Source organism: Paracoccus sp. SM22M-07 (assembly GCF_001887735.1).
Lineage (GTDB): Bacteria > Pseudomonadota > Alphaproteobacteria > Rhodobacterales > Rhodobacteraceae > Paracoccus.
This window is the reverse complement of record NZ_JPKW01000003.1, coordinates 55785-163861: the sequence shown is the minus strand read 5'-3', so window position 1 is coordinate 163861 and position 108077 is coordinate 55785. Positions and strand designations below refer to the sequence as shown.

General features: G+C 64.3%; 122 protein-coding genes, 1 tRNA gene and 1 other annotated feature (1 of these 124 only partly in view). Of the genes, 51 read left to right on the top strand and 72 right to left on the bottom strand.

Going from position 1 to position 108077, the window contains the following annotated elements; all coding sequences use genetic code 11:
- From IE00_RS05860 to IE00_RS20070, 5 genes are all read right to left on the bottom strand, one after another.
- A protein-coding gene (locus IE00_RS05860; RefSeq protein WP_072296155.1) for a hypothetical protein crosses the window boundary here: on the bottom strand, positions 1-1254 show its 5' portion. It extends 1047 nt beyond the left edge of the window; only the first 1254 of its 2301 coding nucleotides appear in the window; it begins with the start codon at positions 1252-1254; the stop codon falls past the left edge of the window.
- Positions 1255-1388: 134 nt separating this feature from the next.
- The gene (locus IE00_RS05855) at positions 1389-1736 is read right to left on the bottom strand and encodes a hypothetical protein (RefSeq protein ID WP_072296154.1); all 348 of its coding nucleotides are present in this window, start codon (positions 1734-1736) and stop codon (positions 1389-1391) included.
- The gene (locus IE00_RS05850) at positions 1733-2017 is read right to left on the bottom strand and encodes a hypothetical protein (protein WP_072296153.1); all 285 of its coding nucleotides are present in this window, start codon (positions 2015-2017) and stop codon (positions 1733-1735) included. Before IE00_RS05850 ends, IE00_RS05855 begins: the two co-directional genes overlap by 4 nt.
- On the bottom strand, positions 2014-2760 hold the full coding sequence (locus IE00_RS05845) for a phage antirepressor KilAC domain-containing protein (RefSeq protein ID WP_083554103.1): 747 nt from the start codon (positions 2758-2760) through the stop codon (positions 2014-2016). Before IE00_RS05845 ends, IE00_RS05850 begins: the two co-directional genes overlap by 4 nt.
- 69 nt (positions 2761-2829) lie before the next feature.
- The gene (locus IE00_RS20070) at positions 2830-3000 is read right to left on the bottom strand and encodes an Arc family DNA-binding protein (RefSeq protein WP_205949652.1); all 171 of its coding nucleotides are present in this window, start codon (positions 2998-3000) and stop codon (positions 2830-2832) included.
- A gap of 85 nt (positions 3001-3085) precedes the next feature.
- Between IE00_RS20070 and IE00_RS05835 the strand changes: the two genes are divergently transcribed.
- Positions 3086-3370, top strand: coding sequence for an Arc family DNA-binding protein (locus IE00_RS05835; RefSeq protein ID WP_072296152.1), 285 nt, complete (start codon positions 3086-3088; stop codon positions 3368-3370).
- A gap of 38 nt (positions 3371-3408) precedes the next feature.
- Entirely contained in the window at positions 3409-3693 is a 285-nt protein-coding gene (locus tag IE00_RS05830; RefSeq protein ID WP_072296151.1) for a hypothetical protein, read from the top strand.
- A gap of 4 nt (positions 3694-3697) precedes the next feature.
- Here the strand turns inward: IE00_RS05830 and IE00_RS05825 are convergent, their stop codons facing one another.
- From IE00_RS05825 to IE00_RS05805, 5 genes are all read right to left on the bottom strand, one after another.
- Positions 3698-7024, bottom strand: a complete 3327-nt coding sequence (locus tag IE00_RS05825; protein WP_072296150.1) for a hypothetical protein — start codon at positions 7022-7024, stop codon at positions 3698-3700.
- On the bottom strand, positions 7011-9464 hold the full coding sequence (locus IE00_RS05820) for a glycoside hydrolase family protein (protein WP_205949651.1): 2454 nt from the start codon (positions 9462-9464) through the stop codon (positions 7011-7013). Before IE00_RS05820 ends, IE00_RS05825 begins: the two co-directional genes overlap by 14 nt.
- A gap of 122 nt (positions 9465-9586) precedes the next feature.
- Positions 9587-10153, bottom strand: coding sequence for a hypothetical protein (locus tag IE00_RS05815; protein ID WP_072296148.1), 567 nt, complete (start codon positions 10151-10153; stop codon positions 9587-9589).
- Complete coding sequence (locus IE00_RS05810) at positions 10153-10623, bottom strand: hypothetical protein (protein ID WP_072296147.1); 471 nt, start codon at positions 10621-10623, stop codon at positions 10153-10155. The genes IE00_RS05815 and IE00_RS05810 overlap by 1 nt, the downstream gene beginning before the upstream one ends.
- A 1-nt stretch (position 10624) precedes the next feature.
- Entirely contained in the window at positions 10625-12553 is a 1929-nt protein-coding gene (locus tag IE00_RS05805; RefSeq protein WP_083554099.1) for a hypothetical protein, read from the bottom strand.
- Between the two features lie 221 nt (positions 12554-12774).
- Here IE00_RS05805 and IE00_RS05800 point away from each other — a divergent pair, with 221 nt between their 5' ends.
- Entirely contained in the window at positions 12775-13314 is a 540-nt protein-coding gene (locus IE00_RS05800) for an HNH endonuclease signature motif containing protein (RefSeq protein ID WP_072296145.1), read from the top strand.
- 2 nt (positions 13315-13316) lie between these two features.
- On the opposite strand, the gene IE00_RS05795 is transcribed toward IE00_RS05800, so the two are convergent.
- From IE00_RS05795 to IE00_RS05675, 26 genes are all read right to left on the bottom strand, one after another.
- A complete protein-coding gene (locus tag IE00_RS05795) occupies positions 13317-13928 on the bottom strand; it encodes a hypothetical protein (RefSeq protein ID WP_072296144.1) in 612 nt (203 codons plus the stop codon).
- Positions 13929-13993: 65 nt separating this feature from the next.
- On the bottom strand, positions 13994-14329 hold the full coding sequence (locus tag IE00_RS05790) for a hypothetical protein (RefSeq protein ID WP_139291343.1): 336 nt from the start codon (positions 14327-14329) through the stop codon (positions 13994-13996).
- Positions 14322-14750 carry a Bbp16 family capsid cement protein gene (locus IE00_RS05785; RefSeq protein ID WP_072296142.1) on the bottom strand — a complete coding sequence of 143 codons (429 nt, stop codon included), beginning with the start codon at positions 14748-14750 and terminating at the stop codon, positions 14322-14324. Before IE00_RS05785 ends, IE00_RS05790 begins: the two co-directional genes overlap by 8 nt.
- A 64-nt stretch (positions 14751-14814) precedes the next feature.
- Positions 14815-15846 carry a major capsid protein gene (locus IE00_RS05780; RefSeq protein ID WP_072296141.1) on the bottom strand — a complete coding sequence of 344 codons (1032 nt, stop codon included), beginning with the start codon at positions 15844-15846 and terminating at the stop codon, positions 14815-14817.
- A 12-nt stretch (positions 15847-15858) separates the two neighbouring features.
- Positions 15859-16506, bottom strand: coding sequence for a hypothetical protein (locus IE00_RS05775; protein WP_072296140.1), 648 nt, complete (start codon positions 16504-16506; stop codon positions 15859-15861).
- Entirely contained in the window at positions 16499-16813 is a 315-nt protein-coding gene (locus tag IE00_RS05770) for a hypothetical protein (RefSeq protein ID WP_072296139.1), read from the bottom strand. The genes IE00_RS05775 and IE00_RS05770 overlap by 8 nt, the downstream gene beginning before the upstream one ends.
- Positions 16810-18486 carry a portal protein gene (locus tag IE00_RS05765; RefSeq protein WP_072296138.1) on the bottom strand — a complete coding sequence of 559 codons (1677 nt, stop codon included), beginning with the start codon at positions 18484-18486 and terminating at the stop codon, positions 16810-16812. Before IE00_RS05765 ends, IE00_RS05770 begins: the two co-directional genes overlap by 4 nt.
- Positions 18486-18674 carry a hypothetical protein gene (locus tag IE00_RS05760; protein WP_072296137.1) on the bottom strand — a complete coding sequence of 63 codons (189 nt, stop codon included), beginning with the start codon at positions 18672-18674 and terminating at the stop codon, positions 18486-18488. Before IE00_RS05760 ends, IE00_RS05765 begins: the two co-directional genes overlap by 1 nt.
- Before the next feature lie 96 nt (positions 18675-18770).
- Positions 18771-21032 carry a hypothetical protein gene (locus IE00_RS05755; protein WP_072296136.1) on the bottom strand — a complete coding sequence of 754 codons (2262 nt, stop codon included), beginning with the start codon at positions 21030-21032 and terminating at the stop codon, positions 18771-18773.
- Positions 21032-21292 (bottom strand): hypothetical protein, encoded by a 261-nt coding sequence (locus IE00_RS05750; RefSeq protein WP_072296135.1) that lies wholly within the window; start codon positions 21290-21292, stop codon positions 21032-21034. The genes IE00_RS05755 and IE00_RS05750 overlap by 1 nt, the downstream gene beginning before the upstream one ends.
- Entirely contained in the window at positions 21292-22797 is a 1506-nt protein-coding gene (locus tag IE00_RS05745) for a hypothetical protein (RefSeq protein WP_072296134.1), read from the bottom strand. Before IE00_RS05745 ends, IE00_RS05750 begins: the two co-directional genes overlap by 1 nt.
- Before the next feature lie 3 nt (positions 22798-22800).
- Positions 22801-24522: a hypothetical protein gene (locus tag IE00_RS05740; protein WP_139291341.1), complete on the bottom strand. Its 1722-nt coding sequence runs from the start codon at positions 24520-24522 to the stop codon at positions 22801-22803.
- Positions 24519-24761 (bottom strand): hypothetical protein, encoded by a 243-nt coding sequence (locus IE00_RS05735; RefSeq protein ID WP_072296132.1) that lies wholly within the window; start codon positions 24759-24761, stop codon positions 24519-24521. The genes IE00_RS05740 and IE00_RS05735 overlap by 4 nt, the downstream gene beginning before the upstream one ends.
- Before the next feature lie 68 nt (positions 24762-24829).
- On the bottom strand, positions 24830-26155 hold the full coding sequence (locus IE00_RS05730) for a phage terminase large subunit (RefSeq protein ID WP_072296131.1): 1326 nt from the start codon (positions 26153-26155) through the stop codon (positions 24830-24832).
- Positions 26152-26469, bottom strand: coding sequence for a hypothetical protein (locus IE00_RS05725; RefSeq protein WP_072296130.1), 318 nt, complete (start codon positions 26467-26469; stop codon positions 26152-26154). Before IE00_RS05725 ends, IE00_RS05730 begins: the two co-directional genes overlap by 4 nt.
- Positions 26466-26798, bottom strand: coding sequence for a hypothetical protein (locus tag IE00_RS05720; RefSeq protein ID WP_205949650.1), 333 nt, complete (start codon positions 26796-26798; stop codon positions 26466-26468). The genes IE00_RS05725 and IE00_RS05720 overlap by 4 nt, the downstream gene beginning before the upstream one ends.
- Positions 26799-26824: 26 nt before the next feature.
- Positions 26825-27382: a terminase small subunit gene (locus tag IE00_RS05715; RefSeq protein ID WP_083554095.1), complete on the bottom strand. Its 558-nt coding sequence runs from the start codon at positions 27380-27382 to the stop codon at positions 26825-26827.
- Positions 27369-27788 carry a hypothetical protein gene (locus IE00_RS05710; protein ID WP_072296128.1) on the bottom strand — a complete coding sequence of 140 codons (420 nt, stop codon included), beginning with the start codon at positions 27786-27788 and terminating at the stop codon, positions 27369-27371. The genes IE00_RS05715 and IE00_RS05710 overlap by 14 nt, the downstream gene beginning before the upstream one ends.
- Entirely contained in the window at positions 27785-28273 is a 489-nt protein-coding gene (locus tag IE00_RS05705) for an NUMOD1 domain-containing DNA-binding protein (RefSeq protein WP_072296127.1), read from the bottom strand. The genes IE00_RS05710 and IE00_RS05705 overlap by 4 nt, the downstream gene beginning before the upstream one ends.
- Before the next feature lie 3 nt (positions 28274-28276).
- Positions 28277-28798 carry a hypothetical protein gene (locus IE00_RS05700; RefSeq protein ID WP_072296126.1) on the bottom strand — a complete coding sequence of 174 codons (522 nt, stop codon included), beginning with the start codon at positions 28796-28798 and terminating at the stop codon, positions 28277-28279.
- The gene (locus IE00_RS05695) at positions 28788-29633 is read right to left on the bottom strand and encodes a helix-turn-helix domain-containing protein (RefSeq protein WP_072296125.1); all 846 of its coding nucleotides are present in this window, start codon (positions 29631-29633) and stop codon (positions 28788-28790) included. Before IE00_RS05695 ends, IE00_RS05700 begins: the two co-directional genes overlap by 11 nt.
- Positions 29630-30016, bottom strand: a complete 387-nt coding sequence (locus IE00_RS05690; protein WP_072296124.1) for a hypothetical protein — start codon at positions 30014-30016, stop codon at positions 29630-29632. The genes IE00_RS05695 and IE00_RS05690 overlap by 4 nt, the downstream gene beginning before the upstream one ends.
- 257 nt (positions 30017-30273) lie before the next feature.
- Complete coding sequence (locus IE00_RS05685; RefSeq protein WP_139291340.1) at positions 30274-30513, bottom strand: hypothetical protein; 240 nt, start codon at positions 30511-30513, stop codon at positions 30274-30276.
- Complete coding sequence (locus tag IE00_RS20065; protein WP_170864089.1) at positions 30491-30640, bottom strand: hypothetical protein; 150 nt, start codon at positions 30638-30640, stop codon at positions 30491-30493. Before IE00_RS20065 ends, IE00_RS05685 begins: the two co-directional genes overlap by 23 nt.
- On the bottom strand, positions 30640-30888 hold the full coding sequence (locus IE00_RS05680; protein ID WP_072296122.1) for a hypothetical protein: 249 nt from the start codon (positions 30886-30888) through the stop codon (positions 30640-30642). Before IE00_RS05680 ends, IE00_RS20065 begins: the two co-directional genes overlap by 1 nt.
- Before the next feature lie 68 nt (positions 30889-30956).
- Positions 30957-31163, bottom strand: coding sequence for a hypothetical protein (locus IE00_RS05675; protein WP_240493801.1), 207 nt, complete (start codon positions 31161-31163; stop codon positions 30957-30959).
- An 86-nt stretch (positions 31164-31249) separates the two neighbouring features.
- Here IE00_RS05675 and IE00_RS05670 point away from each other — a divergent pair, with 86 nt between their 5' ends.
- The 20 genes from IE00_RS05670 to IE00_RS05585 all read left to right on the top strand — a co-directional run bounded on the left by IE00_RS05670 (position 31250) and on the right by IE00_RS05585 (position 40594).
- Positions 31250-31564, top strand: a complete 315-nt coding sequence (locus IE00_RS05670) for a helix-turn-helix transcriptional regulator (protein WP_139291355.1) — start codon at positions 31250-31252, stop codon at positions 31562-31564.
- 132 nt (positions 31565-31696) lie between these two features.
- On the top strand, positions 31697-32062 hold the full coding sequence (locus IE00_RS05665; protein WP_072296120.1) for a hypothetical protein: 366 nt from the start codon (positions 31697-31699) through the stop codon (positions 32060-32062).
- A 173-nt stretch (positions 32063-32235) separates the two neighbouring features.
- Positions 32236-32532, top strand: a complete 297-nt coding sequence (locus IE00_RS05660) for a hypothetical protein (protein ID WP_072296119.1) — start codon at positions 32236-32238, stop codon at positions 32530-32532.
- Complete coding sequence (locus IE00_RS05655; protein ID WP_072296118.1) at positions 32532-32729, top strand: hypothetical protein; 198 nt, start codon at positions 32532-32534, stop codon at positions 32727-32729. The genes IE00_RS05660 and IE00_RS05655 overlap by 1 nt, the downstream gene beginning before the upstream one ends.
- Positions 32726-32941, top strand: a complete 216-nt coding sequence (locus IE00_RS05650) for a hypothetical protein (RefSeq protein WP_072296117.1) — start codon at positions 32726-32728, stop codon at positions 32939-32941. The genes IE00_RS05655 and IE00_RS05650 overlap by 4 nt, the downstream gene beginning before the upstream one ends.
- Positions 32938-33420 carry a hypothetical protein gene (locus IE00_RS05645; protein WP_139291339.1) on the top strand — a complete coding sequence of 161 codons (483 nt, stop codon included), beginning with the start codon at positions 32938-32940 and terminating at the stop codon, positions 33418-33420. Before IE00_RS05650 ends, IE00_RS05645 begins: the two co-directional genes overlap by 4 nt.
- The gene (locus tag IE00_RS05640; protein WP_072296115.1) at positions 33420-33725 is read left to right on the top strand and encodes a hypothetical protein; all 306 of its coding nucleotides are present in this window, start codon (positions 33420-33422) and stop codon (positions 33723-33725) included. The genes IE00_RS05645 and IE00_RS05640 overlap by 1 nt, the downstream gene beginning before the upstream one ends.
- A 9-nt stretch (positions 33726-33734) precedes the next feature.
- Complete coding sequence (locus IE00_RS05635) at positions 33735-34115, top strand: hypothetical protein (protein WP_072296114.1); 381 nt, start codon at positions 33735-33737, stop codon at positions 34113-34115.
- 11 nt (positions 34116-34126) lie between these two features.
- Entirely contained in the window at positions 34127-34888 is a 762-nt protein-coding gene (locus IE00_RS05630; protein WP_072296113.1) for a hypothetical protein, read from the top strand.
- Positions 34889-34890: 2 nt separating this feature from the next.
- Positions 34891-35991 (top strand): recombinase RecT, encoded by a 1101-nt coding sequence (locus IE00_RS05625; protein WP_072296112.1) that lies wholly within the window; start codon positions 34891-34893, stop codon positions 35989-35991.
- 52 nt (positions 35992-36043) lie between these two features.
- Complete coding sequence (locus tag IE00_RS19690; protein WP_139291337.1) at positions 36044-36226, top strand: hypothetical protein; 183 nt, start codon at positions 36044-36046, stop codon at positions 36224-36226.
- On the top strand, positions 36223-36417 hold the full coding sequence (locus tag IE00_RS19445; protein ID WP_083554093.1) for a hypothetical protein: 195 nt from the start codon (positions 36223-36225) through the stop codon (positions 36415-36417). Before IE00_RS19690 ends, IE00_RS19445 begins: the two co-directional genes overlap by 4 nt.
- Positions 36418-36428: 11 nt before the next feature.
- On the top strand, positions 36429-36680 hold the full coding sequence (locus IE00_RS05615) for a DUF2312 domain-containing protein (RefSeq protein WP_072296111.1): 252 nt from the start codon (positions 36429-36431) through the stop codon (positions 36678-36680).
- A gap of 1 nt (position 36681) precedes the next feature.
- Entirely contained in the window at positions 36682-37764 is a 1083-nt protein-coding gene (locus IE00_RS05610) for a DNA cytosine methyltransferase (RefSeq protein WP_072296110.1), read from the top strand.
- Positions 37764-37958, top strand: a complete 195-nt coding sequence (locus tag IE00_RS05605; RefSeq protein WP_072296109.1) for a hypothetical protein — start codon at positions 37764-37766, stop codon at positions 37956-37958. Before IE00_RS05610 ends, IE00_RS05605 begins: the two co-directional genes overlap by 1 nt.
- Complete coding sequence (xerC, locus tag IE00_RS05600; RefSeq protein ID WP_072296108.1) at positions 37955-39025, top strand: tyrosine recombinase XerC; 1071 nt, start codon at positions 37955-37957, stop codon at positions 39023-39025. Before IE00_RS05605 ends, xerC begins: the two co-directional genes overlap by 4 nt.
- Entirely contained in the window at positions 39022-39348 is a 327-nt protein-coding gene (locus IE00_RS05595) for a hypothetical protein (RefSeq protein ID WP_072296107.1), read from the top strand. The genes xerC and IE00_RS05595 overlap by 4 nt, the downstream gene beginning before the upstream one ends.
- Positions 39341-39799 carry a hypothetical protein gene (locus IE00_RS05590; protein ID WP_072296106.1) on the top strand — a complete coding sequence of 153 codons (459 nt, stop codon included), beginning with the start codon at positions 39341-39343 and terminating at the stop codon, positions 39797-39799. Before IE00_RS05595 ends, IE00_RS05590 begins: the two co-directional genes overlap by 8 nt.
- A complete protein-coding gene (locus IE00_RS20060) occupies positions 39799-39957 on the top strand; it encodes a hypothetical protein (RefSeq protein WP_170864088.1) in 159 nt (52 codons plus the stop codon). The genes IE00_RS05590 and IE00_RS20060 overlap by 1 nt, the downstream gene beginning before the upstream one ends.
- A complete protein-coding gene (locus IE00_RS05585) occupies positions 39929-40594 on the top strand; it encodes a hypothetical protein (protein ID WP_170864087.1) in 666 nt (221 codons plus the stop codon). The genes IE00_RS20060 and IE00_RS05585 overlap by 29 nt, the downstream gene beginning before the upstream one ends.
- Before the next feature lie 362 nt (positions 40595-40956).
- Here IE00_RS05585 and IE00_RS05580 read toward each other — a convergent pair.
- Positions 40957-41040, bottom strand: a tRNA-Leu gene (locus IE00_RS05580).
- A gap of 117 nt (positions 41041-41157) precedes the next feature.
- The gene (gene lipA / locus IE00_RS05575; protein ID WP_139291354.1) at positions 41158-42093 is read right to left on the bottom strand and encodes a lipoyl synthase; all 936 of its coding nucleotides are present in this window, start codon (positions 42091-42093) and stop codon (positions 41158-41160) included.
- A 232-nt stretch (positions 42094-42325) separates the two neighbouring features.
- On the opposite strand from lipA, the gene IE00_RS05570 reads away from it, so the two are divergent.
- A complete protein-coding gene (locus tag IE00_RS05570; RefSeq protein ID WP_072296103.1) occupies positions 42326-42874 on the top strand; it encodes a peroxiredoxin in 549 nt (182 codons plus the stop codon).
- 36 nt (positions 42875-42910) lie between these two features.
- On the opposite strand, the gene IE00_RS05565 is transcribed toward IE00_RS05570, so the two are convergent.
- Positions 42911-43813 (bottom strand): hydrogen peroxide-inducible genes activator, encoded by a 903-nt coding sequence (locus tag IE00_RS05565; RefSeq protein ID WP_072296102.1) that lies wholly within the window; start codon positions 43811-43813, stop codon positions 42911-42913.
- Between the two features lie 101 nt (positions 43814-43914).
- On the opposite strand from IE00_RS05565, the gene IE00_RS05560 reads away from it, so the two are divergent.
- Positions 43915-45387: a catalase gene (locus IE00_RS05560; protein ID WP_072296101.1), complete on the top strand. Its 1473-nt coding sequence runs from the start codon at positions 43915-43917 to the stop codon at positions 45385-45387.
- 39 nt (positions 45388-45426) lie between these two features.
- Here the strand turns inward: IE00_RS05560 and IE00_RS05555 are convergent, their stop codons facing one another.
- Entirely contained in the window at positions 45427-46554 is a 1128-nt protein-coding gene (locus IE00_RS05555; RefSeq protein WP_072296100.1) for a DUF6456 domain-containing protein, read from the bottom strand.
- Positions 46555-46770: 216 nt separating this feature from the next.
- Between IE00_RS05555 and IE00_RS05550 the strand changes: the two genes are divergently transcribed.
- On the top strand, positions 46771-47103 hold the full coding sequence (locus IE00_RS05550; RefSeq protein WP_072296099.1) for a DUF6477 family protein: 333 nt from the start codon (positions 46771-46773) through the stop codon (positions 47101-47103).
- On the opposite strand, the gene IE00_RS05545 is transcribed toward IE00_RS05550, so the two are convergent.
- Positions 47100-48665: a helicase HerA-like domain-containing protein gene (locus IE00_RS05545; protein ID WP_072296098.1), complete on the bottom strand. Its 1566-nt coding sequence runs from the start codon at positions 48663-48665 to the stop codon at positions 47100-47102. The genes IE00_RS05550 and IE00_RS05545 overlap by 4 nt on opposite strands.
- Positions 48666-49174: 509 nt before the next feature.
- On the opposite strand from IE00_RS05545, the gene IE00_RS05540 reads away from it, so the two are divergent.
- Positions 49175-49984 (top strand): invasion associated locus B family protein, encoded by an 810-nt coding sequence (locus IE00_RS05540; protein WP_072296097.1) that lies wholly within the window; start codon positions 49175-49177, stop codon positions 49982-49984.
- A 68-nt stretch (positions 49985-50052) separates the two neighbouring features.
- On the opposite strand, the gene IE00_RS05535 is transcribed toward IE00_RS05540, so the two are convergent.
- From IE00_RS05535 to IE00_RS05520, 4 genes are all read right to left on the bottom strand, one after another.
- A complete protein-coding gene (locus IE00_RS05535; RefSeq protein ID WP_072296337.1) occupies positions 50053-51261 on the bottom strand; it encodes a beta-ketoacyl synthase in 1209 nt (402 codons plus the stop codon).
- Positions 51262-51365: 104 nt separating this feature from the next.
- Complete coding sequence (locus tag IE00_RS05530; protein WP_072296096.1) at positions 51366-51632, bottom strand: acyl carrier protein; 267 nt, start codon at positions 51630-51632, stop codon at positions 51366-51368.
- A gap of 12 nt (positions 51633-51644) precedes the next feature.
- On the bottom strand, positions 51645-52745 hold the full coding sequence (lpxD, locus tag IE00_RS05525) for a UDP-3-O-(3-hydroxymyristoyl)glucosamine N-acyltransferase (RefSeq protein WP_072296095.1): 1101 nt from the start codon (positions 52743-52745) through the stop codon (positions 51645-51647).
- 70 nt (positions 52746-52815) lie between these two features.
- Positions 52816-54390: a murein L,D-transpeptidase gene (locus IE00_RS05520; protein WP_072296336.1), complete on the bottom strand. Its 1575-nt coding sequence runs from the start codon at positions 54388-54390 to the stop codon at positions 52816-52818.
- Positions 54391-54749: 359 nt separating this feature from the next.
- Here IE00_RS05520 and IE00_RS05515 point away from each other — a divergent pair, with 359 nt between their 5' ends.
- Positions 54750-55310 carry a DUF882 domain-containing protein gene (locus tag IE00_RS05515; RefSeq protein ID WP_072296094.1) on the top strand — a complete coding sequence of 187 codons (561 nt, stop codon included), beginning with the start codon at positions 54750-54752 and terminating at the stop codon, positions 55308-55310.
- A 153-nt stretch (positions 55311-55463) separates the two neighbouring features.
- A complete protein-coding gene (locus IE00_RS05510) occupies positions 55464-56051 on the top strand; it encodes a TetR/AcrR family transcriptional regulator (RefSeq protein ID WP_072296093.1) in 588 nt (195 codons plus the stop codon).
- A gap of 12 nt (positions 56052-56063) precedes the next feature.
- Here the strand turns inward: IE00_RS05510 and IE00_RS05505 are convergent, their stop codons facing one another.
- Positions 56064-56657 (bottom strand): TetR/AcrR family transcriptional regulator, encoded by a 594-nt coding sequence (locus tag IE00_RS05505; RefSeq protein WP_371328428.1) that lies wholly within the window; start codon positions 56655-56657, stop codon positions 56064-56066.
- Between the two features lie 165 nt (positions 56658-56822).
- On the opposite strand from IE00_RS05505, the gene IE00_RS05500 reads away from it, so the two are divergent.
- The 11 genes from IE00_RS05500 (at position 56823) to IE00_RS05450 (ending at position 69209) form a co-directional block, all read left to right on the top strand.
- Positions 56823-58148, top strand: a complete 1326-nt coding sequence (locus tag IE00_RS05500; RefSeq protein WP_072296091.1) for an aspartate aminotransferase family protein — start codon at positions 56823-56825, stop codon at positions 58146-58148.
- Between the two features lie 65 nt (positions 58149-58213).
- The gene (locus IE00_RS05495) at positions 58214-59479 is read left to right on the top strand and encodes a Zn-dependent hydrolase (protein WP_072296090.1); all 1266 of its coding nucleotides are present in this window, start codon (positions 58214-58216) and stop codon (positions 59477-59479) included.
- Between the two features lie 27 nt (positions 59480-59506).
- On the top strand, positions 59507-60958 hold the full coding sequence (gene hydA, locus IE00_RS05490; protein ID WP_072296089.1) for a dihydropyrimidinase: 1452 nt from the start codon (positions 59507-59509) through the stop codon (positions 60956-60958).
- 3 nt (positions 60959-60961) lie between these two features.
- Entirely contained in the window at positions 60962-61741 is a 780-nt protein-coding gene (locus IE00_RS05485; protein WP_072296088.1) for an ABC transporter ATP-binding protein, read from the top strand.
- Complete coding sequence (locus tag IE00_RS05480) at positions 61734-62609, top strand: ABC transporter permease (protein ID WP_072296087.1); 876 nt, start codon at positions 61734-61736, stop codon at positions 62607-62609. The genes IE00_RS05485 and IE00_RS05480 overlap by 8 nt, the downstream gene beginning before the upstream one ends.
- Positions 62606-63439 (top strand): ABC transporter permease, encoded by an 834-nt coding sequence (locus IE00_RS05475; protein WP_072296086.1) that lies wholly within the window; start codon positions 62606-62608, stop codon positions 63437-63439. The genes IE00_RS05480 and IE00_RS05475 overlap by 4 nt, the downstream gene beginning before the upstream one ends.
- A 34-nt stretch (positions 63440-63473) precedes the next feature.
- Positions 63474-64457 carry an ABC transporter substrate-binding protein gene (locus tag IE00_RS05470; protein WP_072296085.1) on the top strand — a complete coding sequence of 328 codons (984 nt, stop codon included), beginning with the start codon at positions 63474-63476 and terminating at the stop codon, positions 64455-64457.
- Between the two features lie 160 nt (positions 64458-64617).
- Positions 64618-65658, top strand: coding sequence for a TRAP transporter substrate-binding protein (locus IE00_RS05465; protein WP_072296084.1), 1041 nt, complete (start codon positions 64618-64620; stop codon positions 65656-65658).
- A 2-nt stretch (positions 65659-65660) separates the two neighbouring features.
- The gene (locus IE00_RS05460) at positions 65661-66182 is read left to right on the top strand and encodes a TRAP transporter small permease (protein ID WP_072296083.1); all 522 of its coding nucleotides are present in this window, start codon (positions 65661-65663) and stop codon (positions 66180-66182) included.
- On the top strand, positions 66179-67501 hold the full coding sequence (locus IE00_RS05455) for a TRAP transporter large permease (protein ID WP_072296082.1): 1323 nt from the start codon (positions 66179-66181) through the stop codon (positions 67499-67501). Before IE00_RS05460 ends, IE00_RS05455 begins: the two co-directional genes overlap by 4 nt.
- Before the next feature lie 7 nt (positions 67502-67508).
- A complete protein-coding gene (locus IE00_RS05450; protein ID WP_072296081.1) occupies positions 67509-69209 on the top strand; it encodes a thiamine pyrophosphate-requiring protein in 1701 nt (566 codons plus the stop codon).
- Between the two features lie 4 nt (positions 69210-69213).
- On the opposite strand, the gene IE00_RS05445 is transcribed toward IE00_RS05450, so the two are convergent.
- The 3 genes from IE00_RS05445 to IE00_RS05435 all read right to left on the bottom strand — a co-directional run bounded on the left by IE00_RS05445 (position 69214) and on the right by IE00_RS05435 (position 71854).
- Positions 69214-70665, bottom strand: coding sequence for an aldehyde dehydrogenase (locus IE00_RS05445; protein ID WP_072296335.1), 1452 nt, complete (start codon positions 70663-70665; stop codon positions 69214-69216).
- Positions 70666-71151: 486 nt separating this feature from the next.
- Entirely contained in the window at positions 71152-71463 is a 312-nt protein-coding gene (locus tag IE00_RS05440; protein WP_072296080.1) for an ETC complex I subunit, read from the bottom strand.
- Between the two features lie 79 nt (positions 71464-71542).
- Positions 71543-71854 (bottom strand): hypothetical protein, encoded by a 312-nt coding sequence (locus IE00_RS05435; protein ID WP_083554088.1) that lies wholly within the window; start codon positions 71852-71854, stop codon positions 71543-71545.
- Positions 71855-71948: 94 nt separating this feature from the next.
- On the opposite strand from IE00_RS05435, the gene IE00_RS05430 reads away from it, so the two are divergent.
- Entirely contained in the window at positions 71949-72227 is a 279-nt protein-coding gene (locus IE00_RS05430; RefSeq protein WP_072296078.1) for a hypothetical protein, read from the top strand.
- Here IE00_RS05430 and uvrB read toward each other — a convergent pair.
- The 10 genes from uvrB to coaBC all read right to left on the bottom strand — a co-directional run bounded on the left by uvrB (position 72224) and on the right by coaBC (position 84078).
- On the bottom strand, positions 72224-74407 hold the full coding sequence (gene uvrB, locus IE00_RS05425; protein ID WP_072296077.1) for an excinuclease ABC subunit UvrB: 2184 nt from the start codon (positions 74405-74407) through the stop codon (positions 72224-72226). The genes IE00_RS05430 and uvrB overlap by 4 nt on opposite strands.
- A 69-nt stretch (positions 74408-74476) precedes the next feature.
- On the bottom strand, positions 74477-75700 hold the full coding sequence (locus IE00_RS05420) for an FAD-binding oxidoreductase (RefSeq protein ID WP_072296076.1): 1224 nt from the start codon (positions 75698-75700) through the stop codon (positions 74477-74479).
- A gap of 101 nt (positions 75701-75801) precedes the next feature.
- The gene (locus IE00_RS05415; protein ID WP_072296075.1) at positions 75802-77013 is read right to left on the bottom strand and encodes a cysteine desulfurase; all 1212 of its coding nucleotides are present in this window, start codon (positions 77011-77013) and stop codon (positions 75802-75804) included.
- Positions 77010-77603 carry a YIP1 family protein gene (locus tag IE00_RS05410; RefSeq protein WP_072296074.1) on the bottom strand — a complete coding sequence of 198 codons (594 nt, stop codon included), beginning with the start codon at positions 77601-77603 and terminating at the stop codon, positions 77010-77012. Before IE00_RS05410 ends, IE00_RS05415 begins: the two co-directional genes overlap by 4 nt.
- Positions 77600-78073 (bottom strand): hypothetical protein, encoded by a 474-nt coding sequence (locus IE00_RS05405; protein ID WP_072296073.1) that lies wholly within the window; start codon positions 78071-78073, stop codon positions 77600-77602. The genes IE00_RS05410 and IE00_RS05405 overlap by 4 nt, the downstream gene beginning before the upstream one ends.
- A 17-nt stretch (positions 78074-78090) precedes the next feature.
- Positions 78091-79332: a SufD family Fe-S cluster assembly protein gene (locus IE00_RS05400; protein ID WP_072296334.1), complete on the bottom strand. Its 1242-nt coding sequence runs from the start codon at positions 79330-79332 to the stop codon at positions 78091-78093.
- 101 nt (positions 79333-79433) lie between these two features.
- Positions 79434-80189 (bottom strand): Fe-S cluster assembly ATPase SufC, encoded by a 756-nt coding sequence (gene sufC / locus IE00_RS05395; protein ID WP_072296072.1) that lies wholly within the window; start codon positions 80187-80189, stop codon positions 79434-79436.
- A 77-nt stretch (positions 80190-80266) separates the two neighbouring features.
- Positions 80267-81787, bottom strand: coding sequence for a Fe-S cluster assembly protein SufB (gene sufB, locus IE00_RS05390; protein WP_072296071.1), 1521 nt, complete (start codon positions 81785-81787; stop codon positions 80267-80269).
- Positions 81788-81790: 3 nt separating this feature from the next.
- On the bottom strand, positions 81791-82873 hold the full coding sequence (locus IE00_RS05385; protein WP_072296070.1) for a cysteine desulfurase family protein: 1083 nt from the start codon (positions 82871-82873) through the stop codon (positions 81791-81793).
- Positions 82870-84078, bottom strand: coding sequence for a bifunctional phosphopantothenoylcysteine decarboxylase/phosphopantothenate--cysteine ligase CoaBC (gene coaBC, locus IE00_RS05380; RefSeq protein ID WP_072296069.1), 1209 nt, complete (start codon positions 84076-84078; stop codon positions 82870-82872). The genes IE00_RS05385 and coaBC overlap by 4 nt, the downstream gene beginning before the upstream one ends.
- 129 nt (positions 84079-84207) lie before the next feature.
- On the opposite strand from coaBC, the gene IE00_RS05375 reads away from it, so the two are divergent.
- Complete coding sequence (locus tag IE00_RS05375) at positions 84208-85722, top strand: YifB family Mg chelatase-like AAA ATPase (RefSeq protein WP_072296068.1); 1515 nt, start codon at positions 84208-84210, stop codon at positions 85720-85722.
- Here IE00_RS05375 and gshB read toward each other — a convergent pair.
- The 3 genes from gshB to rsmI all read right to left on the bottom strand — a co-directional run bounded on the left by gshB (position 85719) and on the right by rsmI (position 88009).
- Complete coding sequence (gene gshB / locus IE00_RS05370) at positions 85719-86669, bottom strand: glutathione synthase (RefSeq protein WP_072296067.1); 951 nt, start codon at positions 86667-86669, stop codon at positions 85719-85721. The two genes, IE00_RS05375 and gshB, sit on opposite strands and share 4 nt — an antisense overlap.
- A gap of 66 nt (positions 86670-86735) precedes the next feature.
- Entirely contained in the window at positions 86736-87101 is a 366-nt protein-coding gene (locus IE00_RS05365) for a YraN family protein (protein ID WP_072296066.1), read from the bottom strand.
- Positions 87101-88009 (bottom strand): 16S rRNA (cytidine(1402)-2'-O)-methyltransferase, encoded by a 909-nt coding sequence (rsmI, locus tag IE00_RS05360; protein WP_072296065.1) that lies wholly within the window; start codon positions 88007-88009, stop codon positions 87101-87103. Before rsmI ends, IE00_RS05365 begins: the two co-directional genes overlap by 1 nt.
- 111 nt (positions 88010-88120) lie before the next feature.
- Between rsmI and IE00_RS05355 the strand changes: the two genes are divergently transcribed.
- From IE00_RS05355 to murJ, 3 genes are read left to right on the top strand one after another with little or no spacing between them, the layout of a single operon-like run.
- The gene (locus tag IE00_RS05355; RefSeq protein WP_072296064.1) at positions 88121-89329 is read left to right on the top strand and encodes a penicillin-binding protein activator; all 1209 of its coding nucleotides are present in this window, start codon (positions 88121-88123) and stop codon (positions 89327-89329) included.
- Between the two features lie 27 nt (positions 89330-89356).
- Positions 89357-92134, top strand: a complete 2778-nt coding sequence (locus IE00_RS05350; protein ID WP_170864098.1) for a [protein-PII] uridylyltransferase — start codon at positions 89357-89359, stop codon at positions 92132-92134.
- On the top strand, positions 92131-93666 hold the full coding sequence (murJ, locus tag IE00_RS05345) for a murein biosynthesis integral membrane protein MurJ (protein ID WP_072296063.1): 1536 nt from the start codon (positions 92131-92133) through the stop codon (positions 93664-93666). The genes IE00_RS05350 and murJ overlap by 4 nt, the downstream gene beginning before the upstream one ends.
- Here the strand turns inward: murJ and IE00_RS05340 are convergent.
- Entirely contained in the window at positions 93657-94358 is a 702-nt protein-coding gene (locus tag IE00_RS05340; RefSeq protein ID WP_072296062.1) for a rhomboid family intramembrane serine protease, read from the bottom strand. The two genes, murJ and IE00_RS05340, sit on opposite strands and share 10 nt — an antisense overlap.
- A gap of 76 nt (positions 94359-94434) precedes the next feature.
- Here IE00_RS05340 and trpS point away from each other — a divergent pair, with 76 nt between their 5' ends.
- The 3 genes from trpS to IE00_RS05325 all read left to right on the top strand — a co-directional run bounded on the left by trpS (position 94435) and on the right by IE00_RS05325 (position 98086).
- On the top strand, positions 94435-95469 hold the full coding sequence (gene trpS, locus IE00_RS05335) for a tryptophan--tRNA ligase (RefSeq protein ID WP_072296061.1): 1035 nt from the start codon (positions 94435-94437) through the stop codon (positions 95467-95469).
- 126 nt (positions 95470-95595) lie between these two features.
- Positions 95596-95651, top strand: a sequence feature (sul1 is cis-regulatory element that is thought to sense ions involved in sulfur or methionine metabolism; They are found in Alphaproteobacteria).
- A gap of 69 nt (positions 95652-95720) precedes the next feature.
- A complete protein-coding gene (locus tag IE00_RS05330; protein ID WP_072296060.1) occupies positions 95721-97217 on the top strand; it encodes a SulP family inorganic anion transporter in 1497 nt (498 codons plus the stop codon).
- An 11-nt stretch (positions 97218-97228) separates the two neighbouring features.
- Positions 97229-98086 carry a universal stress protein gene (locus IE00_RS05325; RefSeq protein WP_139291334.1) on the top strand — a complete coding sequence of 286 codons (858 nt, stop codon included), beginning with the start codon at positions 97229-97231 and terminating at the stop codon, positions 98084-98086.
- Between the two features lie 387 nt (positions 98087-98473).
- Here the strand turns inward: IE00_RS05325 and IE00_RS05320 are convergent, their stop codons facing one another.
- From IE00_RS05320 to IE00_RS05310, 3 genes are read right to left on the bottom strand one after another with little or no spacing between them, the layout of a single operon-like run.
- The gene (locus tag IE00_RS05320; RefSeq protein WP_072296058.1) at positions 98474-99469 is read right to left on the bottom strand and encodes a GGDEF domain-containing protein; all 996 of its coding nucleotides are present in this window, start codon (positions 99467-99469) and stop codon (positions 98474-98476) included.
- Positions 99466-100032 (bottom strand): heme NO-binding domain-containing protein, encoded by a 567-nt coding sequence (locus IE00_RS05315; protein ID WP_072296057.1) that lies wholly within the window; start codon positions 100030-100032, stop codon positions 99466-99468. Before IE00_RS05315 ends, IE00_RS05320 begins: the two co-directional genes overlap by 4 nt.
- A gap of 57 nt (positions 100033-100089) precedes the next feature.
- Positions 100090-100380 (bottom strand): DUF3572 family protein, encoded by a 291-nt coding sequence (locus IE00_RS05310; RefSeq protein WP_072296056.1) that lies wholly within the window; start codon positions 100378-100380, stop codon positions 100090-100092.
- A gap of 112 nt (positions 100381-100492) precedes the next feature.
- On the opposite strand from IE00_RS05310, the gene IE00_RS05305 reads away from it, so the two are divergent.
- From IE00_RS05305 to IE00_RS05295, 3 genes are all read left to right on the top strand, one after another.
- A complete protein-coding gene (locus IE00_RS05305) occupies positions 100493-101884 on the top strand; it encodes a diguanylate cyclase (RefSeq protein WP_072296055.1) in 1392 nt (463 codons plus the stop codon).
- A gap of 80 nt (positions 101885-101964) precedes the next feature.
- A complete protein-coding gene (locus tag IE00_RS05300; RefSeq protein WP_072296054.1) occupies positions 101965-102357 on the top strand; it encodes a DUF983 domain-containing protein in 393 nt (130 codons plus the stop codon).
- Positions 102354-103028, top strand: coding sequence for an NUDIX domain-containing protein (locus IE00_RS05295; RefSeq protein ID WP_072296332.1), 675 nt, complete (start codon positions 102354-102356; stop codon positions 103026-103028). Before IE00_RS05300 ends, IE00_RS05295 begins: the two co-directional genes overlap by 4 nt.
- Here the strand turns inward: IE00_RS05295 and IE00_RS05290 are convergent, their stop codons facing one another.
- From IE00_RS05290 to ccmE, 6 genes are all read right to left on the bottom strand, one after another.
- Positions 103029-103799 carry an enoyl-CoA hydratase-related protein gene (locus tag IE00_RS05290; protein WP_072296053.1) on the bottom strand — a complete coding sequence of 257 codons (771 nt, stop codon included), beginning with the start codon at positions 103797-103799 and terminating at the stop codon, positions 103029-103031.
- Positions 103800-103864: 65 nt separating this feature from the next.
- Positions 103865-104335, bottom strand: coding sequence for a cytochrome c-type biogenesis protein (locus IE00_RS05285; RefSeq protein ID WP_072296052.1), 471 nt, complete (start codon positions 104333-104335; stop codon positions 103865-103867).
- Positions 104332-106296: a heme lyase CcmF/NrfE family subunit gene (locus IE00_RS05280; protein WP_072296051.1), complete on the bottom strand. Its 1965-nt coding sequence runs from the start codon at positions 106294-106296 to the stop codon at positions 104332-104334. The genes IE00_RS05285 and IE00_RS05280 overlap by 4 nt, the downstream gene beginning before the upstream one ends.
- Positions 106297-106397: 101 nt before the next feature.
- A complete protein-coding gene (locus IE00_RS05275; protein ID WP_072296050.1) occupies positions 106398-106916 on the bottom strand; it encodes a holin family protein in 519 nt (172 codons plus the stop codon).
- Entirely contained in the window at positions 106907-107518 is a 612-nt protein-coding gene (locus IE00_RS05270; protein WP_072296049.1) for a holin-associated N-acetylmuramidase, read from the bottom strand. The genes IE00_RS05275 and IE00_RS05270 overlap by 10 nt, the downstream gene beginning before the upstream one ends.
- A gap of 96 nt (positions 107519-107614) precedes the next feature.
- Positions 107615-108064 carry a cytochrome c maturation protein CcmE gene (gene ccmE, locus IE00_RS05265; RefSeq protein ID WP_072296331.1) on the bottom strand — a complete coding sequence of 150 codons (450 nt, stop codon included), beginning with the start codon at positions 108062-108064 and terminating at the stop codon, positions 107615-107617.
- Positions 108065-108077 lie beyond the last annotated feature (13 nt).

The following is a 108077-nucleotide window of genomic DNA, read 5'->3' as shown; positions in this document are numbered from 1 at the left end:
GATCGGTACCTGCACGCCGTAGATGTCCAGGACGTTCGGCAGGCCATAGGCGTCCGTTACGTCCCAATAGGTGCTGCCGGCGCGGAAATAGCCCAGGATCGAGACATGATCCAAGCCGACATTCGACCGGCAACCGTTGAAGAAGCCGACATCCCAATTCGCGCCCAGGTTCGTGCGGGCCATGTTCGTGTAATCGCAGAAAAGCTCGATCGAGAAATCTTTGTAGGTCGACCCCGCGCCCCAGTTCTCGATGACAGCAGCCAATGCGGGATCATTCGGCGATGCCGCGCTGGCACGATACTTGCGCCGTGTGATGACCCGCTTCGTCGCCGTGTCGCCGATCGCCAGAATGCAGCTCGGCGCGTTGAAGTAGAGGCGATCCTGGATCGGGGACGAGCAGCACATGCCCATGCCCGAGCCCTTCACGATCCGGTTCTCTTTCAGGTTCTGGATGGTGTTGCGCACCGCAAAGGTGCCCCAGCCAATGTTGATGTTGTGCGATGTCGCGAAGGCCCGGCGGATCGACAGCGTGTTGTCGGTGCCGGTCCCGGTGTAGCGGTTGCCGTCCGCGATCGCGCCATACTGCGCCAGATGCACAAACCCATCAGCGTCGGGCAGCGCGCGGAGATAAACCCCGCCGGCAGTCAAGAGGTCTGGATCATCGCCCAGGCCGATGACCTCAAAGGCATAGCCCTCCTTGCGCGTCCGAATGATCGAACCCACGGGATAGGTCCGCGTCGAGGCCAGAAGCACAGGCAGGGTTGGAACTGACCACTCAGTAGCGACTGCCGCCTCCTTGGCTGCCTCCATGGCTTCCGTGGCATAGCGCGGCGCATCGATGGCGGCCTGCAACGCCGCCTCGCCGCCAAGCTCTGAGGCCACGCTCAGCGTCAGCGCCCGACCCTGCCGCTCGGCGAGGTCCTGGATCATCATCGCAACGAGGTCGAAATCACTTTCGATCTGTTCCGGACGAACCCGCCCCTGATCGTTGTAATCACTCCGTTGAAGGTTCGGCACCGCGCGCAGCAGATAGACCAGATCGCCCGCCACCAAGCCGCTGCCGATCACCACTTCGCCCTCGGCTTCACCGATCCCGGTGTGGCCCACACTTGTGATGTCGGCCTCGACGCCATCGCGCACCCGGATAACGCGCAGATGATCCTCGTCCAGCAGAAGGAAGGGGCGGGGGAAGGTGCCTCCGGTTCCGGTGGCGATATAAGGCCCCGCCTTGTTCGTGGTGCTTTCAACCGTCATGCGCAAAAATCCTGTGAAGCTTTGCACAGGACGCTATGAAGGGGATGGCCCCGATATTAGGACCGGCTGGGGACACGCGGGAAAGGGCCGCCCTTAGGGTGGCCCTTCTATGAAGCGCTGCGGTGAGCAGGAGGTCAGATGCCCGCCAGCACACGTGCCTCGTGACGCCAAACTCTTGGCTTCTCGCTATCGATCATCGCACCGCCGAAGTCACTGGAAGCCACGGCGGTCAGCGCCACGTCGATAAAGCTGACTTTCGGCGCATCCATCATCAATCTTTCGATTTCCATTTTTCTCTCGATTGCGGCGTCTTGGGCGCTTTCGTCTGCCCCCTCTGCAAATGCTCTTGCTTCGATCGCATCCAATTCCAGCCACTTGCGAAACAGCGCCATGACCGGCGTCAATTCCGCATCCGCTCTGGCAGGCAGCGCGGCCGGAATGACCAAGGCAGGGGCAAGGCTCAGGATGTCGCGACGCTTCATTGGACACCCCCGATCACCTGACGGTTCGGCCACATGCTGTTGATAAGGACGACCGCACCCCGATCATCGGCAACCGCGCGAGCGTGATCGCGCGCTGCTTGGAGATCCCTGTGCCAGTGTTCGACAAGCCAAGTCCCGTCTGTGAAAAGCGTTTCCACAGCGAAGAGGGTACCGGTGCCAAGCTCGCTGCCGCCATTAGCTTCGCTGTATTGAGACACTTGGACTGAAACTCTGGAGACGCAGCTATTTGACCGCGTGCCGATGTCAATGATGTCGCTCATGCCCTGCCCCCGATCAGCAGGTTGGCGGGGATCTTGCCGCGCAACCACTCCAAGCCTTTCGGGGTGACGAACGTCTCGGGCCGCGCCTTCTCGTCGATGACCTTGGTTTTCACCTCAAAGTAACCACGCTGCCGGTATTCCATCCGGGCGACAAGGGCGCTCCCTTGGTAGAAAAGGAAATCCTGCTTGAGCCAGCGGATGAACAGGTTCGGGCGAGCGCCCAGCACACGGCCTGCGTTCTGCAGCCCATAGAGACCCTCTGCGTTCATCAGGCTGTCGAACGCTTCGACCTTGGGCTGCATGGCGCCAATCAGTGCGTCTTTCCCTTGGCTCTCGATTTGGAGCGCGCGGTTGGCCTCGTACTGCTCTGCCCATGCCCGCGCCGCGGCGCCGGGGTCGGCGAAGTCCGGCAGCGCCAAGGTGCCACTTGCCTTCTGCTCCTCCAGTTCCTGCCACCGATCAACGAGGCGGGCGGTGAACTGCGGGCACAGTTGAGCGACGACGACAAAGCTGTCGCGCTTGTTGACGTGATAAACCGTGCCTGGGCGGCCCCCTGAGGACTTTTCCTGCACCGCAGTAAAAGTCACGATAGCCTTTTCGGAGAGGCGCTCGATCGTGACTTTGACGTTGTCATGCCGCGCCTCGACCAACTCCGCGATCTCGCGGCTGCTCATGGTCGGGTCTGCACCGCCAGAGAGGTGCATCGGGAGATTGCCTTTTCCAGGCTGCTGCTGCATATTCATCGCTGAATTCCTTTTGCTGGGTATTCAATCGAAGCCGTGGGGATGCCAGTCCCTGCGGCTTCACTCGTTTCAGGATGCGCTCTCAAGCTGCACCCCCTTGACGCGCATGGCCACCTCAATGGCCGAAAGGATCTCTGCGTTCATCGACCGGCGGTTCTTCGCGGCCTCGACCTTGATTGCGTCACGCCATCCGTCCGGCATCCGCATCATGAACTTGTCGTCAAGCTTCCTGTTTTGCATGGTGTCCTCTCTATAGTCGCCTAATGCTACTAATAGCCTAATGGTAATATAGCCGTCAACAATTTTATCGCCTAAGGCTATCAATATGTCAGAGACGCAAAATCGAACCCTCACCGAACAGTTCATGGTCCGCCTTCCTGCTGGAATGCGGGACAGGATCAAGGCGGCCGCAGAGAGCAACAACCGCAGCATGAACTCTGAGATCGTGGCGACGTTGGAAGACGCCTATCCAGAAGGTGATGGGGATATTGGGCCGGTCGTCGCCGCTGTCATTGAAGACGGGCAGGAGCGGAGGGTGTTCGTTGGCTCTCACTGGTTTCGGGTCTTCAAGGACGGTTCGTCACTGTTAATCAGGCCGGTGAAGAAGTGATGCGCGCGTCAGCTGTTGTTCTGTCAACAATGCTGCCCATGCTGGTAAAGCCCGCACTTTCTCAGGTGCAGTGCCCCCTGCCCTCGATGGCGGAATGCGCGATCGCCTTTGGAACGTTCAGCAGCCAAATGTCCATAGATTACTGCGTCTCATATCTTGATCATGAATATCGCAATTCGATCATCGAGTATGTGCAGTGCGTCGATGTGGACCCATCGCTGTCTAATGCACAGAAGGATAGGGACACCCAATATGCCATTAGCGTCTATAATCAGTCCATCGAACTTTTTGCATGCCGTCTGAGGGGTGATCCGATCTGCTGATGGCTCAGCGCCCGCTAAGATCCTCCTTAAGCGGCGCCAGGATCTGCCCATCGAGGAGCCAGCGCCAATACGGAAGCGAAGCGCCCGGGATCTGGCGCCTGATCAGAGACACGTCGCCCGCCGAGATGTCCGGGGCTTCACCGGAAACGGCGGCGCCGGCGGACCGGAAGCCCAGCCCCACCAGATCGACGGCATCATTCGCGCGGCCGAAGGTCGGACCCATGAAGCCCGACACAACGTTCCGCGTGGCAAATCGCGAGGCCGGTGCCTTCTGGCTGCTCCCGGGGAACGCCGCGGCCGCACCGCGATAGATGCCAAAGCCGCCCGCCTTCTCCAGTGCATTGTTGACCTCGAACGCGAGGGAGAAGATGCCCGATCGATCCAGCCCCTCGGCGATCCATGTGCCGGGGTTGTCCGAAACCTTGCGGCCGCTCTCCATGTTTTTGAGCCAATAGACGAACGAACCGATCGCGGCCATGCCGACCACTCCGCCCCACATGCGGGTCTGATCTTCCTGCAAGCCTCGCAGCAGCACGCGCTGGTTAGACGCCAGGGCGAAGGACCGGAATTGCAGCAGTGCCCGGCCCGTGGGTGTGTTGGCGAAAACAGGAACGTCACCGATGCCCTTGGTTACGATGATGCTGTCGACATCCTTGTTCACGGCCGACCGCCAGGCGCGAACCATGTGCTCCATCTCCGGCGGCCAGGCGTCGGCATTGGCCACCCGGACCCCTTCAAGGTTCTGGCCATGCTCCCGGAACAGGCGGCCCAGCAGCGGCGCGCTGTCGCGACCGACCCCCAGATATCCCATATACGCCTGCTCGGACTTGGGCAGTGCGTCGAAGCCCTTCTCCAGCGCAGTCTCCGCGTTCTGCAGGATGCGGTTCTGCGACATGGTGGCGGTGATCGTCTTCTGGAAATCGTTCCAATGCAGCAGGCCGGTCATCTTTGTGAAGCCAGTGCCGAGATTGTTCAGGAACCGCTCGAAGGGCGATCCCTGCGAATAAGGGTCGGTCAGTTCGGCCAGCGTGGCCATGCGGGAATTAAGCACCTTTTCGGCGATGGCGCCAGCCTGCTTGGCCTCACGCTTGGACAGCTTCAACCCTTCGGTATTGCGCAGCAGCGGTCCGATGCCGTCCTGCATGTAGGCCTTGAGGCCATGGACCATGGCGGGGCGAACCGCGTCCGTCAGCGACGACACGACCACGCCGCCGAGCGCCGTGACATAGTTGAAGGTGCCGGCCGCCGCCAGGATGCGGGCGTAATTGGTGTGCTGGATATCCGGGCGGAAATTTCCGCGCAGCATGTCCCGCACCGCCTCGATGTCGGCAATATCGCCTTTCTCGCGCGCCTGGAGGGTTTCCAGCTGCTTGGCCTTTTGCTTTGGCGTCAGGTCTGTCCGCGCTTCAAGCTCTGCCTTGAGCTGCGAATAGTCGGCCTGAATTTGGTCGATCTGCGGTTTCATGGTCACCGACCCGAACCGGTTCTGCAGCTCGATATCTGCGGACATGATGCGGGCATAGCGGCGCATGACCAGATCGGCATCGCTTTCGATGAACTTCTCGACCACCTCGTCGGGGATGTGAAAGGTCCGCTCAGCCAAGGGGCCGCGCTTCGTCGGAACCACACCACCGCCGATGCCGCCGCCGTGGGCCCGGCCCGTTACCATGGCATAGACATCCTCGACCACGCTCTCCAGGTAATCCATCCGGTCGGCGTCACTAAGGAAATCGAACTCCCCGCGCTGCCCCAGCTTCGCCAAGTCCGCTTCGATCTTGCCAAGCTTTGCCGCGTCCGCTTCGTCCAACTGGCCGGTTACCCTACCGGTCAGGCGGTCCACCCCGGAACGGAATGCCTGCGCCGCGTCTTCGGTCAAGATGTCGCCCACGCTGCGCGACACGCCGCCCGACAGCGCCTCAGCGTCCGCACGCCGCGCATCTGCGGATCGGATGATGGCCTCACGGGCTTCCTGCAACGCCTTGGTGGACGCCTCGACCTCGCCCGCGCGCGCCTGCGCCATGCCAGTGATCTGGCCATCGAAATGGCGGCGCAGGATCTCTTTGAACTCGGCCTCATTGGCTTCGATCGCCTTGTGGTTCCACAGGCGGCTGAAATAGGTCTCGGCGGTGTCGACACTCACATCCTCTGGCAGCAGGCCCGCTGCAATGGCGCGATCCTTGAGGGGGTCGAAGACGCCGGACCGGATTGCGGCGGCAGCCTTGGCCACCTCCGGGACATCGCTCCGATCGCCGCGGCGCATGGCCATGCCCACCATTTGATTGAACTCGGTCCGATTCATCTTCAAGCCGCCCTTGCGGGCCGCGCTGTAAGCTGCGTCCATCGCCTCGACGGTTTCCCCCAGGGCGCCGCGGGTCCATTCCTTCATGGCGGTCTCGGCGGCGGCTTCACCCTCCCCGGCCATGTTCCGCTTGAGATAGACAGGGTTCTCCATCATCTGACCCGCAATCTCGCGCACCAGCTTGGACGGGCTGTGCATGGTTCGCAGGACGGGGTTCAGCTTCGAGGTGGCCTTTGCCACCTTGCTGGCCGCGCGGCCTTCGACGCTGAAATCGTCCAGCGTGCTGGACGGTGTTGCAGCTGCGCCGACGCTTTCAGGCTTGGCGATGACAGCGAGTTCAGCGTGCAGCGCGTCGGTCGGCACATCAAAATCAGGGCGCGTGGCTTCCTGCAAGGATCGTGTCGCCGCCCGGTACTCGCCCCGGCTCATGACCGCCCCAACCCCACCGCCCAGCAGCGCGCCGAGAACCACCGACCCACCGATCGCGACGGCACTCTCTGCATTGCTGCGCAGCTCCTGCGAGGATTGCAGGCCTGCTTCCTGGATGGCCGCGCCTGCACCGGCGGCGGCGCCGACCGAACCGGCGGACCGGGCCACCGAATAACCGACCTTGCCGCCCGCGCGGATCAGCGCCCCACCCGGCAGAAGCGTGGGGGCATCGACAATGCTGGCACCGATCTCCGCAGCCGTCCCGAGCCACCCCGAAGCCTCCAGCGTTTTCCGGTCCCGGGCCTCCCGATCGATGTCCGCCTTCACCGCAGCCGCAGCAACGGGATTGAACACGTCGATGAAGCTGTCGATCCTGTCTTCATAGCCCTTGATGTCATCAAAGACGTTATAGTCCGGCTGCTTTTCGTCATAGCTGCCGCGCGCGCGAAGCCACGCCGCTTCGGATGTCAGGATCGAACCAATCATGTTCGACTGGCGGGTCGCTGCGCCGATCGTTGCCCCAAAGCCGGGCCCCTCCTGCGCATCCCTCTGCCCCGTGGTCAGCATCTGCGGCGCGATGGGGTTTTCTCTATCGAAGGGCATTGTTGCCTCGCTGGTTCTCAGGCGCGCGCAGGGCGCGGTTTCGCTCGATCAGATGGCGCTGTTCTTCCATCGCCTGCGCCTTGCGCGCGGCGGCCACCTCGGAAGGTGCCGGCGGCTCCGCAGAGAAGCGGAACTGGTGCTGCTGGATCATGCCATCTTCATCCGTGTAATAGAGGACATAGCGCGGCGGGCGTCCGGCGCGCACATCCGCCGCCGTGGTCACGTCCGATTGAAGGAAGACATCGGACGCTTTCAGGTCGTCATCGGCCAGGGCCGCGATGGCCTGCTCTCCGATATAGGAATGCCCTCCGTCCGGCCCCGCCGGATAGGTGACCTCAGGCGGCAGGCGGGTCACGACATTCGCGCCGGTCATGCTGTATTCCGAAGTTCCATAGCGGCGCTTGAAGCGGTCTGAGGCCAACGTCGCCGCCAGATCCTGATCGCCATTGGTGTCGATCAGGCTTTGCTCCAGGATCTCACGATACTCCGACACGGCGGCGGCCTCTTGGATGGGCGTTTCTCCAAGCTTGGGCGTCCGGCTAAAGAAGCCCTCCGAGAAAACTGACCGGGCATCATCGACCGTTGCCTTGTCCTTCAACCATGTCTCGGTCGCCGGGCTTGAAAGCAGCGCACGGCGGTCGGCCATCTTCTCGGGGTTCGACATGTCCATGACGCGCTGCACGGCCTGCTCCGAACTCAGGCCCACGGTGCCGGTCAGGTGGTCATAGAGCGTGGCCATCTCGGCAACCTGCGTGCCGCCGTCGCGGCGCCCCAAGGCATGCGGGTCGATCGCGGCAATCCGCCCCGCCGTCACCAGGGCGCTTTGAACCATGGCGGGATCGCGACTGGTGATCCCTTGCCGCAGCGCGCCGTTGACCGCCGAAGGCACAAGGCCGGTCTGAGAAACGATGCCCTCGACCAATGCCGCCGGGTCTTCGCCCTGCTGGATCGTCTTCGACTGCTCTTTCCACAGCCCGTCCACCCGCTTGCGGCCATCGGTGCTGTAGGGGTCAACAACCATCTGCCCCGCCGTGAAGGCCGTGACATCGGCCTGCGTCTGCTCGATATCCTTGAACTTCGTGGCCCGCGACTTGATCAGCGTGGCCTTGTCGCCATCATCTAGGGGCGATCCCAGGATCTCCCCCTCGGTCAACCGGACATCGTCCGTCGCAATGCGCAGCTGAAAGCTTTCCTTTACCTTGGTCTTCTCGGCATTCGCAGCCGCTTGCTGCTCGGTTCGCCATGCCGAGACGCCGTTCAGCGCAGCCTCGCGAACCTGGTCTGCTTGATAATCAGGACGCGCCGCAATGGCCGATGCCACCCGAGGGCTGAACACGACGCCCCCGGCACCCTCCATGCGCTTGGTGAACTCTGCGTCGGAAAGCTTGTGGATGCCCTCCCAGGTGGAACTGAGCCCTGCGCGGACCTCGGAATACTTCCCGGCTTTCAGATCGCTCATCAGGTCTCGCCCGGTGTTGGCCTTGTAGTCCTGCTGGGCCAGCCACCACGCCCCGCGGTCCTGGTTCTCTGGCGAAAAATCCGCGAACCCGTTGGCGCTGGCCGTGCGATCCCACGTGGCTTGCACGAACTGATAGCGACCAGCAGCGGTGGACGTTCCCCCCGCGCCCTTGCGGCGGGGGTGATCGCTCAGATCGTCGAACTTCTCGCCGCCGTTGATGGTCTGATAATCGGGCGCCTCGGTGCCTGCGATCGTTCCCAGAAGCGCATATGCTTCCTGCGGCAGATCGTTGGCAGCAAATACTGTCGAGCCAAGGTTCTTCGGACCGACGCCCGCCTGCACGTTGGCGATCGCCTCCTTCTCTGCAATCGCAGCCAGCGGCTTGGCCAGCGCGTCATTGGCCACCATAAGATCGGCCGGCGCCATGGTGGCCGCGCGCTGCGCCAGGAACTCGGCAGCGGCCACCGGATCGGCCTCTGCCATGTTGATCGTGGTCATCCGGTAAAGCTCGCTCTCGGACGATGCCATTGCTGCTTTCGTCTGTTCCGACGACCATCCGGCGCGGGATGCTTTCTCTTGGATCTCGCTGCGAAGGATCGAAAGGCTCCTAGGCATGTTGCCGGGATTGACCACCGCGTCATCGACTGCGGCCTGCATGCGTGCGTTAGACTGCCCTTCGAGATAGGTGACCCGTTCGGAACCGGCATGCCTATCGATATCGAGCTGTGCACCCTCCAGCCTCTTCTGCATGATCGGCGATGCCATTTCGCGCGCTGCGGGGGAAAGCTCCGCAAGCCGATCATTGTAGGCCTTTTCGAGGTTCTGAACGACTTCCTGACGGCGTTTGACGGCGCTGCCGCCCTTGGCGTTCAGATAGCCGTTATTCGGGTCATGCAGCGCAGTGCGGAGGTCGTTGGAGAACGTGGTATCGATGGCCTTGGCATCGGCTTCATCGACATCAGCCTGCCACTGGTCGAACATGCCGCCGACATCGGCAAGGCCTTGCGCCAGCTGGCCCGCGCCGGTCTGGGGCGCCTGGATCTCGACCGGGGCCGATACTTGGGCGACCTGCTGCCGCTGATAGGTTGGGACGCGCATCGCCATTATGCAAACCCTCGGTTAGCGGCCCATGCCGAATACTTGCTGCCGACCCGTGCCCCGGTGCTGAGCAGAGAGGATGCCGCGCCGAACATCGATTGCGACTTGGCCGAATTGCCCTGCGTCCGGCTGTTCGCCGCCGACTGGAACATGTTGTTGGCCCGGCCCGTGCCGGTCTTTCGGATCGCGAAGGCGTCGTCTTCGATGGCAAGGCGGCTCGTGTCCAGCGTCTCGATCGCTGCGGCGCTGCCAAGATCCACACCATTCGCGGCCATGGCGATTTTCTGCTGCGACAGCGCTGCGGCCCCTGCCCGGCGCTGGCGATCGCTTTCTTCCTCGCCTTGCACCATCAGGTCACGGGCGGCCTGTTCCTGCGCGTTGGCACTGGCCTGCGCGGCGCTGGCCGCCGCCTGGCCGTTTGCCAGCGAGGATGCCGCGCCCACAACGCCGGACGCCGCCTGTGCTGCAGTGCCAAGACCTCCTGCCCCGCCGAAGATCGAGAACAGACCGGCCATGCCGCCAGTGGGTGCGCCTGCCGATGCCAGCGCCAGAGTGAGCGGATCAACGCACATCAGGTTGCCCTTTCAAAATAGCGGAAACGATGCCCGCAGATTACCACATCATCCCGGTCCGGGAAGCTGAACCCCAGCCACTTGAGCCACCGGATCGCGGTCTTGTTCTCCGCCGCGACCAGGTTCCAGAGGCAAGAGAAATCACGGATCAGCCATCCCATCACCGGCTTGCTGCCTTCGATGAACACGCGGCGCGCGCCGGGCTTGTCGATCACCCGCGTTGTCAGCGCCCAGGGGCACCCGGTCAGCGATGACAGCGTGCGGCTGTTGATGGCCACCACCGCCGCCAGTTCCCCGTCGATATAGACCGCGCAGGACCGCCGGGCGCGTTCGATCGAGCGATGCAGCTTGGCCACGGGATCGCCATCGGCCATGCAATCCAGCTCGATCCGGTCGATGGGCCGCAACGATGCCAGAAGATCGGTCAGCACCTTGGGCGTCACCGGCCCGAATTCCACATCCGCCGCCATGTCAGCTTGTCCCGATCGACAGCTCGGGCGAGATCGCCAGAACCGTCATGGGCAGGGGATAGTCTTGGCGCAGCGTCACCGTGCCGTCAGGCCCCCAATAGGCCGAGGCGGTCAGTTCTATCATGCCCGTGGCCATCGGGATGTCGGCCGACAAATCGCCGCCGGTCTGCACCAGCTCATTCACCTTGCCATTGGGAGAAACCAGCTTGATCCCTCGCGTCTTCTCCAGCTGCAGCCGGACCTTGCTGATCTTGTGCGGACGCCCCCGTGTCGAACCCACACCCTGCAGATCGATGGCCGGGGGAAGGTTCTCCATCTCGGAGGTATAGGGCAAGCCCACGTGAACCTTGGACGCGGTGAAGGGCAGCACGACCTGACCGCCGGTCACGATCAGGTCCGCAACGACATCGCCATCTGCCAGGGCCACGACCTCGCGACCCTCCAAGTGATCCAGCCCCGTGATCGTGTCCGTCTCGGCGCCGTCATAGGTCACGCCGCAGTCAACGAAATAGGCATCACGCACGTCGATGAAGTCACGCGCGTCAAACCTCTCGACAAAGCGGCGCTGAACGCCCTCAACCTCGCGCCGGACGATCAGATAGGTCGCATCGCGCGCGCCCTCGGTCACCGTCGCCACGCTTTCGACGGCGCCATCGATCTCCATCTCGGTCCATGCCCAGACCTGGTGCTCGCGCTTGTAGGTGAAGGCCAGCAGCGCGCCATCGCTCAGCACCACCCAGATCAGCGACCAGGGGTTTTTGGCCAGCGACCAATCCACGATGGTCCGATCCTCGAACAGATGCGAGGCGAAGATCGACAGATCGTTGCCGGCATAACCGTCCGTCTCATAGGCATACCGCAGATCTCTCACATTACGACCCGATCGATCAACAAACAGCGCGGTATCATCCGCCACAAGTGGCTTGACCGATGAACTGCCGACATAGCCATATTGAGAGATGATCGGGTTCGTCGCGTCAAACCCGCCATCCGGTCCGGTCACGCTGAACTCGCCCGACGAGGTGAAGACCAGCAATTCCCGCAGTTGCAGCAACGCGCACACGCGGTTCAGGCTTTCGCCGGACATATCGAACTCGGCCCGATCAGAGCCCACCAGGTTCTTGGATCGCGTGAAGTTGGAATAGTCCCCGACCCTGGACATCCAGACCGTCTCGGGCTGATTGACGGATGACGCGAACGCCAGCCGCTGCTGATAGATGGACACGACAGACGGCCAGTTCCCCTCGCCATCGAAGATGTCGCTCTCGACCGGGGGCGTCACCGTCACGTCAGGGGAAATATTGTCGTCGCGGAACGTGGTGCCATCCGTGAACCCGATATAGCCCGGCACGCCGTTCCGCATCCGATAGACGCGATATTCCTCTGCCCCGGCCACGGCCGAGAAGGACACATCGACATAAGCGCCCTCTGCGCTCAGGATTTCCGCAGTGGTGGTGGACCGGATGTCGGACGGGAAGCTTTCCACGCCGTCCACGATGGCGGTCACGCGGTACCGGTATTGCTCGCCCCCAGTCCGGCGCGCAACCACCGTGTCGATCTCCGGAACGGGCACCGCCGGATTGACCGGAACGATCACCACCGACCAATTATCATCCGCGATGCGGGACAGGCGCCGGGGCGCGCGACCGCGATGCGCGATGAACATCACATCGATGCTCTGCACATAGTCGATGGCGTCCAGCTGCGCCGCGAACCAGGGCGTCTCAAGGACGTAATCCGCGCCGCCGGACTGCACCCGCGCGCCGTTCTTCACCACGCCCATCTCATATTCGCCGAACAACAACACGGCCGTGTCGCCTTCATCGCGCGCGAACGGCACCAGGCGGTGCCGCTTGGTGCTGTCCATGACCTCACAGACGAACCGCGTTCCGGGCCGGTTGCTGATCCCGCCGTGAGCCAACACAATCATGTTTCGCGCTTTTCGGAGGCCACTGTCATACCGCTGGAGGTCAATCCTCCCCCAAAGTCCCGGGGAAAGAATACCGGCAGAAAACGATGGGACAAACATTGAAGAAGGCATTACGCCACCCCGCAATATTGATTGGTCCGGAATATCATGGGATAAAGGCGGGACTGAAAGCCGTTGGAGCGGCAATCGGTCCCTGACCAAAACGATGATTGGAACATCGCATGGCTAAGAAGCCCCTTCCCACGATTGAACGTTTGCGTCAACGACTGTCCTATGACGCCGAAACAGGCAAGTTTACGTGGCTTGCACACAGCGGAGATTTGACCCCGAACCAGCAAACATGGAATAAGTGCTGGGCTGGAAAACCTGCCTTCACCTACACATCCAAAAGCGGATACCATTCCGGAAACTTTGACGGGAAATTGCTTTATGCTCATCGTGTCGCATGGGCTATTGTCTACGGATGCTGGCCTGAAGCTGATATAGATCACATCAACGGCGTCCGAAGTGACAACCGTATTATCAATCTTCGAGATGTTTCGAGGACGGAAAATCTCAAAAATAAAAGAGCCAAGCCGGGAACATCGACCGGCCACACGGGCGTGACTTTCTACCGCCGCGATCAAGTTTACGTCGCGCAAGCACGCAGTGGCGGGAAAAACCATTACCTCGGGCGCTTCAAGCGCCTTGACGACGCCATCGCTGCGCGAGCTGAGGCTAATATCAAGTTCGGCTTTCATCCCAATCACGGTCGCTCTTAGCATCAGCGTAGCCCCCGCACGGCCAGACTGTCAGGGACCGGCACCAGCTCGCGCGCCGGGCGTTGGTTGAAGTCCTGCGCGATCGCGAGATCCAGCAGCATCTGCGCATCGCGCTGCGCGTCCTGTTTCGTGGGCCTGTCGGTCTTGATGACCATGGCGATGGCGGCAGCCAGCGATGCGGCAAAGGCATCCGAGAAGGCGGCCGAGAATAGCGTGGGGTCCGTTTCGTCGCGGGTGAATTCGATCACCGCATCGGCAGTGTCGGAATAGATGGCCCGTGCCGTGACCTCGCGGGGTGTGTCCTGCGCCTGCCCGCCCTCGAACGCATAGCGCGCGGCGGTTGGCTCATTGACCCATTGGATGCGCAGCAGGTGGCCGGGGCGCGCGTATTTGAAGGACCAGGCCGGGGCGCGATCGTTGATGGCCTCTTGCACCAGCACCTCGCGGCGGGTGGCCCATAGCCATGGCCAGCGTTCCAGCAGCGAACGGCGCACGCGGTCATAGTGCAGCTTGCATGCTTCCGCCTCGGGCGAAGCGTCGTCCAGTGACACGATCGATTGCGTGCCCAGATAGGTGGTCAGCGCGGCGTTGCAGATTTCAATGGCGGATTGCATGGCGGCCCTGCTGAAATGTGAGAGAAACCGGGTTGACCGGCCCCCGAAGGGACCGGCCTTTCGCGTCAGTCGTCGTTCAGCTTTTCGGTGATGCGCTTGATCATCGTGTCGCGGCCCGCGGCGTGATGCGCCTTCTCGCCCATCACGGCCTCGTAATGGGCGCGCAGCTGTTCGTCGGTCATGGTTTCCATGTCCTTGCCGTCGCCCGTGGTGGTGCCGTCCACGTCCACGACCTCGGAATGACCGCCGGCCGCCTCGATCTCCGCCTTGGTGGCTTCACGCATCCAGCGGTCCGACCACTTGCCTGCGTCGATCTGGAAGGCGGGACCGTCAGGCGTATGCCACAGGCGATCCGGCGTCTGGCCCAGGGCGGTGGCCTTTGCCCATTTCACATCAGCCATTGGTCTGCAGCCCCGCAGCGATGCCAGCCGTCACGCGGCCCGCGGTGGGCGTGCCGACCACGACATAGCGCAGCCGCATATAGCGCTCGTCGGTCCCAAGGGGCACCACGGGCGGGTTGAACTTGTAGCCCGCGACCAGCTGGGCGACCGGGATGGCACCCGAGGAGGCGACCAGCTTGGCCGACGAGAACGAGCTGTTGTCATCGACCTGGATCTGCACTTCGACCGAGGTGCCGCCGGCGAAGTTTTCCACCACCTGGATCAGCAGGGGAATGTCCTGCGCGCCGCCCAGATCCCGCTTGAGGGCCGAGGCCGACATCGCCACGGTCGCGGTCGCGCCGAGGTCGAGGTGGTTGGTGCTGTTCGCGGTGGCAGTGATCGCCTGCGCGTCCGAGAAGATATTCTGTGCGTCGAGATGCATGGCGTTATCCTTTCAATGCATCGGAGAAGGATGGACCGGGCGACTGCCGCCCGGCCCCATGCCATCAGGCGAAGGGAATGGCCGCTTCGTTCGAGCTGATCGCGTCGATGCGGCGGATCGGCATCTCGCCCCACATGGTCATGCGCTCGCCCGCGACTTCTTCCACGGTCAGGTTCACGTTCTTCTTGTTCAGCGCCTGTTTGCGCAGGAACTTGGCGATCGTGCGGCCGACATAGATGCAGGTCTTGCCTTCGACCAGGTTGCCCTGGCCGTCGATGCCCACACGGGACGAGGTGTCCAGCATTTCCTCGGCATCGATCAGCAGATCCAGCAGGTCGGCGCCGGTGCTGGCATCCTTGGACAGCGCGTCCACATCGATGTTGGCGATGCGGGCGTTTCCGCGCCAATCGCCAACCGTCATGCCGATGTCCCATTTCAGGTGATCGACCAGCGCCAGGAACTTGCCCGAGCCATCGGGGGCGTCCCAGAACTGTTCGTTCTTGTCGGTGTGCGACAGGCCGGCGGCCGAGCCCTTGGGATACAGCAGCGACGTGGCGCGCTGGCCCCAGGTGATGAACCAGATCGAGGTATTGTTCGACCCGGTACCACCCGCGTCGATGATCTGGCGACCCGACTGCGCCGAGGCGTCGTTGTAGCGGGCATCCAGACCCATGAACCCGTCCGGCGTGGTGTCCGTCGAGCCATAGAACATGTTGCGGGCCATGAACTGGTTGAAGCCTTCCATGGCGGGAATGACTTCCGAGGCGCGATAGGCGGCTTCGTTGCCGTGCAGCTTGGCCAGCGCCTTGTCGACCGCGATGAACTCCTCGGCCATGCCGGTGGTGTCCACGACCTTGGCGGTGGTCGATTTGACCTGCTTCACGCCCTGGTTATAGCGGCGCCATGCCGGTTCGGGGATGCCGGTGCGGATGACGTGCTGGTGCTTGGTGCCGTCATTGCACTCGGTATAGATCGCATCGCGCACGATCGGGTTCATCTTCTCGGCCAGCTCGATGATCTGGGCGATGTTGCCTGCCGGGTTCGTGCGGGAAAGCACATCGGCGAGGCTGGGGTTCTTCACGTTAAGCTCGGCCATGGGTTAAACCTCTCAGTTGCCGTTGCCATAGAGCGCCGAGGCAAAGGATGCCTTCGGCGCGGTGCCGGTCTGGCCGGTGGCGATGCCGCTATCTGCGGTCATCTTCCCCACCTTCCAGAAGGCGCGCACGACCTCGGGATGCGATCCCAGGCCGGTTTCATCCAAGAGGGTGCGCAGCTCGGGCGAACCGACTGCCTCCACCCCCTTGGAATAGGTCGCGACGTTGGCCTCGAAGGCCGCGCCGCCGAATTCCTTGTCGTTCCGCAGGTCGGTTTCCCACGTCTCGATCTGGCTGTTGCGTTGCTCGACCGCTGCGGCCTGCCCCTGCATGACGGCATCGCCCTGCATCCGGGCGGCTTCCGCCAGCGCCTCGCGTGCCGTGGCGTTCGGGTTGGCCTTGAGCCAGCCGTCCATCGCCCCGGAGAACTTGTCGAAATCGCCCTGCATGGCCTCCATGCCCTCGGGCGCGGCCAAGGTGAACGGTTCGGCCTCGCCTTCGGGGGCGGCATCGCCTTTCTGATCCTCGCCTTCCGGCTTGGCCGTATCGGGCGCGACGGCCGACCCGTCCGGGCTCACGCCTTCGGCGGATTGCGTCTCGGGGGCGGGCGCCGCGGTGGCGTCGGTGGTATCGGTCGGGGCATCTGCAACCGTGTCATTCATCGATGAAATCCTCGTCTTGGTTGAAATCCTTGGCGGCGAGCGTGAACCGATCGGCCCGCTCCGCCGCCTCGCGCTGCAGCGTGCCCAGCACGTCGAAGCCCGCCGGCTGGATCCTGTTGCGCACCACCTGCAGCCCGACCTCGCGCATACCGGCGCGGAAGCCATCGAGGGCATCGCCGACATGCGTCTGATCGAACAGGAACGTGGCCTGCAGGATGGACCAGATCACCGCCCGGCCTTCCTCGGACCCAAGGACGGTGCCCCAGGCATCGCGCATGTGCTGTTCGGCCAGTTCCTCGCGGGTCATAGCGCGGCCCCGCGTTGCAGGGCGTCGATGCCGTTCAGGTTCGCCTCGCTCAGCAGCTTTGCCGCGCCTGCCATGGGCTGGGCTGCCTCTGCCATCTGTTGAGCCTGTGCGGCCTTGGCATTCCTCTCGCGGATGGCCTGCAGCTCGTCCGGCCCGCGCAGGATGCCCGGAGGCCCGCCGACCTGATCCGCGAACTCGCGCATCATCTGTTCCTCGTCCAGCATGTCGATGACCGAGGGCTTGATCTGGGCCAGCGTCCCGGCGAAGCCGATGGTGCGTTCGATCGCACCGACCCCGATGGCCTTCTGCGCCTGCGCCAGCAGCGAGATGTAATCCACGCGCACGCTGTCGCCCTCGATGCTTTCGGGGGCTTCCGGCATGATGTCGGCTTCCTGCATGTAGGCGAAGACGCATTCGATCAGGGGCTGCAGCAGCTCATGGTCGAGGCTTTCCAGCACCGGCCCGAGGGCCATCAGCTTTTCCTCGTGCCGCTCTGCGATCTCGCGCGCCGTGATCTGGCTGCGACCCTCAAGGGCATGGTTCGCCATCTGGAACAGGTCGCGATAGAACGCCACATCGATGCGGCGCTGCGTCTCCTGGATGTCCAGCAGCAGACCCTGAATGTCGGGGCGGACCTCATAGGCGGGACGGATGCCGCCTTCGCTCAGATTATTGCCAGCCATGGCCGTGACAGCACCCGGCACGTTGCGGAACGACGCCGCCCCGGCCTGGATGGGTCCGGCCTGCAAGGGCGGGTTGTGCATCTTCTGGATGGCGATGGCCTTCTCGCGCTGCATCACCTGCAGCGACAGCACATCGCCCAAGGCCTCCATGCCCGGCGATATCTGCGACCATGCCTCGCCCTCGACCTGTTCCCACCGCGGGGTCATGATCGGGCGGACGCGATGGCCACCGATTTGCAGGAAGGTGCCGGGCTTTGCCTGTTCCCAATAGACCGAGGCCCAGGGGCGCCCGGCGGGGTTCAGCGCCTTGGGATCGCCATCGGCCCGTTTGTCGATCATGTGGCAGATGGTGTGCATGCGGTAATATTCGCCGCGGTCGTAATCGTTCTTGACCTGCGAGCTCACGCGATCGAGGCCGAACATTTCCACGATGCCGCGCACCGTCATCTTGATCTCGCGGAACATGCCAGTGACCCGGCCCTGCCCGTCCTCGCCAAGCCGATAGCGGCCGACCGGGAAGTGATGGCCGCGCACCACGTCCTCGAAGTCCTGGACGATCACGCTGGCGCTGGTGCCGTAGAGGCCGAGATCGCCATAGGTTGAGAACAGGACGCGATAGATGTTGGACCCGCGCATGACCTCGTACATCCGCTTTTCGACCTCGTGCAGCCATTCCTTGGCAGCGAAGTCGAGGCCATCGGCGGCGCGACCGCGAAGGCCGAGACGGAACCAGGGGCGCGACGGGCTGGTGATGCCCGCCATCAGGCCGGATTGAAGGACGCGCAACGCGGTGCGGCCCGTGCTGTCGAGGATGCGCTTGTTGATCGAGGACGATCCGCGCCGTTCCTCGCCATCGAACCGGCCCTTGCTGGGCTGGATCGCATCGCGAAGCTCGCGGAAATGGCTGCTCCAATGGCTGAACTCGGCATCCATCGCGGTCTTGCGATGGTCCAGGTTCTTCCGCAGCTCAATGTTCTCGATCGCTGGCATCAGGCCCCCAGCAGCGTTTTTTTCTGGGTCGGGGCGCTGGCTGCCATGGCAGGCTGCTGCGGCGCGGTCGGCGCCAGCAGCGTGCCCTTGCGGCCCGACTTGCTCTGCGTCGTGGCCGTGGACGAGAAGACCGGCGCTTTGCTGGCCTGCATCTGCTTGGGATCTTCAATGTCCGGTTCGATGCACATGGATTGCCCTCTTGCTGTTCACGAGGAACATGGACGGAGGACAATCCCGATATTAGGACCGGCATCGGCAGAATGCGGTCGCGGTTGCTTTGCGGATTACAAAGCCCCGTATCCGATCAGCACCCAGGCCGTGCCGTTCCAAGCGAAATCGCCCCAGGTGTTCTGCACGAGCGCCTTGAGCGTCGTGCTGCTGGTGAAGTCCCGGACGTTCAGGTTGAACGCCCCGCCGCCCGTGCGGGTGATGCGGATCACGTCGCCCACGACCTGCGCACCGACCGCAGACAGTTCCCGCGTCCGGTGCGCCGTCAGCGTCGTCGTGTCCACGATGACCGGGGGTTCGGACCAGTCATAGTTGATGAACTCCTGCGCATCGCTGTTCAGGGTCAGCAGGCCGTGGGGCCGTGTCGGAAGGTAGATCGGCGCGCTGCCCGCTTGCGACACGCTGCCGATCCGGGTCAGGCCCAGGCTGCCAAGCGCTTCATCGCGGATCTGCGTCGTCACGCCCACATTGCCGATCGCCTCGACGCTTTCGATCTCGACCACGCCCCCGGTGGCCGCGCTGACATGCTCGACCAGTTTCTGGTTGATCGCCAGCTGCGCCCGAAGATGGTTGTCGAACTTCAGCTTGCCGGGGTTCGCGATGTTCAGCACCTTCGCGCCCGACACGTTGTCAGCCTCCAGCGTGCCCTCGTATCCGCCCTGCCACTGACAAGCCCAAATGTGATGCGACGTCGCAGCCGTGTTGCCGTTGGGCTGGGCCTCTCCGTGGATCTTGCCGTTCGAGATCCAAAGGTTCGCGGCATCGTTCACGACAAGCGGAACCCCCCGGCAGTTCTCGATAAACAGTTCGTCTATGGTCACATAGTTCGTCTCGGTCAGCGAGGTGTTAGCCCCGGCATATTCCGCGCTTGACCCGATATCGACACTGGGCACGGCAAACCGCGCGTTCGTCACGTTGTTGGTCGGCGCGGCGGCCAATGTCACCGTTGCGCCGCTGTTCCTCGTGGCGATCTGCAGCCGCTCCAGAGTTCCATCAGCGCCAGCGCCCAGAACGTAGATCGACTGCCCTTCGATGTTAGCCGGCCAATCCTCTCCAACGATGGTTGCGGCCGTGCCTGCGATCGTGATGCGGGCGTGTTCCCAGTTGCCGGTCGCGCCGCTGTAGTTCGTCGTCAGAGGCTTTGAGGCCGTGACCTCGGTCGGGCTGACGAATGCGTCCACCCTGATCATTTCGCTTCTGCCATCTGCGCGGGTCAGCGTCAGGTTCCGGCCAACGTCAGCTGCAGTGAAATGGTTGGCGCTTGATCCGACAGCGGGCGACCCGGCTGTCGTGCTGAACGTGACGCCAGTCGTCACCCGGTAGGGCAGGAACATGCCGCCGTAATAGCATGTCACCCGGCTGAGCCGGTTGTTGTACATGCTGTCGGCGCGGATCTGGGTGTTGGTCGTTCCTGCGAAGTGCAGCTCGTCGCCATGCACGTTCGCTGCGCCGGATATGTCCAGCATGATCGGCGGATTGGCCACGGCGTTCGGGCCGTTCTCGAACCGCGCCCCGCGCAGCCGGGCGACACCACCAGCCCGCGCACCATCGACGGAAAAGCGCAGGCCGATCTGGTCACGGCCTGCGAAATCCTGCTTCAACACGCATCCGGTCAGGTCCAGCGACCACTTGGTCGTGTCGCCAAGCGGTAAGGCGGCGTCAAGCGGGGCCTGGCATAGATAGGTCTTGCCGAAGGTTCCGCGCAGGTCCGCGCCCCGCGACTTGGCATAGTTGATCGCGGTCTGCATCGCTGCGAAGTCGTTCTCTCCGTTCCCGACATTTCCGAAATGCTCCAGCATGGCGGGCGTCCCATCCGGTGACCACTTGCCGCCGTCACCAGTCGTCAGCGCCGTGCCGGCCGCATCCCGAACGTAGCGCAGCGAACCGATCTGGATGTGCTGGAACCAGGGCGGGATACTCGCAGCCTCGGCCGCCGCACGGGACGCGAACGGAATATAGGGGGCCAGCAGCGCGGCCTTGGCCTCGTTGGCCGCAATCTGTGCCGCCGTCGCCTTTGCCAGCGCCTCGATCCCAGCATTGTCCAGCGAGAACGCCAGTTCATCATCTGCGGCCAGCAGCGTGGAAATCACCTGCACCCCTGCCCCGCGGACATAGACCCGCTCTTTCCCGCGCAGGACGCGCCGGAACTGGCCCGTCACGGCATGGCCCGTCACCGACCCATCGGGCGCCCTGCCCTCGGAGATCGCCACTTGGACCGTGCCATAGGCATCGATCTCGATCAGGCCCATGCGCCCTCGCGCCTCGGCGATCGGGGTCCAGCCGGCGGCGGCAGTCGTCAGTTTGGTCGCGGATGCCATCAGCTCACCTGCATGGAAATTGGAGTTGCGGCCGAAGCCCAGAGGACTTGCTCACCAGCCAGGGGGAAATCGATCCGGCCAGAGAAGCGATGCCCGACAGTCGAGGGAAGATCCGGAGGAACGGCGCGCTTGCCAACCGTCACGGCCAGCACATAGTCGCCCGCGCCATCCACGCGCACGACAGGGCCATCACCGCCCCCATCAGCCTCTGCGATGCGGGTCCAGGTGGCGCCCACGGTGAAGGATTGCGTTGATGCCATCAGAAACTAAACCCCGCTGGATAGTACCCCATGTCCCGGATGCACATATCTCCGTCGAAGCCCCGGCCATCGTCGGTGTTGTACTGCTCCGGCGTATATGCGTCCGGCGCCCGAACCGCGACGTTCATCATCGGGTAGTAAGGCAGGCGCGTTTTGTTGTCCTGATGTCGGGCCAGCAGCTTCACCGTGGATATTTCCACGTCATCGAAGAACTGCGTCAGCCATGCGTCGTCGCCATCCCAGACCACCGCGCAGGCATAGCTGTGGTAGCCTTCATGGATGGGCACGGTCGTGCCAAACAGCCAGTCCACATCGGGATAGTGACCATAGGATCCTTCCCGTGCGTTCGACCCTGCATTGCCGTAATGCTGCGATGCGCTTGTCTGGAAGCCCGTGATTGGCGTTGTCGATCCGAAGGTCTGGTTGAAATGCTCGAAGATGTCGATCTCGGGCGGCCATTGGGTCTGCCCTCCCGCCGCGCCGTTCGACCCGCGACCCACCATCCAGAACGCTGGCCACGCATAGCGACGGCGAGACGACTTGACGACAGCACGCCACACGCCGTCACTTCCGCAAACTTCGTCAATGGTCTGGCCCTGGATCATCGCGGCTTGGTGCCGATACAGCACGCTTTGGAACTCTGGCCGCGCGTCCATCGGGAACGCTACCGTGTGCAAGCGGATCGCATCCTCGGTTGCGTCGTACGAAATCGGGTTCTGCGCATGCTCGGGGAACTTCTCCTCGCTCATGTAGAGGCCCGTCTCTCCGTTACCGACTTGCGAATAGCCGTGCGATAGGCGCGACCGCCAGCATGGGTTTCCGTTCGCATCGAACCCGCTGTCCGACCATGTGACAGTCGCGGGATCAAACACGTTTGCCCGCGTTGCGGATGTCAGATCCAGCACCCGCGCGGCGCGATGGTTCTGCGTCGGCCTGGGCGGCATGGATACGCCATCGGCAAAGTTGACAACCACGTCGATGAACTGCTTTTGACCGCCGAACGTCTCGAACGAAATCTTGCAGCCGGGACCCGCAGCATACGCCGCGTTTGGGAACTGCAAGCGGACGTAATGGGTGGGGTCGTCGCCGGGGGACCAGCGGAACACATCGTTCGTCAGGAACGCTTTCTGAGCCGTGCTGTTTCCGACATTGACCCCGCCTGTAATGTTGGACGCACGGATGCAGCGCACAAGCACTGTCGCCTCAATCAGACCGACAGCCGTTAGGGGGATCCAGACCACGTTTTGCCCGGACGGCATGGTGACTTCGGCGGGCGCGGTAATGTCCGGCTTCACGAAATCGACCCACGGCGCCGCCCGCGGATAGGGGCTGCCGTTGTCCGGCCCGATGGGCGTGACCTGCGGGCCTTCCCGCGTGGCGAACAGTCGATAGGCCGTCTGATTGTAAAGGCCGGAGATGACGCTACCTCGGCCCGCATTGGGGGCGAACTTTGCGCCCGTCAGATCATCGTCAGCGTTTTCCGCAGGAACTAGCAAATAGCCCATAATTCATCCTGTTGTGATCGATCCATCGCCAGCAGTGGCGGCAGGTTCAGGATCTGATGGTGAGCTTTCGATGGTGACGCTGCCGTCACCTGCAGCCATTGCCCATTCTTCGGTTGCAGGCGCAGCGACCGCGACCTGCGGCCCCGTCAGCTTGTAGGGGTGCCCGGAAGGCAGCGATGCCGCGATGCCGTTACGGTGCGCCATGCAGCCCTCAAGAATGAGGCGGTCGGCCTCGGTCGGCATGGCAGATAGCGCAATGAACTCCCAAAGCCCGCCATTCCATCGCGGCGCAGTGCTACCCAGCCAGATCTTGGCGACCGTGGCCGCGCGCGCGGGAACGCCCATGAACAACGACTTGGGCATCGGAAGCGCGACGAGGCTCGATGCTCCGCCGTTCTTGCGCAGGGGGCCGCTGTTCCATTGCGTCGCGTTGAAGCCGTCGCCCTGGACGCGATGGCCTCCTGTGTCCCCGATCAGGACCTGGTAGGTGTCGAACGCCGCCTCTACGCCCGTCTTGTACCGGGACACGAACGCGATATAGGGCGTGGCAATCGCGGTCGTGCTTTCCAGATACGTGCCGCTGTTGAACGAGATGAACGGATCGCCGCCCTCTGTGTTCGCGACAGGTCGAAGGCTTGGCGAAGATTGGACAAAGTCATTGGTGCCGAATTGGTCCGCCAGCTGGCTGACAAACCCGGTTCCTGCCGACTGCTGGCGCTTAGGGTCGGCCCAAACGACCTTCAAGCCCGCGTCCAGATCGGTCGGCATCCACATGCGGATCGCATTGCTGCCGCCGCACCTGATGACCGCGCCCTCGTATTCGCGCGTCATCGTCCACGATGCGCCCGTCTCGCCCAGAATATCCACATCGTTCGCGGTCCACTGACCAGCAACCGTTGACGTGTAGGTTGACCCCGCATACCCGCCGCCGGACGTGATCGAGATCTCGGGCGCCACGGGCGCAGCGGTATACAGTGCCGCCCATTCCGCCCGGATCACGGCCCGGTTGGCGTCGTGGTTCCCGCCGCGGCGCAACGACAGCACGTCCTTGACCAGCGCGTTCAGGCCGTTCGCGTTGACCGGGTTCCGACCGCTGGCGAAGTTCCAGACCCGCAGCGAAGGCCAGCCGGGGTGCGTGCCGGTGCCGCGCAGCTGGCCCTCGACAACCACCGTGATAGGCCCTGCAGGATCGACGCTGATCTCGTAGGACCGCTCGACCGCTTCAACCGCAGGCGACAACGGGATAGTCACCGTCTCAAACTGGTTCGTGACCTCGGAACGGCGGTTGAACACCATCTGCGCGCCGCCGGCCTTGAGGTAGATGTCGGTCTGGGGTGAACCCTGGCCGAAGAAATACTGATCGACCGCAACGGACCGAAGCTTGGCCCGCATGAACACGGTCGTGTCCATCAGATCGGGCGGCGTGGCGGCAGACGTGCCGAAGCGGAAATACTCGTCCGGCATCAGGTCGGCCGCGCCATCCGTGATCGTGATGGCCGAGGTGCCCGCGATCATGTCGAAGGCAGAACCAGCCCCGCCGGCGTTCGGAACGCGGACGATATTCTCGCCCGACATGACGGCCGTCGAAACCTTGGCGCGCAGCGGGACTTGTCCCGGTCCGATACCGTACATCTCGGCGATCGTCGCGGGCGTCGGAGGTGGGGCAACGCTGCCCATCAGGCCGCCCCACACGCTGCCAAAGGTTCGCCAGCCGAAGCGCATCATGCAGGCTTGTCCCACATGCGAACCTTGACCTTGGCTCCGCCCTCGGCGCGGTACCAGAACGTCCCGGCGGCTGGCAGCTCGTACGGGACGCCCGAGGCGATCGTGCCGACCAGTGCCAGCTCGGCCTGGGTCGAGGCGATGCGGATGGACCCTCCAAGGGGCTGGACCCAAACGCCAGCACCTCGGGCGGGCAGCTGCTGGGCCGTGCGGGTCGCGTCGGCAACGGTATATGCGGCCATGGCGGGCCCTCCTGCTGATCGTGTTCAGCGTGAGGATAGGAAGGCGCCGTCCCGATATTAGGACCGGGCTAGCGGTTGCCCCACACGGGATCATATTCCGCGTCGGTGCGGGCCTGCTCCTGCATGGTGACTGACCGCGCGACCACGGGATAGGCGAAGGTCAGGGCCAAGGCATCACCTTCGTCGGGGCTGGCAACCCCGCGCTTCTTCATGTCGGACTTCTTCTCCAGCACAATCGCGTTGTGGCTGTCGAAGCTATAGAGCGGCCCGGTCAGATCCATCTCCAGCGCGCGACTGTCGGGCAGCGATCCCCCGGACTTGATCCATTCCCGCATCGTGGCCCACATCTGCGCGCGCTTGTTGGCGCACTTGGGCACGCCATCGATGTGCCGGTCAGCCTTGCCCCCGAAGTTCACGCCGATCACGGCATAGCCCATCTGGCGGCAGCGATCGACCACACCGCCACCAACGCCGCCTTCATCGATAAACACCCCATCCGGCTTGTGCTGATCCATCTCGGCCATTACCCGCGCGGCCACGGCCATCGTGTCGGCGCCCTGCAGGACGATCGGCGGCATGCGGCGCGCATCCCTGCCCCGGCGCATCCGGATCACCGTGCGGTCATCCCCGAAGCGGGCCACGTCGACGCCCAGCACCAGCTCGTCGCTGATATGCGTGGGCACCTCGCGCGCCATCGCGGCCCGGACGATACCGCCGCCGATGAACTGGCTGTCGCTCTCGGCCTGATAGGCCCCTTCCCAGATGTGCTGATAGCGCTCGTAATCACCCGCCAGGTCGAGCAGCCTCTCCTCCTCCAGCTCGGCGCTGCGATACGGGTTGTCGCGGTAATTGGCTTCGACCACGCACCGGCTGTCCGCAAAAGCGGGGTTCTGCCGCAGCATTACATCGACGGGATCGGAACGCAGGTTAGGGTTCCAGGTGAAACGCAACTGCGACCCCGGCTTGCGCAGGGTGGGCCGCAGCAGGTCCAGCGCCCCCTGGCTGGCCGTGTTGGCTTCTTCCCACCACGCTTCATCGAAGCCTTCCAGCGACTTGATGTTGTCGGCGTTGAACTCGTTCATGCCCTTGAACAAGATCAGACCGCCGCCGGGGGCGTGGATCAGGTTGTCGGACGGTACGGGCCGGAACAGCGACGAAATCCCGAGGCGCTGCTGGCTCTCCACGATCAACTTATAGACCGATTGATCCAGCGATTTCTGAACCGTCCGGATGCAGATCGTGAAGCGGCCGGGCTGCGTGATGTGCTTCACGTTCACGTTGTCAGCCGCGTCCCAGGACTTGCCCGAGCCGCGGCCGCCATGTGCCCCGAGATAGCGCGCCTTCGACTTCCAGAGCGGCGCGAAGACCTTGGGCGGTTGGACGTTCAGGATCACCCGCGCCCCCAGGTCCGCAGGTCTTCCCAATCCCCGCCGCTTTCCATGATCGCAGCCGCGGCACGGGTCAGTTTCAGGTCGGCCTGCGCCAGCTTGCGCCGCGACATGCGCAGTGCATCCCGGCGACGTTCCGCGCGCTCATGTCCCGGCCCTGTCAGGTGCCAGCCATTGCAGACCGGGCAGCGATACGCGCTCACCACAGTGGACCGGCGGCACCCGGTCAGGCTGGTGGCCTCGTCTTCGGTGCGGAACCGCGCCTTGCCCTCGCAGCATGCCAGCGCCGCCTCGGGGGAGATGATGCCCTTGCGTGTCATGCCTCACCCCGCTTCATGTCTTTCTGCCGATGCAGGGTGAAGCTAATCGATCCGAAAAGAACGCAAACTTCGGACAAGAACCCGTCAGGGGTCCGGCGGTAATACCGAGCAACGAACCAGCCCCTTGGCCATTTTCCATCATCGCCGCGAAACCTGCGCCCCTTGCTGAAAGACAGGATCCAGCGCCATGTGATGCTATCGGGGTGGTGGTAGCTTGCGATGTTCCAAAGATTATCGCTGTTGGTTTCGGATAACAGGCTCAGTCCGCCAATTCGAATAAGAGGCCCGTGGCTTCCCTTTGCCACCATCTTGCTCTTGCGGGTCCTCACCCGCAGTTTTCCGATCCGCTTAACAGTCATGCCTCACCCCCATCATCCCCGACGAAATTGACATCGACGCGCTCAATGGTCAGCACCCCGGCAATGTCCTTCTTGTCAGCCAGGCCAAGCTCGCGAGAGATGATGTTCGAGTTCAGCAGGCCAGCGGCAGCACCCTCGAACTTCTGCGCGAAGATGATCCGCTCCACTCGTGTAATGACCTCGGACAAATCGGGGCGGCTGCTGCGCCACGCGTCCCAAGTCGAATAGTCCACATCGAGAAACACACAGAGCGAGGCCAGCGTCATGGCCCGCATGTGCGGCAAGTCGGCCATCGTGATCTTGCCCTCGTATGCGAAGGGCTTCACTTCGATCAGCGGTCGATCGGACATCCAAGAGAAATACTCGCAGCACGCCGCCCACAAATCATCGGCTGTCGCAAACTTGGGCTTGGGCCCGGCGCTGCTGCGGGCCGTCCATAGGTCGTTGCCGGGCGCGAACTGTCCTTTGACGTTCCGACCATTGGCGGTAGGTTTTTTCGTCGCTTTCTTGACCACGGCCTTAACCTCCTTTTTTCCTCCATCACGCGCCGCCATCGTGAACCCCCGCGTTTCGCTTGGTGCATTTCGGGCAGATCCGCTTGTCGTCCCGGCTGGCAAAGCTCTCGCTGCAGCACAGGCAGCGACGAACCGGCACCAGGAAGCGCCGGCGGCCACCACGGCGGGCATCGGCGAGCGTGCCGTAGTGGTGGAAGATCCGGGACCGGATGGCGTAGACGCTGATCCCGAACCGCGCGGCGGCGTCGGCGAACGTGGCCTCTGCCGTCTCGATGATCCACGCCTCTGCGGCATCGACGCTTTCGCGGGGGTAGCGCTGTTTGGCGCCGACACCATCGGCGTGGCCGTGGCGGGCGATGTAGGTCCGCACGCTTTCGCGCTGGATGCCGAAGTGATCGGCCACGGCCTGCTCGTCAGGGAAGCGGGTGCCTCGAACGGTGATCATGCCCGCACCTCGCGCTTGTGGCCCGCGATCATCGCGGCCTCGGCCAAGGCGGCGCGCTGACGCGGCGTTGCGTCCTTGGCCAGCCAGCGGCGCAGCGTGCCGATGTTGACGCCCAAGGCATCGGCGGCATCCCGGCGGCGATCGAACTGCATGGGCCCGATCCGGGTGGCCTTGCGGTTGCCGGCATTGCCCGGATTGCCGTGCCCCTTGCCGGCGCCGAGCTTGTCGAGGTTGCCATGCGCCTGCAGGTGATAGCTCAGCGTATGGCGGGCAAAGCCATGGGCATCGGCGCAATCCTTGATGCTGGCATAGGCCTTGCCGCGGTAGAACACCGGCACCGACCAGGTGTTGATCAGGTTCAGGTTGCCGTATTTGCCGAGGTGGTACCGGATCGTGCAGACGTTCACGCCGAGCGCGACGGCCGCGGCCTTGAGCGTCGGGTAATGCGTTCCATCGGGTCCGGTGACGGGGACGTGCTTAGGCATGGGTCAGCCCTCTCTGCGCTCAAAGAATTGCGGGAACAGGGCAGACAGCTCGGTCGCAACGCGGCGGTGCTTGTCGCGGGTCATACCCTCATGCGGTTGCTTTTCGATCGCGTTGGACGCCCGGGCCGTCGCATCCTTTGCGGCCACCAGTGCGTCACGGACGGCGGCGCGATGCTGCACCAGCTCGTCGCAGACTTCCTTGAGCTCGGCCCAGCTGGGGAAGAAGCGCCAAGCCCGAACCAGAAGCGCCTCGCGGACGACATCGGCGGGATAGTCCTGCAACCGCCTGCGATACGCCGCGAGCTGCAGGTCCGCATCGAGGTCGGACCCTTTGCGGGACGGGGCGATGAAACCCAGCTCGGCGAGCCATGCGTCGATCTGATCATCCCCGGCCGGTGCGAATGCCCCTTCTAGGCGGCGCAGCAGCGTCTCGATGTTGTCGGGGTTTCCCTTGACGATGGCCAGCGGCTTGCCTGTCGGCTTGTAGCCCAGGAATGCGCCGTTGCGGTCGTATTCAGCTGCCATGTCCTTGCTGACGTGAAGCGATACTTCGCATTGCTGCGCCAGCGAGGCCAGAGAGCTGTTGACCTGTGCCGGTGTGCTGGCGGCCAGACGGGAAGCGGGCGGGTTGTGCATGGGGCATTCCTTCCGTGGGCGTAAGTTTCGGGGCCGCCTTGGCAGCGGCAAAATCCTGCATGTGTCGGGTGAGGGTCTTCGGGCCGTTGGCCGGCGAGCCATGAGCCACCGAATTGGACCTGGCGACGTGGATGACTTCCTCGGGCGTGAGGCCGAGATCGGAGATCCACCGGCTGACGATCATCGGCGCGTCGGCTGTTGCCCAATATTTCGGGACGATGCCGTGATGATCGAAGCCCAGGGCGTGGGTCAGGCGGGAGACCAGACTGGCGCCAGATGGCAGCGATGCCTCGCGCGCGTCCTCCGCCCCGTCCTCTGGTTCTATGGTGGTTCCTGACGGTTGGGGGGAACCTGGTTCGGGGTTTAGCGAACGAGGTTCGGGGTTTAGCGAACCACGTTCGGGGTTTTGCATCAGAAACGGTGTTTCTGGTTCGGGGTTTATTTCCTGAAAAGGCGAACGAGGTTCGGGGTTTGCGTTGACCAGATAGGCATTTGCCCTGCCCCGTCCGCCGCCTTTCTGGATCGTCAACCAGCCCGCATCGATCAGCGATTTGATGTTCTTCTGCACCGCCCGATCGCTCAATCCGGTCCGGGCGCAGATCCTTTCGACGGACGGATAGCATTGGCCGCGGCCGTCAGCGTGATCCGCCAGCGCCAGCATGACCAGCCGCGGCGTCGGGCCGAGATCGCTCTGGAAGACGGCTTCCATGTGCGCGATGCTCATGCCGCTACCTCGATCTCAACGATCACGCCGCCGTCCTTGGACCGCTCGCCACGCTCGATCGGCTGCACCTGGAACCGGCTGTCATCGACGCCCAGCACCTCGGCAATGGCATCCCGCGCGCCCTTCAAGGCGGTGCCCAGGTTGTCGTCATCGAAGCGGCTGACGCGCGACGGCGGGCACGCGGTATAGGTGACGAAGATCTGCGCCTCGTCCTCGATCTTGACGCGCTGCAGCCCGACCTCGATGGCCAGCCATGCCGCCATGTTCTTCTGTGCCTTGGTCTTGCGGTGCTTCGCGCGCCAGTGCAGGCGGCTGTTCGCGGACAGCTCCGAGAGCTTTGGCCACGGCAGCACCAGCCGCGCGATCTTCCTGCGGGTGGTCATCCCTCACCCCTTTCCGAATAGAGGCCCAAGGCCAGATGGGTCAGGGCTCTTGCGATCCCCTGTTGCATCCGCCTGTCCGGCCCCTGCTTTGCTTTCCGATATGCGTCTGCCCTTGCCGCCGTGAGCGAAGTGCCAGTCTTCGGCATCGGCGAGGTGCTCGCGGCACACCCACCATCCGTTGACGCCGAACATGGACCAGCGATGGACCCCGGCTTTGATGTACTTGCGGCAGATGTTGGCGCGGGGCGCTGCATGTCTCACGCCGCCTGGCGCGCGCCGGGCTTGCCGGACCAGTAGCAGGCAAAGACCGCTTTCCGGTCCTCGCCGCTCTCGTCCAGATCGGCCTGCCGGATGCGGTTCGACATCGTGCGGACATAGGCCTCATGCAGCCCGAGGCGCTCGGCGATATCGCCCGACGCCACGCCTTCCGCGCGCGCCCTCACGATGGCCAGATCGCGGTTGTCCCGCGCGGCCTCACTTTTCGTCTTCATGTTCATGGCGAGCCTCCCTGATCCTTGAGAAAAATTTTTCCGCCTCTTTCGTGAAGCGGTGATGCAGGGCCAAGGCGCGCACGGCGCGCGCCTCGTTGAGCCGCCCAAGCAGATACCAAACGATGACCTTCATCAGCGTCCCTCGATCTTGGCGAAGATGACCTCGGCGCCGGCCAGGGCCATCACGGCCATGACGTAGCGGAGTGAGGCGTCGTTATCTTCGCGGAGCCAATTCTTGACTTGGCGCGGCGACACATCGAGGACGGTGGCCGCGCGCTGCGCGAGTTCGTTTTCTGAGTTCGACGGGAAGGCCCGCCAAAGCAGGTTGGAGAACCATCGGCGCGCAGCTCCGGGGTTCACGTTTTCGGCAAGATTTTTCATCGCTGATGTCCCATGTTGATCGCATGGCAAGCGAGAACATTGGACTGCGAGCGAGGGGGCGACTGACATCAGGCCGCCCCTTCTTTTTTCTTCGGCGGATGCGTGGCCATGTAGGCCCGGATCTTCTCTGCCGTATCGAGGTGGCACCCGTGACCATTCTTCAATCGGCCATAGAGGCGCCCGTTCGACACCGCCCGGCTGATGATCGTGGCCGGGGAAAGCCCGCATTTCTTTGCGTGCGCCTCGACTTCGCTGATAAGTTTGATCGTGCTCATAGCGCCATAAAGGGATATTTATCCCCTGCATGTCAAGGGATAATCGTCGCCTTTGCTGACGAAGTTCGGCGGGCTATGCCGTGAGCATGTCGAGAACATTCAGAGAGGCGCTCAACGAGCGCACCGGACCGGGCAAGGCATCCTTGAAAGAGGTGGCCGACAAAGCTGGCGTTTCCTACGAGCAGCTCAAGAAAGTCCGCCAGGGCAAGTCAGGATCAACCAACGTCGAGGATGCTTTGCGGGTCGCAGCGTTCTTCGGCCTTACCCTGAACGAGTTTCTGGCCGATGATCTGGCCGAAGACCGAGCCGAGATAGTTCAGACCTACAACGCGCTATCAGAGGAAGAACGTCAGATCCTGCGAGACGCAGCACGCGGTCGCGCCGATCGGGACCATCCTTGAGAGCTGCAATTTCTTCCAGTTCGCGCCGTAGATCTGCAATAGTCATCTCAACCTCTCACGCTAAAAATAGAACGTAACAAGAACACAGAACGCATTCCAACCTGACCTTTATACAGTTGACAGGGGAAGTTTATGGACGCAGCCATTCTAGCCGCCGTGACGCTCGCCCACGCAGTACTGGCCATTTGCACGATCCTGACCGCCCGAGCATTCATGAAAGGCGGCAGCTATGTCGGCTTCTGCATGTCGGCTGGCGTCATGGCGCGCGGCGTTTCATGGACAGACAAGGCAAACGCCCCCGCCATTCTCATCTTTTTTGGGTTTGCAGGTAGCGCGGCTGGATATGCATTCTTCTGGTGGCTCGGCGGATCTGGCTACCATAGCGATGATGGCTGGATGACATGGCGCGGACAGCTCGGCGCAGTGTCTGGAATTGCCGGACTATTGCTCGGCATTCGCATATGCTCAATCTGCAGACAAGGGTTCGAGGGAGCCTGACAGTCCCACAATTTTAGAGTGACCTGACCCGCCCCAGGCGGGTTTTTTCATGCGCGCGTATCCCGCCCGAATCGCCGTTTCCAGACTTTTTCGGGATATTTATCCCTTTTATTGTTGACGGGGATATTTGTCCCTTGTAACGTCATCCCATACCCCGAACACCGGAGGATGGAATGACCCACAATCCCCCCAGCTACGAACCGACCGGCGACCGCAGCCACGGCGCCCCTGACTGGCAGGACCAGTACGAAGCCGAGCGCGGCACGATGGACGAGCAGCGCAACGGGCCGCGGATGATGGTGACCGGCACGATCCTTGGCAGCTTCGCCTGGGGCCTGCTGATCCTCGGCGCGGTGGCGCTCGGCCTGTTCCTCGCGATGCCGCTTCTGGCCGACGCGATGGAAAGCCCCCGCCCCGCAGCTTGCGCCGGCTTCACCAGCGAATGTGTCGCAGCTGCGGAGGCCCGCTGATGGACCGCTACAACGCCACCCTGACCGCCATGTGCGAGGTCATCGAGGACGCGATCGCGAACGGCTTGCACGCGTCGGATGTGCCCAACCTGGTCGCAAACACCATCGATGAACTGGAAGGCCGCGCCGAGCTGAGATTTCCGCGCTTCGTTGTCAGCCATGACGCCCCCGCCCGCATGAAGGAGGCCGCACGATGATCATCAAAGACCTGTACGAGCCGAACGCCGACAGCCTGATCCGTGAACTCAAGCGGCGGGAGCAGAACATCAAGTCCCAGTTCGAACTTGCCAGAGATGGCGGTGATTTTCAGCAGACCCTCGAAGCATACCTTCGCCTTGTCAGCGCCTGCGTGGCAGAGGTCGAAGCCCTGCACGCGGTGACGCTGGCCGAGCTGGAGGCCGCACGATGACGCCGGAACAGATCACAGGCCTGGAGGCACTTGGTAGCCCAGTGAATTACGACCACAAGGAAGCTATGCGCGTGATGGCGAAATGCGCCTGCAAAGCCTGTGGGGGAACAGGTGAACGCAATGACGCAGATTGTGGCGACATTTCATATTCGACTTGGGCATGTGAATATTGCGGCGGGAAGGGATGGGACGCCCAGGCATACCGTGAGGCTTTCCCCGTCAACACCGCACTGGCAGAGGACGCCGCCCGCGCGCACGACTTGGCGCTCGAGGTGGAACGGCTGAAGGCGGATCTGCGGTTTGCAGAGGCGGCGCTGGCAGACATCGGGGATGTCGAACGCGAAGATGGAGACGATCTGCCTTGGTGCGAACGCCGCGCCGCTAAGGCATTGCCGCGCATCCGGGCAACCATCCGCGACACCCACGCCGCGACCGCCGCCGTCCTGTCCGCACGCGACAGCATCCCGGAGGGCGAATGATGCGCAACCCCCTTCCCGCCGTTCTCTACATCGTCATCCGCGACTTCGGCACCCTTGGCCTCGGCTCGTCCGACCCGACCGCTGACCGTGACGCGGCATATGACGAATTCACCTTTGCCACCGACGCCGGCGATCCCGTTGGTGTCTGGAAGATCACCATCGCAGGCGGCCTGCCCGTCAGCACCGTGGACGATACCGACAGCTTCGAGCGCGAGCTGCAGGAAGTCTGCATCGCCCGGGGGCTGGACTGGCCGACCGTGATCCGCCTGGAAGACAACCCCGCAATGAAACTAGCCGCTGAGTAGGAGGCGAAGATGATCCGCCAGCCCACACCCGAGGCCGTTGCGCTGGACTTCTGGCGCCGCACCGTCGCCGGGGAGCGTGTCGCCCGCTTCGAGGACGAGCCGCAACCCGGCTTCTACAAGCGCCGGATGGTTCGCGGCGGTCCGTTCGTTCCGGTCGAGATCTGGATCGAGCAGGACATCGACCCCGAGACGGGCGAACTGACGGCCCCCGAGGAATTGCGGGCGATCTGCAACGCCCAGCCCTGCAACCCGGTCACCGTCTGGCCCTACTGCCGCGCGATCAGCGCCGCGGATTACGACGCCCTCACCGGCACCCGAGAAACGATCCCCGACATGGCGGCCACACACGTCGCCCTCGACCTTGGCCGCATGGCCGCAATCAGACCCTGAAAGGAAACCTCATGAACATCCAGACCGCGCCCATCGGCCACAATCACCCGCCGCTCTACGACCTCGACGCCTTCGAGGCCCTGAAAGCCCGCGTTCAGGAGATCGCCGACGCCGGCGGCGACTGGCTGGACCTCGGCAAGATCGAGACGGAGGAGAAGGCCAGCAAGCTGAACGATTTCATCGGCCAGAGCCGCAAGACCTGGAAAGACGTGGACGAGGCCCGCAAGGCGGCCAAGCAGCCCCACCTCGACGCCGGCCGCGAGGTCGACACGGCATTCAAGGCACTGGCCGACCCGATCGAGAACCTGGTGAAGAAGCTGAAAAAGCCCCTCGCTGATTTCGCTGCGGAACAGCAGCGAATTATTGACGAGCAGAAGCGCAAGGACCGCGAGGCCGCAGCCAAGGCCGCAGCCGAGGCCGAGGAAGCCCGCCGCGCCGCAGAGGCCCGCAATGACGTGCTCGCGCAGGCCGAGGCCGAGAAGGCCGCAAAGGAAGCCGCCAGGGCGACCAAGGCAGCGGAACGCCCCGCAAAGGCCAACATCGCCAGCGCGACCGGCGGTGGCCGCACCATGTCCACCCGGACAGTCTACACGGCCGAGATCCAGAGCGATGGCGATGCGCGCCGCGCCTTCGGCTTCCTGCTGGCCGATCCCGACAGCCGCGAAGCGCTGGTCAAGGAAATGGAACGCCTGGCCACCGCCGCGCGCCGCCGCAAGGACGGCCCGACCGTCATCCCCGGCATCACCTTCAACGAAACTCAGACGGTAGCTTGAACATGACCCAGCAACAATCGACCAGCGTGGCGACCCGGCCCTTGCGCCAGGTGACGAACGTCAAAGAACTTCTGATGAACGACATGGCCAAGCAGCAGCTGGCCACCGTCGCCGCCAGCCACATGAAGCCCGATCGCATGATGCGCCTGATGGCCAACGCCATCCGCACCACGCCCCAGCTGGGCGATTGCGACCCGCTGTCCTTGCTGGGTTCGATGATGACCTGCGCCAGCCTCGGCGTCGAACCAAATACCCCCTTGGGGCACGCCTACCTCTTGCCCTTCAAGAACAAGCGCAAGGGTATCACCGAAGTCCAGCTGATCCTTGGCTACAAGGGGATGATCGACCTGGCGCGGCGCTCGGGCCACGTCAAGAACATCCACGGCGATGTTGTCTATGAGAGCGATGATTTCAGCTTCGAGTATGGCAGCAACCAGCACTTGACGCACCGCCCCCGCGGCAAGCGCGAAAACCCGCTCTACGCCTATTGCCACGCGACCCTGACCGATGGCGAGGCTTTCGTGGTCCTGCCGTGGGATGAAGTCATGGCCATCCGGGACGCATCGCAGGGCTACAGGATGGCCGTGCAGTACAACAAGAAAGACAGCCCATGGATCGCGCACCAGCACGAGATGGCGGCCAAGACCGCCGTGCGCGCCCTGTTCAAGTATCTGCCCATCAGCATCGAAATGGACGGCGGCAAGCTGAGCGATGCCCTGTCGGTCGATGAAAACCGGATCGATTACACCGCCTTCGCCAAAGACCCCACCGCTGGCCACATCGAGGGCGAGGCCTATGACGTGGAAACCGGCGAGGTCGAGGAGAAGGACGAGGCCCCGGCCAGAGAGGAGCCGAAGAAGGAACCGGCCAAGAAGACCACGACCGGCAAGCCCAAGGCCGAGGAAGGCGAGCAGGGCAGCATGTTCAGCCCCAGCCTGTCGGAGCGGATCAAGATGGTCGAGGGCAGCATGAAAGACATGCTGGCCGAGGGAGCGCCCTTCGATGAAGTCCTCGAAATGTTCGAGGCGCAGATCGAGAACATCCGCGCCGAAGATGCCGATGAAGCCGATGCGCTGATCGAGGCCCTGCGCCCCGCCGACTGACCCGCCAAGGGCGGCGCCGGGCCGCCCCGCACCCACCGAACAGGAGCAAGACATGATCCCGATGCACAGCACTCCGAACGACCACATCGAAGTCAACCGCTTCCTCAAGCCTCTGCCCGAACACGCGCATCTCTGCGCCACCTTCTTGGGACAGGCGCACATCGCCGGAACCGGACCTGCCGGGAATGCACGCTGTGGGGCGTCAAGCGGTTCAAGAAGGATGGCGGCAGCGTGATCGAGAGCCCCGGCCATTACGCCGCAAGCAACAAAGAGCGGCCCGGCGTGCTGAAACGGGCGCGGTGCAATTACGAGATCAGAGGAAAGGCCACGAGGCGGTTCCCCGGCCATGCGCCCGCCTGCCGCTTCTTCCAGACCAATGAAAACCCGCCGCTGCCGATCAAGGCGGAAGACGAAACCAAACAGTGAAGGAACACACCATGTCCGACGATCAAGCATACGGCGTTGCAGCCGACGAGCTGCGCCAGTTCATCGAGCAGCAGGAGCAGCTCGACGCCGAAGCCAAAGACATCGCAGAGCGCAAGAAGGATATTTTCGCAGAGGCCAAGGCCCGCGGCTACTCCGTGCCGATCATGAAGCAGATCATCGCTTTACGGAAGCGCGACCGCGACGACATCGCCGAAGCCGAGGCGATCATGGAAATGTACAAGACCGCCCTGGGGATGGCGTGACGTGGCCGCCTATTACAACGAGATCGACCCCGGCGCAGCGGCATGGCTGCGCCAGCTTATCAAAGACGGGCTGATCGCCGATGGAGAAGTCGATGAACGATCAATTCTCAATGTTCGACCTGTGGACCTGCGCGGCTTCACCCAATGCCATTTCTTCGCCGGCATCGGAGGATGGAGTTGTGCCCTGCGCCTCGCCGGATGGCCAGACGATCGCCCGTGCTGGACTGGAAGCCCACCCTGCCAGCCGTTCAGCGCGGCAGGTAAGCAGAGGGGCCGAGACGACGCCCGCCACCTCGCCCCCCATTTTATCGATCTGGTGCGGTCCTGCCGCCCCCGAGTGCTGTTTGGCGAACAGGTCGCCAGTTCGGAAGTCTTCGGAAAAGCTGCAGGCGGCGCTGGAAAGCGCGCTGGCGGACCGCCTGCATGGGCTTGGATCGACGATCTATCAGATCGCCTGGAAGCCGCACGTTACGCCGTTGGGGCGAGCGATTTCCCGTCAGCGGGCGTCGGCGCGCCGCACATCAGACAGCGCACATTCTTCGGGGCTGTCGACCTGGCCGACGCCGACGACGCGGGACTGGAAGGATGGCGGGAACCCGAACGTGAACGTGGAACTGAACGGCCTGCTGGGCCGAGTGGTGTGGCTGGCGGGCTGGCCGACAGTGACAGCGACGGATGCGGTTCGATCGCCGGGAGAGGGCTTCACGACGCCGAACATCACTCTGAACCACGCGGCGGTGATGGCGGGCTGGCCGACCCCTCAAGCTCGGGACGGCGACCCGAATGGAAGGACAGCAACGCCTCAGACCGCCTTGAAACGATTTGCGCAGGGCAAACGCAATCTGGACGATGCCGCGCAGCTGGCCGCACCAGCCCGCTTCACGGCTTCTGGTCGGATGCTGACTGGCTGTTCTGCCGGGATGGAAAGTGGCGGCCAGTTGAACCCGGAACATTCCCGCTGGCTGATGGGGTATCCGGCCGTGTGGGGCTCTTGCGGGGCTACGGCAATGCAATCAATCCGCACGCGGCGAAAGGGTTCATCCAAGCCTTCGACACCGCTGCAACCATGAAGGAGGCCATCTGATGCCGACCCCAAGCACCCCACCACTGACCGAGGCCCGGATCGCGCGCTTTGTGCGGGCGATGTCCAAGGCCGACCCCAGCCTCACGCGGTTCCGCATGACCCGCGACGGCGACCTGATCGCGGAGCGGGCCGACATCGAGCCCGCACCAGACGCGGCGAACTATGACGCCATCGACTTCGGCGGGTCCAAATGAAGACGACGCAAGGCCTGCCCTACCTGACGAAGAAGAAAAGCCGGGGGCGGACATACTGGTACTTCCGGCGGGCGGAGGGATATATCCGCCTGCCGGACCCGGACGCGCCGGACTTCCTCGCCAAGTATGACGCAGCCAAGCGCGGCGTCTCGCTGGTCCCGACCACCGCCCGGACGTGGCAGACGCTGATCGCCAGCTATCGGCAAAGCCCGGCGTGGAAGGATCTCGCCCCGCGGACCAAGCGCGACTACGAGAAGGTGCTGGAATGGGCCATCGCGACCATGCCCGGCAAGGACCCGTCGCGGATGATGCAGCCGCATATCGTGATGGCCCGTGACGCCAATCAGCACCGCCGGCGGTTTGCCAATTACATCGTCCAGGTGCTGGGCATTCTCTTTGCCCATGCCATCGAAAAGGGTTGGATGACCCACAACCCGGCCAAGGGCGTGAAGCTGTTGCGCAAGCCACGGGGCGAGGCCGAGGTGCATGGACCCTGGGCGGCCGATGTCATCGCCGCGTATCGCGCCGCCGCACCGATCGGCAGCTCAGAGCGGACAGCGTTCGAGCTGTCCCTCGGCCTGTCGCAGCGCATCGGTGACACGATCAAGCTGCGTTGGGATCAATGGGGCCCGGACGGCTTCGAGATCCAGCAGAGCAAGACCGGCACCGCTCTGACCATCCCGCCGACCGACACGCTGGCGGCATACCTGAACCAGATCGAGCGCGGCACCGCCACCATCGTGACCGGCGCGCGGGTCGGCGCCATGACCTATTCCGGGGTCTGTAGCCGGTTCGTCATCGCCCGCGCCGCTGCGGTCCAGGCCGCGCTCGATGCAGGCGACGAGAGGCTGGCGGCCCGCATCAAGGCCAGCACCCAGCACGGCCTGCGCTACACCGTGGCGCACCAGATGGCCGAGGCAGGCATTCCCGACAACGAAATCAGCGCCGTCACCGGCCACAAGACCCTCGCCATGCTGCGGAAATACGCGGGCGCGGCAAGGCAGAAGGCCCACGCCAAGGCAGGGCAGAGCAAGCGAAACGAGAGCGAGAAGGGAACGGACGAATGACCGAGAAACTGACCGACGAGGCGCTGGCTCGTCAAATCATCCCAGAGCTGATGATGATCGGATGCCATGAGAACGGCGAGGCACGCTGCACCTGCGGCATCGGCGCGGACGCCGCACAACTGATCGAAAGGCTGCTATCCCGCCGCGCCACCCCTGCCGACGATCTTCTTGCCACCATGGATGAGCTTATAAAGCAGGCGAGGAAGACCCATCGCATCGGGGCGCAGACAGGGCCGCACTGGCTTCACCTCGGGATTGCAATCTCGAAAGCCGATCATGCTCTGATCGCCGCCCTCGCACAGAAGGACGCCATCCATGACTGACTTTTTGACCGACGAAGAACTGGACCAGATGGTGATGTATTCTGTCACCGGTTCGCGGACGGAAAAGATGGCTTTAGAATTGCTGGAACGCCGCCGGGCAGACGACGCGCTGGCGCGACGCGCGGAGGCCGTTGAGGCGGAACTGTCGAAACTGCGGAAGATGCTGCGCCCCGAGTGGTTCTACGAAGCCGACTGCCACGATAGCGAAAAGTGCTGCTTTGACCTCACTGAGGTATTGGAAGAACACTATTTCTATGATCGCCCAAGAAAGGGGAATCATGTCGTGCAGATTAGTTGCGCCACTAGCCTGCCCGACATCTGGGCTGCGGTTCGGGTCGATTGCAAATGCACCGATGAAGATGACTGCGACTGCGACACGGACCTGATCGTCACCGAGCACGACAGCAAAGAGGCAGCAGAAGCCGCCCTCGCACAGAAGGGGGATGCGTGATGGAAGTGCGTGACCAAATCATCAGACAGATCGACCGCCTATTTGGCGATACCAGTCAACCCGCATCCACCACCAAGTACGCACTAGAGTGCATCCGCGACCACATTGATCAACTTATTGACGCATTGGATGCAGATGGAGTTGCCAGCCATGACTGACCGGGATGAAGTGGAGCGGCTGGTCGAGCGGTTGAAAAAGCTGGGCCGCGATATGGACCGACACGCTGCGCCTGATTGGGATGAGCATGAAGACGTTTTCGCTGCGGCCGACACCATCGAAGCCCTGCGCCAGCGGGCAGAGGCGGCGGAAGAAGCCGAGAGCACATACCGAAGGATTGCAGATGATGCTGCTGACCTGATGTGTCGCATGGATCAGCAGCGCCTTGAAGCCCGCGCCCAAGCGGCTGCGGCATGGGAAGCGGCAATCGCCAAGATGACTTTGTACCATGAGAGCAAGCGCGACGCATTGAAGGCCGAGGCTGACATCCACCGTGGCCGCGACGATGACGCAGCATGTGAGGCGCTGGCCGAGGCGATTTCGCACGGAGACGCAATTCAGCACCTCCGCGCCCTCACCCCACCCGCCGACTTGCAAGCTGTCCGTGACGCGGAATGGAACGCGGCGATTGAGGCGATGGTGGCAAAAACCACTGATATGCTGACGGCCATGCCAAAAGCCCCGGTGGATGGCGACGATTGGATCACAGGGTTCCGGCAAGGCGGCTGTGCGGCTGTCGGAGATGTTCGTCAGGCAATCCGATCCCTGCGCCGGGACGCTACCCCGCCCTCTCCCTGACCGCCTCCAAGGCCGCCTCGAAAGTCTCGGCGTGGCCCATGCCCGTCTCGCCAACCAGGACCGACCAAACCCATCGCCCGCCGCCGGTGCTGATACGCACGTCATAGACCCGACCCACAGGCACACCGGCGCGATAGATCATCCAATCATCAGGTTCAGTTTTGCCGTTGATGACGGTCGGTCGCCTTGTCCACATGCTGAAAACCTGTCGTCATTGGCGGCCCCGGACCCTGCGGAACATCCGAGAACGCTTAGGGAAACTGGGAAACACACTGGGAAACACAAATCAGCCGCCCCGACGCATGACTTAGGCCAATGGCTTGACGCGCGCTAAAGCCCAGCAATTGCTGGGCGAAAGAGCGTGGTAGGGGCGGCCGGACTCGAACCGGCACTCATCGCTGAAACGGATTTTGAATCCGTCGCGTCTACCATTCCGCCACGCCCCCGATTGATCGGCGCTCTTTCGGCAGGACCCGTTCGGGTCTGACAGACGAATATTTCCGTCCGCGGGGATATGCAAGAGGAAGAAACGAGGCAGGGTCGCGATGCCCTGCCCTATTTCCTCAGGCGCGGCCCAGCTTGGCAAGGCGTGCGTCGCGCAGCTGCGCGAAATCGTCGCCCGCGTGGTAGGATGACCGGGTCAGCGGCGTTGCCGAGACCATCAGGAAACCCTTGCCATAGGCCGATTTCTCATAGCCCTTGAATTCATCGGGCGTGACGAAGCGGTCCACGCGGTGGTGCTTGGGCGTGGGCTGCAAGTACTGGCCGATGGTGATGAAGTCGATGTCGGCGGCCCGCATGTCGTCCATGACCTGCAGAACCCCCTGACGGTCTTCGCCCAGACCCACCATGATGCCGGATTTGGTGAACATGGTCGGGTCCATTTCCTTGACCTGCTGCAGCAGGCGCAGCGAGTGGAAATAGCGCGCACCAGGACGGACCGTCGGATAAAGGCCGGGGACCGTTTCCAGGTTGTGGTTGAAGACGTCGGGACGCGCCTCGACCACGATTTCCAGCGAACCGGGCTTGGATTTCAGAAAGTCCGGGGTCAGCACCTCGATGGTCGATCCCGGCGAGCGATGGCGAATCGCACGGATGGTCTGGGCGAAATGTTCCGCGCCGCCATCATCCAGATCGTCGCGGTCCACGCTGGTGATGACGACATGGTTCAGGCCCAGCTTCTGGACGGCATGGGCCACGCGGCCCGGCTCGAACGCGTCCAGATCCTGCGGGCGGCCGGTGGCCACGTTGCAGAAGGTGCATCCGCGGGTGCAGATTTCGCCCATGATCATCATGGTGGCGTGGCCCTGGCTCCAGCATTCGCCGACATTGGGGCAGCCTGCCTCTTCGCAGACGGTCGAGAGACGGTTTTCACGCAGCAGGTCACGGGTCTGCTTGTAACCCTCCGAGGTGGGTGCCTTGACCCTGATCCAATCGGGTTTCTTGGGCTGTGCCTGGTCGGCGCGATGCGCCTTTTCCGGGTGACGCTGGTCCGGCATCCTGAGGTCGCGCAAGGTCTTGGTCCTTTCGATCGCGGTTCCCGCAGAATTAGGCGAAATTCGCCCGATTGGCAACGCGTTGCCGATGCGCGCGACACATGGCTGTCATGCCGCGCCCATAAGCTGCGTCGCGGCATTGCCCTTGCCGCGTTGCAGCGTTACCACGCGACCCAATGGGAGGAAGCCGCAGGCATCGCATCGGCGGTGCCCCTTCATACAGACAGGAGCCATTATGAAACCCGGATCGCAACTGCCCGACGTCACCTTCCGCACCCGCGTCCGCGACGAATCGATCGGTGGGTCCAATCCGTTCCGCTGGCAGGACAAGACCACGGCCGATTACTTTGCCGGCAAGCGCGTCGTGCTGTTTTCGCTGCCCGGTGCGTTCACGCCGACCTGTTCGACCTATCAGCTGCCCGGCTTCGAAGCCGCGCATGAAGAGCTGAAGGGTCTAGGCATCGATGCCGTCTATTGCATGTCGGTGAATGACAGCTTTGTCATGAACCAATGGGCCAAGTCGCAGAACCTGAACCATGTGACGGTCATCCCCGACGGTTCGGGAGAGTTCACCGACAAGGTCGGCATGCTGGTGCGCAAGGACAACCTGGGCTTTGGCGCGCGCAGCTGGCGCTATGCGGCGATCGTCGACGACGGCAAGGTCGTCGCCTGGTTCGAAGAGCCCGGCCGCTGTGACGACTGCGCCGATGATCCCTATGGCAAGACCTCGCCCGAGACGATCCTGGCATGGCTGCAGAACGCCAATGTCGAGGAAATGGCCTGATCCTTGCGGCGGGGCAACAGGTTTGCCCCGCCGACCCTAGCCCAACAGTGGCTGCGCCGCGTGGCGCAGCATCCCGGCCAGATCCTGAAACCAGCCATCGGCAGGCGTCGATCTGCGCCGCAACAACATGATCTGACGCGCGGGCTGCGGATCGGGAAAGCTGATCGCCGTCAAACCCGGCGCGGCCGCGGTTTCCTGTCCCTTGGCGATCTGCGGCAGAAAGGTCAGTCCCATCCCCTGCGCGGCCAGTCGGCACAGGGTCGACAGCGACGCGGCCCCCAGGTCCAGACGACTGCTGCGACGGCTGAGGCCGCAGACCTCAAGCGCCTGGTCGCCAAGGCAATGCCCCTCGTCCAGCAGCAACAGTTGACCCGGATCAAGCGCCGCGGGCGCAACGGCCTGGTTGCCCAAATCCGCGATTCGTGCGGCGCTGCCCGCCAGCAGGAACGGGTCCTGAAACAGCACGACCCCGTCCAGCCCCTGATCGTCCGGCGGACTGGCGACGACCACCGCATCAAGGCGACCGGCCAGCAATTCCTCCAGAAGCGTATCGGTCTGTGCCTCGCGCAGATGCAGGTCGCGACCAATGTCGCGGGCACGCAGGATGGGCAGCACCTCGGGCAGCAGATAGGGTGCGACCGTCGGGATCATCCCCAGCATCAGCCGACCGCCCTGCCCCGGCTGACGCAGTGCGCCTTCCAGATCGGCCATCGCCCCCAGCACCCGTTCGGCATGCAGGGCCAGCGCCCGCCCCTGCGGGGTCAGGACGACCCCTTGGGGCGTGCGTTCGACCAGCCGAGCGCCAGCCTCCTCCTCCAGCGCGCGGATCTGCATCGAGAGCGCGGGTTGGGTCACGTGGATCGTCTCGGCGGCGCGGGTGAAGTTGCCGGTCCGCGACAGGGCCAAGAAGTATCGCAATTGGCGCAGGGTGATGTTCATAAGTTACTCTGATCACAATCAGCAGAAAATGCAATTTCCGTTTATGCAAATCAGGCGACATGGTGGCGGCAATCAGCTGACCCAACCAAGGATCGCATTGCATGAATGACCAGACCCCCCGCCCCCGGATGACCACCACGGCCGGCGCCCCGGTAGTTTCGAACCAGAACAGCGAAACCGCCGGCCCGCGCGGCCCGCTGCTGATGCAGGATTATCAGCTGCTTGAGAAGCTGGCCCATCAGAACCGCGAACGCATTCCCGAACGGGTCGTTCATGCCAAAGGCTGGGGCGCCTTCGGGACCTTCACCGTGACCCATGACATCAGCCAGTACAGCTGTGCATCGATCTTTGCCGAACCCGGCAAGAAGACCGAGATGCTGGCCCGCTTTTCCACCGTGGCTGGCGAACAGGGCGCGGCGGACCATGAACGCGACGTGCGCGGCTTTGCGCTGAAATTCTATACCGACCAGGGCAACTGGGATGTGGTGGGCAACAATACGCCCGTGTTCTTTGTCCGCGATCCCCTGAAATTCCCGGACTTCATCCACACGCAAAAGCGTCACCCGCGCACCAACCTGCGCAGCCCGACGGCCATGTGGGACTTCTGGGGGCGTCATCCCGAATCGCTGCATCAGGTGACGATCCTGATGTCGGATCGCGGCTTGCCGCAGGACCCGACCTTCATGAACGGCTATGGCAGCCACACCTATTCGCTGTGGAACCGGGAAGGCGAACGCTTCTGGGTCAAGTTCCACTTCAAGACGAAACAGGGCCATCGCCATTATACCAACGGCGAGGCTGCCGAGATCATCGGCCATTCGCGCGAAGGCTATCAGGAGGCGCTGTTCGGCAAGATCGAGGATGGCAATTTCCCCCGTTGGACGATGTTCATCCAGGTCATGCCCGAAGCCGAAGCCGAAACGACCGCATTCGATCCCTTCGACCTGACCAAGGTCTGGTCGCACAAGGATTATCCGCTGATCGAAGTGGGCGAGATCGAGCTGAACCGCAATGCCGACAACTATTTCGCGCAGATCGAACAGGCGGCCTTCAGCCCGTCGAACAAGGTGCCTGGGATCGGCTATTCGCCCGACAAGATGCTGCAGGCCCGGGTCTTCAGCTATGCCGATGCGCATCGCTATCGGCTTGGCACGCATTACGAACACCTGCCGGTGAACGCGCCGAAATGCCCGGTCCATCACTATCACAAGGATGGCCAGATGAACTTCTTCGGGCATCAGTCGGGCAGCATCGACGCCTATTACGAGCCCAACAGCTTCGGTGGCGCGGTCGAGGACGCCAGCTTTGCCGAACCGCCGCTGCGCATATCCGGAGAGGCCGGGCGTCACCCGCACCAACAGCAGATGGATGATTATACCCAGCCCCGCGCCCTGCACGACCAGGTGCTGAACGATCAGGAACGGGCGCGGCTCTACCACAACCTTGCCGCCGCGATGGAGGGTGCCGACGATGCCATCGTCGAGGTCGCACTGAGCCATTTCGACCGCATCAGCCCGGCCTATGGCGCCGGCATCCGTGCCGCCCGTCAGGAAATCGCCCGCAGGCACGTGTAAAATTGAAAGGGGCGCCGGTCAGGCGCCCCTTTTCGCATGTCAGCCGATCAGCGGCGACCCCTTGCCGTAATTTTCAGCATAGTGCCGTTCCAGCCGCATCAGCGCCAGACGCAGGACGATCTTGCCGGAACGCGCCGACCAGCCCAAACGCCGCTCGGTCATCTCGATCCCCTCCAGAAAACAGCAGACGCGCAGCACGATGTCGCCCATCCCCGGGCCAAGGTCGCGCAAAGCCAGCGCAACGCGATCGCGTGCCGATTCCGACCCGCCGCGATAGCCCGACGCATTATATGACACATCGATCCCCGAGGTCATGAAGCCGTCCCAGTTTTGCGTCACGCGCGGCCCCATCTGGGCCAGTTCGAAATCTTCGCGCAGGCGTTCCCCGGCGGTGACCATGCCGGGCGTCAGGAAAGCCTCGCCCTGATGATCGCGGCGGCGGGCAAGGACCAGCAGCGGGCTCTCGGCGATGTTGACGCGCATGCGCTTGCGTTGGCCGTCCTCGGGGTCCTGCACAACGCGGTCCTCATAGACGCGGTGCTGGTCGGCATGCTGGAAGGGCGCTGCGGCCTCGGCCATGCCCTGCGGTTGGACGGGACTGGCATCGGCGAAGGAATCCGGCCCCATGGCGGCGTTGCGCTGGCGCGGCGAACGCAGCATCTGGCGCAACGCCTCGCGTCCGGCGGGCGCGATGACATAGCGCTGGACGCGGCCGCTGTCGCGGGTCTGGACCACCCAACCGTTCAACGCCATCTTTTCGGCCAGCTGGCGTTCCAGAACCACGGTGCGGATGTCGTCGCGGGTGACGATCGCCTTGTCCATGCCCGGTGCGGTGACCATGACGGCCCCCGCCTCGGCCAGGCGCCGCAGCACGCGCAGGGACTGGCGGTCGTCATCAGGCTTGGGGTTCGACCCGGCCTGTGCCAGTGCGCCGTCCACCAGCGGGTCGTCGCGGCGCGCCTCGAACCGGCGAATGCGGCGCAGGATGGTCGAAGCGTGGCAGCCTGCTTCACGCGCCAGGGAACGGATCGTTTCGCCATGTTCGACATGGCGAAGATAAAGGCGGGCATCGTCGCCCAGTGCGTCCCCGCATGCGGCTTGTCGTCCTTCAGAACGGTGCTCCGCGATGGGGGTGTCGAGTGCGAAATCACCGGTCAATATGGTCATGTCAGGTCCCTTGTCGTCCTCGGGTCGCCCGGCAGTTGACCACCCTGGGTTGAATTATTTCCCTGTGGTTAACAGGGTATTACTGCACATAGCCGCAACATTCCCTAACAATTCCTAAAGATTTCTTGCGCAACCGGACGCTGCGTCCACCCTTTTGGCAACACGCCCGCAGGTTGTGTGATGGTGGCTTTGCGTCAAATTCCAAGGATCAGAAGAATGACCCAAAGCTCGAATGTCATCGCCTTCCCGCCGCGCCCCGCCAACCAGCCCTTCCGGCGCCCGGCCGCGCTGATCCGCGCCGCCCGCGAAGGGCAGCGCGCCTGGAGGCGCGAACGCGATCTGGCCCGCCTGCTGCGCACCGACCGCTGCCCCGAACCCGCCCGCGCCCTGTCGCGCCTGCGCGCCGAGGAGGAGATCCAGAACGATTTCCGCCTGAACCGTCTGGCAGATTACGACATGAAGCGGCATGTCCTGCTGATGATCGCCATCATGGGCGAGATGCGCGCCGCATTGGAAGCGCACCCCGCGCCGCTGGCGACCGCGCTCTAGGTCTTGCGGCCTTTCAGCAATGATCCAAGGACACCCCGGACCAGGGCTTGGCCGGTCCGGGTTCCCAACTGCCGCGCAAGGCTCTTGCCGAAGGTGTCGATGACGCTGTCGGAACGCCGACCTGCGGATTTCCTTTCCGGTTTGGGCGCCTCATAGCGGCGCGCGTGGCGATGACCGTCACCCGACGGCATGTCGAACAGGTCGTCATCGGAGCGCTGTGTGGCCTGTGCCTGGCTTGCGGCATCCGCAGTGCGCTTGGCCAGAATCTCGTGGGCCGAGTCGCGATCCAGCATCGCGTCGTATTTCGCCCCCTGCGGCGACACCTTCAGAATTTCGGCCCGTGCGGCTGCGTCAATCGGTCCCAACTGGCTGAACGGAGGCCGGATCAGCGTCCGCTGTGCGATGCCCGGCGTGCCCTTGGGCCCCAGAAACGATGTCACCGCCTCACCCGTGCCGACCTGCTGGATGGCATCGGCAATATCGAATTCTGGGTTCGGACGGTAATTCTCGGCGGCCATTCGCAAAGCCTTCTGATCCTTGGCTGTAAAGGACCGCAAGGCATGCTGCACGCGATTGCCCAGCTGTCCCAGGACATTTTCGGGAATGTCGGCGGGGTTCTGGCTGACGAACCAGACGCTGACGCCCTTGGACCGGATCAAGCGCGCAACCCGTTCAACCTTGTCGATCAGGGCCTTCGGGGCATCGGCGAACAGCAGATGCGCCTCGTCGAAGAAGAAGGCGATGCGGGGGCGATCGGGATCGCCGACCTCGGGAAGCTGCTCGAACAGTTCGGACAGAAGCCACAGCAGGAAGGTCGCGTACAGCTTGGGCGCATTCATCAGGCGTTCGGCGGCCAGGATGTTGATCACCCCCCTGCCCTCGGCATCCTGCCGCATCAGGTCGGCCAGCTCCAGCGCGGGTTCTCCGAACAGGCGGTCGCCACCCTCGTTTTCCAGAACCAGCAGCGCACGCTGGATGGCGCCGACGCTGGCGGGACTGACATTGCCATAGCGCAGCGACAGATCCTGCGCATTCTGACCCACCCAGATCAGCATGGCCTGCAGGTCCTTCAGGTCCAGCAAGGGCAGGCCATCCTCGTCGGCGACGCGGAAGGCGATGTTCATCACCCCCTCCTGCGCCGGGGTCAGATCCAGCAGGCGCGACAGCAGCAGCGGCCCCATCTCGGCCGGGGTGGTCCGGACCGGATGGCCCAGTTCGCCCCAGACATCCCAGAAGGTGACCGGAAAGGACTGATAATCCAGCGGACACCCGATCTGTTCGGCGCGCTTGGCAAAGGCATCGTGCAGCTTGAAATCCTGCCGCCCCGCGCAGGCCAGACCCGCCAGATCACCCTTGATATCGGACAGAAAGACCGGAACCCCCGCCAGCGACAGGCTCTCGGCCAGCGTCTGAAGGGTCACGGTCTTGCCCGTTCCGGTGGCGCCGGCGATCAGCCCGTGGCGATTGGCATATTTCAGCAGCAGCGTTTCGGGTGTCGCATGGTCCTGTCCCGCCCCTCCGACGAAAATCGTACCCGCATCCGGATCCAGAACTGACGACATGACGACCCCCGATCATTTGCCTTGGCGCAACAGCAACGCGCCCTGTGAAAAGACAATCTTAACCCATTTGGTGCAAGGTCAAGTTGTTCGGGATCGCTGGTCGCGGGTCGAACCTTCCTCCCTGTTGGACTGCCGCGCCTTTCGGGGCGCGGCTTTTTTTTGTGATCCGCCGTAAACGCATCAACAGTTGACGGATCACGGCAGCGCGATTAGCGTGCAGATCAATAAAGACCGGCCAGTCCGGCAGGGAGACTACGCAAAAGCGTCGAGGCCGTGGTAAAGACCACGGCCTTTCGCATTCAAGTGGCCATGCGTTTTCATTGACAGCTTGCGCAGCACGGCGGCATGTCGCAACCATTCCGACATCGATGCGCGGATCACCGCCGCCCGCCCCCGTTTCACCAGATGCTCAAATCAAGGTGAAGCCGGCGGGGTCCGGTGGCACCTGACAAGGTCACGGCAGCATGCTAGATCGGCGCCAATGCTTTGAGCAAAGGGAAGAAACATAGATGTCCATCAAACCCTCGCACGCGCTGCTGGCCGCATTGGCCCTGATCGCCGGTCCTGCATTCGCACAAGAGGCCGCGACCCCGGCCCAGCCCGAGGCCAGCCCGACCGAGCAGCCGGCCGACGCGGCATCCACCACCGAAGCCAGCCCGACCGAAGCCACCCCGACCGAGGCACCTGCGGAAACGACCCCTGCCGCGGATGCCGACGCCGCACCCGCGCAGACCGGCACCGAAGCTGCTGCCGATGCGCCCGCCGACGCCGCCGATGCCCCTGCAGCGGCAGCCGGGCAGCCTGCCGCCAATGATCCGAACCGTCCCGGCACCTATTACGCCAAATCCGAACATGGCGATTGGACCATCCGCTGCATTCGCGCAGGCGAGGGCAAGGACCCCTGCGAAATGTACAAGCTGCTGAATGACCAGGAAGACAATGCGGTGGCCGAACTGACGCTGGTCCCCTTGTCGAACGGCAATGTCGCGGCGGGTGCCACGCTGGTGGCTCCGCTGGAAACCGACCTGATCGAGGGACTTGGCTTCCAGGTCGACAGCGGCGAAATGCGCGGCTATCCCTTCAGCTTCTGCGCGCCCGTGGGCTGCATTTCGCGCCTTGGCTTCACCGAAGCCGAGCTGACCGGCATGAAGCGCGGCAGCAAGGCGTCGGTGCAGCTGCTTCCCTTTGGCGGTGATCCCAAGCAGCCGGTCAAGCTGGACATCTCGCTCTCGGGCTTCACGGCGGCCTTTGACGAACTGGCGGCCTATGCCGCCCGGCCCGCCGACGAGGCAGCTGACGAAACCGCACCCGCCGAATGATCCGATCGCGACATGTCGGAACCGCGCCCCAGTCAGGGCGCGGTTTTTTCATGTCCGCCTGGCGTTGATCAGACCCGGCGCAGCGCGATGACGGCGTTCAGGCCGCCAAAGGCGAAGGCGTTCGACAGGACCGCCTCGACCTCGACCTCGCGCGCTTCGTTGGGAACCACGTCCAGGGCGCATTCGGGGTCGGGTTCCTGATATCCGATGGTCGGTGCGATCACCCCGTCGCGCAACGCCATGATGCAGGCCAGCAATTCGACCGCGCCCGTGCCGCCGATCAGGTGGCCATGCATGGATTTGGTCGATGACATCATCAGCTTGTCGGCGTGATGCCCGAAGGCATGGGCCACGGCCGCGCATTCGGTCTTGTCATTGGCCGCCGTCCCCGTGCCATGCGCGTTGATATAGCCGATCTGATCACGGTTCAGACCGGCATCCGTCATCGCGCCTGTGATCGCGCGTTCAGCCCCTTGGGCCGAAGGCATGACGATATCCTGGGCGTCCGATGACATGGCAAAGCCCACGACCTCGGCCAGGATATCGGCACCACGGGCCTTGGCGCGGCTATACTCCTCGAAGACGAAGACGCCGGCACCTTCGCCCTGCACCATGCCGTTGCGGTTGGCGCTGAAGGGGCGGCAGGCATCCTTGGACATGACCCTCAGACCCTCCCAGGCCTTCACGCCGCCAAAGCACAGCATCGCCTCGGACCCGCCCGACAGCATGACATCCGCAGCCCCCGACCGCACCATCTGGAAGGCCAGCCCCATCGCGTGGTTCGAACTGGCGCAGGCGGTCGCCACCGTGAAGGCAGGCCCCCGCAGGCCGAATTCCATGCTGACATGGCTGGCGGCGGCATTGTTCATCAGCTTGGGGACGACAAAGGGGTGAACGCGGTTCTTCCCCTCCTCATAGACGGCGCGATAATTTTCGTCCCAGGTGTTCAACCCACCGCCCGCCGTGCCCAGGATGACCCCGGACCGCAGCCCAAGCGCGCCTTCAAAGTTCAGCCCAGCCTGCGCCACGGCCTGTTTCGCGGCCAGCAGCGTGAACTGCGTGAACTTGTCGTAAAGCAGGATCTGCTGGCGGTTGAAATAGGTCTCGGGGGTCCAGTTGTGGATCTGGCCGCCGATCTGGATCGACAGCCGTTCGACATCGCGAAAATCCAGCTGGGTGATGCCGCAACGCCCCTCGCGGAACGCCTCAAGCGTGGATGCGACGTCGTGGCCCAGGGCGTTGATGGTCCCTGCGCCGGTGATCACCACGCGGCGCAGACCGTCGCGTCCGCCCCCGTCGCCGCCCGATGACGCCGACGGAGCCGCCAGCCCCTGGTCGATCCTGTCCGCCTGCTTGCGAACCGAAAGGCCCTTCTTCTTGCTCATCCGTCCTTTTCCGCGACCAGGCGCTCGACGGCAGCAATGATCGTGCCCATGTTCGTGATGTCGAAATCCGACTTCTCGGGCTCGTTCGCATTGAAGGGAATGGTGATGTCGAACTCCTCCTCGATCGCGAAGATGGATTCGACCAGGCCCAGGCTGTCGATGCCCAGGTCTTCGGGGGTTGCGTCGTCGGTCACCTGTTCGGGGTCAAGCATCGCCTGTTCGGCAATGATGGCACGAATTCGGGTCTTGATGTCTTCGGTCATGTCGCCTCCTGCCTAGCCCTTCTCCAACAGACGTGTAACGGTTTCCTGAAGCTTTGACAGCTGTTGTGCGAAACGCGGCAGACGCCGCATCGCCTTTTGGATTTCCAGCTGGGTTTCCATCTTGACCGCCGGATTGCCCAGAATGACGCGGCCGGCCGGCACGCGGGTGAATATCTTGGTCGCCCCGCCCGCGATCACGTCATCACCGATGGTGATGTTGTCCGACACACCCACCTTGCCCGCCAGCACGACCCGGTCGCCCACCGTCGAGGACCCGGCAATACCCACCTGGCTGCACAGCAGGCAGTCCTGGCCGACCACGACATTGTGGCCCAGCATCACCAGATTGTCGATCTTGCTGCCTGACCCGACGCGCGTCGCGCGGATCGTGCCACGGTCGATCGTGGCGTTCGACCCGATCTCGACATCGTCGCCCAGTTCGACCGTTCCAAGCGAATGGATGCGTGTCCAATGCTGGGTGGTAATGTTGGCGCGCGCACCCAAGGTCCGCCGGATTTCCTCGATCCCCGATTCCTCGGGGGTGACAAAGGAAAAACCGTCGCCGCCGATGACCGCGCCCGGCTGGACGAACAGCCGGTCACCCGCGATCACGTCATGGCCGATGCGCACCCCCGCATGCAGGACCGCGTCGCTGCCGATGCGCGCATTGCGCCCGATGCTGACATGCGACGCGATCCGCGCATTCGCCCCGATCACGGCATCGCGTCCGATGACCACGAAGGGCGCGATGGCGGCGCCGTCGCCGATGCTGGCCGTAGGGTGAATCACCGCCGTGGCGTGAATGCCGGGTTCGATGTCGGGCCCCTGGTCGAAGGCCCGCGTCAGGCCCGCCATCACCAGGCGCGGGCGCGGCGCAAAGATCGCGGCCCGGACGCCATAGGCTTCCGGCTCCATGCCCTCAGCCAGGATGGCGATGCAGCCCGGACGCAGCGCTTCGGCATATTTGGGTGCCATGGCCAGGGCAATCTGCCCCCCCGTGGGACCTGCGGGTTCGGTCTGGGCGGGTTCGCCGGCCCCTGTGACCTGCAGATCGGTTTCGCCCCAGGCGCGCGCATCCAGCGACTGCGCCAGTTCCTTGATCGTGACGGTCATGTTGCCCCCTTTTGGCCAGGGACTTAGCGCGTTTGCCAGCGCCCTTCCAGCAAAACGCGACCGCCCGGGCTTACGATGCCGTGTCGATCTGACCCACGCCCTGCGCCTGCAGGGCCTGCCAGATGCGACCGTCACGTCCATAGATATCACCATACAGCCTGACCTGTCCCGTCTGGTCTGGCCAGGCCGTGAAATAGACCAGGTGAACCGGAACGGCAGGACGCAGGGTCAGCCAGGTTTCGCGCCCGCTGTCGAGGGTGCGCTGGAACAGCCCCGCCGGATCATCGCTCTGGGTGGACAACAGTTCGCGCGCCAGGTCCCGCGGATCGCCGATGCGCACGCAGCCATGCGAATAGGCGCGGGTCGCGTTGGCGAACAGGTGCTTGCTGGGCGTGTCGTGCAGATAGATGTTCCATTGGTTCGGGAAGATGAATTTGACGATCCCCAAGGCGTTGTCTTCGCTTGGCTTTTCGCGCATCCGATAGGGAAAGCTACTGGCGCTGTAGCGGTTGAAGTCGATGCTGTCGCGGGACACGACGTTTCCGCGACCGTCCACCACGTCCAGATGCGACACGGCGTTGCGATTGGCCTGCAGCTTGGGCAGGTATTCGCGCGTCGTGATCGACCGCGGAACGTTCCAGGACGGGTTCACCACCACGTTCGACATCATGTCCGAAAATTCTGGCGTGCGCATGTGTTCGTCATTCTTGCCCACGACGCTGCGGGTCCGAAAGACCTCTTGCCCGTCTTGGAAGATGGCGGTTTCATATTGCGGGATGTTCACCCAGACATAGCGACCGTCGAAATCATCCGAACCCATCCAGCGCAGGCGTTCCATGGCAACCAGGATCGCGCGCTGGCGGGCATTCCGTCCGCCAGCCGCCTCACCATTCAGCAGACGGATGGTCTGCGGGCCCGCGATGCCGTCGTCGCGCAGGCCGACTGCACGTTGGTAATCCGCCACGGCCTGCGACATTGCCGCATCATAGAGCGTCGGATCGGCACTCTCCGCGGCAAAGCCGATCGCGGCCAGCCGGTCGCGCAGCGGCACGACGCCGGGACCCGATTGGCCGACACGCCAGACGGCCTCGGGCGCTTTGGGCAGGCCCTGCGGCACGGTCAGCCTTTCGGGGCCGAACAGCGCGTCCTGGAGCGTCTTGTAGGCGGGATGGCTGGGGCCAGCGTTCATCAGAACCGCCGTCGGATCGGCCGAGGCCTGAAATTCGCGCAGCGACGCCACGACGGCGGGACGGGTTGGCGCGCGCTTGATATCGGGTTCCACCGCCGAAGGCGACAGGATGCCGCTCTTCAGGTCGCGCAGCAGGCGCGCGGCGCGGGTGGCATAGGCCACCTCGTCCATGACGCTGCGGGGATGGTCGGGCAACGACGCCGCATCATAGCGGGACGCCGGAATACCATGGCGCGGCATCGCCTCGATCGCCAGTTTGACGGCTTGGCGGCGTGCCTCGGCCTGCGGCCCGATGAAGACCGGGGCCAACCCGTTGCCGCCATAAAAGGCCGCCAGGTCGGAATCACCCGCGACGGCCCGGGCCAGATCCATCTGCGCCGCCGAAAACTGCAGCTTGGGCCCCGGCACCGACATCAGGGCCGCGACCCTTTCCTGCGCCATGGCCGGTGCGGACATCGCCGCAGCCCCCAGCAAGATTGCAAAAACCGAACCCACACGCCAAGCCGACATGACACACCCCAATTCAACAGTTACCGATTGTCTCATACCCGGATGGCACAAGCCACCAGCCATCCCACTGGTACCGTGCGAGAAAAAGGTCCGTTGCAACCAAGTCACAGGGTTTCGTTCGATCTGCAACAACCGCAAAATTGGGCGGTTTCTTGCCGAAATACAACCTATCATGGAATGCAGGGGCAGAATCCGTTTCTCAACCTCAAGGTATTTTGACACAATGTTAGCAAGTCGGGGATAAACCACGACATGCCGCGAAAGTTTCGCGGATCCAAAAAACGAAGCAGGACAGGCGATCTGACATGACAATGGACCTCATCTCCCGTCGCGGCGTGCTGGGCGCATTCGCAGCAACCAGCGTCGTGGCTGCTCCGGTTATGGCCAACGCTTTCGGGTTCCTTCGCGGGGCCGGCGACATGCGCCGCGTGCGCATGTATTCGGGACGTACCGGCGAAAGCATCGACACCGTCTATTGGGTCGACGGCAAGTATATCCGCGAAGCCCTGAATGAAATCAACGTCTTCATGCGCGACTGGCGCACCGGCGAAGTGATCGGGATCGACCCGCGCACCATCGACGTGGCGGCCGCATCCTCGCGCCTGCTGCAGACGAACGAACCTTACATGATGCTGTCGGGATACCGGTCGCCGCGCACCAATGCGATGCTGCGCCGCAATTCCAGCGGTGTCGCCAAGAACTCGCTGCACATGACCGGCAAGGCTGCCGACCTGCGGCTGAAGTCGCGTTCGGTCGCGCAGATGTTCCAGGCAGCGGCTGCCTGCCGCGGTGGTGGCGTCGGACGCTACAGCCGTTCGAACTTCGTGCATATGGATTGCGGCCCGGTCCGCACCTGGGGCAGCTGACCCCCGGCACGTGCCTGCATGGATATGACTTGCGCCCTTGCCCATCGGCAAGGGGCGTTGCCCGGAAACGGGCCTTGTCGCATTTCGGGCTTGCCCTTCATCCCGGCTGCGGTCAGCCTTGCAGGAACGATCCATGCTGAAGAACGGACCTACATGAGCCCCCAGAACACGCGCCGCTTTCGAACCGCCAAGATCATCCAGGCGGCCGCCGTCGAACTTTCGGTCCGCGATGGCATCGCCAACGTCACGACCGAAGCGATCGCCCGCCACGCGGGAATCAGCACGCGCACGTTCTTCAACTATTACCCCTACAAGGAGGCGGCCCTGATGGGTCCGCCGCCCGACTATCCGCCCGAAGCTTCCGAAAAATTCGTGGCCGGCAAAGGGCGCCTGATCGACGATCTGCAGACGCTGATCTCGGCCCATCTGGAACGCTATCTGGGTGAGCGTGAGATGATCGGCCACATGCTGGCTCTCTCCGACAGCGATGCCAAGCTGGAGGCCCTGCGCAACAGTGCCATGCTGGCGCGGCGCGCGCAGATGCGCGGCCTGCTGCACCGCCGCCTGCCCGGATCGGACGAACGCGTCATCGAGATCCTGGCAGCCGCGATCATCGCGGCCACCAATGCCGCGACCAAGGATTGGGTGGCCGGAACGCGCGACGATTTCATCGCCTCGGCCCATGAGAACCTGTCGTTGATCCTGACCGCCGCCGAAATGCTGGGTCGGGCTTCCGACTAGGGCCGGGCACGGCTAGGGCGTCAGCAGTTTGCGATACATCTGATCCAGAAATGCCTGCCCTTCGTCGAAAGGATCGCGCCCGCGACCCAGCACGGCGCGCACCTGGATCTCGAAATCGGCATAATGCTGGGTCATCGACCAGATCGAGAAGATCAGGTGGCGCGGATCGGTCCGCGCCAGCCGCCCGTCATCCATCCAGCCCTGCAGCACCGCCACCGTCCGGTCGACGATCTCGCGCAGGCCGCCCCCCAGGATCTGGGTCAGGTGCGGCGCGCCTTGCAGGATCTCATAGGCGAAGAGGCGCGATTCGCGGGGATAGTCCCGCGACATGCGCATCTTGGCGGCGACATAGCCCAGGACCTCGGACATCGGATCACCCGCCGGATCGATCTGCTGCATGGGGGCCAGCCACATGTCCAGAAGTTCCGTCAGCAGGGTCCGGTGGATGTCGTCCTTGGACGAAAAATAATAAAGCACGTTCGGCTTGGACAATCCGGCCGACCACGCGATCTGGTCGATCGTCGTCCCGCGAAAACCGTTTGCCGAAAAAACGTTCAACGCCCCATCCATGATCAGATCGCGATTCTTCTGCTGAATCCGGGTCATTCGGGGCATTTTCGCGTCTGTCATCGGTGCCTCCGCTCTGGCATGATCTGATTTTGAGCAGTCCGGGGGGAAATGTCACGCAAGGGTTCACCGTGCTTGACTGGTATCCGACCCGTGCTAGCTTGATCCTGACCGTTTGGTCAATAATTCAAAAGGGTTCCCACGATGCCGCTTGACCGCAAGCCCGCCCCGAATGATCTGCGCGCCTTCTGGATGCCGTATACCGCCAACCGGCAGTTCAAGTCGGCGCCGCGGATGCTGGTCGCATCAAAGGACATGCATTACACCGCGTCGGATGATCGCCAGATCCTGGACGGGACCGCGGGCCTGTGGTGCTGCAACGCCGGCCATTGCCGCCCCCGCATCACCGAGGCGGTGCAAAAGCAGGTGGCCGAACTTGACTATGCCCCCGCCTTCCAGATGGGCCATCCGCTGGCGTTCGAGCTGGCAAACCGCATCGTCGACATCGCGCCCGACGGCATGGAACACGTCTTCTACTGCAACTCGGGGTCCGAGGCCGTCGATACGGCCCTGAAGATCGCGCTGGCCTATCACCGCGCGCGCGGTGATGCATCGCGCACACGTCTGATCGGGCGTGAACGCGGCTATCACGGGACGGGTTTCGGGGGCATTTCGGTCGGCGGCATCGTCAACAACCGCCGCCATTTCGGCACGCTGCTGGCGGGCGTCGATCACATGCCCCACACCCACCTGCCCGAAAACGTCTTCACCAAGGGCCAGCCCGAACACGGCGCGAACCTGGCCGATGAACTGGAACGCATCGTCGCGCTGCATGGCGCCGAAACCATCGCCGCCGTCATCGTCGAACCGATGGCCGGATCGACCGGCGTGCTGATGCCCCCCAAGGGATATCTGCAGCGCCTGCGCGACATCACCCGCAAGCACGGCATCCTGCTGATCTTCGACGAGGTCATCACCGGCTTCGGCCGTTTGGGCAGCCCCTTCGCCGCCCAGCATTTCGGGGTGATCCCCGACATGATCACCTGCGCCAAGGGTCTGACGAACGGCGTCATCCCCATGGGCGCGGTGCTGGCGACGGCGCAGATCCACGACGCCTTCATGCAGGGCCCGGAACACATGATCGAGCTGTTCCACGGCTATACCTATTCCGGCAACCCGATCAGCTGCGCCGCGGCCCTTGCCACGCTGGACACCTATGCCGAGGAAGGGCTGCTGACCCGCGCCGCCGATCTGGAGATCTATTGGCAGGAGGCGCTGCATGGGTTGCGCGACCATCCCAATGTCATCGACATCCGCAACATGGGCCTGATCGGCGCGGTCGAACTGGCCCCCATCGCGGGGGAACCCGGCAAGCGGGCCTTCGACGTCTTCGTCAAGGCCTTCGAGGCCGGCATCCTGATCCGCGTCACCGGCGACATCATCGCGCTGTCGCCGCCGCTGATCATCTCGGAGGCGCAGATCGACGAGCTGATCGGCACATTGGGGCAGGTCCTGAAACAGGCCGCCTGACCGCCAAGACACCCATCAAGCCGACCCCGCATCAGAACGGGGCGGCCAGACAGGAAGGACAAGACATGACCGTTGCAAGCGGGGTGGTTTCGGCTGCCAACATGAAGATCGATGGCGACCGGCTGTGGGACAGCCTGATGCAGATGGCCAAGGTGGGTCCGGGGATTGCCGGGGGAAACAATCGCCAGACCCTGACCGATGCGGATGCCGAAGGCCGCCGCCTGTTCCAGTCCTGGTGCGAGGATGCGGGCATGACCATGGGGCTGGACCGCATGGGCAACATGTTCATGCGCCACGAGGGCACCGAACCCGACCTGGACCCCGTCTATATCGGCAGCCATCTGGATACCCAGCCCACCGGCGGAAAATATGACGGCGTGCTGGGGGTCCTGGCGGGTCTCGAGGTGGTCCGCTCGATCCGCGACATGGGCGTCAGGACGCGCCGCCCCATCGTGGTGGTCAACTGGACCAACGAGGAAGGCGCGCGTTTCGCCCCGGCCATGCTGGCCTCGGGCGTCTTCGCGGGGGTTCTGACCGAGGATTACGCCAACAGCCGCAAGGATGCCGAGGGCAAGAGCTTTGGCGAGGAACTGGACCGCATCGGCTGGCGCGGGACCGAGGACGTAGGCAAACGCCCGATCCACGCCATGTTCGAATACCACATCGAACAGGGTCCCATCCTGGAGGCCGAGGGCAAGGATATCGGCGTCGTCACCCATGGCCAGGGCCTGTGGTGGCTGCAGGTCACGCTGACCGGCAAGGATGCCCATACCGGATCGACCCCCATGACCATGCGCGTCAACGCCGGGCTTGGCATGGCGCGCATCACCGAGGCCGTGCACCGCATCGCCATGGATCACCAGCCCGCCGCCGTGGGCGCCGTGGGCCAGGCCAATGTCTATCCCAACAGCCGCAACGTGATCCCCGGCAAGGCGGTCTTCACCATCGATTTCCGCTCGCCCGATCTGGAAAAGCTGACCTCGATGCGCGCCAGGCTCGAGGCCGAGGCCGCCGGCATCGCCAAGGAACTGGGCCTGGGCATCGAGATCGAGCCGGTCGGCCATTTCGACCCGGTGACCTTCGATCCGGCGCTGGTCGCATCGGTCCGGCAGGCGGCGGAACGGCTGGGGCACAGCCACATGGACATCATCTCGGGGGCGGGACACGACGCCTGCTGGATCAACAAGGTCGCGCCGACCGTGATGATCATGTGCCCCTGCGTCGACGGCCTGTCCCACAACGAGGCCGAACAGATCACGCCGCAATGGGCGGCTGCGGGGGGTGACGTGCTGCTGCATGCGGTGCTGGACGCCGCCGAGATCGTCCGCTGAACGCAACCTCAAGAAAGGGCTGGAAAGATGAGCACTGTCATCAGGAACGGCACCATCGTCACCGCAGATCTGACCCACAAATCCGATGTCCTGATCGAGGGCGGCAAGATCACCACCATCGGCGAGGGGCTGATGGGCGACACGGTTCTGGACGCCACGGGATGCTATGTCATGCCCGGCGGCATCGACCCCCACACCCATCTGGAAATGCCCTTCATGGGCACCTATTCGGCCGATGACTTCGAAAGCGGCACCCGCGCGGCGCTGGCAGGCGGCACGACGATGGTGGTGGATTTCGCCCTGCCCTCGCCCGGCCAGGGCCTGCTGGATGCGCTGCAGATGTGGGACAACAAATCGGGCCGCGCGCATTGCGACTACAGCTATCACATGGCGGTGACGTGGTGGGGCGAACAGGTCTTTGACGAAATGCAGGCGGTCGTCGATCGCGGCATCACCAGCTTCAAGCACTTCATGGCCTACAAGGGCGCCTTGATGGTGAATGACGACGAGTTGTTCGCGTCCTTCCGCCGGGTCGGCGATCTGGGCGGCATCGCCATGGTCCATGCCGAAAACGGCGACGTGGTGGCCGAACTCTCTGCGCGCCTGCTGGCCGAAGGCAATACCGGCCCCGAGGCCCATGCCTATTCCCGCCCGCCCCAGGTCGAGGGCGAGGCCACGAACCGCGCCATCATGGTTGCCGACATGGCGGGCGTGCCGCTCTATGTGGTCCATGTCAGCTGCGAGGACAGCCACGAGGCCATCCGCCGCGCACGCCAACAAGGCAAGCGCGTCTGGGGCGAACCGCTGATCCAGCACCTGACCCTCGACGAAAGCGAATATTTCAACGCCGATTGGGACCATGCCGCCCGCCGCGTCATGTCGCCCCCCTTCCGCAACAAGCAGCATCAGGACAGCCTCTGGGCCGGTCTGCAATCGGGCAGCCTTTCGGTGGTGGCGACGGATCATTGCGCCTTCACCACCGAACAGAAGCGCTATGGCATCGACGATTTCACCAAGATCCCGAACGGCACCGGCGGGCTTGAGGATCGGATGCCGATGCTGTGGACGCACGGTGTCGAAACCGGCCGCCTGACCCCCAACGAATTCGTGGCGGCGACATCCACAAACATCGCCAAGATCCTGGGGATGTATCCGCGCAAGGGGGCCGTGCTGGTCGGCGCCGATGCCGATCTGGTGGTCTGGGACCCCAAGGCCAGCAAGACGATCAGCGCCGGCAGCCAGCAATCCGCCATCGATTACAACGTCTTCGAAGGCCAGCAGGTCACAGGCTTGCCCCGCTTTACCCTGACCCGCGGCGTCGTCGCCGTGACCGAGGGCAAGGTCGACAGCCGCGAAGGCCATGGCGAATTCGTCGCCCGCGAACCGCGCGGCCAGGTGAACCGGGCGCTGAGTGCCTGGAAGGAACTGACAGCCCCGCGCCCGATCGCGCGTGGCGGCATTCCGGCAAGCGGGGTCTGACGATTGGACGACACTGTCATCAAGGCGCAGGGCGTCGGCCTGACCTTCCAGACGGCCGACGGCCCGATCCACGCGCTGAAGGACGTGGATCTGGACATCAAGCGCGGCGAATTCGTCAGCTTCATCGGTCCTTCGGGCTGTGGCAAGACCACCTTTCTGCGCAGCGTCGCCGCGCTGGAAACCGCGACGGCGGGGCAGATCAGCGTGAACGGGATGACGCCCGACCAGGCGCGCAAGGCACGGGCCTATGGCTATGTCTTCCAGGCGCCGGGGCTCTATCCGTGGCGCACGATCAAAGGCAATATCTCGTTGCCGCTGGAAATCATGGGGTTTTCCCGCGAAGAACGCGCCAAGCGCATCGCCCATGTCCTGGAACTGGTCGAACTGGACAGTTTCGGCGGCAAATATCCCTGGCAGCTGTCGGGCGGCATGCAGCAGCGGGCCAGCATCGCCCGCGCGCTGGCCTTCGATGCCGATATCCTGCTGATGGACGAACCCTTCGGGGCGCTGGATGAAATCGTCCGCGACCGCCTGAACGAGGCGCTGCTGACCCTCTGGGCCAAGACCGAAAAGACCATCGGCTTCGTGACCCATTCGATCCCCGAGGCCGTCTATCTGTCCACCAAGATCGTCGTGATGTCGCCGCGTCCGGGCCGCATCACGCGGGTCATCCACAGCACCCTGCCCCGCGAACGCCCGCTGGACATCCGCGACACGCCGGAATTCATCGCGCTGGCGCATGAGGTCCGCGAGGGTCTGCGCGAAGGGCACAGCTATGACTAGGGTCTGGCGCGCAGGCACCCCCATCCTGACGGTGCTGCTGGTCATCATCACCATCTGGTATCTGGGCGCGGTGCGCATGAACGCGACATGGGAACGCGATCAGGCCGCCCGCGCCGGCGTCGAACTGACGACCCCGCAGATGATCGGGAACACCCTGACCCAGGACCGCCCCATCCTGCCCGCACCCCATCAGGTCGCGGTGGGTCTTTACGACGGGATCGCGGGGCAGGCCATCACGTCGCGGCGCAGCCTGGTCTGGCACGCTTGGGTGACGCTGTCGGCGACACTGGCGGGATTTGCCATCGGGGCGGGCGCGGGCATCCTGCTGGCCGTGGGCATCGTTCACAGCCGCAGCATGGACCAGTCGGTCATGCCCTGGGCCGTGGCCAGCCAGACCGTGCCCATCCTGGCCATCGCACCGATGGTGATCGTGGTCTTTGCCAGCGCGGGCGTCACCGGCCTGCTGCCCAAGGCGATCATCGCGGCTTGGCTTTCCTTCTTTCCGGTGCTGGTCGGTATGGTCAAGGGGCTGCGCACGCCCGACGCCATGCAGCTGGACCAGATGAAATCCTGGAGCGCCAGTGACAATCAGCAATTCTGGCGGCTGCGCCTGCCTTCGTCCCTGCCCTATCTGTTCACCAGCCTGAAGGTCGCCATCGCGGCCGCCCTTGTCGGCACCATCGTGGGCGAACTGCCCGCGGGCGCCACGGCGGGACTGGGCGCGCGGCTGCTCTCGGGCAGCTATTACGGCCAGACGGTGCAGATCTGGTCGGCGCTGTTTGCCGCGGCCCTTCTGGCGGCGGGACTGGTGGCCATCGTTGGCATCATCGAAAAGGCGACGCTGCGGCGCATGGGGTTGGCACGATGAACGCATTGCCCATCATCGGTGTCTGGCTGGGCGGTTGGGCGCTGAACATCTGGCTGGCCCGGTTCGACACGCGCCTCAGCCGCATGGCGGTCGCCGTCGTCTTTGGTGCCACCCTGCTGATCCTGTGGGAAATGGCCGTCAGGATCTATGCCATCCCCGCCGTCATCCTGCCCGCCCCCAGCCAGATCGCCACCAGCCTTGTCGCGAACCGCAGCATCCTGTGGACCGATTTCGTCCAGACCATCCTGCGCGGCGCGCTGACGGGCTGGCTGATCGGGGGATTGGCGGCGATGCTGACCGCCATCGCCATCGACCGAAGCCCGTTCCTGCAGCGCGGGCTGCTGCCCATCGGCAATTTCGTGGCCGCCCTGCCCATCGTCGGCATCGCGCCGATCTTGGTCATGTGGTTCGGTTTCGATTGGCAGTCCAAGGCGGCGGTGGTCGTGGTCATGGTCTTCTTCCCGATCCTGGTGAACATGGTCGCGGGGCTGAAGGCCACCGACGCGATGCAGCGCGACCTGATGGCCAGCTGGGCCGCGCCCTATGCGGCGTCACTGTGGAAGCTGCGCCTGCCTGCCGCGATGCCCTTCCTGTTCAACGGGCTGAAGATCACCACGACCCTGGCCCTGATCGGCGCCATCGTGGCCGAGTTCTTCGGCAGCCCGACGCGGGGCATGGGGTTCCGCATTTCGACCGCCGTGGGACGGCTGGATCTGCCACTTGTCTGGGCAGAGATTGTCGTGGCGGCCATTGCGGGAACGCTGTTCTATGGACTTGTCGCGCTGATCGAAAAGAAGGTGACGTTCTGGCACCCGTCGCAGCGCAAGTAACGGGGCACGCCCCACCAACAGGAGAGTTTGGGATATGAAACGACTGATGATCTCGGCCGCGGGACTGGCTCTGATGGCGGGGGCCGCCCATGCGGGCGATCTGACCCTGCAGCTGAAATGGGTCACGCAGGCCCAGTTCGCGGGGTATTACGTGGCGCAGGAAAAGGGCTTTTACGAAGAAGAGGGCCTGAACGTCACCATCAAGCCCGGCGGCCCCGACATCGCCCCTACGCAGGTGCTGGCGGGCGGTGGCGCGGATGTCGTCGTCGAATGGATGCCCGCCGCGCTGGCCGCCCGCGAAAAGGGCCTGCCGCTGGTCAATATCGCGCAGCCCTTCAAAGCATCGGGGATGATGCTGACCTGCCTGAAGGAAAGCGGCATCAGCGATCCCAAGACCGATTTCGCGGGCAAGACGCTTGGCGTCTGGTTTGCGGGCAACGAATATCCCTTCCTGTCCTGGATGAACACGCTTGGCCTGTCGACCGAAGGGGGCGAGGATGGCGTCACGGTCCTGAAGCAGGGCTTCAACGTCGATCCGCTGCTGCAAAAGCAGGCGGCCTGCATCAGCACCATGACCTATAACGAATATGGCCAGGTGCTGGATGCGGGCCTGACGCCCGAGGATCTGGTCACCTTCAAATACGAAGACCAGGGCGTCGCCACTCTGGAGGATGGCCTCTATGTGCTGGAAGAAACGCTGCAGGACGATGCCAAGGTCGAGGATCTGGCCAAGTTCGTGCGCGCCAGCATGAAGGGCTGGACCTATGCCGCCGAAAACCCCGAGGAAGCCGCCGAGATCGTCTTGGAAAATGACGAGACCGGCGCGCAGACCATCGAGCACCAGACCCGCATGATGTCCGAGATCGCCAAGCTGCTGGAAGGTTCGGACGGCACGCTGGACGAGGCCGATTACCAGCGCACGGTCGACATCCTGTTGTCGGGCGGGTCCGACCCGGTGATCGCGCAGGCGCCCGAAGGCGCTTGGGTTCCGACCGTCACGGACCGCGCCTTCCAGTAACCACAGGCGCGGGGCCGATCCAGAACGGCCCCGCCCAGCTGCTGCAGGTTGATTTGTCCTATTATTGGAAAAAATTGTCCATTCCTGCCGCGTCCAATCCCCCCTAACATCCTTTTCGACCGGCCCCTGAGGAGATGTGCCGGTCACATGGGAGGATATCATGATCAATCGACGGCAGATCCTTGCCAGCGGTGCGGCTGCGGTCGCCCTGCCGGCCTATATGCGCAAGGCCTGGGCGCAATCCCCGCAGGTCGACCTGAAGCTGCACCATTTCCTTGGCCCCCAGGCACCCGCCCATGCCAAGATGCTGCAGCCCTGGGCCGACCGCATCCAGGAACAATCCGAAGGCCGCATCCGGATCGAGCTGTATCCCGCCATGTCGCTTGGCGGTGCGCCCCCGCAGCTGTTCCGCCAGGTGGCCGAGGGCGTCGTCGACATCGTCTGGACGGTGAACGGCTATACCCCCGGACTTTTCCCGCGGGCCGAGATCTTCGAGCTGCCGACGATCTTCACCAACGACCTGGCCGCGACGAACCTGGCGATGCGCGACATCTTTGCCGATCACCTTGCCGCCGATTTCGCCGATGTCCACGTGCTGTTCCTGCATGTCCATGCGGGCCAGGCGATCCAGATGGCCCAAAAGCTGGTCCGCAGCCCCGCCGATACCCAGGGCCTGAAACTGCGCGTCCCCGGCCCCACCGGCAATGCCGTGGTCGAGGCGATGGGCGCCACCCCCGTCACCATGCCCGTGCCCGACCTGCCGCAGGCGCTTGGCACCAGCGCCGTCGACGGCGCCCTGATCCCGTGGGAGATCATCCCGCCCCTGCAGCTGTTCGAATCGACGCAGTACCAGATCGAAGGCCCCGACCGGAACCGCTTTGGCACCACCACCTTCCAGGTCTCGATGAACAAGGCCCGGTGGAACGGCATCGACCCCGAGCTGCAGCAGATCTTTACCGACAACAGCGGCGAGGACTGGCTGCGCGAGGTCGCCGAGATCTGGCGCGCCGCCGATGATGTCGGCATCCAGATGGCGGTCGACAACGGCAACGAACATGTCGTCCTGACCGAAGATGAAATGGCCGCCTTCAATCAGGTCCTGGCCTCTGTGGTCGATGACTGGGCCGCCGCGCAATCGGGCTTTGACGCCGATGCCCTTGTCGCCGCCGCCCGTCAGGCCATCGCGGACCGCCAGGGTTGAGCATGCTGGACGAAGGCTGCGCCCCCCGCGGGTGGATCTTGCGGATCACCCGCGGATGGGCGCTGCTGGGCGGGGTCCTGACCATGGGGCTGGCGCTGATGACGGCGGGCAGCGCGGTGTCGAACCTGCTGATCGGCAAGCCCTTCGCGGCGGATTACGAACTGGTCAAGCATGTCATCGCCATCGCGATCTTCATGTTCCTGCCCTATTGCCAGATCACCGGCGCGAACGTGTCCGTCGACATCTTCACCGAACGGATGGGTCCCCGAAAGAAGGCCGCGATGGCGGTCCTGTCTTCGGTTCTGGCGCTGGCCTTCGCGGTGCTGATGCTGGTGCAGATGTATGGCGGGCTGCAAAGCTATCTGAAATACCGCGAGGTCACGCCTGTCCTGAACCTGCCCCTGTGGACGGCCTTTCCACCGATCCTTCTGTCGCTGGCGCTGCTGGCGCTTGCGGCCTGCGCGACACTGATGGCACAGTTGCGCGCCGTCAGATCGCCCCATGATGACGGGACCTCCGCATGATCGACAACTTCCTGATCGGCATCGCCGGGCTGGTCGCCCTGCTGGGTCTGATCGCGATCCGGGTGCCCATCGCCTATACGATGATCCTGATCGGTTTTGCGGGGATCTGCCTGCAATCGGGACCGGCCATCATCCTGAACCAGCTGAAGGACCTGGCCTACGCGCAGTTCTCGAACTACGACCTGTCGGTGCTGCCGATGTTCATCCTGATGGGCGGGTTGGCGGCACGGTGCGGGTTGTCCGCCGACATCTTCCGGGGCGCGAATGCCTGGCTGGGCCGGTTCCAGGGCGGCGTCGCCATGGCGGCCATCGCCGCCTGCGCAGGCTTCGGGGCGGTCTGCGGATCATCGACCGCCACGGCATCGACCATGGGCCAGGTCGCCATCCCCGAACTGCGCAAATACCGCTACAGCGGCGCGCTGGCGACCGGCTGCATCGCGGCGGGGGGCACGCTTGGCATCCTGATCCCGCCTTCGGTCGTGCTGATCGTCTATGCCATCATCGTCGAGGTCAACATCGTCACCATGTTCGCCGCCGCCCTGATCCCCGGGATCCTGGCGACGCTGATGTTCATCGCGGCGATCTCGCTCTATGTGCGGCTGGTGCCGGGTTCGGGCCCCAAGGCGCAGCCCGTCGGCCGGCATGACCTGATCGGGGCGACCGTGGCGATGCTGCCGGTCGTCGTGATCTTCGGCGTGGTCATCGGCGGCATCTATGCCGGCATCTACAGCCCGACCGCAGCGGCGGCGATCGGCGTGGTGATGGTGGTGGCCTATGGCGTGGCACGCCGCAGGCTGGGCCTGCAGGACATGGTCGAGGCCATGCTCGAAACCGCGCGCAACAGCGGCATGATCTTCCTGATCGTCTTCGGGGCGGAACTGCTCAAGATCTTCATGTCGCGCGCGGGCGTCCCGCAGGCGGCGGCCGACCTGTTGCAGAACAGCGGGCTGGCGCCGATGACGATCATGGTGCTGATCATCGTGACCTTCCTGGTACTGGGCTGCCTGATGGACAGCCTGTCGATGGTGATCCTGGCGATCCCCTTTTTCTGGCCGGTCGTCGCGGGGCTGGATTACGGCCTGACACCGGACGAAACCAAGCTGTGGTTCGGGATCATCATTCTGGTCGTGGTGGAACTGGGCCTGATCACGCCGCCAGTCGGGCTGAACGTCTTCATCATCAATGCCGTCGCCCGCGATGTGCCCATGCGCGACACCTTTCGCGGCGTCATGCCGTTCTTTGCCTCGGAAATCCTGCGCATCGCCCTGCTGGTGCTGTTTCCGGCCATCGCGCTGTTCCTGCCCCGCATCTTGCAATGAGGCCGCCATGTCCGATCCCCTGACCATGACCGCCGGCGGCGCGCTGCTGGCGCGGCTAAAACGCATCGGCGTCGATTACGTCTTTGCCAATTCCGGCACCGATTTTCCGCCCATCATCGAGGGCCTGGCCGAGGCCGCCGCCAAGGATATCGACCTGCCCCAGGCCATCGTCATCCCCCATGAAGGTGCCGCGATGGCTATGGCACATGGCTATTACCTGGCGACGGGGCGATCGCAGGCGGTGATGGCCCACACCAATGTGGGTCTGGCCAATTGCGCCATCGGGGCGATCAATGCGGCAGTGGAACATATCCCGGTGCTGCTGTTTTCCGGCCGCACCCCCACGACCGAACGCGACCGGTTCGGGGCGCGGACCGTGCCCATCGGTTGGGGCCAGGAAATGCGCGACCAGACCGCCTTGGTCCGCGAGGCCGTCAAGTGGGACTATGAACTGCGCTTTCCCGAACAGGTGGCCGAGGTCGTCGACAGGGCGTGGGCCATCGCCAATTCCGCGCCGCGCGGCCCGGTCTATGTCAGCCTGCCGCGCGAGGTTCTGTGCCAGGCCACTCCGTCCGATGGGCTGGACCAGCCACCCCTGATGCAACCCACCCGCGCCCATGCCAGCGCGGACCAGATCGAACAGGCGGCGCAGATCCTGGCCTCGGCCCGAAACCCCGTCATCTTTGCCCAGCACGGTGCGGGCAGCGCCGAGGCCTTTGCCGCCCTGTCGGAACTGGCGCAGGATTGGGGCATTCCGGTCTGCCAATACTGGGCTTTGGGCCTGGCGATCCCGACCGATCACCCGATGGCCGCCGGTCCCGACCCCGCGCCCCTGCTGGAACAGGCCGACGCCATCCTTGTGCTGGACGCGCTGGCCCCCTGGTCGCCTGACATCCACAAACCGGACGCCGCCTGTCGGATCATCCAGATGGGGCCGGACCCGCTGTCGGCGCGTATCCCCATCCGCAATTTCCGATCCGACCTGTCGATCGCCTGCGATACCGCCGACGGCATCCTGGCGCTGCAGCGCGCGATGGATGCGCATCGGCCTGCAGATGTCGCGGACCGGGCCAGGCGGGTCGCCGACGTCAATGCCCGCGACCGCATGCAGGTGCTGGATCGCGCCGGGTCGGGCGGCGAAGGCGCGATGACCAAGGACTGGGTCAGCCTGTGCCTGTCGCGGGCCATCCAGGGGCGGGAGGCCTCGGTACTGTCCGAACTGGGCTGCACGATGGCGCCGATGACGCTGGACCATCACCGGGCCTGGTATCAGGAACCCCATGCCGGCGGGCTGGGCTGGTGCTTTCCCGCCGCATTGGGCATGCAGTTGGCCGATCGGGACCGGCTGATCGTGGCGACGATGGGGGACGGGTCCTACATGTTCGCCAACCCCGTGGCCTGTCACCAGATCGCCGAGGCGCTGTCGCTGCCCCTGCTGGTGGTGATCGTGAACAATGCCGAATGGGGGGCGGTGCGGCAGTCAGTGCTGGGCCTCTATCCCGATGGCCACGCCGCGCGCACCAACGCCATGCCGCTGACGCAACTGTCGCCCGCGCCCGACTTTACGCTGGTGGCGCAGGCCAGCCGGGCCTGGGCCCGCAGCGTCCAGGACGGCCGCGACCTGCCCGCCGCCCTGCAGGAGGCATTGGATCATATCCGCACGACCCGCAGCCTTGCGCTGCTGGACGTGCGGGTGCGGCCTGCGTGACCGCTCAGATGGGATAGTGCAGCGGTCCGTCCTGGATCGTGATCCAGCGCGTCTCGGTGAATTCCTGGATCGCCGCCTGCCCCCCGAACCGGCCATAGCCCGAGGCCTTGGTACCGCCGAAAGGCATCTGCGCCTCGTCATGGACGGTGGGTCCGTTGATGTGGCAGATGCCCGATTCGATACGCCGCGCCACCGCCATGGCCCGCATGGTGTTACGCCCGAAGACGGCCGAGGACAGGCCGTATTCGGTATCGTTCGCGACCTGCACGGCCTCGTCCACGCCCGAAACCCGGACGATGGCGACGACGGGGCCGAAGGATTCCTCGGAATAGATGCGCATTGCCGGGGTGACATGATCCAGCGCGATGGCCGAGATCAGCGTTCCGTCGTGATCGCCGCCGGCCACCATCCTGGCACCCTTGGCCACGGCATCCTTCACCAGGTCCTGAATGCGCCGCGCGGCTGTGGCATCGACGACGCTGCCCAGGGGGGCCTTGCCCTGCGCGGGATCGCCCGCGGTCAGCGTCCTGACCTTGGCGGCCAATGCCTCGACGAATTCATCGGCGACGCTGTCATCCACGACCAACCGTTCGGTCGCCATGCAGATCTGGCCCTGGTTCATATAGGCCCCGAAGGCCGCTGCAGCGACGGCAGCTTCGATATCGGCATCGTCCAGAACGATCAGCGGCGCCTTGCCCCCCAGTTCCAGCAGGGCGGGCTTCAGATGGCGCCCCGCCAGTTCGGCGATGATCCGCCCCACCCGGGTCGAACCGGTGAAGTTCACCCGGCGTATCGCGGGCTGGGCAATCAGGGCCTCGACAATGGCCGGCGCGTCCTCGGGCGCGTTCGAAATGGCATTCAGCACCCCCGTCGGCAGGCCAGCCTGGTTCAGGGCATCGATGATCAGGCGATGGGTGCGCGGGCAGATCTCGGATGTCTTCATCACGACCGTATTGCCGCAGGCGATGGGCATCGCGATCGACCGGACGCCCAGGATCACCGGCGCATTCCACGGTGCCATCGACAGCACGACCCCCGCCGCCTGTCGCGTGGCCATGGCCATCGTTCCGGGCCGGTTCGACGGGATGATCTGGCCGGTGATCTGCGTGGTCATGGCTCCTGCCTCGCGCAGCATGTCGGCGGCCAGCGTGACGTTGAACCCCGCCCAGCCCGCCGTCGCCCCGATCTCGGAGGCCATGGCGTCGACGAATTCCGGCATCTTGTCCATCAGGATATCGGCAGCCTTGTGAAGGATCGTCCGCCGGACCTTGGGCGAGGTCTGGGACCATTCCGGAAAGGCGGCTGCCGCGGCATCGACGGCACTGACCGCATCGTCGATGCTGGCTGCGGCGGCGCGCGTGGCCGTCTTGTTGGTCAGGGGGTTCAGGCGCTCGAAGGTGGCGCCATCCGTGGCGTCCATATCCTTGCCGCCGATCATCAATCCCAGTGTCTCCAAGGTCAAAGCTCCTCCTCCAAATACCGTCGGGTCCCGTCCGCGGAACACCTGCCTGACAATCCGGGGTCATCGACACGCCCCCCTCCGTGGTCCCTGCCCGTCGATGCCTTCCGCCATTGACCGTCCGTCACCTGACAGATGCGACCGGAACGGCCCGTCGATTGACCCATCGACCGTTCACAGGGGCTGCATCGCCGACAAGTCACCACGCATGCGCGTTCCATCTATACAAAGCTGGATTTCACATAGCGAACTGATCTTGATTAATATTCTGCCGAAGAGACGTCTTGAACCTGCGGGCGGACCATGGAATGTGAACCGTCACGATCCCATGATTGCCCCATGACGCTAGGGTCTATCCAGATTGAACTGAATAGACATTCCTGTCAATTTTTTGCACTTTTCTTGGGGGTCGACCAGGGCCGGATATGAAAATGGCGACCCTTTCCGGGGCCGCCATGCTATAGCCTTCACGACATCAGTGCCTCAATGCGTCCAGGGCGCGCGCCGGTCGGTGGCAAAATTCTCGCCATAGCCGCGCGGGCGGATGTTGGCGGCCCGCTTGTGCGGCTGCTGGACGACGAAATCATATCCGTGTTCGCGGGCATAATCCTCGGCCTGCTTGCAGGTGTCAAAGCGCAGGCGGACCTGGCTTTGCGTGTCGCTGCTGCTGGTCCAGCCCATCAGCGGATCGACCTCGCGCGTGCCCGAGGGCGGAAATTCCAGAACCCAGCCTTTGGTCTTGGCCGTGCCCGATTGCATGGCGTTGCGGGCAGGTTGATAGATGCGCACGAGCATGGGAATTTTCCTCGACCAGATGTTGGGGGTTTATCGCCAAATCCGGGCAGCGGTTCAAGCCCCGGAACGTCGATGCGGCCTATTCCTCGGCTTCGGGAAAGGCCGTGGTCAGCTGCGCCTGCCCGGACTGCTTGTCATAGACGCAGACCGAAAGCTCCGGCCCCGCCGATTTCTCCATCGTGACCAGGGCCACCGCATAGCTTTCCGACCCGAATTCATTCAAGCGCAGACTGATTTCCGCATCGGGCGCGATTTCCTGGGCAAGACGTTTGCAGGCGGCGGTCAGGTCCTGGCGCAACAGATCCCATGCCGCTTCGCTCGAGGCATGGGCGGCCATCGGTGTGCCCAATGAAAGGCAGAGCAGCAGCGTTGCGGGATAACCATGTTTCAAGACTGTTTTTCCTTTCATGGGAACGCTTCGGGGATCATCATGTTTGGTGACAATGGCCCCAACGGCCTATCAAGTCACATGAGAGAACCGTGATATGCAAAAATTCAACCGCGCCACGGCATTCGCCCTTCCCGGACTGCTTCTGACCCTGGCCGCATGCGCCACCACGAATTACACCGTCAGCAGCCAAAGCTGCGACCTGCGCCGCCATCAGGCGCTGGTCGGCCAGAATGTCGGGGGCATCACTCTGCCGCCCACCCTGCGCCGCCAAGAGGTCCCCTTCGGGTCATCGCCCAGCATGGCCAACGACCCTTCACGCCTGACGATGTTCGTCGACGTGAAGGGCTGGATCGTTCAGGTCGCCTGCGGCTAGCCGCGCTTTGACCGCTTGTTGCCGCCGCGCTGACCGGCGCGGCCCGCGGTCGATCGTCCGGACGATTTGACCGCCGCCTCGGCCGCCTGATCGATCGCGGATTGCCGTGCCATCGGATCGTCCGAAATCGCCAGGTCGACGGCTTCCAGCCGCTTGACCTCGTCGCGCAGACGGGCGGCCTCTTCGAATTCAAGGTTCTCGGCGGCTTTGCGCATCTGGGTGCGCATCGCGTCCAGATGGGCGGCCAAGTTCGCCCCGATCATCGGCTTGTCGACCTTGGTGGTGACGCGCGACTGATCCGTATCGCCCTGCCACAGGCCCGCCAGAACATCCTCGACATTCTTGCGCACGGTCGTGGGCGTGATGCCATGTTCCTCGTTATAGGCCATCTGGCGTTCGCGGCGCCGGTCGGTTTCGGCCATGGCACGTTCCATGCTGCCGGTGATGCGGTCGGCATACATGATGACGCGACCGTCGGCGTTGCGCGCCGCGCGCCCGATGGTCTGGATCAGCGACGTTTCCGACCGCAGGAAGCCTTCCTTGTCGGCATCCAGAATGGCCACCAGCCCGCATTCGGGAATATCCAGCCCCTCGCGCAGCAGGTTGATGCCGATGAGCACGTCAAACGCCCCAAGGCGCAGGTCGCGCAGGATCTCGATCCGCTCGATCGTGTCGATGTCGCTGTGCATGTAACGGACCTTGATGCCCTGCTCATGCAGATACTCGGTCAGGTCCTCGGCCATGCGCTTGGTCAAGGTGGTGCACAGCGTCCGCATGCCGGCGGCGGTGACGCGGCGCACTTCGTCCAGCAGGTCGTCGACCTGGGTCTCGACGGGGCGGATTTCGATCACCGGGTCCAGAAGACCGGTGGGACGGATGATCTGTTCGGTAAAGACGCCGCCGGTCTGGTCCAATTCCCATTGCGCAGGCGTGGCCGACACGAAGACGGACTGGGGCCGCATCGCGTCCCATTCCTCGAACTTCAGGGGCCGGTTGTCCATGCAGCTGGGCAGGCGGAAGCCATGCTCGGCCAAGGTGAACTTGCGCCGAAAGTCGCCCCGGTACATCCCGCCGATCTGCGGCACGCTGACATGGCTTTCATCGGCAAAGACGATCGCATTGTCGGGGATGAATTCGAACAGCGTGGGGGGCGGTTCGCCAGGCGCGCGTCCGGTCAGATAGCGGCTGTAGTTTTCGATGCCGTTGCAGACGCCGGTGGCCTCCAACATTTCGATGTCGAAGGCGGTACGCTGTTCCAGGCGTTGGGCCTCCAGCAGCTTTCCCTCGTCGGTCAGCTGCTTCAGGCGCATCGCCAGTTCCTGCTTGATGCCCTTGACCGCCTGCTGCATCGTCGGGCGCGGCGTCACATAGTGGCTGTTGGCATATATGCGGATCTGCCTGAAGCTGTCGGCCTTGGCGCCGGTCAGCGGATCGAACTCGGTGATCGCCTCCAGCTCGTTGCCGAAGAAATCGAACCGCCAGGCGCGGTCTTCAAGGTGGGCGGGCCAGACTTCGACCAGGTCGCCACGCACGCGGAAGCCGCCGCGCTGAAAACTGGCGTCCAGGCGTTTGTACTGCTGCGCCACCAATTGGCCCAGGAATTCGCGCTGGTCATAGCTTTCCCCGACGATCATATCCTGCGTCATCGCCGAATAGGTCTCGACCGACCCGATGCCATAGATGCAGCTGACCGATGCCACGATGATGACGTCATCGCGTTCCAGCAATGCCCTTGTGGCGCTGTGGCGCATCCGGTCGATGGCCTCGTTGATCTGCGATTCCTTCTCGATATAGGTATCGCTGCGGGCCACATAAGCCTCGGGCTGGTAATAGTCGTAATAGCTGACGAAATACTCGACCGCGTTGTCGGGGAAGAACCCCTTGAACTCGCCGTAAAGCTGGGCGGCCAGCGTCTTGTTGGGGGCAAGGATGATGGCGGGGCGGTTCGTTTCCTCGATCACCTTGGCCATGGTATAGGTCTTGCCGGTGCCGGTCGCACCCAGCAGCACCTGGTCGCGTTCGCCCGCCTTGACGCCCTGCGACAGTTCCGCGATGGCCGTGGGCTGATCGCCCGCCGGCTTGAACTCGCTGTTCATGACAAAGCGCTTCCCGCCCTCCAGCTTGGGGCGGGTCACCTCGGCAAAGCGCGTCACGGGCGCGCTGGTGTTGTTATGACCCATGAGGTTCCTGATCCGTTCGTGTTTGCCCCCAAGATGTGTGCGGCAGGCCCAAAGATCAACAGCCGCGCGTCACCCTTTGCGGGCTTTCAGGCGGGCGGGCTGCAATGCCTCCCACCCTTCGCCGCCATCCAGTTCGTCGGCCAGGATTTCGGCGGTCACGGGACCCAGGGTAAACCCCTGATGCCCATGCCCGAAATGCGCCCAGAGGTTCGGCTGATCGGGAATGCGCCCCACCAGCGGCAGCATGTCGGGCATGCAGGGGCGCCGTCCCGTCCAGGGTTCCGCCTCGACCGGCGCCCCCAGATCGAACAGCTCGCGCGCGGCTTCCTCGCCGTGGCGCAGTTGCGGCGGCGTGCTGCGCGGGTGCAGCGTCAGTTCCGCCGCCGTCGCGATCCGCAGACCGCGCCGCATGGGCGAAAAGACGACCGAGTTGCCGAAATCCGCGATGGGGTGATGCGGCGCGGCCTCCATCCGGTAATGGCGGTGATAACCGCGCTTATAGACCATCGGCACCTTCAGTCCGAAACGGGCCGTCAGCATCGGCGACCAGGGACCAAGCGCCACGACGGCATGTTCCCCCGTGGCCTCGTCGGCGACCCAGGCATTGCCCTTGCGGTGCAGATCGCCCGCATCGCCATTGACGATCCGACCGCCCTGCTTTTGGAACAGCGCCGCATAGGCCGCGACCAGCGCGCCGGGATCGGATGAATTCCAGCTGTCCGACCAATGGGTTGCGCCCAAGATGTCAGCCTTGATCGAGGGTTCCATGGCGCGCAGTTCGGCCCTGTCGATCAGTCGCGCCTGAACCCCGAACTCGGTCATGAACCGCTCGGCGTTCTTCTGCGCCTTCTGCAGCTTGGCCGCCGTGCGGTGCAGTTCGATATAGCCATCGCGGCGGATGATGTTGTCGGCGCCTGCCGCCGCGATCAGCGGCCCGTGGCGTTCGGTCGATTGCCGGATCAGCTTGCCCCAGGTGACCGAAGCCCGCCGATGCGCCGCCGGAAGCGAGTTGACCGCGTATTTCCAGACCGCCCCGACCTGTGCGGCCAGCCCGGGCACGTTCCATTTGACGTCATAGCCCCGCCCCATCGCGATCTGGATCAGGGCGGCGGGCTGCAACGGCATGGCATAAGGTTCAACGGCTTCGGTCTGGATCAGGCCGGCATTGCCATAGCTGGTCTCACGGCCGGGCGATCCGCGATCGATGATCGTCACCTGATGACCACGCGCCTGCAGGGCCAGACCGGTCGTCACGCCGACCATGCCCGCACCCAGAACCAGAACCTCTGCCATGACGGCCTCCTGACTTGCTTTGGGTCAGGGATGCCCAGATCGGTGGTGCGGGGCAAGATTTATCGGGCAATCTTCGACGACTGCCCGAAACTTTGCAAGATTCAGGCAAAAAGCTCGTGGCAGAAGCTTAATCCTTCGACCAAGGCGTCCACTTCTTCAACAGTGTTGTACATCGCGAAAGATGCCCGCGCGCTGGCATTGACGCCAAAGAACTCCATCAAGGGCATGGCGCAATGGCTGCCGGCCCGCACCGCGATTCCCCGCTTGTCGAGGATGGTCGAGATGTCATGCGCATGGGCGCCCTGCATGACCATCGAAAAGATCGCCCCCTTGTCGGGCGCATCGCCCTGGATCTGCAACCAATTCAGGTCGCGGAACCGGGCGCGGGCGTGGTCGCGCAAGGTGCGTTCATGGGCGGCGATGTTGTCCATCCCCAGCCCCATCATGTATTCCAGCGCGACCCCAAGGCCGATCTGGTTGACGATGCCGGGGGTGCCGGCCTCGAAGCGCAAGGGCGGGTCGTTATAGGTGATCTGGTCGCGGGCGACGGTCTTGATCATGTCGCCGCCGCCCAGGAAGGGCCGCATCTCGGCCTGGCGGTCGGCCTTGATCCAGATAGCGCCCGAGCCCGAGGGCCCGTAGAGCTTGTGCCCCGTGATGCAGTAGAAATCGACGCCAAGCGCCGCGACGTCCACGGGCATGTGGACCGCGGCCTGGCTGCCATCGACCAGCACCGGCACATCGGTGCCTGCGGCGATGGCGGCGACATTGACCACGGTGCCCGTCACGTTCGACATATGGGTGACCGCGATCAGCTTCGTGCGCGGGCCGACCGCCTCCAGCACCTTTTCGGGCGACAGGCTGCCATCGGGTTCGGGTTCGACCCATTTCAGGACGATACCCTGACGTTCGCGCAGGAAATGCCACGGGACGATATTCGCGTGATGCTCCAGGACCGACAGCACGATCTCATCGCCCTCGCGCAGCCGCGGGGCGGCCCAAGCATAGCTGACCAGGTTCAGAGCCTCGGTCGAACCCGAGGTGAAGATCACCTCATCCTGATGGGGGGCGTTCAGAAAGCGCGCGATGATGCCGCGCACGCGTTCGTAATTGTCGGTCGCAAGGTTCGACAGGTGGTGGAGGCCGCGATGGACGTTTGCATATTCGCCCTCATAGGCGCGGCTGATCGCGTCGATCACGACCTGCGGTTTCTGCGCGCTGGCACCGCTGTCCAGATAGACCAGCGGCCGACCATTCACCTGCGTGGACAGGATGGGAAAATCGGCGCGGACGGCGTTCACGTCAAAACTCATTGCGGCATCTCCGGCAGCAGGCCAAACGAGGCGGCGAAAAATGACAGCAGAAAGCCCATGGCCAAAAGTGTCGCGAAAAGGCCCAGCATCACCTTGGGGCCGCTGGCAAAGCCGTGCAGCGCCTTGGTGAACTGGACCGTCAGCCAAAGGAACATGGCGATCGCCAGCAGGCCCAGCAGGCCCGACAGCGCGGGAAGCGCCAGCGACAGGATGATCTGCGCAACCTGGATCAGCAGCAACATCACCTCGATCCAGACGGTCAGCAGCAGCGCATCGGCGAAATTGCCCCGCCCGCCGAACATCCGTCCGACGCCGGTCATCAGCCCGGCACCGATCACGATCGCCACCATCTGCATTCCGGCCATGACCAGCGGTTGCTGAACCAGCGAATACATGGGCGGTGTTTCGGCGTCGGGAACCGGGAACAGCATTGCCGCCAGATAGGCCAGCAGACCCGAAACCGACACCGCCAGCAGCAGCGCCATCCAGCGCACCACCATGGGCAGGTTCAGCCCCATCAGCATATGCGCCCCGCGTTCGGGGTCGCGAAGGGTCAGACGCACCAGCGCCCTGAAGTCGTCGAAGGTCATATGCGTCTCGCCAATGTCGAAATCCCGGCGGCCCAGATGAACAGGAACGCCACCCCGGCAACGGTCTGCGTCAGGGTCAGGGCAGGCCCCGGCCCGATTAACCCGGCCACCATGCCGGAGAGCAGCATCGCCGGCGATACCGCCAACAAGGCCCAGAACAGCGCCAGGCGCGCGTCCAGCGGATCCAGCCGCCAGCGCGTCAGCCGTGCCAGCACCGATGTCAACGCAGCGACGCCATAGGCCAGCAGCGGCATCATGAAGATCGTGCCCATGACCGCACCGCCGATCCGCGCCTCCAGCGGGACCGAAGGGTCCAGCGCCGCGGCCCGCGCATGGCCCGGGGCCTGCGCGATCAGCGAAATCAGCATCGCCAACATCAGCACGACCAGCAGTACCCGGTCCGGCATGCCAGACAGGCTCCGCACCACCCGGCGCGGAGCCCACCAGCTCTCGATCACGCGCAGCACCATGCCGCCGCGCGCGGACCTCAGATCTGCGGGCGCGTTGTCAGCCACGCTTCCAACCGATCATTGATGTCGTCGCGCAGGTCGTCATCCTCGACCTCGGACAGGGCGTCGGCCAGAAAGGACAGGACCAGGAAGACGATGGCGCGGTCATGCGGCACACCGCGCGAGCGCAGATAGAACAGCGCTTCCTCGTCAATGGCCCCAGTCGTCGACCCGTGCGAACATTTGACGTCGTCGGCATAGATCTCAAGCTCTGGCTTGGCCAGGAACTGGCTGTTTTCGTCCAGCAGCAATGCCTGGCTGATCTGATAGCCGTCGGTCTTCTGCGCGCCCTGCTTGACCAGGATCTTGCCCTGGAAGACACCCGTGGCGCCGTTCTTCAGAACCTTCTTGAAGACCTGGCGGCTTTCGCCCCGTTCGGCCCCGTGGGTGATGAAGACGGTGTCGTCATGGTGGAAGGGGCCATTGTCGCCATCGCCCAGAACGGCGGCGGCGATATGGGCCACGGCATCGTCGCCGACCATGTCGATGGCACCTTCGTGACGCATCAGCGTCCCGTTCACCGCCAGGGTAAAGCTTTTCAGCTGAGCCTCGGCGCCCACGCGGGCGAAGATATGCGACAGGCCGACCTTGGGATCGACGGCGCGCTTGGCAGCGATGTGGTGCAGCTTGGCGCCGTCGGCCAGATCGACCTCCAGCATGCCGTTCGACCTTGCGCCCGCCATGCCGCTTTCCAGCAGGGTCATCTCGGCGCCGGCTTCGACGCGGATGACGTGATGCCAGACGGCGTCGGCGTCGTCCGTGCCGCGACGGTACAGCACATGCACCGGCTTGGACGGCTTGCCCGTCACGCGGATCAGCAGGCCGTCATGGGCGACGGCGGTGTTCAGGGCCGCAAACGGACGCTTGACGGGCGTCTGCCCGGCCAGCTCCAGCGTCCCGTACAGATCGGCCGCCCAGTGATCGCCCGCCGCATCGGCCTTGGCCAATGTCGTGATCTCGATCCCCTCCAGCGACAGGTCGTCGGATGCGGCTTCGTCGAAGGCGCCATCGACGAAGACCAGCGTCAGCTTGTCGCGGCCGGTGAACAGCGGCGATTCAGCCCCGTTCGCGTCGAAGGGCAGCGCCGCAGGCCGGGCCGCGTTGAACGCGCGCGGGTCGGTATAGCGCCAGTATTCGTCGCGCGGCGCAGGCAGGCCCATGGCCCGCAGACGCGCCACGGCATCCGCGCGCGCATCGGCGCTGAAGCCCGCGTCGGGCATGGTGATCGCGGCAAGGAGATCTTCCAGTGCGTTCGCGGCTTTCGGATTGCCCGAAACCTGCGGCGTCACCTCGTTGATGGGTTTCACGGCGGTATCGGACATCAATCGGCCTCCGCCAGCAGATCACCGTAACCGTTATGTTCGACTTCCAGCGCCAGTTCCGGGCCGCCGGATTTGATGATGCGGCCGTTCGACATGATGTGCACGACGTCCGGTTTGATGTGGTCCAGCAGGCGCTGATAGTGGGTGATGACCAGAAAGCTGCGCTCGGGCGAACGCAGGGCGTTCACGCCTTCGGACACCAGACGCATCGCATCGACGTCCAGACCCGAATCCGTTTCATCCATGATGCACATGCGCGGCTGCAACATGGCCATCTGCAGGATCTCGTTGCGCTTCTTCTCACCGCCCGAGAAGCCGACATTGACCGGGCGCTTCAGCATTTCGGGGCTGATCTGCAGCTCGGCCGCCTTGGCGCGGACTTCCTTCAGGAACTCGCCCGCGGTCAGCTCGGCCTCGCCACGCGCCTTGCGCTGTGCGTTCACGGCGGTGCGCAGGAAGGTCATGTTGCCGACACCGGGGATTTCCACCGGGTATTGGAAGGCCAGGAACAGGCCGGCCGCGGCGCGGACCTCGGGGTCCATCTCCAGCAGATCCTCGCCGTCCAGCGAGGCTTCGCCGTCGGTGACTTCATAGCCGTCGCGACCCGACAGCACATAGGACAGCGTGGACTTGCCCGAGCCGTTCGGGCCCATGATGGCGTGAACCTCACCTGCGGGCACTTCCAGGGACAGACCCTTCAGGATCTGCTTGTCCTCTTCTTCAAGTTTGACGTGCAGGTTGTTGATTTTCAGCATAATTCCCTCAAACGGCAAAGACGCCCCTTGGGCGCCGTGATGTCGGATGGCCGGGTCCCGAAGACCCGGCCGAATCTTCAGCCCACCGAGCCTTCCAGCGAAATGGCGACCAGGGCCTGGGCTTCCATGGCGAACTCCATCGGCAGCGCCTGCAGCACCTCGCGGCAGAAACCGTTGACGACCAGGGCCACGGCCTCTTCCTCGTCCATCCCGCGCGACCGGCAATAGAACAGCTGGTCGTCATCGACCTTGCTGGTCGTGGCCTCATGCTCGACCCGGCTCGAGGTGTTCTTGACCTCGATATAGGGCACGGTATGGGCGCCGCACTTGTCGCCGATCAGCAGGCTGTCGCACTGGGTATAGTTGCGGCTGTTCGTGGCCCGCGGATGCATGCTCACCAGACCGCGATAAGTATTCTGCGCCTGCCCCGCCGAGATGCCCTTGGACACGATGCGCGACTTGGTGTTCTTGCCAAGATGAATCATCTTGGTGCCCGTATCGGCCTGCTGCCAGTTGTTGGCGATGGCGATCGAATAGAACTCGCCCTGGCTGTCATCGCCGCGCAGGATGCAGGACGGGTATTTCCAGGTGATCGCGGAACCGGTCTCGACCTGGGTCCACATGATCTTGGCGCGCGCCCCGCGGCAATCGGCACGCTTGGTCACGAAGTTATAGATGCCGCCCTTGCCGTCTTCGTCGCCCGGGAACCAGTTCTGGACGGTCGAGTATTTCACCTCGGCATCTTCCAGCACGACGATCTCGACCACGGCCGCATGCAGCTGCGCGATGTCGCGCTTGGGGGCGGTGCAGCCCTCAAGATAGCTGACCGAACTGCCCTTTTCGGCCACGATCAGCGTACGCTCGAACTGGCCGGTGTTTTCGGCATTGATGCGGAAATAGGTCGACAGCTCCATCGGGCATTTGACGCCCTCGGGGATATAGACGAAGGACCCATCCGAGAAGACCGCGCTGTTCAACGTGGCGAAATAGTTGTCCGAGGCCGGAACGACCGTGCCCAGGTATTTCTTCACCAGCTCGGGATGTTCGCGGATGGCCTCGCTGATCGAGCAGAAAATAACACCGGCCTTGGCCAGTTCGTCCTTGAAGGTCGTGCCCACGCTGACGCTGTCGAAGACGGCATCCACGGCGACCTTGCGGCCTTCGGCGGGCGCGTTTTCGGCGCCTTCGACACCGGCCAGGATCATCTGCTCTTTCAGCGGAATGCCCAGCTTTTCATAGGTCGCCAGCAGCTTGGGATCGACATCGTCCAGCGATTTCGGCTTTTCCTGCATGCTTTTGGGGCGCGCATAGTAATACTGATCCTGATAGTCGATCTCGGGATAGTTCAGCATCGCCCATTTCGGCTCGGTCATGGTGACCCAACGGCGGTATGCTTCCAACCGCCAGTCGGTCATCCATTCCGGTTCGCCGTTCTTCTCCGAGATCAGACGGACGATATCCTCGCTCACGCCTTTCGGCGCGTATTCCATCTCGATCTCGGTGTTCCAGCCGTATTTGTAGCTGCCCATGTTCTGCACGGTCTCGACCGTTTCGCGGTCGACGCCTTCGCGCACGTCAAGATCGGTGGTACCCGTCATCCCTTATCCTTCCTTGGTGGCGGGCCCCTGCCCAGCCATTCCCGTCACGCCATGTCTGTCGCGCCAGCGTGAATACGACTTTTCCCAGGCATCCGCAAATCGGTTGATCTGATCATCGCCCAAAGCCGGGCTTATCGATATCCGGATCGCCGATTGCGCATGCTGATCATCGAAACCCATCGCCTGCAGCGTGCCACTAGCGCGAACCTTGCCAGACGAACAGGCCGAACCTGCCGAAATCGCAAAGCCGGCCAGATCCATCTGCATGACCTGGGTCTCGCCCTTCCACCCCGATGTAAGAAGGCAGGTGGTGTTCGGCAAGCGCCGCGCGCCTTTTCCCGCGATGACAGCCTCGGGCGCGATGTCGCAGAGGCGCGCCTCCAGCAGGTCGCGCCGGGCAGCGACCTGGTCCCACAACCCGCTTTCCAGATCGCGCTGCGCGGCCTCGGCGGCGGCGGCGAAGGCCAGGATGCCGATCAGGTTCTCGGTGCCCGCGCGGCGTCCCTGTTCCTGTCCGCCCCCGCGCAGCAGGGCGGGAACATCGGTGCCCTTGCGCAGGATCAGCGCACCGATCCCCTTGGGACCGCCCAGCTTGTGCGCGCTGACGAAACCCGCCGTCACCCCCAGCCAGTTGAAGGCGAAGGGCACCTTGCCGAAGGCCTGCGTCAGATCGCTGGAGGCCAGCCCCTGCGGCAGGTCCTGCATCACGCCGGTTTCGCTGTTGGCCAGTTGCAGGCTGGACCGCGCGGGGTCGTCGATTGTGACGATGCCGTCCGCATCCACCGGCAGCGTCGCGTCGCACCAGACCTTGATGGCGCTGTGTTCCACCTCGGCGCAGCGGATGCCCCGGCCCGCCAGAACCATCGCCGCCGCCTCGGTCGTCCCCGAGGTAAAGACCACATCCGCCCCTTCGGCGCCAAGCGCGACCGACACCCGTTCGCGGGCGCGTTCCATCGCCATCTTGGCCGCCCGCCCCTCGGTATGGACCGAGGACGGGTTGCCCGAAATCTCCAGCGCCTCGATGATGGCGGCCTTGACCTCGGGGCGCAGGGGGGTGGTCGCGTTCCAGTCCAGATAGGTTCTCATGTCGTCTTTCCGTTCAGATGGGCTGCGATGCGGTCGGCCAGACGGGCTGCCACCGCGTCCTTGCCCATGCGGGGCCATTCTTCGGCACCTTGGTCACCGATCAGGGTGACGGCGTTTTCCGTCCCGCCCATGATGCCCGTCGCCGGGCTGACATCATTCGCCACGATCCAGTCACAGCCCTTGCGCAGCCGCTTGGCGGTCGCGTTGGCGATCACATCGTCGGTCTCGGCGGCAAAACCCACCACCAGGTTGGGCCGTTCCGCAGCCCGGCTGATCCAGGCCAAGATGTCGGGGTTTTCGGCCATGTCCAGCGCCGGTGGTCGGCCGCTGCCGTCCTTCTTGATCTTGCTGTCGGATGCGCCGACCACTTGCCAATCGGCCACGGCGGCGGCCATCACGGCGGCATCGGCAGGCAGGGCCGCCCCCACCGCATCGCGCATCTGGCGGGCGGTTTCCACCGCGATGACATCGACCCCCGCCGGGGGCGGAACCGCCGCCGGTCCCGTCACGAAGCTGACCCGCGCGCCCAGGTCCCGCAGGGCCGCCGCGATGGCGGTTCCCTGCGCCCCGCTGGAGCGGTTGGCGATATAGCGAACCGGATCGATGGGTTCATGCGTCGGCCCCGAGGTCACGATGACATGCCGCCCCGACAGGGGCTGCGCCGCAGGTGTCAGCGCATCGCGGATGGCCGCGACGATCGCATCGGGTTCCGCCATCCGTCCGGGGCCGTATTCGCCACAGGCCATGTCGCCGCTGTCGGGTCCCACGGTCAGGATGCCGTCGCCCTGCAGGGTCGCCAGATTGCGCCGCGTCGCGGGGTGGTCCCACATCCGCACGTTCATGGCCGGCGCGATCAGCACCCGCTTGTCCGTCGCAAGCAGCAGGGTCGAGGCCAGGTCATTGGCCAGCCCCTGCGCCATCCTGGCCATCATGTCGGCCGTGGCGGGGGCGACCACGACCAGATCGGCATTGCGCGACAGCTGGATATGGCCGATCTCGGCTTCGGAATTGCGGTCCCACAGGGTGTCGTGCACGGGTTCTCCGGCCAGCACCGACAGGGTCATGGGGGTGGTGAACTGCGCGCCCGCCGCCGTCAGCACCGGCGTCACCGACGCGCCCTGGGCGCGGATCGACCGGATCAGCTGCGGGATCTTGTAGGCCGAGATCCCCCCGCCGACGATCAACAGAATTCGTTTGCCCAGCATTGCATCGCCCCGCTTCCTTGCGCCCTGCACAGATAACCGCCATCCCCCCCTGCCGCAAGGAAGCGGCTGGTTGTTAACCCCTCCTTAACTATGCCCCGTTAACCATTCCGCGACATCGTGGGAGGATGCATGGTCGCCACCGCCTATTCCGTTGCCTTCGACGGCATCGAGGCCCGCCTGGTCGAGGTGCAATGCGCCGTCGCGGCCGGCCTGCCGGGTTTTTCCATCGTCGGCCTTCCCGACAAGGCCGTCAGCGAGGCACGCGAAAGGGTCAAGGCGGCCTTTGGCGCGCTGTCGATCGCCATGCCCAGCAGGCGCATCACGGTGAACCTGTCGCCCGCCAACCTGCCCAAGGAGGGGTCGCATTTCGACCTGCCCATCGCGCTGGCGGTGCTGGCGGCCCTGCAGATCGTCCCGTCCGAGGAGGTCGCGCGCTGCGTCGCCCTGGGAGAGCTGTCATTGGACGGGCGGCTGGTCACGGTGACGGGCGCCCTGCCCGCCGCGATGGCCGCCTCCGAAGACGACCGCGCACTGATCTGCCCCCGCGATTGCGGCCCCGAGGCGGCCTGGGTCGGCGCGGTGCCGGTGCTGGCGGCGGAGACCCTGAAACAGGTCGTCGACCACCTGACCGACCGCAGCCCCATCACCCCCGCCCGTCCCGGCCTGGTCGGCGATGCGCCCCCCGTCGGCTGCCTCTCCGAGGTCAAGGGACAGGAACGGGCCAAGCGCGCGCTGGAAATCGCCGCAGCCGGGCGTCACCACATGCTGATGGTCGGTCAGCCCGGTGCGGGCAAATCCATGCTGGCTGCCCGCATCCCCGGCCTGATGCCGCCCCTGTCGGCGCGCGAGGCGCTGGAAACCTCGATGATCCATTCGCTGGCGGGCACGCTGCCCGATGGCGGCATCACCCGGCACGCACCCTTTCAGGAACCCCACCACACGGCATCGGTCCCGGCCATCGTCGGCGGCGGACGCGGCGCCAAGCCCGGCCAGATCAGCCTTGCCCACAACGGCGTGCTGTTCTTGGACGAATTCCCCGAATTTCCCCGCCAGGTCCTGGACACGCTGCGCCAACCCATCGAAAGCGGCGAGGTAATGGTCGCCCGGGCGAACGCCCATGTCCGCTATCCCTGCCGCTTCCTGCTGGTCGCCGCGGCGAACCCTTGCCGCTGCGGCTATCTGGCCGATCCGGCGCGGGCCTGTTCGCGGGCGCCGATCTGCGGCGGCGACTACATGTCCAAGATCTCGGGGCCGCTGATGGACCGCTTTGACCTGCGGCTGGAGGTGCCGGGCGTCAGCTATCAGGATCTGGACCGTGCGGCGGGCGGCGAAACCTCGGCCACGGTCGCTGCCCGCGTGGCGCAGGCGCGGCAGGTGCAGGCCGACCGGTTCCGGGATCATCCGCAGGTGACGGTGAATGCGGACGCGTCCGGCACGCTGCTGGAACAGATCGCCGCGCCCGACGATGCCGGGCGGGCGCTGATTTCCAAGGCGGCGGACAGGCTGGGGCTGACGGCGCGGGGCTATCACCGCATTTTGCGCAGCGCCCGCACCATCGCCGATCTGGAAGGATCGGACCCGGTGCAGGTCCACCACCTGGCCGAGGCGATCAGCTATCGCCTGCCCTTCGTCGCCGGCGGTTAGGCCTTTTCGGCCACGCGACGCTCGATCGCCTCCCACATGGCCTCGGCGGCGTTGATGCCGTCGAACCGCTCCAGCTCCTGGATGCCGGTGGGGGATGTCACGTTGATTTCCGTCAGCCAGCCGTCGATGACGTCGATGCCGGTAAAGATCAGGCCCTTTTCGCGCAGGACCGGGCCGATGCGCTTGCAGATCTCGTATTCGCGTTCGGTCAGGCCGATCTGTTCGGCGCGACCGCCGACATGCATGTTGGACCGTGCCTCACCCTCCAGCGGGACGCGGTTGATCGCGCCGACGGGTTCGCCATCGACCAGGATGATGCGCTTGTCGCCCTCGGTCACCTTCGCCAGGTATTTCTGGGCGATCATCGGTTCGCGGTTCATGCCGGCAAAGGTTTCCAGCAGCGAAGACAGGTTCGGATCACCAGGCTTCAGATGGAACACCCCCGCGCCGCCATTGCCGTAAAGCGGCTTCACGATGATCTCGCCGTGGCGCTGGCGAAAGGCGCGGAAGGCGGCCGGATCGCGGGCGATCATGGTGGGCGGCGTCAGGTCGGGAAAATCCAGCACCATCAGCTTTTCGGGACAGTTGCGGACCCAGAACGGGTCGTTCACGACCAGCGTGCCCGGATGCACCCGGTCCAGCAGATGGGTCGAGGTGACGTAACCCATGTCGAAGGGCGGGTCCTGGCGCAGCCAGACGACGTCGAACTCGGTCAGCTCGACCTCGGCCCAATCGCCGAAGGTGACGTGGTCGCCCTGCTTGCGGCGAAGCGTGACGGGGCGCCCGCGCGCGATGACGCGGCCTTCGTCATAGCGCAACTGGTCCACGGTATACTGGAACAGCCGGTGGCCGCGGGCCTCGGCCTCCAGCCCGATGCGGAACGTGCTGTCGGCGTCGATCGAGACATCTTCGATCGGGTCCATCTGCAAGGCGACGTAAAGGCTCATGCTGCCCCTCCTGAACTTTGAGGTTGTTGTGACCTGCGGTCTGGATGGATGCAAGCCCAAGGGGCCTCAGGTGGCGTCGAAGGCGTTCGCGATCAAGTCGATGCGGCCCATTTCGTCCACCAGTGCCGCATCGAACCGCATTGCTGCGTCCTGCCCCAGCCCCGCCTGCCCGCAGTAATCCTGCGCCGCCTGCATGATGCGGCGCATCTGGGCGGGCAGCAGGCGCCCGGCGGCGGCGGCATGGGTCGCGGCGGCCTTGACCTCGACAAAGACCAGGTCTTCGCCGTCCCGCAGGATCAGGTCGATCTCGGCACCCGCGCCGCGCCAGCGGGTTTCCAGCACCGTGGCCCCGCGCGATTGGTACAGGCGGGCGACGGCATCCTCGGCCATCTGTCCCGACAGCGCCGCGACCGTGCCGCGCCGGCTGCGCATCAGCGCTGCCCGGCCAGCGCCAGGGCGCGCTGATAGACGTCGCGCTTGGGCAGGCCCAGTTCCTGCGCGGCCTCGCGCGCGGCATCCTTGACGGACATGCTGGCCATGTGGCGCTGGATGACATCGTCCAGCTGTGCCTCGTCCACGACCGTTTCACCGGGGCGGTCCAGGACCATCACGACCTCGCCCTTCAGGGTCGCCATGCGCGGGTCGGCGGCCAGGTCCCGGGCGGTGCCACGGATGACCTCCTCGAATTTCTTGGTCAGCTCGCGGGCGATGACGGTCATGCGGTTCGGGTCGATCGCGGCAAGATCGGTCAGGGTGCGGTTCACCCGGCGCGGGCTTTCGAACATGATCAGCGTCGAATCGACCGCCGTCCAGGTTTTCAGGAAGGTCTGACGCGCCGTGGCCGTCGAGGGCGGAAAACCCAGGAACAGGAACCGATCGCTTGGCAGCCCAGACAGCGACAGCGCCACCAGCGACGACGACGGCCCCGGCAGCGCATGGACCCGCGCGCCCGCCTCGGCCGCGTCCACCGCCAGCCGATAGCCGGGATCGGCCACCAGCGGCGTTCCTGCATCGGAACAATAGGCGACGCTGGCCCCATCGGCCAGGGCCGCCATCAGGGCCGGGCGGGCCCGGTCGCCATTGTGGTCGTGATAGGCCAGGATGCGCCGCCCGCGCAGGGGAATGCCGTGGATGTCCATCAGATGGCGCAGGACGCGCGTATCCTCGGCGGCCAGCATGTCGGCGCTGTTCAGCACGTCCAGCGCCCGCAGGGTGATGTCGCGCGCGGCCCCGATCGGGGTGGCCACCAGGTAAAGACCACCGTCAAGGCGCGCGGCCTCGACATGGGCGGTCAGGCGGCGCGGGGTTTCGGCATCCAATCGGTCGTTGCGGTCGGTCATCGAACCCTCCTGTCGTCGCGGTTGCGGGGTGGCGCTGATTGCCAATCACGGGCTCAGGTCCTAGTCTGCCACCATAAGCACGCCGCGTATCATCTGACAGGGAAGTTTCACATGTTTGCATCCGCCACAACCCGGCCCGGACAGGGTCTGCGCCGGGCCGTGACCCGCACGACCGCCGTGATCGCGGCGCTGTTCCTGGCCGCCTGCGACCCCGTCGCCATGACCGAACGCGCCAGCGGCCCCGAGATCGGGCAGATGATCGAGCCGGGCCAGCCGGTGCGCGTCGCGCTGCTGGTTCCCGGCGGCACGTCATCGCAAGAGATGGAATGGCTGGCGCGCAGCCTGCGCAACTCGGCCAAGATGGCGGCGGCGGACGCCCAAGGTGCCAGCATCGACCTGCGCATCTATGACACCGCAGGTTCCGAGGCACAGGCCGTCGCCCAGGCCAATGCGGCCGCCGATGCAGGCGCGCAGATCATCCTGGGGCCGCTTTTCGCGGGCAATGCAAACGCCGTCGGCAACGCCATGCTGTCGCGCAACATCAACGTGCTGACCTTCTCGAACAATACCGAGATCGCGGGCGGCAACGTCTTCACCTTGGGCAACAGCTTCGACAACATCGCCGATCGGCTGGTGCGCTATGGCGTCCGTCAGGGCAAGCGCAACGTCCTGCTGGTGGCTGAGGATGACGTCGCGGGCCAGTTGGGCGCACGCGCCATCCAGACCGCCATCGCCCGCAACGGCGCGCGGCTTGCGGGCCGGGTCAATCATCCGGTCTCGATCTCGGGGATCGATGCGGCGACCCCGCGCGTGGCCGAGGCCGTCCAGTCCGGCCAGGTCGATTCGATCTTCATGACGGCCAACAACCAGGCCGTTCTGCCCTATCTGACCGAGAATCTGGCCAAGGCCGGCGTCCGGTCGCCCGTGACCCAGATGATGGGCCTGACCCGTTGGGACCAGCCGCGCGACCGCCTGGGCATGCCGCAGCTGGCCGAAGGCTGGTTCGCCATCCCGGACCAGGGCCTGCAGCAGCAGTTCGAAGCGCGCTATGCCCAAACCTATGGCGAGGCGCCGCATCAGCTGGCATCGCTGTCCTATGACGGCGTCGCGGCCATCGCCTCACTGGTGCGCGCGGGCAAGCGCAATGCGCTGACCACGACCGGCCTGACCCAGCCCGCAGGCTTTTCGGGCGTGGCCGGCATCTTCCGGCTGAACCGTGACGGCACCTCGCAGCGGGGCCTGTCGGTCGCGACCATCCGCGACGGCCAGCTGGTCATTCTGGACCCCGCGCCGCGCACCACCCGCGGGTTCGGATCGTAAACGGAAACGGCACGACAAGACATGGCAATGAACGGCGTCACCGACGGCGCCCCGGACATGACCGGGGCGCAATTTTCCCGTGACGGGGACGAGCTTCTGCGGGCGCTGGACGCGCGCCTGCAGGATATCGACGAACCCCGCCGCATCCGCAGCGAAACCGTCGCCTTGCTGATGCAGGCCCGCGCCGACGGGATGCAAGCGATCGAGGCATCCTTTGCGACCCATCCCCGTGCCGCCCGCGAAACGGTGCGCGCCATCGCCAACCTGACCGACCAGATCGTCACCGCCGTCCATCATGTCGCGGTCACCCGACTGCACCCGCTGGATGCCCCGTCCGAGGGCGAACGGCTGGCCGTTCTGGCCGTGGGCGGCTATGGCCGGGCCGAAATGGCGCCCGCATCCGATGTGGATCTGCTGTTCCTGACGCCCTGGAAGATCACCGGCTGGGCCGAAAGCGTCGTGGAATCGATGCTCTACATGCTGTGGGACCTGAAGCTGAAGATCGGCCATTCGATCCGCAGCGTGGACGACTGCCTGCGCCTTGGCGAAGGCGACATGACGATCCGCACCTCGCTGGTGGAACACCGGCTGGTAACGGGCCATGCGCCCCTGGCCCAGGAATTGCGCCAGCGGCTGTGGGACGAGCTGTTCGACCGAACCGTCCCCGAATTCATCGAGGCGAAACTGGAAGAACGCGCCGCGCGTCACGTGCGCCAAGGTGGACAGCGCTATGTCCTGGAGCCCAACGTCAAGGAGGGCAAGGGCTGCCTGCGCGACCTCCAGACGCTTTACTGGATCGCCAAATACATCCACCGCGTCGATCGTGCGGTCGAACTGGTCGACCTGGGCGTCTTTTCGCGCGACGAACATCTGGCCTTCTGGCAGGCCGAGGATTTCCTCTGGGCCGTCCGCTGCCACCTGCACCTGATCTCGGGGCGTCCGGTGGATGTGCTGGCCTTCGACATGCAGGTCGAGGTCGCCCGCCGCATGGGTTACGCCGACACCACCGCCCGCCGCGGCGTCGAATATTTCATGCAGGATTATTTCCGCCATGCCACGCGCGTGGGCGAACTGACCCGCGTCTTTCTGGCCGCGCTGGAAACCCAGCATGTGCGCACAGCACCGTTCCTGGGGCGCCTGTTCAGGCGCAAGCGCAAGATGAGGCCGGGATTTGTTGATCAGCAGGGCCGCCTTTCTTATGAATCCGAAGCGACCTTCCTGGCCGATCCGCTGAACCTGCTGCGCATCTTCGAGGAAGCGCTGAGGACGGGCGTGCTGATCCATCCCGATGCGATGCGCCTTGTCGCCGCCAATCTGGATGTCATCGACGACAAGGTCCAGTCCGACCCCGAGGCGATCCGCATCTTCATGGACATGCTGCTGAAGCATGGAAATCCCGAACGGGCCCTGCGCCGCATGAACGAACTGGGCGTTCTGGCCGCCTTCATCCCGGAATTCGAACCCGTGGTGGCGATGATGCAGTTCAACGTCTATCACCACTATACCGTCGACGAACATTCCATCCAGTGCATCGCCGCCCTGGCCGAGATCGAGCGCGGCGAACACCCCGAGAACCTGCCCCTGTCCAGCCAGATCATCGAGGCGGGCGTGAACCGCCGGGTGCTGTATCTGGCAACGCTGCTGCACGATATCGGCAAGGGCCGCCCCGAGGATCATTCGATCCTGGGCGCACGCATCGCGCGGCGCATCGCCACGCGTTTCGGCTTCAACCAGGAAGATATCGACACGGTCGAATGGCTGGTGCGCAACCACCTGCTGATGTCGGACGTGGCGCAGAAACGCGACATCAGCGACCCCCGCACGCTGCGCGATTTCGCCAAGGCGGTGAAGACCCGCAAGCGGCTGGACATGCTGCTGGTGCTGACGGTCTGCGACATCCGTGGCGTGGGCCCCGGCACCTGGAACAACTGGAAGGCGGCGCTGCTGCGCACGCTGCACCAGGAAACCGCCGCCGCCCTGGAAAACGGGCTGGAGGAGCTGAACCGCGACAAGCGCCAGAACGAGGCCAAGCGGTCGCTTCGCCACATGCTGGTCGCCAAGGGCTGGGACGCCCGCGCCATCCGCGCCGAGATCGCGCGCCATTACGACGCCTATTGGCCCGGCCTGCCGACGCAATCCCACGCGGTCTTTGCCGAATTGCTGCGCGGCATCGGACCGGACGAAATCCGCATCGACCTGCGCGCCGATCCCGATCGCGACGCGACGCGCACCGCCTTCGTGCTGTCGGACCATCCGGGCATCTTTTCGCGGCTGGCCGGGGCGCTGACCCTGACGGGCGCCAACGTGGTCGATGCGCGGACCTATACGACGCGCGACGGCTATGCGACCGCCGTCTTCTGGGTCCAGGACGCCGAGGGCCATCCCTTTGCCGAAGACCGCCTGCCCAAGCTGCGCCAGACCATCCTGCGCACGCTGAGCGGCGAAATCGTCGCGCGCGAGGCTTTCGCAACCCGCGACAAGCCGAAAAAGCGCAACCGCGAGTTCAGGTTCCCGACCCATATCACCTTCGACAACGAAGGCAGCGACATCTATACCATCGTCGAGGTCGATACCCGCGACCGTCCGGGCCTGCTCTACGACCTGACGCGGACGCTGGCCTCGAACCATATCCAGATCGTCAGCGCGGTGATCGCCACCTTCGGGGCGCAGGTCGTCGACAGCTTCTATGTCAAGGACATGTTCGGTCTGAAACTCCACAGCGCCTCGAAACGCGAGGCGCTGGAAAAGAAACTGCGGACGGCGATCGCCGACGGCGTGAAACGGGCAGAGGCGGAACAGGGATGAAATCCGGACTGGTGCGTGGCTTCCTGGCAGTGGGAAGCTGGACGCTGATTTCGCGTGCGTCGGGCTTTGTGCGCGACATCCTGATGGCGGCATGGCTGGGCACCGGCCCCGTGGCCGAGGCGTTCCTGATCGCGCTGTCGCTGCCCAACATGTTCCGCCGCTTCTTTGCCGAAGGGGCGTTCAACACCGCCTTCGTGCCGATGTTCTCGAAAAAGCTGGAAGATCACGCGCAGGCGCAGCGCTTTGCATCCGAAGCGTTTTCTGGACTGCTGGCGGCGGTGATGGTCCTGTCGGCCCTGGCGATGATCTTCATGCCGGGGCTGGTCTGGCTGATGGCGTCGGGTTTCGCGGGCGACGAGCGCTTTGATCTGGCGGTGGAATACGGGAGGATCACCTTCCCCTATATCCTGCTGATCTCGATGGCCTCGATGATTTCAGGGGTGCTGAACGCCAATGGACGCTTCACGGCAGCGGCGGCGGCACCGGTGCTGCTGAACCTGTTGTTCATCGTGGCGATGGGTCTGGGACGCTGGCAGGGCTGGGACCTGGGGCTGACGTTGGCTTGGGCCACGCCGGTCACGGGCATCGCCCAGCTGGCGCTGGTCTGGTGGGATGCGCATCGCAGCGGCTGGACCTTCCACCCGCGCCGTCCGCGCCTGACCCCCGACATGCGCCGCCTGATCGCCGTGGCCCTGCCTGCGGCCTTTGCGGGCGGCGTGGTGCAGATCAACCTGCTGGTCGGTCGTCAGGTCGGATCACGCTTTGACGGGGCGATCGGCTGGCTGTCCTATTCCGACCGCCTGTATCAGCTGCCGCTTGGCGTCGTCGGTGCGGCTGTTGCGGTCGTTCTGCTGCCGGAACTGGCGCGTCGGATCCGCGCCGATGATCACGCAGGCGGCCAGTCGGCCTATAGCCGCGCGACGGAATTCGGCCTGTTCCTGACCCTTCCGGCGGCCTTTGCCATCGCCGTCATCGCCGAACCCATGGTGGCGACCCTGTTCCAGCGCGGGGCGTTTTCCGCCTTCGACACCCAGCAGACGGCGGCGGCGCTGATCGTCTATGCGATCGGCCTGCCCGCCTTCGTGCTGCAAAAGATCCTGCAGCCGCTGTTCTTCGCGCGTGAAGACACCCGCACGCCGCTGCGCTTTGCCGTCATTTCAATGGTGGTGAACGCGGTCGCGGCCTTCAGCCTGATGCCGTTCCTGGGCTTTCTGGCGGCGGCGCTTGGCACGACGATCGCGGCCTGGGTGATGGTGGCCCAGCTGTGGCTCGGGACGCGCGACATGGGCCAGGCGGCGCGGGCCGATGCGCGGCTGGTCCGGGCCTTTCCGCGCATCCTGGTGGCGTCGGTGCTGATGGCCGCGGCCCTTTGGGGCATGCGCCAGTGGTTGGAGGCTGCGGGAACCGGTCGGGGCGTCGGGCTGGCAATCCTGGTCTTTGGCGGGGCGGCGATCTATTTCTCGTTGGCGTTCATCACCGGGGCCTATCGCCTGTCCGAACTGAAGGCCGCCATCCGCCGGGGTCAGCGCTGACGCATCTGCGTCAGCGCCCGCTGCATCCCGCCATCGACCAGCACGAAGCTGAGCAGGAACCCGGTGGCAAAGCCCGCCACTTCGGCGATCCAGCCGGTTCCTGCGCCGCCGAAGACCAGGCCGAAGACCAGCTGGAAGGCCAGAAGCACGCCGATCAGGCTGAAGGCCCGCAGGCGGTTGGCGTTCACCGCCGCCAGCTTGGTCCACAGCAGGAAGGTGAATGCGCCCACCAGGCCATAGACGGCCGGATAGCCCCCGATCAGCAGTGACGGCCGCGCGCCAACGACCTGCAGCACCGCCGCATAGATCAATGCCCCCCCGATGGCCGATCCCAGAAACAGCGCGACGACGGCCAGGGGCCGGAACTGCTGGGCCACCAGATTGCCAAGCGCCAGCGTGAAGACCACCACGAACAGCGCATGCGTCAAGGACGTGTGGACAAAGCTGAAGGACAGCGCCCGGTACATCTGGTCCAGGTCGAAGGCGCCAAAGGTCCAGACGCGCTGGAACAGTTCGGGGGGCAGCGCCGTCATGCGGATGGCGTTCAGGCGCAGGCCCACGCCCTCGGCACCACCCAGAAAGCCCGCCTGCCCCAGGGCAAAGGCCGCCTCGGAGGCGATGACGGGCAGGGTCAGCAACCAGATCACGGGCGGCAGCGGGTTCAGCGGAGATTCGGTCAGGCCTTGACGCATGGCGTTTCCTTGGCGGTTGCGGAAGTTTCCCCCAACCGCTAAGCCAGCGGCCAGGAAATTCCAAGGCAGGCCGGTCATGTCAGAACCCACCAACAGCACCTTCCGCCCGCGCATCTTTTCGGGGATCCAGCCCTCGGGCGGGTTGACGCTTGGCAACTACCTGGGCGCGCTGAAGCGTTTCGCGGCCCTTCAGGGCGATCAGGCCGAAACCGTCTATTGCGTCGTCGACCTGCATGCGATCACCGTCTGGCAGGACCCGCAGGTGCTGTTGTCGCGCACGCGCGAGGCGGCGGCGGCCTTCATGGCCTCGGGGGTGGACCCCGCGCAGTCGATCCTGTTCAACCAGAGCCAGGTCAGTGCCCATGCGGAAATGGCATGGCTGTTCAACACGGTGGCCCGCGTCGGCTGGATGTACCGGATGACCCAGTTCAAGGACAAGGCCGGCAAGAACAGCGAAAACGCCAGCCTTGGCCTTCTGGCCTATCCGGCGCTGATGGCCGCCGACATCCTGACCTATCAGGCGACCGCCGTTCCCGTGGGCGAGGATCAGAAGCAGCACCTGGAACTGACCCGCGACATCGCGGCCAAGTTCAACCACGATTACGGCGTCAACCATTTCCCCATCACCGAACCCCTGATCGAGGGCGTGGCCACCCGCGTCATGTCCCTGCGCGACGGGTCCAAGAAGATGTCGAAATCGGACCCGTCGGATGCCAGCCGGATCAACCTGACCGACGATGCCGACACCATCGCCCAGAAGATCCGCAAGGCGCGGACCGATGCCGATCCCCTGCCCGGCCAGATGGACGGCCTGAAGGACCGCCCCGAGGCACGCAACCTGGTCAACATCTATGCGGCCCTTGCCGATGAGACCCCCGACCAGGTGTTGGCGCGGTTCGAGGGTCAGGGTTTCGGAGCCTTCAAGCCTGCTTTGGCCGAAGTCGCGGTCGAGGCGATGGCCCCCATCACCCGCAAGATGTCGGAATACATGGCCGATCCGGCCCAGATCGATGCGGTCCTTGCGGATGGCGCCGACCGCGCCGACGCCATTGCCCGGCCGATCCTGGACCGAACCAAAGAAATCATGGGCCTGCTGCGCACCCGCCGCTGAAGCCTGCCAATTGCCCGAAACGTGACCGCCATTCCGCAAGGAGCGGCGGTTTCGTCCGTTTCAGACAGGATTTTCGCCCGAAGGCTTGCGATCACGCACAGGTTACGGCTATCAGCCAGTCAAACGACTGGACCCGGTGAGAATCCGGGTGGCTCTTCCGGCCGCCGATCCGCCGGACAAATCGAACCTTGCAGACTTGCACGACGGACCCCGGCGCGAATGGCGCCGCAACGGTCAGGAACGGATGATCCATGTTTTCAATCGAACGCTACAAACAGGAATGGTTTGGCAATATCCGCCCCGATATCCTTTCGGGACTGGTGGTCGCCCTTGCCCTGATCCCCGAGGCCATCGCCTTTTCCATCATCGCGGGCGTTGATCCCAAGGTGGGGCTTTATGCCAGCTTTTCCATCGCGGTGATCACCGCCATCACCGGCGGTCGGCCGGGCATGATTTCCGCTGCCACCGCGGCCACGGCGGTGCTGATGGTCACGCTGGTGGCCGATCACGGGCTGCAATATCTGCTGGCGGCGACGGTGCTTGCCGGCCTGATCCAGATCGTCTGCGGGATGCTGAGGCTGGGCTTCGTCATGCGCTTCGTGTCGAAATCGGTGATGACCGGCTTTGTGAACGCGCTGGCGATCCTGATCTTCATGGCGCAGCTGCCGGAACTGGACCTTGCCACCCCCGGCGTCACCTGGTTCACCTATCTGCTGGTCGCGGCGTCACTGGCGATCATCTATCTCTTCCCCTATCTGACCAAGGCGATCCCGTCGCCGCTGGTGACCATCGTGGTGATGACGGCGCTGGCGATGCTGCTGGGCTGGGACGTGCGGACCGTGGGCGACATGGGTGCGCTGCCCGATACGCTGCCGATCTTCCTGCTGCCCGATGTGCCGCTGAACCTGGAGACGCTGCGGATCATCCTGCCCTATTCGGTGGCGGTGGCCATCGTGGGTCTGCTGGAAAGCCTGATGACCCAGAACCTGGTGGACGAACTGACCGACACCCGGTCCAACCGCAACCAGGAATGCATCGGTCAGGGCCTGGCCAATACGGCCACGGGCTTCATCGGCGGCATGGCGGGCTGCGCGATGATCGGGCAGTCGATGATCAATGTCAAATCCGGCGGTCGCGGGCGCCTCTCCTCGTTTGTGGCGGGGGTCTTCCTGCTGATCCTGGTGGTGGGCTTGGGCGATCTGGTCAGCCAGATCCCGATGCCTGCCTTGGTCGCGATCATGATCATGGTGTCGATCGGCACCTTCAGCTGGTCGTCCATCGGCAACCTTCGCTCGCACCCGCGTTCCTCCTCCATCGTGATGCTGGCGACGGTGGCCGTGGTCGTCTGGACCCACAACCTGGCGATCGGTGTGCTGGTCGGCGTGCTGTTGTCCGGCATCTTCTTTGCCGCCAAGATCGCCCAGCTGTTCCGCGTCCGCTCGACGCTGTCCGAGGATGGGCGCGAACGCCGCTATATCGTCGAGGGACAGATGTTTTACGGCTCGGTCGAGGATTTCATGGCGGCCTTCGACTTCTCCGAGGCGCTGGACCGCGTGATCATCGATGTCAGCGGCGCCCATATCTGGGACATCAGTTCGGTGCAGGCGCTGGACATGGCCATCCTGAAGTTCCGGCGCGACGGGGCCGAGGTGCAGCTGATCGGCATGAACGAGGCATCCGAAACCATCGTCGACAAGCTCGCAGAGCATGACAAGCCCGGCGCAATGGATAAACTGATGGCGCATTGAGGGGGATGATCATGACCGACAACATCATCGCGCTGGTCGACGGCTCGGGCTATGCAACTTCGGTCTGCGAACATGCGGCCTGGGTGTCACGCCTGACCGGCGCGCCGATCCAGCTGTTGCATGTGATGGGGCGCCGCGAAGCGGCCGGGCCGCAGGATCTGTCCGGCGCAATCCGGCTGGGTGCCCGGACGGCACTGCTGGAAGAGCTGGCGACCCTGGACGCCCAACGCGCCCGCATCGCCAACGACGCCGGACGCGCCCTTCTGGAGGATGCACGGCAGCTGACCGAAGGCGCCGGCGCGACGGGCGTCACGACCCGGCTGGAACAGGGCGATCTGATCGAACGGGCCGTCGGCAACGATGCCCCCGACACCCGCCTGATCGTCATCGGCAAGCGCGGCGCGGCCGCGGATTTCGCCAAGGGCCATCTGGGGTCGAACCTGGAACGGATCGTGCGCTCGGCGCGCAAGCCGGTGCTGGTCGCGTCCCGGGCATTCAAGCCGATCCGGAAGGTGCTGGTGGCATTCGACGGCGGCAATTCGGCCCTGAAGGCGGTGCAGCACATCGCCAACAGCCCCGTCTTCAAGGATCTGCAGATCGAACTGGCGATGGCCGGCAACAGCGGCAACAACGCCCGCGATACGTTGGACGAAGGTCTGCTGCGCCTCAGGGCCGCCGGCCTGCGCGCCGACGTCTGCGTCCTGGCAGGGTCAGCCGAAACCGCCCTGGCTGAACGGATCGAGTCCGAGGGGTATGATCTGCTGGTCATGGGCGCCTATGGCCACAGTCGCATCCGCAGCATGATCATCGGGTCGACAACGACGCAGATGCTGATTGCCTGCAAGCTGCCTGTGCTTCTGTTCCGCTGAAAACCTGGTTCTCAGCATCTACCCCTATGCCGCGCCCCTGATCGGGCGCGGCTTTGTTGTCCACGGACGGTGGGCAGCGGTGTAAGTGCAAACGATCTGCCGCGCAGGCTATAAACGGATGAGGACTTAACCCGCGCTGGAATATCGATGGCGCAGCGCCCCCGTATCGGCAACCAGACCAAGGGTCATGCCTGTCACCAGTTCCTCGCTGCAAAAGATTGAATCAGCGCCCCGTTTTGGTAACCGTCAGACTGCTGCTCGCCTCGTATGCCAATGGGCCCGCGGGAATGGCGGCAGACAGGTCATCCTTCAACCCTCCTATGCCATGGCCACGAACGGCTTCGCAGACCTGTTCAAGGTGGACCGGAAACAGGCGGCGCCATTCGCCTAAGCGATCGTTGCACAACCCCGACCTTTCCGCTTGGATGCGTAAAGGGCCGCATCTGCCATATCCAGCAATGTCTCGGGTGTTTCAAAGCGGTCGTGATGCCAGATAACGACACCGATGCTGGCCGAAACATGCAGGTCGGTCAGCTGCGGAGGCGACAGGTCACGGATGCTGCCGATCAGGCGTTCGGCCACCTGCGCGATGGCCGCCGGGCAGACCATGCCACGCAGGATCAGCACGAATTCATCGCCCCCGATGCGCGCCGCCATGTCTTCCTTGCGGACCAGGCCGTGCAGGACCTTGCCCACGTCGCGCAACAGGTCATCACCCGCCTTGTGGCCAAGGCGGTCGTTGACCTGCTTGAAATGGTCCAGATCCATGTGCAGCAAGGCGAATGGCGTGAGCCTGTCCTGGCGTTCGTCGCCGCTGCGGCGCATGGCGATGGCCAGCGCGCCTTCCAGCGCACGGCGGTTGCCCAAACCGGTCAGGGGGTCGGTCTGCGCCTGCAGCAACGCCACTTCACGGGCGGCGGCCAGCTGATGGTTGAAGCGCGACAGCTCGTTCAGGACGCCGCGGTTGGCTTCCTGCAGAAACAACAGTTCCATCGCCAGGTCGCTTGGCGCGAAATCGGCATCGGTCAGATGGGCCGTGCGGATCGCGCGGGTCAGACCGATGCCGAAGCCCAGATTGACCAGCATGGTTCCGTCCGACAGACGCACGCCGTGACCCCGCAGCACCAGATCGGCGATATGCTGGACGCGCAGGAACAGGCGCAGTCCACGGTCGACCGCATTGCGAATGGCGTCGATCGCCTCGGCCCCCTGCCCGGCCCGGCCACTGACAAGGCATCCATGCAAGCCCGACCCAAGGCCCGGCACCAGCTTCAGCAATGTCGGCCCGACCGAGAGCACCGCCCCGCGATCATTCACGATCATATGCATCGGCATCAGCTGGGCCAACGCCTCGACCGGCAGGTTTACGACCGCGTCCCTCATGCCCGCCCCTGTTCTGCCGTGCCGTGCTGGATCGAGAACAGGCGCCCTTCGGCAAATTTCTCATCCCAGACCTCGATCCGGATGGCCTGATCTTCGACCGAAATCAGGCAAAGCGCCCCGTAATCATCCGCCATCCCCCGGATCACCCCAACCAGAAGAAATTGCCATGTCCTGTCGTGATCCAGCATCAGGACCCAGAACGCCTGATCATTCGCATCGACCTGCAGGCGCGGCACCCGCAGGCTGGGCAGCACCAGATGCGCGCGGCCCGGCAATTCTTCCAGACGCAGCAGGAAATCCTTGAAATCGCGGCCCGAAAATCGAAGCAGCCGCCGCACCGCCTCGATCCGGGTCATCCAGGCGCCCATATCCTCCAGCATCTCGCTATGCGGCTTGGACATCCGAAACGCGGCGCGCTGCAGGGCATCGGCGCCAAACCCCGCCCCCAATGGCGCCACCGAAGCCTGGGCTACCTCCGCTTCTTCCGCGACGGCCTTGACCAGGTCGTCACCATAGGTCGTCCTGAGGAATTCCTCGATCCCGCGGTTTATCAATGAGTTCATGCCACACCTCGATTCGCATCGACGCTAGCAAGAGGGGGTGAATAAATCGCAAACGGATCAGTCCATTTCCCAGCCATAGCTGCCCGGCCCGGCCAATGCCGTGCGCGCCGCCATCACGTCCTGCGGACGCAGCCGAAGGGCGTCGGCGAATTCGTGGATGCGTTCGTCGCTCTCGACGACGAAATCCAGCAGGAAAACGGCGATGTCAGGACGCTGCGACAGCTGACGCAGGTCATCGGCCTCCAGCCCGCTTGCCCCCATGAAATGAACCAGATCGTCAGGACGCTCGGCCAGCGCCAGCAGGATTTCGGTCGCCAGTTCGCGTGCCTGTTCGGGGGTATAAGCCATGTGGATGCTGTCCTTTGGTCGAAAATATCCGCCAGCCACCCGGGCGGAAACAATTTGTTAAACATTTGAGACGAAATTGAAGCTCTGATGTCGAGACTCGCTGGATGGGTAGATGACGGCTCGTATCCTTGTCGCAGATGCCGTGGCAACCGCCCGCATCACATTGAAGGTCCGGCTTGCGTCGGTCTGCTATGAGGTCGAGGCTGTCAGCAGCATCGCCGAAATCTTCATGGCCGTCGAACGGTCGCGGCCGGGACTGATCATCCTGGGGGGTGAACCGGGCGATGGATCGCTGATCGAGACATGCCGCACGCTGACCCGCGATCCGCGTACGGACGACATCCCCGTGATGATGCTGGTCCAGGGGCCGCAGCGCCTGGCCGCCTTGCAGGCCGGTGCGATTGCGACCCTATCCCCGCAGGTCGAGGATCAGATGCTGATGGCCCGGGTCCGTGGCATCCTGCGCGACGTCGAACCCGCCCACAGCCCCGAACTTGGCATGGCGGAACCTGTCGCGGCCTTCACGCATGCCAAGAAGCCCCAGATCGTCCTGATCGCCGATGCCCCGGCGCGCGCCCAACGCTGGCGCCAGCTGCTGGCCGAACGGATGTCCTGCCGCTTTGACATCATGGACCCGGACGAAGCCTTGGCAGCGGCCACCGCGGGACGCAATGCCGACGTCTATCTGATCTCGGTCGATCTGCGGACACAGGGGGACGGATTGCGCCTGCTGTCGGAACTGCGGTCGCGACAGGGATCGCGCGACGCGGGTTTCGTCGTTGCCATCGGCCCCGATTGCGAGGAATTGGCCGCTTTCGCGCTGGATCTGGGCGCCAGCGACGTCGTCCCCCACGATCTGGGCGGCCCCGAGGCGGCGGGCGCCGCCGCCATGTCCCTGCAGATGCTGTTGTCGCGCAAGACCCGCGGCGACGAACGCCGCGCCGAGGCGCAGCGCAACATGGTCTGGGCCATGACCGATCCGCTGACGGGGCTTTACAACCGCCGCTATGCCATCCCGAAACTGTCGGCGATCACCCGCGATGCCCTATTGGGCCACCAAGGCTTTGCGGTCTTCGTCATGGACCTGGATCATTTCAAACAGGTCAATGACGGGTACGGCCACAGTGCCGGCGACGCCGTCCTGACCGAAATCGCGACCAGGTTCCGTGCCGCCCTGGGCCCTTCGGGCCTGGCTGCGCGCATGGGCGGAGAAGAGTTCCTTGGCGTCATTCCCGACTGCTCTCAGGACCATGCGCTGAACGTGGCCGAACGCCTGCGCAAGGCCATCGCCCAACGTCCCGTCACCCTGCCCCAGATCACCGGTGGCGGCCAGATCGCGGTCACGGCCTCGATCGGGGTGGCGACGGTGGCGCCGATGCAATGCGACGGCTGGCCCGACCAGGTCGCCCGCATGACGCTGGAACGTGCCGATCAGGCCCTGTTGGTCGCGAAGGGCTCCGGGCGCAACCGCGTCATATGCTCGCGTCCCGATCAAGCCGCTTGACGGGCACTTTCAAAGCCGGCCCCGAATGCCTAGATTGGCGACACCGGGCAGACGGTCCGGACCCAAGCAGGAGCATCGGCATGTCCCAATCCGAAAGCATCGCGTCCGACGCGCTGGACCGCCCGACGAAACCCGCCATGCTGCGGGGCGCCATGTGCCGCTGCCCCGCATGCGGCGAGGGAAAGCTGTACAAAAGCTATCTGAAAGTGAACGACCACTGCCCCGCCTGCAACGAGGCGCTGCACCACCAGCAGGCCGATGACGGCCCGGCCTATCTGACGATCCTGCTGGTCTCGCATCTGGGGGCGCCGCTGCTTCTGGCGATCTTCGTGGCCTATCGCCCCAGTGCGATGACCCTGCTTTTGTCCTTCAGCCTTGGCGCGATCGTCATGTCGCTGCTGCTGCTGCCGGTGATCAAGGGCGCGATGGTGGGCTTTCAGTGGGCGCGGCGGATGCACGGCTTTTCCGCATGACGGCCCCGCCCCCGATCCGGGACGCGGCCACCGTCATCATCCTGCGCCGCGGGTCTGACGGCAACCGCGTGCTGATGGGGATGCGCGGCGCCAAGGCGGTTTTCATGCCGTCAAAATTCGTCTTTCCGGGCGGGGCTGTCGATCCCGATGACACGCAGATCACGCTGGCCGCCGATCTGCGCACCGAATGCCAGCGCCGACTGCAGGATCCGCAGGGCAGCGTCGCGCCTGCGACCATCGCCGCCGCGGCCCTGCGCGAACTGGCCGAGGAGACCGGCCTGTTGATCGGTCAACCGGGACCTTGTGACATCGCGGGATATGCCGAAGCCGGGCTGATGCCCGATGCCTCGGCCCTGCGCTATCTGTTCCGGGCGATCACACCCGCCGGACGCCCGCGCCGGTTCGACGCGCATTTCTTCATCGCCGATGCGACCAGCCTCAGTGGCGACCCCGACGATTTCAGCCGCGCCTGCGATGAACTTTCCAATCTGCATTGGGTCGCGCTTTCCGAGGCACGCGACCTTGACCTGCCCTTCATCACCGAAGTGGTGCTGGCCGAACTGTCCCAGCTGATCGAGGGGCTGCCCCATGACAGCCCCCTGCCTTGCCCCGCGACGGTGCCCTTCTTCGACAACCGCACGACGACGCCGACCTTCAGACAGATCCCCTGATCAGCGGCCCGTGAACGCGGGGCGGCGCTTTTCCAGAAAGGCGGTCACGCCTTCGACGAAATCGGCGCTGCGGCCCGCCTCTCCCTGCAAGGTTGCCTCCAGCGCCAGTTGGGCGTCCAGATCGTTGCCCGACGATGCGGCCACTGCCCGCCGGATGGACAGATATGCCCCCGTCGGCCCATTGGCCAAGGCTTGCGCACGCGCCTTCACGACGTCGCTGAACTGGTCATCCGGAACGGACTGCCAGATCATGCCCCATTCCTGCGCCTGGTCGGCGGTCACCGGTTCCGCGAACAGCATCATGCCCATCGCGCGGGCGGAACCGACACTGCGCGGAATGATCCATGTGCCGCCTGCGTCGGGTATCAGGCCGATCCGCGTGAAGGCCTGGATGAAGCTGGCGCTTTGCGTCGCGATCACCACATCCGCCGCCAGCGCAAGATTGGCCCCCGCACCCGCCGCCGTTCCGTTCACCGCTGCGATCACCGGAACCGGACAATCGGTGATGGCCCGCAGCATCGGCTCGTATTCATCGCGCAGGGTCGCTTCCAGGTTTGCCGCGGCCGAACGGTCGGTCAGATCCTGACCCGAACAGAACCCACGGCCCGCCCCCGTCAGGACGACGCACCGGACCGCAGGGTCCAGAGTGCTCAGCGCCTGGGTGATGTCCTGGCGCATCTGTGTATTCAACGCATTCATCACCGCGGGCCTGTTCAGCGTCAGCCACGCGACGCCATCCCGGATATCGAATTCGATGGTCTGGAAACTCATGTGCCCCTCCTCCTGGTTGGGGCGATCATGCAGCATTGGGGCGGCAGGAAAAGCGCGACCCCGCGTCAATCGCCCCTGTCGGGTTCCATGATCCGGGCCAGCCTGCGCTGTTCGTCTTCGGACAGTTCGGGAACGTCGGGGCCGGCAATGTTGCGGGTCCGCAGGAAGCGCAGGCCCAGGAAAAGGCCCAGCAACGCCATGACAGGGCCTGCCAACCACAGGATCAGGTTGCCGCCGGTCGCGCGCGGCTCGAACAGGACGAATTCTCCGAAACGGTCGACGACATTGTCCATCACCTGATCGTCGGTATCGCCCGCGACCAAACGCTCACGGACGTAAAGACGCAGGTCACGGCTGATGGCCGCGTTCGAATCGTCGATATTCTCGCCTTGACAGACCGGGCAGCGCAGCTTTTGCGACAGTTCGCGCGCGCGGGCTTCCAGGGTTGGGTCGGAAAGGATCTCATCCGGCTGGACGGCCAGAACCGGTGTCGCCAAAGTCGCCAGCACGACCATCACCCTGATCGCGCCCTTCATTCCGCTGGCACCGGCTTGGCGACATGGCGCTTGGTGCTGCCGGCGGCCACGCGATAGCGCCGGTCCGTCAGGCTGATCAGCCCCCCCAAGGCCATCAGCAGCGCACCACCCCAGATCCAGTTGGCGAAAGGCTTGATATAGCTGCGGACAGCCCAACCGCCATCCGGTTGCTCATCGCCGATCACCACATAGAGGTCGCGCAGGAAGCCGTAATCGATGGCCGCTTCGGTCGTGGGCATGTTCTGAACGGGATAGACGCGCTTTTCAGGCTGCAGCACGGCCACTACACGTCCGTTGCGGCTGGCTTCGATCGTCGCCTGTTGCGCGTAGAAATTCGGGCCGTCATGACGTTCGACCGAGGTCAAGACCAACTGATAGCTGCCGACATCGAAGGGTTCACCAATCTGGGCCACGCGGACATCTTCGACCTGCCAGGCCTGGATCAGGGCGACGGCGATGAAGGTCACGCCAAGGCCGGCATGGGCGATCGCCTTGCCCCAATCGGCGCGTGGCAGACGAAGCAGGCGCGACGGGCCCGACTTGCCGGTTCGCGACCACAACTCGGCTAGGGCCCCGAAGATCAGCCACGAGCCCAGACCTGCACCGATTACCGCCAAGGCGGAATGACCTGTCGATACCGCAAAGACCAGCATCATCACCGCTGCGCTGAGAATCAAAGCGGCGCGCAAGGGCCGCAGTGACCGACCAAGGGTCGCGCGCTTCCACGGGATGATCGACCCGATCGGCAGCACGATCGCCAGCACAATCATGAAGGGCGTGAACGCCTGGTCAAAGAATGGCGGCCCGACGGACAGCACCCGCCCCCAGACCATCTCCGCCACCAGCGGCCAGATGGTGCCGACGAAGACCACAAAGGCCGACACGGCCAGCAACACGTTGTTCAGGACCAAGGCGCCTTCGCGCGACACGGGCGCGAAAACCCCCTTGGCCATCATGGTCGTGGCGCGCGCCGCATACAGCGTCAGTGCGCCGCCCACGAAAAACGCAAGGATCGCCAGAATGAAGACACCCCGCTCGGGGTCGTTGGCAAAGCTGTGGACCGAGGTAATGACCCCCGAGCGCACGATGAACGTTCCGATCAGCGAAAACCCAAAGGCCATGATCGCCAGAAGGATGGTCCAGCTTTTCAACGCCTCGCGCTTTTCGACAACAATGGCGGAATGCACCAGCGCCGCGGCCAGCAGCCAAGGCATGAAGCTGGCATTCTCGACCGGGTCCCAGAACCAGAAGCCGCCCCAGCCAAGTTCGTAATAGGCCCACCAGGACCCCAGGGCGATCCCGATCGTCAAAAACACCCATGCCGCCAAGGTCCATGGGCGGACCCAACGCGCCCAAGCCGCATCGACCCGCCCTTCGATCAGGGCGGCGACGGCAAAGCTGAAGGCCATCGAAAGGCCGACATAGCCCAGGTAAAGAAATGGCGGGTGGAATGCCAGGCCCGGATCCTGCAGCAGCGGGTTCAGATCCTGCCCGTTGAAAGGCGGATTCCCCAAGCGCCAGAACGGGTTGGAGGTGAAGATGATGAAGGCGTAAAAGGCAGCACCGATGGCCGCTTGCACGCCCAAAACCCGCGCCCTCAGGCTGGGCGGCAGATTCCCCCCGAACAGCCCCGCCGCCGCGCCGAACAGCGCCAGGATCGTCACCCACAGCAGCATCGATCCTTCGTGGTTCCCCCAGACACCGCTGATCTTGTACAAAAGCGGCTTGGACGTATGCGAATTTTCATAAACCAGCAGGACCGAAAAATCCGACGTCACGAAGGCGATCGTCAGCGCGCCGAAACTGATCAGCATCAGGATCAGCTGCACCAACGCCGCGGGGCGGGCGCTGTCCATCCAGCCATGCCAGCCTTTCGCAGCCCCCACCATGGGCACCGTCATCTGGTAAAGCGAGACCATGAAGGCCAGGATCAGTGCGAAATGGCCAAGTTCTGCGATCATGAGGGGGCATCCTTTGTTGCCCGCAGCATAGGGGCGGGACGAAGAAGGGAAAAGTCCCCCCTTCGTCCCGCAAGGTCAGTTTTGCGTGTCGTCCCTGCGTCCTAATCGCGCAGCGAAGCCACCCAATCCCTCAGCGCCGCATTGTCGGCAAAATCCTCCGAAGGAACCGCGACCACTTGCTCGACCGAGGTGACGACCTTCTCGACGGGTTTGGGACGCCAGACGCGGTCACGAAAATGATGCGCCTCACGCGCGCCGAAATAGAACCCGACGATGGCCCCCAGCAGCCACCACAAGGGTTCCGGAACCAGTTGCAGGCCCTGCATCCGCAAGCCGAAACCGTCGGGATCGACCATCGAATAGATGAACAGCCCCAACGTCCCCAATGCCAGAAGCGGTCGAGGAACCCTGTTCAAGCCATTGACAAAACTGTCAAACCATCCCGTCGATGCCAAGGTGAATTCCTGGCCGTACTGGGTAATGGCCCGGGCATAGGCCTCTTCATCCAGCTCCATCCGTCGGGTGGCATTCTGGGTAAAGACCTCGGCCATGCCCGTCGCGGCACTGCCAAGCGCGGTGACGGTCGGCGCGACGCCGATCAGGCGATCGATCATGCCCATTTGACGGTCCTCGCGCGATGTTCAGCCTGGGACAGGTGATATTTGGGGGCGATGAACTCCTCGGCCCGGGTGATCCACCCGCCCTTGCCGCCATCCTTGCTACGGGCATATTTCCGGCTGGAGGGGCGCTGATCCGCCAGGTTGTAGTAATAATTGCGCCGTTCGATCCCATAGGCATCCGCCAGATGCAGCGGCGCGGCGGCCGCTGCCTTTTGTGCAGCGGCAATCGTATTCGGTCCCACCGCACCATCGGCAACAGTGGCAAACCCCATCCGCGTCACCAGTCGCTGCAGGATCTTGACCGCATTCGTGCCCGCGTTGACATACATATCGAAGACGCTGGCCTGCACGGGTTCGGGCAATTCGGCCAGGCGCGGCTTTCGGAAATAATGCTCGACAAAAATCTGTTGGGCCTGGGCGCGGGTCAGCGCACGCACGTCGCCCGCATCAATGCGGCCATCCTTGTTCAGATCCAGCCCCAGGGCCTTCATCGTCCCGATCGTGACACCGAAATTCGTCGCCCCGCCGGGATCGTCGGGGTCATTGACATAGCCCCCTTCCCGCATGACGATCTGTTGCGCAATCTGTTCGACGCTTTGCATGGCACCCCCGTATCCGGCAGCAGACCTGTGCTGCCCAGCTTGGGGAGGCTGCGCCTTGGCGGTTAACCTTGTCTTAACCTTGCGCGCGTTGCGCGATCAGCTGTCCGGCTCCTGATAGACGCCCGAAGCCTTCAGCGTGTCGACGACCTCTTTCGGCATATAGGTCTCATCGTGTTTGGCCAGCAGCTCGCGGGCCTCGAAACGGCCTTCGCGATACCAGCCCTTGGCGATGGTGCCCTGTCCTTCGCTGAACAGGTCGGGCTTGGGATCATTGCCGACATAGCTGACCGGGATCTCGGCCACGCCGTCGGTGATGACGAAATCGAACGCCACGCCTTCGCCCATCTTCATCGACCCTTCCTTGACCAGGCCGCCCAATTGAAAGAACTCCTCGGGTTCGGGTGCCGCTTCGCTCACCTGGGTGGGCGAACGATAGAGATTGATCCCGTCGCTGAAGCCATAGCCGATCAGCGCCACCGCAATCACCATCGCAACGGCTGCGGCTGCAACCACCTGGATGCGCCTTTGCTTCTTCAGCGACTTCATGCCTGCCATCGTT

What these genes read in the sequence shown, in the direction of transcription:
- IE00_RS05855 (WP_072296154.1), bottom strand. Translation starts at nt 1,736, where the DNA reads ATGAAGCGTCGCGACATCCTGAGCCTTGCCCCTGCCTTGGTCATTCCG.
- IE00_RS05850 (WP_072296153.1), bottom strand. Translation starts at nt 2,017, where the DNA reads ATGAGCGACATCATTGACATCGGCACGCGGTCAAATAGCTGCGTCTCC.
- IE00_RS05845 (WP_083554103.1), bottom strand. Translation starts at nt 2,760, where the DNA reads ATGAATATGCAGCAGCAGCCTGGAAAAGGCAATCTCCCGATGCACCTC.
- IE00_RS20070 (WP_205949652.1), bottom strand. Translation starts at nt 3,000, where the DNA reads ATGCAAAACAGGAAGCTTGACGACAAGTTCATGATGCGGATGCCGGAC.
- IE00_RS05835 (WP_072296152.1), top strand. Translation starts at nt 3,086, where the DNA reads ATGTCAGAGACGCAAAATCGAACCCTCACCGAACAGTTCATGGTCCGC.
- IE00_RS05830 (WP_072296151.1), top strand. Translation starts at nt 3,409, where the DNA reads ATGCTGGTAAAGCCCGCACTTTCTCAGGTGCAGTGCCCCCTGCCCTCG.
- IE00_RS05825 (WP_072296150.1), bottom strand. Translation starts at nt 7,024, where the DNA reads ATGCCCTTCGATAGAGAAAACCCCATCGCGCCGCAGATGCTGACCACG.
- IE00_RS05820 (WP_205949651.1), bottom strand. Translation starts at nt 9,464, where the DNA reads ATGTTCGACCAGTGGCAGGCTGATGTCGATGAAGCCGATGCCAAGGCC.
- IE00_RS05815 (WP_072296148.1), bottom strand. Translation starts at nt 10,153, where the DNA reads ATGTGCGTTGATCCGCTCACTCTGGCGCTGGCATCGGCAGGCGCACCC.
- IE00_RS05810 (WP_072296147.1), bottom strand. Translation starts at nt 10,623, where the DNA reads ATGGCGGCGGATGTGGAATTCGGGCCGGTGACGCCCAAGGTGCTGACC.
- IE00_RS05805 (WP_083554099.1), bottom strand. Translation starts at nt 12,553, where the DNA reads ATGATTGTGTTGGCTCACGGCGGGATCAGCAACCGGCCCGGAACGCGG.
- IE00_RS05800 (WP_072296145.1), top strand. Translation starts at nt 12,775, where the DNA reads ATGGCTAAGAAGCCCCTTCCCACGATTGAACGTTTGCGTCAACGACTG.
- IE00_RS05795 (WP_072296144.1), bottom strand. Translation starts at nt 13,928, where the DNA reads ATGCAATCCGCCATTGAAATCTGCAACGCCGCGCTGACCACCTATCTG.
- IE00_RS05790 (WP_139291343.1), bottom strand. Translation starts at nt 14,329, where the DNA reads ATGGCTGATGTGAAATGGGCAAAGGCCACCGCCCTGGGCCAGACGCCG.
- IE00_RS05785 (WP_072296142.1), bottom strand. Translation starts at nt 14,750, where the DNA reads ATGCATCTCGACGCACAGAATATCTTCTCGGACGCGCAGGCGATCACT.
- IE00_RS05780 (WP_072296141.1), bottom strand. Translation starts at nt 15,846, where the DNA reads ATGGCCGAGCTTAACGTGAAGAACCCCAGCCTCGCCGATGTGCTTTCC.
- IE00_RS05775 (WP_072296140.1), bottom strand. Translation starts at nt 16,506, where the DNA reads ATGAATGACACGGTTGCAGATGCCCCGACCGATACCACCGACGCCACC.
- IE00_RS05770 (WP_072296139.1), bottom strand. Translation starts at nt 16,813, where the DNA reads ATGACCCGCGAGGAACTGGCCGAACAGCACATGCGCGATGCCTGGGGC.
- IE00_RS05765 (WP_072296138.1), bottom strand. Translation starts at nt 18,486, where the DNA reads ATGCCAGCGATCGAGAACATTGAGCTGCGGAAGAACCTGGACCATCGC.
- IE00_RS05760 (WP_072296137.1), bottom strand. Translation starts at nt 18,674, where the DNA reads ATGTGCATCGAACCGGACATTGAAGATCCCAAGCAGATGCAGGCCAGC.
- IE00_RS05755 (WP_072296136.1), bottom strand. Translation starts at nt 21,032, where the DNA reads ATGGCATCCGCGACCAAACTGACGACTGCCGCCGCCGGCTGGACCCCG.
- IE00_RS05750 (WP_072296135.1), bottom strand. Translation starts at nt 21,292, where the DNA reads ATGGCATCAACGCAATCCTTCACCGTGGGCGCCACCTGGACCCGCATC.
- IE00_RS05745 (WP_072296134.1), bottom strand. Translation starts at nt 22,797, where the DNA reads ATGGGCTATTTGCTAGTTCCTGCGGAAAACGCTGACGATGATCTGACG.
- IE00_RS05740 (WP_139291341.1), bottom strand. Translation starts at nt 24,522, where the DNA reads ATGATGCGCTTCGGCTGGCGAACCTTTGGCAGCGTGTGGGGCGGCCTG.
- IE00_RS05735 (WP_072296132.1), bottom strand. Translation starts at nt 24,761, where the DNA reads ATGGCCGCATATACCGTTGCCGACGCGACCCGCACGGCCCAGCAGCTG.
- IE00_RS05725 (WP_072296130.1), bottom strand. Translation starts at nt 26,469, where the DNA reads ATGACACGCAAGGGCATCATCTCCCCCGAGGCGGCGCTGGCATGCTGC.
- IE00_RS05715 (WP_083554095.1), bottom strand. Translation starts at nt 27,382, where the DNA reads ATGGCGGCGCGTGATGGAGGAAAAAAGGAGGTTAAGGCCGTGGTCAAG.
- IE00_RS05710 (WP_072296128.1), bottom strand. Translation starts at nt 27,788, where the DNA reads ATGATCACCGTTCGAGGCACCCGCTTCCCTGACGAGCAGGCCGTGGCC.
- IE00_RS05705 (WP_072296127.1), bottom strand. Translation starts at nt 28,273, where the DNA reads ATGCCTAAGCACGTCCCCGTCACCGGACCCGATGGAACGCATTACCCG.
- IE00_RS05700 (WP_072296126.1), bottom strand. Translation starts at nt 28,798, where the DNA reads ATGGCAGCTGAATACGACCGCAACGGCGCATTCCTGGGCTACAAGCCG.
- IE00_RS05695 (WP_072296125.1), bottom strand. Translation starts at nt 29,633, where the DNA reads ATGAGCATCGCGCACATGGAAGCCGTCTTCCAGAGCGATCTCGGCCCG.
- IE00_RS05690 (WP_072296124.1), bottom strand. Translation starts at nt 30,016, where the DNA reads ATGACCACCCGCAGGAAGATCGCGCGGCTGGTGCTGCCGTGGCCAAAG.
- IE00_RS05685 (WP_139291340.1), bottom strand. Translation starts at nt 30,513, where the DNA reads ATGAACATGAAGACGAAAAGTGAGGCCGCGCGGGACAACCGCGATCTG.
- IE00_RS20065 (WP_170864089.1), bottom strand. Translation starts at nt 30,640, where the DNA reads ATGAAGGTCATCGTTTGGTATCTGCTTGGGCGGCTCAACGAGGCGCGC.
- IE00_RS05680 (WP_072296122.1), bottom strand. Translation starts at nt 30,888, where the DNA reads ATGAAAAATCTTGCCGAAAACGTGAACCCCGGAGCTGCGCGCCGATGG.
- IE00_RS05675 (WP_240493801.1), bottom strand. Translation starts at nt 31,163, where the DNA reads ATGAGCACGATCAAACTTATCAGCGAAGTCGAGGCGCACGCAAAGAAA.
- IE00_RS05670 (WP_139291355.1), top strand. Translation starts at nt 31,250, where the DNA reads ATGTCGAGAACATTCAGAGAGGCGCTCAACGAGCGCACCGGACCGGGC.
- IE00_RS05665 (WP_072296120.1), top strand. Translation starts at nt 31,697, where the DNA reads ATGGACGCAGCCATTCTAGCCGCCGTGACGCTCGCCCACGCAGTACTG.
- IE00_RS05660 (WP_072296119.1), top strand. Translation starts at nt 32,236, where the DNA reads ATGACCCACAATCCCCCCAGCTACGAACCGACCGGCGACCGCAGCCAC.
- IE00_RS05655 (WP_072296118.1), top strand. Translation starts at nt 32,532, where the DNA reads ATGGACCGCTACAACGCCACCCTGACCGCCATGTGCGAGGTCATCGAG.
- IE00_RS05650 (WP_072296117.1), top strand. Translation starts at nt 32,726, where the DNA reads ATGATCATCAAAGACCTGTACGAGCCGAACGCCGACAGCCTGATCCGT.
- IE00_RS05645 (WP_139291339.1), top strand. Translation starts at nt 32,938, where the DNA reads ATGACGCCGGAACAGATCACAGGCCTGGAGGCACTTGGTAGCCCAGTG.
- IE00_RS05640 (WP_072296115.1), top strand. Translation starts at nt 33,420, where the DNA reads ATGCGCAACCCCCTTCCCGCCGTTCTCTACATCGTCATCCGCGACTTC.
- IE00_RS05635 (WP_072296114.1), top strand. Translation starts at nt 33,735, where the DNA reads ATGATCCGCCAGCCCACACCCGAGGCCGTTGCGCTGGACTTCTGGCGC.
- IE00_RS05630 (WP_072296113.1), top strand. Translation starts at nt 34,127, where the DNA reads ATGAACATCCAGACCGCGCCCATCGGCCACAATCACCCGCCGCTCTAC.
- IE00_RS05625 (WP_072296112.1), top strand. Translation starts at nt 34,891, where the DNA reads ATGACCCAGCAACAATCGACCAGCGTGGCGACCCGGCCCTTGCGCCAG.
- IE00_RS19690 (WP_139291337.1), top strand. Translation starts at nt 36,044, where the DNA reads ATGATCCCGATGCACAGCACTCCGAACGACCACATCGAAGTCAACCGC.
- IE00_RS05615 (WP_072296111.1), top strand. Translation starts at nt 36,429, where the DNA reads ATGTCCGACGATCAAGCATACGGCGTTGCAGCCGACGAGCTGCGCCAG.
- IE00_RS05605 (WP_072296109.1), top strand. Translation starts at nt 37,764, where the DNA reads ATGCCGACCCCAAGCACCCCACCACTGACCGAGGCCCGGATCGCGCGC.
- xerC (WP_072296108.1), top strand. Translation starts at nt 37,955, where the DNA reads ATGAAGACGACGCAAGGCCTGCCCTACCTGACGAAGAAGAAAAGCCGG.
- IE00_RS05595 (WP_072296107.1), top strand. Translation starts at nt 39,022, where the DNA reads ATGACCGAGAAACTGACCGACGAGGCGCTGGCTCGTCAAATCATCCCA.
- IE00_RS05590 (WP_072296106.1), top strand. Translation starts at nt 39,341, where the DNA reads ATGACTGACTTTTTGACCGACGAAGAACTGGACCAGATGGTGATGTAT.
- IE00_RS20060 (WP_170864088.1), top strand. Translation starts at nt 39,799, where the DNA reads ATGGAAGTGCGTGACCAAATCATCAGACAGATCGACCGCCTATTTGGC.
- IE00_RS05585 (WP_170864087.1), top strand. Translation starts at nt 39,929, where the DNA reads ATGCAGATGGAGTTGCCAGCCATGACTGACCGGGATGAAGTGGAGCGG.
- lipA (WP_139291354.1), bottom strand. Translation starts at nt 42,093, where the DNA reads ATGCCGGACCAGCGTCACCCGGAAAAGGCGCATCGCGCCGACCAGGCA.
- IE00_RS05570 (WP_072296103.1), top strand. Translation starts at nt 42,326, where the DNA reads ATGAAACCCGGATCGCAACTGCCCGACGTCACCTTCCGCACCCGCGTC.
- IE00_RS05565 (WP_072296102.1), bottom strand. Translation starts at nt 43,813, where the DNA reads ATGAACATCACCCTGCGCCAATTGCGATACTTCTTGGCCCTGTCGCGG.
- IE00_RS05560 (WP_072296101.1), top strand. Translation starts at nt 43,915, where the DNA reads ATGAATGACCAGACCCCCCGCCCCCGGATGACCACCACGGCCGGCGCC.
- IE00_RS05555 (WP_072296100.1), bottom strand. Translation starts at nt 46,554, where the DNA reads ATGACCATATTGACCGGTGATTTCGCACTCGACACCCCCATCGCGGAG.
- IE00_RS05550 (WP_072296099.1), top strand. Translation starts at nt 46,771, where the DNA reads ATGACCCAAAGCTCGAATGTCATCGCCTTCCCGCCGCGCCCCGCCAAC.
- IE00_RS05545 (WP_072296098.1), bottom strand. Translation starts at nt 48,665, where the DNA reads ATGTCGTCAGTTCTGGATCCGGATGCGGGTACGATTTTCGTCGGAGGG.
- IE00_RS05540 (WP_072296097.1), top strand. Translation starts at nt 49,175, where the DNA reads ATGTCCATCAAACCCTCGCACGCGCTGCTGGCCGCATTGGCCCTGATC.
- IE00_RS05530 (WP_072296096.1), bottom strand. Translation starts at nt 51,632, where the DNA reads ATGACCGAAGACATCAAGACCCGAATTCGTGCCATCATTGCCGAACAG.
- lpxD (WP_072296095.1), bottom strand. Translation starts at nt 52,745, where the DNA reads ATGACCGTCACGATCAAGGAACTGGCGCAGTCGCTGGATGCGCGCGCC.
- IE00_RS05520 (WP_072296336.1), bottom strand. Translation starts at nt 54,390, where the DNA reads ATGTCCGCACCGGCCATGGCGCAGGAAAGGGTCGCGGCCCTGATGTCG.
- IE00_RS05515 (WP_072296094.1), top strand. Translation starts at nt 54,750, where the DNA reads ATGACAATGGACCTCATCTCCCGTCGCGGCGTGCTGGGCGCATTCGCA.
- IE00_RS05510 (WP_072296093.1), top strand. Translation starts at nt 55,464, where the DNA reads ATGAGCCCCCAGAACACGCGCCGCTTTCGAACCGCCAAGATCATCCAG.
- IE00_RS05505 (WP_371328428.1), bottom strand. Translation starts at nt 56,657, where the DNA reads ATGACCCGGATTCAGCAGAAGAATCGCGATCTGATCATGGATGGGGCG.
- IE00_RS05500 (WP_072296091.1), top strand. Translation starts at nt 56,823, where the DNA reads ATGCCGCTTGACCGCAAGCCCGCCCCGAATGATCTGCGCGCCTTCTGG.
- IE00_RS05495 (WP_072296090.1), top strand. Translation starts at nt 58,214, where the DNA reads ATGACCGTTGCAAGCGGGGTGGTTTCGGCTGCCAACATGAAGATCGAT.
- hydA (WP_072296089.1), top strand. Translation starts at nt 59,507, where the DNA reads ATGAGCACTGTCATCAGGAACGGCACCATCGTCACCGCAGATCTGACC.
- IE00_RS05480 (WP_072296087.1), top strand. Translation starts at nt 61,734, where the DNA reads ATGACTAGGGTCTGGCGCGCAGGCACCCCCATCCTGACGGTGCTGCTG.
- IE00_RS05475 (WP_072296086.1), top strand. Translation starts at nt 62,606, where the DNA reads ATGAACGCATTGCCCATCATCGGTGTCTGGCTGGGCGGTTGGGCGCTG.
- IE00_RS05470 (WP_072296085.1), top strand. Translation starts at nt 63,474, where the DNA reads ATGAAACGACTGATGATCTCGGCCGCGGGACTGGCTCTGATGGCGGGG.
- IE00_RS05465 (WP_072296084.1), top strand. Translation starts at nt 64,618, where the DNA reads ATGATCAATCGACGGCAGATCCTTGCCAGCGGTGCGGCTGCGGTCGCC.
- IE00_RS05460 (WP_072296083.1), top strand. Translation starts at nt 65,661, where the DNA reads ATGCTGGACGAAGGCTGCGCCCCCCGCGGGTGGATCTTGCGGATCACC.
- IE00_RS05455 (WP_072296082.1), top strand. Translation starts at nt 66,179, where the DNA reads ATGATCGACAACTTCCTGATCGGCATCGCCGGGCTGGTCGCCCTGCTG.
- IE00_RS05450 (WP_072296081.1), top strand. Translation starts at nt 67,509, where the DNA reads ATGTCCGATCCCCTGACCATGACCGCCGGCGGCGCGCTGCTGGCGCGG.
- IE00_RS05440 (WP_072296080.1), bottom strand. Translation starts at nt 71,463, where the DNA reads ATGCTCGTGCGCATCTATCAACCTGCCCGCAACGCCATGCAATCGGGC.
- IE00_RS05430 (WP_072296078.1), top strand. Translation starts at nt 71,949, where the DNA reads ATGCAAAAATTCAACCGCGCCACGGCATTCGCCCTTCCCGGACTGCTT.
- uvrB (WP_072296077.1), bottom strand. Translation starts at nt 74,407, where the DNA reads ATGGGTCATAACAACACCAGCGCGCCCGTGACGCGCTTTGCCGAGGTG.
- IE00_RS05420 (WP_072296076.1), bottom strand. Translation starts at nt 75,700, where the DNA reads ATGGCAGAGGTTCTGGTTCTGGGTGCGGGCATGGTCGGCGTGACGACC.
- IE00_RS05415 (WP_072296075.1), bottom strand. Translation starts at nt 77,013, where the DNA reads ATGAGTTTTGACGTGAACGCCGTCCGCGCCGATTTTCCCATCCTGTCC.
- IE00_RS05410 (WP_072296074.1), bottom strand. Translation starts at nt 77,603, where the DNA reads ATGACCTTCGACGACTTCAGGGCGCTGGTGCGTCTGACCCTTCGCGAC.
- IE00_RS05405 (WP_072296073.1), bottom strand. Translation starts at nt 78,073, where the DNA reads ATGGTGCTGCGCGTGATCGAGAGCTGGTGGGCTCCGCGCCGGGTGGTG.
- IE00_RS05400 (WP_072296334.1), bottom strand. Translation starts at nt 79,332, where the DNA reads ATGCCCGACGCGGGCTTCAGCGCCGATGCGCGCGCGGATGCCGTGGCG.
- sufC (WP_072296072.1), bottom strand. Translation starts at nt 80,189, where the DNA reads ATGCTGAAAATCAACAACCTGCACGTCAAACTTGAAGAAGAGGACAAG.
- sufB (WP_072296071.1), bottom strand. Translation starts at nt 81,787, where the DNA reads ATGACGGGTACCACCGATCTTGACGTGCGCGAAGGCGTCGACCGCGAA.
- IE00_RS05385 (WP_072296070.1), bottom strand. Translation starts at nt 82,873, where the DNA reads ATGAGAACCTATCTGGACTGGAACGCGACCACCCCCCTGCGCCCCGAG.
- coaBC (WP_072296069.1), bottom strand. Translation starts at nt 84,078, where the DNA reads ATGCTGGGCAAACGAATTCTGTTGATCGTCGGCGGGGGGATCTCGGCC.
- IE00_RS05375 (WP_072296068.1), top strand. Translation starts at nt 84,208, where the DNA reads ATGGTCGCCACCGCCTATTCCGTTGCCTTCGACGGCATCGAGGCCCGC.
- gshB (WP_072296067.1), bottom strand. Translation starts at nt 86,669, where the DNA reads ATGAGCCTTTACGTCGCCTTGCAGATGGACCCGATCGAAGATGTCTCG.
- IE00_RS05365 (WP_072296066.1), bottom strand. Translation starts at nt 87,101, where the DNA reads ATGCGCAGCCGGCGCGGCACGGTCGCGGCGCTGTCGGGACAGATGGCC.
- rsmI (WP_072296065.1), bottom strand. Translation starts at nt 88,009, where the DNA reads ATGACCGACCGCAACGACCGATTGGATGCCGAAACCCCGCGCCGCCTG.
- IE00_RS05355 (WP_072296064.1), top strand. Translation starts at nt 88,121, where the DNA reads ATGTTTGCATCCGCCACAACCCGGCCCGGACAGGGTCTGCGCCGGGCC.
- IE00_RS05350 (WP_170864098.1), top strand. Translation starts at nt 89,357, where the DNA reads ATGAACGGCGTCACCGACGGCGCCCCGGACATGACCGGGGCGCAATTT.
- murJ (WP_072296063.1), top strand. Translation starts at nt 92,131, where the DNA reads ATGAAATCCGGACTGGTGCGTGGCTTCCTGGCAGTGGGAAGCTGGACG.
- IE00_RS05340 (WP_072296062.1), bottom strand. Translation starts at nt 94,358, where the DNA reads ATGCGTCAAGGCCTGACCGAATCTCCGCTGAACCCGCTGCCGCCCGTG.
- trpS (WP_072296061.1), top strand. Translation starts at nt 94,435, where the DNA reads ATGTCAGAACCCACCAACAGCACCTTCCGCCCGCGCATCTTTTCGGGG.
- IE00_RS05330 (WP_072296060.1), top strand. Translation starts at nt 95,721, where the DNA reads ATGTTTTCAATCGAACGCTACAAACAGGAATGGTTTGGCAATATCCGC.
- IE00_RS05325 (WP_139291334.1), top strand. Translation starts at nt 97,229, where the DNA reads ATGACCGACAACATCATCGCGCTGGTCGACGGCTCGGGCTATGCAACT.
- IE00_RS05320 (WP_072296058.1), bottom strand. Translation starts at nt 99,469, where the DNA reads ATGAGGGACGCGGTCGTAAACCTGCCGGTCGAGGCGTTGGCCCAGCTG.
- IE00_RS05315 (WP_072296057.1), bottom strand. Translation starts at nt 100,032, where the DNA reads ATGAACTCATTGATAAACCGCGGGATCGAGGAATTCCTCAGGACGACC.
- IE00_RS05310 (WP_072296056.1), bottom strand. Translation starts at nt 100,380, where the DNA reads ATGGCTTATACCCCCGAACAGGCACGCGAACTGGCGACCGAAATCCTG.
- IE00_RS05305 (WP_072296055.1), top strand. Translation starts at nt 100,493, where the DNA reads ATGACGGCTCGTATCCTTGTCGCAGATGCCGTGGCAACCGCCCGCATC.
- IE00_RS05300 (WP_072296054.1), top strand. Translation starts at nt 101,965, where the DNA reads ATGTCCCAATCCGAAAGCATCGCGTCCGACGCGCTGGACCGCCCGACG.
- IE00_RS05295 (WP_072296332.1), top strand. Translation starts at nt 102,354, where the DNA reads ATGACGGCCCCGCCCCCGATCCGGGACGCGGCCACCGTCATCATCCTG.
- IE00_RS05290 (WP_072296053.1), bottom strand. Translation starts at nt 103,799, where the DNA reads ATGAGTTTCCAGACCATCGAATTCGATATCCGGGATGGCGTCGCGTGG.
- IE00_RS05285 (WP_072296052.1), bottom strand. Translation starts at nt 104,335, where the DNA reads ATGAAGGGCGCGATCAGGGTGATGGTCGTGCTGGCGACTTTGGCGACA.
- IE00_RS05280 (WP_072296051.1), bottom strand. Translation starts at nt 106,296, where the DNA reads ATGATCGCAGAACTTGGCCATTTCGCACTGATCCTGGCCTTCATGGTC.
- IE00_RS05275 (WP_072296050.1), bottom strand. Translation starts at nt 106,916, where the DNA reads ATGGGCATGATCGATCGCCTGATCGGCGTCGCGCCGACCGTCACCGCG.
- IE00_RS05270 (WP_072296049.1), bottom strand. Translation starts at nt 107,518, where the DNA reads ATGCAAAGCGTCGAACAGATTGCGCAACAGATCGTCATGCGGGAAGGG.
- ccmE (WP_072296331.1), bottom strand. Translation starts at nt 108,064, where the DNA reads ATGAAGTCGCTGAAGAAGCAAAGGCGCATCCAGGTGGTTGCAGCCGCA.